We start from the raw sequence: 108,580 nt of genomic DNA, 5'->3' as shown, positions 1-108,580 counted from the left end.
GCAGGTTCAAATCCTGCCCCCGCAACCAAAATTACGAAGAAAGCCAACACGAAAGCCCTCTCCCAAAAGAGGGCTTTCTTGCGTTTTGGGCATAGCTCTACGACAGCACAAATCCGCCCCCGAGCACGCGCGCAAGTGGATGCACCCAAACACAGTCGAACACTCCGAAAACAACCCGGCTTCACAAAGTCCCGGATGCGACCCTGGCCCGAAGCCGTGCTTGCCTGTGCCGATCACGTCTACGGCTGTTGCCAATGAGGATAGGTCACATAAGCAGTCAACGCTCCTTCTTCGTGAGAGCGGATCGTAACCCTGTCGCCTTTCTGCATGGCGATGATCTCTCCCGGACCTGCCATCACCGTCTTGTGGCTATCGGAAACGGTAATACTTCCTTCCAGGATGACCATCGTGTCGTGTACGGCCATTGTTTCTTCGAGAATCTGGTTTGGTCCATAACGCCCGAATCCGATAGTGACCGGCCCGCCATGACGCTGATCGAGGAGGTTGGCGGTGAAAATGTCACCGTCTTGTCCTGGCGAGCGTTCAAATGCTGCATCAGCAATGGCGAATTTATGAATGACCATACATTGTCTCCTTAAAGGTTTTGCCGTGCGTGGAGCCGGTTTGAACCGCAGCACGGGCTTGTGCACTCCGCCGAGAGGCTTCTTGTCTGGCGATAACGCCGAAAATCTTCATTCAGGATGGCAGCGTTGATCATCAACACGCCGAGGGAATAACCGGAATAGGTCTTCAGTGTTCCGTTTTACGATTATTGCTTGCGGAAGGCTTTGGCCTGCCGTCCCCGGAAGAGTTCAGCGCTGCAGGTCGGCGACGGGCGCCGTGCCAAACATGCTCTTATACTCCCGACTGAATTGCGAAGGGCTTGCGTAGCCCACGTCATACGCCACGCGGGAGACATTGGTGCTTCCGGAGGCGAGAAGCTTTCGGGCTTCCAGCAGGCGTATATGACGCTGGAAGGCCAGGGGACTAAATCCCCGTGACAGCCTTGAAGTGCCGGTGAAAAGAGGTGACGCTCATGCCGGACGAGGCCGCCAGCTCGGGAATGACAATCGGTTCGTTGTGATTGGTGGCAAGCCAGTCGGCCGCCGTCTTGAGTTGCTGGAACCGGTCGTTTCGCCGTCCAACCTGCCGAAGCGTATCGCCCATCGAGCTTTGCAGCAAACGATAATAGAGCTCGAACTCGTAGTGTGGCGCGAGCGCGCCGACGTCATCGGGCGTGGCCAGAAGTCCGACAAGGCGAACAAATGCATCGCCGACAGGTCCGTTCAGATTGTCTGATGCGACCGCACATGTCCAGCGATCCTTATGCTTGGGCATGTCGAGCACGACACGCGTGAGCATTCCGATATCGAGATGAAGGCTCATGCCGATGTAGGGAAGCTCTGGCGTCGCGTCAGTCAGCTGGTGGATATAGGGCAGGCCGAAGGACGATGTCGCGCAGTCGCCCGCCAGCAGTTCGAAGCGATTGGCGCCCATGGTCAAAACCTTCGTGCCCCGTAGAACGGCGTAGAACATCGGCTCGAACACCGCCGGTGTGGGTGGCGTGGTGCGTGTACTTGTCCATAGCGTCAGGCGCGGGACAGGGGTCGGGATGGCAACGGTTCCCCCCTGACGCTCAACAAAGGGAGCAACGTCCTTCAGCAGTTGGGTGATTGGTTTCACAGAGCCGGCCATCATCTCAGGCATGTAGTGATTTGGAAGGATCAGGCAAGTCTCTGGGAAGATCGGGCATGTAGCTTTCGCCGTGCCCGCCTATCTTCAGTCTTGACGAATTGAGCTGCCACGATCCCCGGTAATCAGGTGGAACATACCTCGAGACCGCGCATCGGGGCGACATGAGATTGAAAGGGTCCGGATTATGCAGGAACTGGCTGGAAAGAACGCTCTGGTAACGGGTGGTTCGCGTGGCATAGGTGCAGCAATTGCGCGCGCTCTTTCTGGGAAGGGAGCGAATGTAGCAATAACCTATGAGCGGTCAGCCGAGAGCGCCGCGCAACTCGTTCGGGCAATTCAGGCCGCGGGGGGCACGGCCGTCGCGATCCAGGCTGACAGCGCCGATCCGGCCGCAATACAACACGCCGTGGACGAGACGGTCCGGGCTCTGGGCGGCCTCGACATTCTCGTCAACAATGCCGCGATAGGACGATACAATAATATTGCCGATTTCGCAGTCGAGGATCTCGACGCGTTGCTGGCGGTTAACGTCCGCGGGCCTGTTCTGGCGTCGAAGGCAGCCATTCCACACCTCAAGGAAGGTGGCCGGATCATAAATATCGGCTCAGCGGGCGCGGATCGCATCGTCGGCGTCCCCGGTACGGTCTATTATATGACCAAGAGTGCGCTTCAGGCATTCAATCGCGGACTTGCGCGAGAATTGGGTGCTCGGGACATAACGGTCAATCTCGTTCAGCCGGGATCGACGAACACCGACTCGAATCCCGAGACGGGAGAATCAGCGGACTACCAGCGCAGCCTGAGCGCGCTTGGCCGCTTCAATCAGCCGGAAGATGTCGCGGCCGCCGTCGCTTTTCTCGCAACGCCTGCCGCCCGGCAGATCACAGGGACGATCCTTACCGTCGACGGCGGCGCGCTTGCTTGAAAGCGCACTGCAGCCGGTGCTTCGCTCGATGAAAATCGGACGGGGCACCGATCGGTAACCGATCTCTGTTGAAAAATCGGCGCAGTCTGTACATCCCCTTCGTTCTTGAACCGCGAAGCGAAAAAATAGCGTCGCATCATGCTCCCTGCCAGCCAAGGAAAAATACATGAAAGCCGCAGTTTACGACAACCCCGGTCCTCCTACAGTTTTGAGATATGCTGATGTGCCCGATCCGGTTTGCGGGCCGGATGATGTGCTTATTGCCGTCGAGGCGATTTCCATTGAAGGCGGCGATCTGATCAATCGCCGGTCGACACCACAGCAATCACCGTGGATTGTCGGCTATGCCGCTGCAGGGACCGTGATTTCCGTTGGTAAAAATGTCCGCGACCGGGCGGTCGGCGAAAGGGTGGCTGCATTCGATATGCAGGGGTCCCATGCGGAACTCTGGTCCGTCCCGGCCTCGCGCACATGGCTTGTGCCGGAGGGCGTGGGAATGGCACAGGCCGCGGCCCTGCCGATTTCGTTCGGCACGGCTCATCATTGTCTGATCACTAGAGGCGGCTTGCAAAAGGCAGAGACAGTTCTGATACAGGCTGCCGCAGGCGGCGTGGGTCTGGCTGCCGTCCAATTGGCGCGTGACGCCGGCGCGACCGTCATTGCTGTGGCGGGCGGTAGTGAAAGACAGGCACGCCTGCGCGGCCTCGGCGCATCACATGTCATCGATCGGCTGGAAAAGGATGTCGTTGAGGAGGTTCTCCGGCTGACCGGTGGCATGGGGGCTGACCTCGTCATCGATCCTGTCGGTTCGACTTTGCAAGCGTCCTTATCCGCTCTCGCGCCCGAGGGTCGCCTCGTGTTCGTCGGGAATGCAGGTGGCGGCAGCCTCCATGCCGACCTCTGGCCGCCGATGCAGAACAATCAAACGCTGCACGGTGTCTTCATGGGGCCGCTCTTCGAGAGGCCGGCGGTATACGGAACTGTCATCCAGCTTCTCAAGGCCGTGGCCGAGGGACGCATGGAGGTCGTGATCGACCGCGTGTTTCCGTTGAGCGACGCCTCGATGGCACATGAATATGCGGAGAGAGCCAAGCCGCTTGGCCGCGTCGTGATGACACCTTGAGGTTGCTGCCACCCATTCATGCGGTCAGGCGCTTGAGCCCTTCCCACTGCCGAAGCACTCGATCAGCATTTCGGTCAGCACCCGGACTTTTCTTGCGGGATGCTGACCCGGCGGCCGGACGACATATATCCCGGCCGGGGGTGGAGGATGACCTTTCATCACTTCCACCAGTTCGCCCGCAGCCAGATAATTTTTGACGAGGTCGTAAGGCAGCACGGCGACTCCCAATCCGGCCGCCGCGGCGACAGCAAGAGCAACTCCGTTATCGGCCTTGAACTGTCCCTGCGGACGAACGGTTATCACCCTGTCTCCGTCCATCACCTGCCAGGTTTCCGTGCCTTGCATGAGAGCCTGATGAGCCACAAGTTCTTCGGGTGTTTGCGGCGAGCCGTGGACCTTGATGTAATCCGGGCTGGCAACAAAAATTCCATAGAGCGGACCGACGCGTCTGGCGACGAGGCTTGAATCCGGAAGGTTCCCGACCCGGATCGCGCAATCATATCCTTCGGCGATCAGATCCACGAAACGATCAGTGTAGCAGGTCTGGATCTGAAGCTGGGGATAGCGGCGCGCCATTTGCGCAATCACGAGCGCGAAATGCGTTGGGCCGAAAGAGAGCGGCGCCGCAATCCGCAGACGCCCGCGAAGCTCACCAGCCGGAAGAATCGTCTCCCGCGCCATATCGATGTCGGCTGAAATCCTAGCGGCATAGTCCCGGAAGGTGGCGCCCGCCTCCGTCAGGGAAGCGCCGCGTGTGGACCTGGCCAGAAGCTGAACGCCAAGTTCAGCCTCAAGCCGCGCCAGCCGCCTGCTGACCATGGACTTGGAGATGCCGAGCCGCACTGCGGCCGAAGAGACACCTCCCGCATCTGCAACTTCGACAAATGTCCTGATGTCTTCGATATCCACTCTGCGTTCCCCATTCTGCAACACAGCTCAACGCTGACAAGGACTACCGCATCATAAACAGGAATGACAAGTTTCCTCCCGCGGCAACGCCCGAAGGGATGCAGGTCCCTTGCGCAAGCGCCTCGATAAACCGCCAACACAGGATGAACCCATGACCTTTCGTAACGGCCTTGATTCACTTCTCCGCCCCGAAGATTCCGTCCTCGTTCTGATTGATCATCAGCCCTATCAGCTCGCAAACCTGAACAGCCACGATCCGCAGGCTGTGGTCAATCTCACGACGGCGCTGGCGAAGCTGGCCAAAGCCTTCGATGTTCCGACTGTCCTCACCAGCGTAATTGCGGCACGCGGCGGACTTCTCTTCAAGCAGATCACCGACGTGTTTCCTGATCAGCAAGTCATCGATCGCACCTGGGTGAACACCTGGCAGGACGAGAATGTAGTGAACGTTGTCAAGGCGACCGGCCGCAAGCAGCTGATCATTGCCGGACTGTGGACCGAAGTCTGCGTTGCAATGCCCGTGATCCAGGCCGCTGGCGAAGGCTGGGACGTGACCGTGATTACCGACGCTTCCGGCGGGATTTCGAAGGAATCTCATGAAGTTGCCATCCAGCGCATGATCGCGGCCGGCGCAAATGTGATGACGGTAATGGCGCTTGCGGGTGAATGGCAACGCGATTGGGCCCGCACCGAGCATGTTGAGGAGCTGACCGAAATTCTCATCCAGCACTTCGGCGGCAGCGGCATCGCCTATCTCTGGGAGCAGCAGTTGCTCAACACGCCGGCGCCGTCCACGAAGGGCGGCCACTAAAATAGAGCGGGATGTTGGGGTGCCGGACGGAGAGCTGCGGAAGGCCCACCGTCGCAAGCTTCTTCATCCCAGCCCTGCATCCGCATTGCACGAGAAATCGTCCGTGGCGAGTTTCGTCATGAAGCTGTTACCGAAAGGGACGCTTACCCATGGTGTGGGGCCGCGGGCAGGAGCTTAAAAGTGCCCGTTGCATCACGGGTGGTGCAACGGGCGCTTATCCGACCTACAAGTGTTTTCAGGTCGGACGAGACGGAGGCTCGGTATCTGGCACGACCGACAAGGTGTGCTTGAGACATTTGAGTGCAAAGCAGGAGCGCGAATGGCGCACGCCCTCGATCTTGTAGAGCTTGCGGCGCAGAAATTGCTCGTAACCTGCGGTTCCCGCCACCGCGACCTTGATGAGATAATCATATTCGCCGGTGGTCAGATAAGCTTCCAGCACCTCTGGAAGAGCCGCCATGGCTTCGCCGAAACGTTCCAGAACCTCATCATCGTGACGCTCCAGCATGACCTCGATGATTACCGTCTCGGTCAAGCCTAGCTGCGCCTGATCGAGAATTGCCGTATAGCCGCGGATGACACCTTCCTCTTCCAGCCGCTTGACTCGCTGCCAGCAGGGGCTGGGTGAAAGTCCCACCTTCTCGGATAGTTCCGTATTGCTCAGCCTGCCGTTTTCCAGCAGGGCGCGGAGTATTTTGCGGTCGATCCTGTCGAGCGGCTTCGTCATGCCGGTCTCTCCCAAACATGCAGCAAAAAAATCTGCCGCCGATCCGTCGGCGTGCGAAAGAAGTGTTTTGGTTTCGATGCTTTGGCTGCGCCATTCGAAAGCACCTTCGGCTGGTTTTTCAGTACCGTACTGCATGGTACAGGCAGCAGGGAGGAGCGGGCATGGCACCGATATCGCAGCAGCATTTTCCAAGACCCAGGACGTTGATCCATCCCGGTATTTCCGCGCCTGTGCGCATCAACAGCCTGCGCTCGCCCTCGGCGCGCCATGTCCGGCTGTTCATCAAGCCGGGACGCAGCCTTTACGACGGCATCGTTCAGCCGCTTGCGGGGGAAGGCATTGAAAGCGCCTCCCTGACCATACTCGGAGGGCACTTCGATGGATTGTCCTATTGCGTTGCTCCGCCTGATCCATCCGGCAACGCCGTCATCGCTTATACGAAGCCCATCGACGCCGGTGCGGCGTGGCTCATCTTCGGCAACGCCACGCTCGGGCGCAGCATGAAGGGCGAGCCGATCGTGCATTGCCACGCCGCCATGCGAACCGCGGCGGGTTTGGTCAGGGGCGGTCATTTGCTGACAGAATCCTGCATTGTCGGCGAGGGTGGCATTTCCGCGCTTGTGACCTCGCTCGACAGTTTTCTGTTGCAACAGTCTTTCGATCCAGAAACGAATATTCCCCTTCTTCAACCGAAAAATCGCATGGAGCGCGCCGATGAACATGCATGATATTGTCGAATCCGGTTCCATGGGACGCGTGGCCTATGCCCGCATAGCCCCCAATGAAGATCTTGTGCTCGGCGTCGAGAAACTGTGCCTGGCCGAGGGCTTCCGCAATGCCTTCGTGCGCGGTGCGCTGGGCAGCCTGGTGGATGCGTGCCTCGGCACCCGCAGCGGCGATTTTCTGCAGATAAGCGGCCCCGCCGTTGAAATCGTTTCGATAGCCGGCGAAGTACGCGCCCAGCCTGATGGCTCGTTGCGCGCTGCGCTGACCGGCGTTGTGGCCGATACGGAGGGTGCGGTTTACGGCGGCCCCTTCATCGCAGGCGCCAACCCTGTCTGCATGACTTTCGAGGTGACGCTGGAGGAATGGCTGCCGACGGAAAAATCGCAAGCGGCGTGAACAAAATGGGACGAGCAGGGGCGCCGTGTCGCCAAACGTCCCTGCGCCGCTCAAGCTGCGGCCTCACGTTTCTCCGTCAGAAGAAGTTCGAAGGTGACGCAAACGGGGTTTTTGCCGCGCACCAACCGCCCGGCGCTGATGTGGCGGGTGAGGTCGACCATCGCAATATCCAGCACCGTGCGTTCACTGTCGGCGCTGATATGGCCCGCGCGGATAAGGATTTCACTGGCGTAGGCGGTAATGGTCGTTCCGTCATCGTAGTCCGCGCCAATAAGGCTTCCAATGCCATTGACATCGGCTTCCGGCAGGCCGAATTCCTTGCAGGCCGCTTCGAGGGCGAGGCAGATGTCGGTGTTAGGCCGGACAGTGCATAAAAGTGCCCTCAGTCCCGCATCCTGATGCCTACGCGGCCGGGGGATGGGCGTGAAAAGCGGAAAATTCGTTTCCTCATCCTGCCGAGCGTCGAGGATCGCTCCGTCAAGCGCCAGCGCCTCAAATTGTATTTCTTGGGCAAATTCGGCTTCGAAGGGAAGCAGATGTCCCATGGAGACGACGTCCTGAGCACTTTTCCACGAACCATGGCAGTGCAGAAACGGCTGGCCATCGCGACGTCCCATATGAAGGCCGGCATCGATGATCGTGCCCTCGGGCATGGAAAAGGTTTCGCTGTACCAGGCCGCATGGGAGGCATCGGGAGCGGCCGCGGGCATAACGTATTCCAGCCGCTTCATCGGCACGTTTTTCAGCCTGATGTAGCCACCTTCGAAACCCCGTTCCGCAAAGGCAGCGGCAATCGCTTCGTTGACGCACCTGCCGGCCCGGACGGTTAACGTGACAGGATGGACATGGCAGCCGATGGCGCGAAAGCGCTCGGGTGTCTCCGGCCCGGGGTGGACGATGCTGCGCGGAAGCGCTGCCTGTGCCATCGGCGTCATACCGCCAGCCCCGCGGTGATGAAGCCGCCATCCACGGCAAGAACCTGACCATTGACGTAGCTCGCATCATCCGACACCAGAAACGCCACGGCAGAGGCGATTTCATCGGTTCTGCCATAGCGGTGCATGGGAACACGGCTATGCCACTGATCGCGAACATTCTCGGTATGGACCGCCTGGGTCAGTGGTGTATCGACCGGGCCGGGTGCAATTGCATTGACGCGGATGCCCGATTGTCCGAGCTCGTTCGCCATCACCATCGTCAGGAGATTGACGCCGCCTTTCGAGGCACCATAGGCGCTGCGGCCCCGGTTGCCACACATGCCGGAAACTGAGCTGATGTTGACGATGGAGCCGGGAATCTCACGGTCCAGCCAGTAACGCGCCGCCGCGCGAGCCACCGCGAAGCTGCCGACGAGATTGACGTCGACGATGCGGCGAAATTCTTCGACGCTGGTCTCGACGGAAAGCTTGTCGATGCCGATGCCGGCGCTGTTGACGATGGCCACCAGCTCAACCGCCTGTTCAACGCCATTTACCGTCAACGCGGCGAACGCCTCCTCTATCGACGCTTCATCCGCCACGTTGCACACGATGCCACGCGAGGCGTCGATACCCAGCTTCTCGCAGGCCGCGTCCAGCGCTTCGCGCTTGAGATCCAGCAGCCAGGGTTGCCATCCGCGCGCCATCAGCAGCTGCGCGGTGGAAAAACCGATGCCGGATGCTCCGCCGGTGATCGCGACAGCCCCTTTTGTCCCTGCCGTCCGTTGTGTCATACCCTCTCCTCCCGGTTGAATGCCGCGCGCGTCAGCCCGTCCGCTTTTCCTCGAAAACCGGCATCTGGCCGCGCCTTTCCAGCTCTTCGCGGATCAGTTTCTTGGTGATCTTGCCATAGGCGGATTTTGGCATGGCACCCCAGAACACGACTGTTTTGGGCAGCTTGTAACGGGCCATCTTGCCTTCCAGATAGGCCTTGAGGTCGATGCCGGCGATGTCAGCGCCTTCTCTCGCCACGCAGACCGCCACGCCCACTTCGCCCCACACAGCATCTGGCACACCCAGAACCGCCGTCTCGCTGATATCGGGATGCATGAGAATTTTTTCTTCGATCTCGCGCGGATAGATGTTCGAGCCGCCGGAAATATACATGTCGGAGGCGCGCCCGGTGATGTAAACGAAGCCGTTTTCATCGCGGTGGCCGAGATCGCCGGTGCGGAACCAGCCGTTGCGGAAGGCTTTGGCATTGGCGTCGGGGTTGTTGTAATAACCGGCGAAGACGGCGGGACCGATCACGCAGATCTCGCCGGTTTCTCCCGCCTCCACCTCTTCGCCTGCGTCGTTCTGGATCTGCACTTCCATGCCTGTCCGGTCGAACCCGCAGGTGCCGACCCGCGCTTCCGGACCGTCTTCTGCGCTATGGAAGGAAGGGGGAAGCACCGTGATATTACCGGTGACTTCGCCGAGGCCGAAATATTGCACCAGCACCGGACCGAGCTTTGCCAATGCCCGTTTCTGGTCGGCGCGATACATCGGCGCGCCGGCATAGATGACATAGCGCAGCGAGGAATGATCGAAACGATCCACGGACGGGTCTTCGATCAACATTTTCAAAATGGTCGGCACGGTGAAGGCATTGGTGACACGCCATTTCTCGATCAGCGCCCAAACGGCGGGGACATCGAGTTTTTCCGATGCCGGCAGCACGGTCTTTGCCCCGTGCGCCACCTGCACCAGCTGGTGAATACCCGCGCCGTGCGAAAGCGGAGCGACAACGATGGATGCGTCGCCTGTTCCCGTGCCGGGCATCAGATCGCAGAGATGGTTGGTGATGACAAAGGCCATCTGCCCGTGGGTCAGCACCGCCGCCTTGGGGCGCCCGGTGGTGCCCGACGTGAAGAAGAACCAGCAGGGATCGTCGCGATCCACCGCCTCGCCCTTGACCTTCTGACCCAGATGACGGGCGACAATCGCATCATAATCCTCACCGAATTCCGTCTGACCGATGGCGATGGTGAAATCGATTGCTGCGGCTTCACGGCTTGCTTTCGCATGTTCGGGAAAAGCGCTGGCGCAGATCATGCCGCGTGCGCCGCTGGCCTTTGCCAGGTAGCCGACTTCATCTGGCGATTGGCGGTAATTGGTCGGCACCCACACCGCGCCCACCCGGAAGCAGGCGAACATCGATTCGAACATCTGGTTGTTGTTGGAAGACTGCACCAGAATACGGTCACCCTTGACGACACCGAATTCACTGACCAGCGCATGCGCCATGGCGTCGACGCGGGCTTCCATTTGCGCCCAGCTCCAGGTCTTTTCACCCCAGACGAAGCCGATATGATGCGGGTTGCGGCGCGCGGCCTGCGTCAGAAAATGCGAAAGGTTCATCACCCGCGTGGTTGATGGTGTGACACCGCCCGGAGGATGCTGCACGGGGCCAGGTGTCCTCATTTCACGCGCTCCATGATCGAAACATAGTTGGCAACCGCGGTGCCGCCCATGTTGAAAACGCCGGCAAGCGAGGCGCCGGGGATCTGCATGTCTCCAGCCTCGTCCATCAACTGCATCGCTGCCATTACATGCATGGAAACGCCGGTCGCTCCGACCGGGTGGCCTTTCGATTTCAGTCCCCCTGAAGGGTTGATTGGCAAACGGCCGGTCTTCAGCGCGGTGCCTTCGTGCACGACCCGGTGCCCTTCGCCTGGTTTTGCGAGCCCCATGGCCTCATATTCGATAAGTTCAGCTATGGTGAAGCAGTCGTGCGTTTCAACGAAGGAAAGGTCGTCGAGCGTAGCGCCCGCAAGTTCCAGCGAGCCCGCCCATGCGCGGCGGGCGCCCTCGAAGGCCAGCGGGTCGCGGCGGCTCAGCGCCAGAATGTCATTGATCTGTTTTCTGCCCCGAAAGCCGATCGCCCGGTGGAGGCTGGCTGCGGTTTCTTCGTCGGCCAAAACGATGGCCGCCGCGCCGTCGGAAATCAGCGAGCAGTCGGTACGGCGCAGCGGGCCTGCGACATACGGGTTCTTATCGGACACGGTGTTGCAGAATTCGAAGCCGAAATCCTTGCGCATATGGGCATAGGGATTGACCGCGCCGTTGGCGTGGTTCTTGGCGGCGATCATCGCAAGCTCCTCCGAGCGATCGCCATAACGCTGGAAATAGGCCTGGGCGATGCGACCGAACTGGCCGGCAAAACCGCCGGGGATATTGGCCTCTTCTGCGCGGTAGCAAGCAGAGAGCAGAATGTCGCCTACCTCGGCGGTGGGAAGCGCCGTCATTTTTTCGGCGCCCACGACGAGCGCAATGCGGCCCCGCCCCGCCTCGATGAAATCCATCGCGCTGTACAGGGCGGCCGATCCCGTCGCGCAGGCATTTTCGAAGCGCACGGCGGGCGTATAGGCCAGTCTTTCATCACCCATTGCCACCAGGGCGCCCTGAAAATCCTGTTTCGAGAAACCATTGTTCATCACACCGACAAAAATGCCGTCGATATCGCCAACGTCGATGCCCGCATGGTCTATGGCCGGCGCGACTACTGTCGCCATCAGCTGTTCGGTATTTTCAAGGGTCGATTTGCCGAAAGGCGAATGCGCCCAGCCGACGATCTGCGCTTTGCTCATTTGCTCGTTCTCCTTGCCTGTCGCTTCGGTTCGCCGTCGCCGCGCGTGCGTGCGCGGCTGGCCATCATTTCTGCGATGCGTGTTTCGATACGTGTCACCTCTTCGCGCAGCAGCGCCGCCAGTTCTGGCTGACGCTCCGGCCGCATGCGGCTATCGACGGCGGCGATGCTCAACGCTCCCGCCACCGCTCCATCCGGCGTGCGGATTGCGACACCGATACCCCATGAATTGGAAAGGATGAGGCCGGGATTGAGCGAGTAGCCGTTCGCCCGGGTCAATTCGACATCACGGCGTAGCCCGTCGAGCGTGATGCCGGGATAATTCGCGGCGATGAGGCCGCTATTGGCGGCAATGACGCTATCCACTTCGGCATCGGGCAGGGCGGCCAGCATGGCGAGAGATCCGGCGCCGATACCCAGCGGGTGCTCGAAACCGGCCTGGAGCGCATGGGTACGCACGGGCCAGGTGCCTTCCTCACGATAGAGGCAGAGCGAAAACGTATCGCGGCGTACCGAAAGGAAGCTCGAATCCTCGGTACGGCGGGAAATACGCGTCAGTCCGTCCTGGGCCATCTGCAACAATCCGAAACGGCGTGACGACAGGCTGCCCAGCACGTAGGCTTCCTCGCCGAGATAATATCGGCGTGTCTCCTCGTCCTGTTCCACGAGGCCTGCCCGGATCAACGCCAGCAGCAGGCGGCGGGCCGTTGGCTTGTTCAACCCGCTTTCGGCGACGATGCCGGAAAGCGACACACCGCGTTCGGCGTGCCGCCCCACCATGGACAGCAGCGCCAGCGCCCGGTCCACGGCACGTGCCCCTGTCAGATCGTTTTCCGCCGCAACCACCGTGGCCATATCAGGTAAACGCCCCCACTGCGCAACTTTGGCCGCCGTCGACCGGCAGGCAGATGCCCGTGATAAATTTTGCTTCATCGGATGCCAGAAAAACGGCGGCGCGGGCGATATCAAAGGCATCACCCATGCGCCCCACGGGCACCGCGGCATTACGCGCCGCCACCATTTCCTCGACGGAGGCGTACTGGCTGCTGATCTGCTTGTAGATCAGCGGCGTATCGATCATGCCCGGCAGAACGCAATTGGCGCGAATACCTTGCCGTGCGTATTGCATCGCCAGCGCCACGGTGGCCTGGTTGACCGCGGCCTTCATGGCGTAATAGGCGAAATAAGGATAGCCGGTCCAGCGGATCGAGGCGAGTGAGGAAATATTGACGATGGCACCGCCGCCCTGCCTCAGCATCACCGGCAGAACAGCCTTGGCGGTGCGATAGACAGAGCCGATGTTGAGATCGACGGAGGCGCGAAAGTGCTCCTCATCCAGCTCTACCGGCCCGCCCATATGCGTCACGCCGACATTATTATGGAGGATGTCGATGCCTTCAAAGGCATCGCAGGTTCGTGCAACTGCCGCTGATACGGATTCCAGCTTCGTGACATCGGCGGCAACGGCGATTGCCTCAAAACCTTCTTCGCGGATGATCTGCGCGGTTTCTTCAGCCGCGTCGGCGGAGAGGTCGACACAGGCTACGCGCGCGCCCTCACGGGCAAATTGCACGGCCGCAGCCTTGCCATTGCCAAAGCCCGGCCCCGATGATCCTGCGCCAAATACAAGCGCGCGTTTTCCCGTCAGGCGACCTGTCAAAACAGTCTCCATTAAAACAGCCAGAAGTGATCGGATCGGCCCCGCTTGCGGCGGGACCGATTATTTGCTGACCGGTCAGGTCAGGCTGGCGCCAACGGCCTTTTCGAGAATGGCCCAGGCTTCGTCGCCATATTTGCTTTTCCACTCGGAATAGAATCCGGCTTCCTTGAGGGCTGCACGGAAGAGCGATGCGTCAGTATCGTTGAAGGCCATGCCCTTGCTGATCAAGTCTTCCTTCACCGAGGCATTGAGCTTCGCCACATCGGCGCGTTCATCCTTGCCGGCCTGATTGAGGTTCTTGGCAACGATGGTGCGCAGGTCGTCTGGCAGCCGCTCCCACGCGCGCTTGTTGGCGAGGAACCAGAAACCATCCCACATGTGATTGGTAACCGAGCAGAACTTCTGCACTTCGAAGAGCTTCGCGGTGGAAATGATGGCCAGAGGGTTTTCCTGGCCGTCGACGACGCCGGTCTGCAACGCGGTGTAGACTTCCGCGAAGTTGATGGAAGCGGGAGCCGACTTGAAGGCCTTGAACATCGAGGTCCAGAGAGGGCTCACCGGCACGCGGATCTTGAAACTTTCGAGATCGGCAGGCGTGGTGATGGGTTTCGACGCGCTGGTGATCTGGCGGAAACCGTTGTCCCAGATCGTATCCATGGCGACGAGATTCTGTTTGGCAATTTCACCGCGTACATATTTGCCGAGATCGCCGTCCATGGCCGCCCATACGGAATCATAATCCGGGAAGGCAAAGCCGATGCCGCTGATGGACGCGTTTGGTACCAGCGTGGACAGGATCAGCGGCGAGAGCGTGAAGAATTCAACGCCGCCGGAACGCACCTGGCTCAGCATGTCGGTATCGGCCCCCAACTGGCTGCTGGGGAATATCTTGATATTGACCCGCCCGTCGGTTTCTTTCTCGATACGATCGGCCGCTTCCTTCGCGCGCACGTTCATGGGGTGCGCAGCCGGCAGGTTATTGGCATATTTGTAGCTGAATTCCGCGGCGCGTGCGCGCGATACGAACGCGGTGGCAAGAACGGCAGAACCGGCGCCCGCGAGCATGGTACGTCTGTTGATGATCATTGCTTTCTCCTCCCAAATAAAAGCATGTGTCGTTCGTCGGCATGGCGGGCGGACCCGCCACGGTGTCAGAGCAGAATTGTGGATAGACCCGGAATTCCGGCAATCAGCAGCAGGCCGATGACCATGGCTGCGAGATAGGGCCAGATGGCACCCATGGCTTCATCGGGCGAGACATTGCCGATCTTGCAGGCAATGTAGAAGCCGATGCCGATGGGCGGCGCCATCAGGCCGATATTCATGGCGACCACCACGACCATCGAATAATGGATGTCGTTGATGCCGAGCGTGCGGGCAATGGGGAACATGATCGGCGCGAGCAGAACGATTGCAGGCAGTCCTTCCAGCACGCAGCCGAGGATCATGAAGATCAGGATCGACACGATCATGTAGGTCATCCAGCCGCCCGGCAGGTCGGTTATCATCGCGGTCAATTCGAAGGCGAAACCGCTTTGCGTCAAACCCCAGGCCATGGCGGAGGCGCAGCCGAGGATCAGCAGGATCGCGCCCGAGAGCGCCGCTGTCTCCACCAGCATGGAGTAGAGTTTTTTCAGGCTGATCCCGCCATAAAGCACCGCGCCGATAATCATGGCATAGAGCACTGCAATGGTGGATACTTCGGTCGCCGTTGCCACACCGCCGCCCACAAGGCTGCGGATGAGGAAAGGCAGAACCAGAGCGGGGGCGGCAACCAGTGCCGCCTTGCCGACCAGCGGCCAAGGGGTGCGTCTGGCGCCATCCATGTTTTCGTTGCGTGCTTTCCACCGGGCCAATACCGCCAGCACCAGAAGCAGCACCATGGCGATCATGAAGCCGGAGGTAAACAGGCCGGCAATCGATACGCCCGCTGCCGAACCGAGGACGATGAGAACGATGGACGGCGGAACGGTATCGGCCATGGCGGCGCCGGTGGCCAGCAGTGCGATCATTTCCTTGGGCTTGTGGCCGCGTCGCTTCATTTCCGGAAACAGCGCAGGTGCGACCGTTGCCATATCTGAAACCTTGGAGCCGGAAATGCCCGAGACCAGAAACAGCGAACCGAGCAGAACATAGGACATGCCCGCGCGGATGTGGCCGAACATTGAGGACAGCAGTTCGACGATCGCCTTGCCCATGCCGGTTGCGTCAAGGACGCAGCCCAGCAGCACGAATACCGGCACCGACAGCAGAATGATGCCCGACATTCCTTCATCCATGCGCCCGACCATAACGATCATCGGAACCCAGGTGGTGAAAGTTAGATAGGACAATGTTCCAAGGCCGAAACAGAAGGCAATGGGCACGCCGAGCGCCAAAAACACCGCCACGAACAGGCCGAGGAAGATCGCCAGGTTAAAATTGCCAAAGGATTCCAGTGTGGGCGACGCCAGAAACAGCAGGCCGGCCGCCACCGCAACCGTGACGATAGCGGCGACGATGTCCCGCAGCCTTTCCCTCCGGAGGAGGTTGTTCATGACCAGGAGCAACATCAGGGAGGCGCCGAATGGCAGGGCTGCGGCGCGGAAAGTCATGGGAATGTTCAGCGCCGCCGATGTGACGACCCATTCCTCGATGGCGTATTCGATTGCGGGCTTGATGATAGCCGCAAGAAATGTCGCCACCAGCACCAGCGCCAAAGAATTGATGTAACCCAGAAAACGCTGCGGAAACATGTTGAGGAACAGCGTCAGGCGCAGGTGCTCGCTACGGTCGATGGCAATGGCCGCACCCAGCATGGCAAACCACAGGAAGCACAACGACGCCGTTTCATCGATCCAGACAATCGGCAGATGCAAGGCATAACGTGATGTCACGCCGAGCAGAAGCAGGCCGATCATCAGCGCCAAAAGAATGGCTGCCATGGCCTCGACCGGCCGCATGAACCAGGAGCCTGTTACCGGCTCCGTGTGCAGTAGCTCGCCGTCGAGCACAAAGACGTCGTCATTCGCGTTTGCGGTCATGGTCATTGGGGCCTCCTCTCCCGCAGAACAACCTTCGCAATGGATGGTGGTCAGCAAGGCAGAATGTCCGGGCCCCAGCCACGATCATGGCCGGCATCAGGATATATCTGTCATCGCAAGACCGGCCAGACCCCTCCAAAAGTCTGAGCGTATCGGTATATCGCCTCCACGATATGGACCGTTACAAAACCATACGTTCGGGATACACAGGAAGAATGATAAAATCAATAGTAAAAGGCCGCAATTACGCAGTTTTAGACTCGCGTATAGAGGTCCATATAGTGGATCTTACTTTGGTCCATTCGAGCTTGTGCCTGTACGATGATCCGGGCGACAGCCGCCATCCTGCCTGAAAAGTGAACATCGTCGGCATCGAATGATCCCCTCGATGCGCCCTGGGGCCGGGCCGCAACGCGACCCGCGCCTCAAATGTCCTTTGCGAGGCGCAGGGCGTCGTAGATCGCCGCATGGGTGTTGCGCGCCGCGACGGCATCGCCGATGCGGAACAACCGATATGTGCCTGTCGGATTGCGCGCGACGGTCTGAGCCTCTCCGGCGAGCAGGGCGTCATAGGAAACCTCCCCGAGATTTGTCGAGCCGGGCTTGAGTTCGAAATACAGTTCATCCAGCGGGACTGTACCGTGATTGACGACGATCTGGTCGACGGTGCGCTGTCTGGAAATGCCGCCATAGTCGCTGCCGACGTGGGCGACGATCTGGTTGCCGCTTCTTTCGGCTGCTTCCAGCCGGTAAGTGACGGTGAATGTGGCGTCGAGCTTTTGCAGCGAGCGCATATAGGGAACGAGATTCATGGCCATGACTTCAGGGGCGAAGGAGCGATCCGGTGTCATGATTTCCACCTTGCCGCCAGCCTTGGCGATGAGCTCGGCCGCCTGAAGGCCGGCATGGTCTCCCGCGTCGTCATAGACGAGAACATTGGCACCCGGCCTGACGTCTCCGGAAATAATATCCCACGCGGAGACGACCAGTTCGTTGCCCTTAGACAGCACCTCGGTATGCGGCAGTCCGCCTGTGGCGATGATCACCACATCGGGTTTTTGCGAGAGAACCGTGTCCGCTTCCGCCCAGCTGTTGAAGTGGAAGACGACGCCGAGCTTTTCGCACTGGCTCATGCGCCAGTCGACGATGCCGGTCATTTCCCGGCGGCGTTCGCTCTGCGCGGTGAGGCGAATCTGCCCGCCCGGATGGCTCGCTGCCTCGAAGACCACGACCGTATGGCCGCGTTCGGCACAGACCCTTGCGGCTTCGAGGCCTCCCGGCCCGGCGCCGACGATAACCACCTTCAGGCTTTTCGCGGCCCTGGTGATGGCGTGCGGCATGGTTTCCTCGCGGCCGGTTGCCGGATTGTGAATGCAGAAGGCAAGGCCGCCCTGATAGATGCGGTCGAGACAGTAATTAGCGCCGACGCAGGGACGGATATCGTCCTCCCGCTTTTCCATGATCTTGCGCACGATATGCGGATCGGTCATGTGCGCGCGGGTCATGCCGACCATGTCCACTTTGCCGGTGGCGATGGCATGCCGGGCTGTGGCAACGTCCTGAATTTTGGCGGCATGGAAGGTCGGGAAACGTGTCGCTGCACGGATTTCCCCGGCAAAATCGAGGTGCGGCGCACTTGCCATGCCCTGAATCGGGATAACGTCGGTCAGGCCGGGATCGGTGTCGATATGCCCCCTGATGACGTTGAGATAATCGATCAGACCGCTTTCTTTCAGCAGTCTGGAGATTTCGAGGCCTTCTGCCTTTCCGGTGCCACCCTCCAGACATTCATCGGCGGTGTAACGAACACCGAGGATGAAGTCCTCACCCACGCGCCTGCGTATCGCCCGGAAAACGTCGAGGCAGAAACGCATGCGGTTTTCGAGCGAGCCACCATAGGGGCCATCCAGCTCGTTGGTCAGCGGGGAGACGAACTGATCGATGAGATGACCATAGGCCTCCAGTTCCACCCCGTCCATGCCGCCAGCCTTCATACGCTCGGCGGCGTCGGCGAAATCCTTGATGACACGCTCAATATCCCAATCCTCGATTTTCTTCGGAAAGGCGCGATGAGCGGCTTCCCGCTGGTGTGAAGGTGCGAGCACCGGCAGCCAGTCACCCTTGTCCCACCGGGTGCGCCGGCCAAGATGAGTGAGCTGGATCATGATTGCCGACCCCGCCTCGTGGACGGCGTCGGTCATTTCCCTGATCCACGGAACGATTTCATCCTTGTACGCGAGCAAATTGTTGAAGACGGGAGGGCTGTCTTTCGAAACGGCGGCTGAGCCTGCGGTCATCGTCAACGCCACGCCGCCTTTCGCACGCTCGACGGTATAGGCGCGATAACGCCCTTTCGGCATGCCGTCTTCCGGATAAGCGGGCTCATGCGACGTCACGATGATACGGTTGCGCAGCGTCAGGTGCTTCAGCTGATAGGGTTGAAGAAGGGGATCGTTCGACATGGGCCTGCTCCAAGGGGGTTATGGTGCGAGGCTAAGAGAAAATGTACATATGTGTCAATTAACAAAACACCAGTGTCTATAAGTTAGACAAGAGTGTACGCCTCGCCTTGTCGCGCAGGGACTGATTTGGTACTCAACTGTCATGGACGCGACATTAAACGAAACCGGTTGGCGTGGATCGCAGGAGGGTTGGCTTGAGGCCGCCTACGAGTCCCTGCTGGAATCGGGGGTGGATTCAGTCAAGATTTTGCCGTTGGCGAAGAAGCTCAATCTCTCGCGCACCAGCTTTTACTGGTTCTTCAAGGATCGGGAGGAGTTGCTGGCGGCGCTTTTGTCCCGCTGGCGCGACAAGAACACGGGAAGCATCCTCAGGCAATCGGAGGCCTACGCGGAAACCTTGGCCGAGGCGATGCTGAACGTCTTCGATTGCTGGCTGGATCCCTCGCTTTTTGACAGCAAATTCGAATTCGCGGTGCGCAGCTGGGCGCTGCAGTCCGATGATATTCTTGCCGAGGTTCGTAAGGCGGATGCTGTGAGAATGGAGGCGCTTTCGCGCATGTTCGTCCGTTTCGGCCATCCCGAAAATACTGCGGATGTGCGCGCCCGCACCACTTATCTCGTGCAGATCGGCTACATTTCCATGCAGGCCGAGGAAGATGTGGCAGTGCGGATGAAGAGAATTGCGGATTATATCGCCATCTATACCGGCGAGGTGCCGCAACAACGGGAGCTTGATCGCTTTTATGCGAGGCACGGATACAGGCCAGGCCCCGGGGCCTGACGCCTGCGTGCGGATCTCGACAGGCGCGGACAACCCTCGGGACAGCGATAAGTGGCGCGGCCAACGCCTTCGATGCCAGTCGGATTACGCCGTTTGGGATGGTACAAGAAGAAGGGGCGGCCGGGCTGCAATCTATCTGCAACATTCACCAATCAGTGGTGGGGATGGCAAGAGCTGATCTTTGGGGGAAAGTCATTGCGAATCCTGCTTCTCGAGGACGAACCCGAAATGGCGCGTGCGCTGCTCGAAGCCTTGCGCCGGCGCGATGTGCTTGCCGATCATGTCAGTACCATCAGCGATGCCGATGTCCTTGCGCGTGACGGCTCCTACGATGTGCTTGTCCTGGATCGCCGCCTGCCCGATGGTGAGGGGCTGAACCTTGTATCGGCGCTTCGCCGCAGCAAACATTCCGTACCGATCCTTGTCCTGACGGCGCTTGGAAGTGTCGATCACCGCGTTGACGGGCTGGATGCCGGCGCGGATGACTATCTCGCCAAGCCTTTTGCGATAGAGGAACTGCTCGCCCGCCTCAGGGCCCTTCACAGGCGCGGCCCTTCCATTTCCGACAGATATGCGATTTTCGGAAATCTGAGCATTGATCAAAGAAGCAATGAAGTCAGCGTTGCCGGCTCCATCCTCGAGTTGCGGCGTCGGGAATATCTGGCGCTCGAAGCCCTGATGCGGCGCCCGAACCGTATCGTGACGCGGTCCAACCTGATCGAGGCGGTTTATACGCTCGACGACGAGATCGAGTCCAATGCGCTCGATGCCCACATCTCCCGTATCAGGAAGAAGCTGGCGCAGGCGGGAGCCACGGTGGAGATTAGAGCCGTACGCAATATCGGTTATCTCATTCGGGCAAAGTCATGAGTTCGCAGCACAACCAATCCCTGCGATGGGGGCTGATGAAGCGCCTTCTCGTCCTGCAGGCTTTCTTGCTCGTTCTCTTCGTCGTTCTTCTCGTTGGCTGGATCTGGATCATCGATCCAAGGCTGGAAGGCGCCAATGAAGAGGCTGTGCGCATCATTGCGGAAAGCGTGACAAAGGATGGGCAGGGGCGGACACAGGTGTCGGCTACACCCGATCTGGAGGCGCTGAAACAGCGCTATCGCAATCTCTGGTTCATGGTGCGGGACGCGGAAGGAATCGTCCTTCGATATGGAGATATCCCCACTTCCATCGTGACGGGGGCATTTCCTTTGGGCATCGAAAGGGCGCGTCTGGAGGCTGGGGAAACAGTCCGGGCCACGATGGAGAACCGCGATACGCCCGCCGGACGGCTGCAGTTTATTGCCGGGACGGAAAAAGGTCTCGCGAATGATGGCGTGAATATCTGGATCAACATACAGCTGGATCTGGAAAAGGATGCGGATGGTGCCATTCGCTGGTTGACCGTGCTGCCGGGAATTGGGTTCATCATTCTTGTGGCCGTGGTGCCCATGTTGCTGCTGACGGGTATTGCGACATTGCTGGTGACCCCACGTGCGGTCGGCCGTTCACTGAGTGGCCTCATGGAAACGGTCACCCAAGCGCAGTCGATCAATTTCGAGAACCGGTCCGCCCGTATCGCTCGCTCGAAGGTGCCGAGTGAAATCATTCCGCTGGTGGATGCCTTCAATGTTGCCCTCTCGAAACTGGACGAGGGCTATAATCGCCGCAACCGCTTCCTGGCCGACGCCGCCCATGAACTGAGGACGCCGATTGCGATCGTGCGCGTCCGCGCCGATCTTCTTCCCGATGACGCGCTGAGCCGGCAGCTGCGGGCGGATATCGACCGGCTTACCCGCGTCGCACACCAGCTTCTCGAAATGCAGGCGGTGGGCGCGGTAGACCTGCCTGCGGAAGAGCAGGATTTGAATGTTCTCGTCGAACGTATCGCGACCGATCTTGCCCCGATTGCGATGGATGCCGGTTACGAGTTCGATTTCGAGCCGGGCGAAAAAGAAGCCCTGCTGACGGTCCAGACGTCGATCATTGAGATGGCGGTCGTCAACCTCATCCGCAATGCCATCGATCACGGCGGCGGCAGGGGCGCCATTGTCGTCCGGGTGGGTGCAGCAGGAACCATAGATGTCTGCGATGAAGGTCCGGGCATACCCATTGACGAACGCGAGCAGGTGTTCGAACCGTTCCATCGCATCAACACCAGCTCCTCCGGTGCCGGCCTTGGCCTCAATCTCGTGCAGAAAGCAGCTGAGCTGCATGGGGGCAGGGTGCTGTTCCTCGACCTTGATCCCGGCTTCTGCGTTCGGCTGGAGATCCGCTCCGTCACGCCAGGGAGCGGTGCGGGGCCATGAATCGCTTCCGGGAAGTCCGGACTCCTGAAGTTCTTAAAATAAGATTAAAGAAATAAGTATAAACACCTGAAAAATAACAATTATGTTTAAATAAAATGGGCGCGTGTAATCCAGGCGCAATTCTCGCGCGGAAAATGCCCGTATCTGCTGCGCTCATTCGCACAGGAGACCATGGGAGCCGGTTTCCGGTTCTTCAACGCGAACGGAAATCCTGGCGCCTCAGATTGAGACGCCCCTGGTTTCGTCTGGAGTCATTCATGTCGTTCATTGCAAAATCGCTTGTTGCCATCAGTATTATGGCGGCACCGAGCGCCTATTCCGCTGATCTTGCCAACTACAATGCGCAGCAATTCGATTATACCAGTCCGCCAGCCTTTTCCTGGAATGGGGCTTATATCGGCGCACATGGCGGCGTCGCCTCACCAAAAGTCAATCCTCTGGCCAGTGGCCGTGGTCTGACGGGTGGCGTACAGGCCGGTTACAATTTCCAGTTCGGCTCCGGTGTCGTCGGGGCGGAGCTGGAGGGCTCGTATCTCGGCAACGAGGCGCGGGTGCCGAATGGCCGCCTGAGAGAGCGTTTTCGTGGCGCCGCCAAGCTGAAGGCCGGTGTGGCGCTTGATCGTACCCTTCTTTACGGCACCGCAGGTCTGACCACGACGAAATTCAAGGATGGAAACGGCGTTACCGGACCGGATGACTGGAAGCGGGGCTATCTCGTGGGAGCGGGTGTCGAACAGAGTTTCGGCGGCGGCCTGTCGGCCAAGTTTGAATATAACTACGTGAACACGGGAAATGTATCGACGACGACCTCCAGCGGCAGATCGAAGACGGATGTCAGCGATCACGTCGTCAAGGCGGGCCTCAACTATCGTTTCTGATCCGCTGACATGTGACGCAGAAGCATAAGACCGCCGCTTTCAGGTCGAAGCGGCGGTAAGGGGAAATGGCTCGAACGGCGAGGGGCCGTAAGAGGATCATTCGCATTCGAGTGAGGGTTGCCGGAAGCTCGTTACATACCAGTCGTTACCGGAACCGCGGGTGTAGAAAGTGTAGTAGCAATCGATGCGCTCGACATAACCAGGCGTTTCGGACACGTCGTAACGCTCGCCATGCCGCGTCGAGCGGACCTCGCCGCTTGATGATCCGGCCACAACCTGCGTCTTGTTCTTGCGCCACTGATAGGCCTGCTGGCCGGGGCCGAGGCTATAGACATTGTCAGGCGGCCCATAGTCCAGCATCACGCTGGTGATGGGTGCGCCGACATAAGTTTTCATCACGGTTGATGCGCAGGCTGTGAGCAAGAGCGATGTGGCGGCGATGAGGGTGATTGCCGGCGGGACTGCAAGTGATGACCTGTCGGACATGGGAATTCCTTTCAGCTGCGGTAAATTTCAGCAGGGATAGGAACAGGTCATTGCAGGTACATTACACTAGCAGACGGCGCGATGGACGGTCGTCTCGACGGGCCCGTGCTTCAGCGGGGCGCACCTGAACGGAATTTCGGCTTTGGTGCGCTGACAGGCTGTTGTTGACTGTGATGATACTGCTCTACAGCACCAGGGCTACGGGCGGGATTGACCGCCCTGACACTGGCCACCGGAGCCAGTATCAGCTTCCATCCGAGAGCCAGCCAGCCTTTTCAGGCAGACGAGTTAGCGGCTGCGGGCGTTCCGAAGCTGGGCGAGGGTTGCCAGCGTATTGCCGCTGATGGACATTTTGCCATTGCCGAACAAGTCGAGACGGGGATCGGAAGGCGAATTGTTCATTTCATACCTCAGCAAAAAGCGGTCAATCAGCTTGTCGACCTTGCCGGCTTCCTGCAGGTCCCTCATCTTCAGTTTCTTTTCGATCATCTTTGCCTGCATCTCGACCTTGGAATTTGCGGTTTCCGCGGGAATTCCAAGGGCGGTGCGGGTGAATTCCGAAAGCGCATTGTCAGCCAGTATGTCGTAGGCATTGGAAATGCCGCCGGCCATCCGCTTGAAATAGAGAGCAAGACGAACACCGGCGTTTTCTTCTCCCGCCCTTTCCTCCAGCGTCTGCCGAACGTATTTGTCACGCGTTTCCATCAGGCCGCGGTTGTTCTGGACATGCTGGCTGGCTGTCGCGCGAATATTCCCCTTGGTGTCGAAGTTGAAGGAACCGGCAAGCGCGCGAAAGCGGGGATCCTTTTCGGTGTTGGCGAAGCTTTTCGGGTCTTTGAGGTCGGATTTGAAGATCTTTTTCAGATAATCGGTGCTGACCGATTTGGGGTCGATGCGTTCGGCAACAAGCATGAAATCCACCAGACGGCGGTCGGCAAGCAACTGATCAACGGTTTCCAACGTCTCCATCTGCTGGCGGTAATAGGCGGCCTCCGTCTTTGCCTTTTCCTTTATCTTGTCTTTGCTGTTTTTCTGGCGATAGGCGGCGAGTTCCTCATCCTGCTTGCCTGTCGTCTCCCTGCTCTTCGAGGCCGTGTTCCATCGGGTCATTTCGAGAACGTAGTTCCGGGAGATGCGGGTAATCTCGTTTTCGGCCTGGGCCAGCCGTGGTGAGCCGATCCTGCCTTCGGCATCGAAATTATAGGCTTTCGCCAGCCGGACGAACCTGTCGTCTTTGAGGCTGCGGACATAACTTTTTGGGTCCGACAGGTCACTGGTGAAGACCTTCTTCAACTTGAACGTGGAAACCTCTTCGGGGCTGATGTTGAATGCCTTCAGCGCGAAATTGCGAATGGTAACGGCTGCCGGTGCAGCGGAGAGGAAGTCCTCCAGGTTTTTCGTCAGGCCGATATAGCGTCTGTAGTCCTTGATCGTCTTTTGGTCCGCCGCCTCCTGTGCGTCGTCGTAGCGGTTGAAATAAAGTGTCATCATCGTACTGAGCTGGGCGGCGGTCTGGATCGTCTTTCCGGCAGCGATCTTGCCTTCCCCGTCGAAATTGAACGCTCTCGCAAGATCGATGAAGCCTTTGTCCTTCTCGGCGTGAAGCGCGCTTTGCGGATCGTCGGGATTTTCGCGAAGCGCCCACTGGATTTTCCTGTCGGTATCGGTGTCGTCCCTGAGGTTGAAGGCGACGATCAACATCGTTCTAAGACGGGAATTGGATATGAGTTGTCCGGCATCGGTAATCTCGTTCATCTTTTGCGCGAAGAAGTCGCGATTGAGAACTGCGCCGGTCTGCGTCAGGCGAGGATACGATAAAACATAGGTTTCGTTGATCAGCCGCTTCTGGGTTGCCGTCTGCGCTTTCGTGCCGTCATCCACGAAACCGTCATCGCGGAAATTAAACGCTGCCGCCATTTCGAAGAGCTTGTGTGCATTGGCGATGCGCTTGTTGTACTGGCCAAGCAGATAATCGATTTTGGCGAGCGACGCCTTATCGGCGGAGGGGACTTTTGCGCGTTCGATGCGCAGATCGGCGGTCTTTGCCTGCCATTCCTCGACCAGAGGTTTGTAGGTTCTGTTGACGTAACTGTCGGCGCTGCTGATATCGCTGGTCAGAACATCCCGCAGATGTTTGTAGTTGAAGGCTTCGGCGTCGATGCCGAAGGATTTGAAAACATAATCCCGTAACCGCGTGTTTTTGAAGATGTCATCCACATGGCCGACCGTGTCGATGACGATGTTGTAATACCGCGTTTCCTCCTTCAGTTCGTCGTCTCGTTGTTTGTGTGCATCGTGATAGGCGGCAACCAGCCGGTCCTGCTGGGTTTGCGTTTGAACCGTTTTTTCCGATTTGATAGTGCCGAAATCAAACGCCGCCGCGAAGTCGCGGTAGCGGGTGTCCTTCAGCTTGTTGGCGAAACTGTTCGGGTCGTTGAGATTGCTTTCCAGCACCTTCTTGAAGGCGGCGGCGTAGGTCATCTCGCCGAGGCCATAGGCCTTCATGGCGTAGGAATATAGCCTGTGGTCCTTCAGAAACTCATCGAGATTTTTGATCTTGCCAATATTGTCGGCGTAATATTTGGCGTCGCGCGATACGATCGGATCGTTTGCGACGCGTTTCAGTGACGATGCCAGGTCGCGATTATAGAGGGTGTAAGTTGTATATGCGGGCAGCACCCCAAGCCTCCGGAAAATATTAATTCGTGAAAACTGTCAATATTGTTTCGGATATAACTTGTGTGTGGCTGTATTTATTTAATTTATACTTCATATAATTCGTTAGTGTTTAATTTATAAAATATTGATTCATTTAATTATTTTGTTCGCAGCGGTGTTGGTACAATACATCGTGGCTGGAAGTGGTAGAAAAATCGGCGGTTTATCCAAAGCAGGGGAACGGGAGCGCGCGCCCGGATCGGGGCGCAACGGCATGTCGAAATCTCCGCGGGGACAGTCCTGCGCGTCGGTTCCATCGCGTGCTTGGCCGCAAGGCAGGTGCGGCTGCGCTATGGATTGCTGCGGGAAACCGGCGCAATGGCGGCCATTTGCTGCAATGCCCGCTCGTTCGTGCGCTTTGCCCGTGCAAGCGCATCGTCTCGATCCTCCGGCAGCGTGTAGGTCATATAGGAGAGGGAGGTTTCGAGATCGTTGTTGTTATGCCCCAGAATGGCGGCGAAATAGCTGTTCTTGGTCACGTGGGGAGGTGCGAAATTATGATAAGCCACCTCCGCATAGAGATGCCGAAGACCATAGGGCTTGGGAAGCTCCTCCTTCGGCCAGAGATCTTCGAAGAGGTTAAAAACCGTGTCCCTGAGCAACAGGCGCGTCTCCGATGAAAAATCATCGATCGACATGCCATGCCACAATTTTCCCTGCCCGCTTTCGCGCAGGCGCTTATAGGCGGCAAGAATGGTTTCCGAGCGCGCGAGCACCGGGATCTCATAGGTCACACCGTATTTCGTTCCCTCGCCCTGTTTTGTCTTGGCCTGGCCGTTGAACAGGACGCTCCATTTGGAAATGCCCTTGCCATAGGGAGCAGGCGAAAATTCCGCCTGGGTAAAGACTTCGTAGGGTCGGCGTCCGGTCATGCCGATCAGGCCGATGCCGATCATCAGGGGATCGGCTGACAGGAGTTTGTCGGCACAGATCTTCAGAACCTGGCGGTAATTCTCGAAGGTGATCAGCGCGCCGTGCTTTCTGGCGATCTTCTCCATCTTCACCCGTCGCGCATCGTCATACATCGCAGCGTCGCCGGTGGCGATTTTCAGCATCGGGTGATCGTCGCCAAACGCCTCGCGGATGGCGTTGCGATATTTGGTGATGTAGGAGATGATCGTTGTCTGGGCTCTGCCCTTCATGGTGCTGATTTCAGCATTCCACAGGGTCTGCATCTCTTCTTTCGTGCCCATGCCGTTCATCGCAGAAATGAAATCCGCGATGCGTAGAAGAACGGTGGGTTTGCGGCCGGCTGTATTAAATTCCGCGCGTTCGATTTTCTCGACGATCGAGGTTGCTACGCCCGTTTTCGGATAGTCGGCACGTTCGATGTAGGTTTTCAGCCGCTCGCGCAGTTTTTTCATGTTGCAAATGGCAAGCGGCGTGCTCTTGGGACCGAATTCGGCCTTCAAGGCGTTACGGTACTTCATGATGTAAAGTTCGAGAGTCTTTTCGGTACGCCCATTGTCGAAATGGTAGCGGACCTCGGCGTCCCACAGATCGCGGATCTTTCTGTTGCGCGAGGCGTCGTCGTTTTTCATCGCCTCTTTGACCTGTGCGACAAAGTGGTCGATGCGTTCCACCAGGACCGGCGTTTTTGTTTTTCGTTTTGAGGAAAGCATGCGGCGGCTCCCTGAACCGGTCCGGATATATAAATCGATGGTTTGCGATCAACAGCAGCAGGGTTGCAGAAATAGATCAACATCCACTGCAGTCCGGTTCTTTTGAATAATAGTTTAGGCGATTCCGCAAGCGCGATGCGGAAAAGCGTCGGCGGTCCATTCGCCGCCAAGGATTGTCGAGGGCTCCTGTCGTAGCCCGGGTCAAGGTGGTGAGTGAGACGCCGTTATTTCGACAGCCGGGTCTTCAGCGACGTCACGATACGCTTGGCCAACCCTTCATAATCCTCGTCAAAGTGGTGGCCGCCCTCGATGCCGACCGCCTCCACGCCCTTGGCTTTCAGGCCGGGGCAGGGGTCTTCGTCTTCTTCTTCCGTGCCATATATGCATTGCACCAGCTTCGGATCGATCTTCGCGATGTCATCGACCGTTTTGCCGCCCTTGCCTTCGCCGGCCACGCCAAGCCAGCCTTCGACGGAAATTTCGAAATCCACTTCGGTGGAAAGACCCATCAGGGTCAGCTGCACGACATGCGATTTGTCGCGGTCGGGCAGCAGATTATAGGTGGCGGGGATAATATCGGCACCGAAGGAATAGCCGATCAACACCACATTGCGGACTTTCCATTCCTTGCGATAGGTATCGATGATGCGGCCGAGATCGCTTGCGACCTCCTGTGGTTTCTTTTCCTTCCAGAAATAGCGGAGTGAATCGACGCCGATGACGGGTATGCCTTCCTTCTGGAAGGCGCCGCCCACTTCTTCGTCAAGATCGCGCCAGCCGCCGTCGCCGGAATAGATCACCGCCATGGTGTCCATGACAGGGCTGGTTTCCAGAACCTTGATCGGCAGGCCGAGCGGACTGTCGGTGTCGCCTGCGGCGTCGACCTGGTCGGAGAGGGTCTGGGTCAGAACCTCGTCCGCCTTGTCATCCACATCCGTCACGTCGATATCGGGATGCAGCTTGACAAGCGCGTTGACGTGGTCGCGGCCCTTCTGATCCGCAGCAGAGGTGAACAGCACGCTGACGGGGGCAGGAAGGGGACCGTCGGTCAGACCATAAACGGTTTCGCCATCCACTTTATCTTTGGTGGCGGGGGTACAGAGGATCTTCTCGAGAGGCAGGCCGGCCTTGGGGTCCACGGCGATGGCCTCCCGCACGGTGGAGACAGGGCTCTGCGCAATCATCGCCAGCGCCAGCGTTCCGCCCTTGCCGATGCCGGAAAGGATGGGCTGGCGATAGCTGCTGGTGCCGGCGGTGCGCTGGATCTGCTGCGAGAGTGACTCGATGTCCGAGATCATATAGATGCACTCGTCATCGTCGGCCTCGAGCGCCTTCAGATATTCCTTGAAGTCTATGCCGACCACGGCGGCGCCCTTTTCTACCAGCGCCTTGGCACGGGTCTCATCGGCCGCCGACCATCCGTCCGCATCGGAAATCAGGAAGACGCTGGCGAGGATGTCGCCATCAGGCACCATGATGTGCCCGGCGGGGATCATGCCGGTTTCGTATGCGGGCTTGTCCTCAGCAAAAACGGCGCCAGAAACGAACAAGGGGGATGCAAACAGGGCGGAGGCGGCCAGAACTGCTTTGAGCATGCTGAATCTTCTCATTTTCCGATCACTCCTCTGACACCGCCGCTGATCAGAACCGTCGCATCCATCAGCGCCAGAGCGGCATCTGCACCGTTCTGTACGGCGAGGTAACGCGGTTCCCATTTCGGGTGGAACTTGGCCTTGAAGGCGCGAAGCCCCTTGAAGTTGTAGAATCGTTCACCGTGTTCGAACAGTGTGCTGCCGATCCGGTCCCAGACGGGCGCCGCGTCGCGTTTAGACATGCCGGACATGGGCGCCATGCCGAGATTGAAGCTCTCGTAACCGGCCTCGCGCAGATATTGCATGATGCTGACGAAGAGAAAGTCCATCGAGCCGCGCGGCGCATCCGGGGAAAAGCGCATGAGATCGACGGTGGCTTCCTTTTTCGTATCCGTCACCATCAGATTGGCGAAGGCGGTGATCTTTCCATCCTTGCGCAGCACGGCAACGGGTTGCGACAGAATGTAGTCCGGCTCGAAAGCACCGAGCGAAAAGCGTTTTTCGCGGGTGTTATGGTGGGCGAGCCAGCCGTCGGAAACCTGTTTCAGCTCTTCCAGAACATCCTGCACCTGGGTCTTTTCGATGACCTCGAAGGTCAGCCCGTCGCGCGCGCCGCGGCTCAGCGACTGGCGAAGATTGGCAAGCTTGCCACCTTTGAGTTCGAATGCGGTGAGATCGACCAGGGCCAGTTCGCCCAGCTTGAAGGCGCGCAGACCCGCGTCGGCGCAATGGGACAGCAGGAAGGGCGAAATCTGATAGAAGGCGGCACGTGCGCCAGCGGCACGGGCTCCTTCGACGAATTGCCACACGAGGTCAGGGAAATCATCTTCATCGCCGACCGGATCGGCAAACGCGATCCATGAGCGGCCCTGAATGCCGTACATGATGAAGGCATTGCCGCTTTCGGAAAACATCACGTGCTTGTCGCCCATGCGCACCAGATTGGCATCGGCCGCATCCTGCTTCATGACAATGTCTGTAGCACTTGCGATATCTTCGGCCTTGATGGCATCCGGGCGGAAGGCTACCGGCCTCATGAGGCTGAAGATGGCGATGGTGGAGGAGGCAAGCACGAGGCCTAAAAGGGCGCGCAGTCCGCGTGGCGCTTCCTCGGAGAATTCGAACTGCCACCAGAGCGTATGGCTGTAATCGGTATCGCGATAGACGAAGAGAAGGATGGTGGCCGCGCCGGCGACGATGACGGCCATGGCCGCGAGCCAGCTTGGCCCGAGCGCCTGTTTGACTAGAGAGGCGTGACGGTTGAAGCTGCGCATGTTGGCGGCGAGCGCGACGATGAACAAGCCGAGAAAGATCGCTTCGAAAACCGCGATCGCCTTGAGAAGCGAGAGAATGAGCGCCAGAGATGCCGCAACGAGGGCGATCCACCATGCGCCATCCAGTCTCTGCCCCAAGCCGCGGGAGGCGACGACGAGGCCAAGGCCGAGAATGCTGGTCAGAAAGTGAGCGGCCTCGATGATAGGCAACGGGACGAAGTTCGAGAGGAAATCCAGGTTGCTGCCCGGCGTCGGTGTCACGCTCGAGAAAATCAGCATGGTGCCGAGAATGATCGCGAATGTGGACAGCAGCGGTGGCGCCAGCCGCACGGCAAGCTGGCTGATATCGGATACAACGGGCTTTGCCGCAAACTGCTTCATTTCCGAAACGATCATCACCAGAATGGCGACCACCAGCGGCAGCACGTGGTAAATGACGCGATAGAGAACGAGGCTTCCGAGCAGCTGATCAACGCTGATCGCATTGCCGAGACCGGCAACCATCACGGTTTCGAAGACCCCGAGGCCGGCGGGCACGTGGCTGAGAACGCCAAGCCCCACGGCCGTGGCATAGATCGCGAAGAAGGTCGGCCAGCCGAGATGCGTTTCCGGCAAGAGTACGTAAAGAACGGAAGCCGAAGCGGCGATGTCGAATGCAGACACCAGGAACTGACGCGAAGACGTACGGCTGTCTGGAAGGCGCAGCCGCCATTTGCCGAGGCGTATCGCTCTGCCATTGCGCCCGATATAGGCCGTGGCCACGAGAATGGCGATGACGGCGAGCGCCGCGCCTCTCAGCACGAGCGGGTCGAAACCGATGATTGCGGCGATGCGGGGCGCGACGATGAAGGTTGAAAGCGCGCTCACCGACAAAAGCCCAAGGCCGAACGACAGCGTGACGAAGGCGATGACCCGTGCGATGTCTCCCGGGGAAAGCCCCAGCCGGGAATAGGCGCGGAAGCGGATGGCGCCGCCGCTCAGCGGCCCGAAGCCAGCGGTGTTGCCGATGGCATAGGCCGCGAAGGCCGTGACCGCCATTGACGGAAACCGCACTTTCTTGCCGACATATTCGATGGCATTGGCATCATAAAAAATCAGTGACAGGAAGCTCAGCGCGGTAAAGACGATAGCAAGAAGAACCGAGGAAAAAGACGTGTCGAGAAGGGCCGCAATCACATCGTCGTATCTTACTTCCGAGGTGAGACGATAAATTGCAAACGTCATCATCACGAAGATGAGCGTTATGGCCGCGGCCGTCAGGTAGGCACGGTTCCTGGCAAAAAAGCTTTCAACCGCGGAGTCGGCAATATCGGTCTCTGTAATTTCGCTCTTGTCTGCCATTTATCTTTTCCAGCGCCGTCCCGTCGGTTGGCGAACCACAGGATTGTGTCGCTAATTCGTTTCAGTTGCGGAAATTTGCTTAGCAGAAATGCGTGACGTGTCGATGTGAAGTTTGGACAGGTTTCCGGATGATTTTGCCAATTATATTCCGATGAATGCAACCACGAAATGTGCGATTTCCGAGTTTGATGAAAACGCGACGAAATTGATCGCTCCGGTTGCTTGGTGGCGGCATTTGATGCAACTACACGCTCCTTTGGATTGAAGGAGATACCAATGAACATGCCCACAAGAATAGTCGTTTCACTCGTCGTCGCGCTCGTGGCGGGCGCCGGATATATGGCGGTGGACAAGATGCGCGGTGCCGAATGGGTCGTTTCGCCGCAGCAGATTGCCGAGGCTAAGGCAAAGGGCCAGATGGGTTATGAATCGCAGCCGGGAACCGTAACCGTGCTGCCGATCCGCAGCGAGACGGCGGACGTGCTGCCGATGAAATGGGCCATGATCGGGCTGGTGGCCGGGCTTCTCACCTTCCGTGCGACCGGCAGGAAAAAAGCGGCAAAGGCCTGAAGGCCCGCCGCTTTCTGTCTCCGGCGCTTTGCGCCGGGGATGAAACTTTATTTTTGCCTCACGCGCCCCAGGTCTTTTCCAGCACCCGAATCCAGTTGCCGTGGCAGATTTTGGCAAGCGCCACGTCGTCATAACCGCTCTTGCGCATCGCTTCGACCAGCAATTGCAGATCGGCCGCATCCTTCATGGCGGCGGGTATGGTGGTGCCGTCGAAATCCGAACCGAGCGCCACGTGATCGATGCCGATGCGGTTGACGATGTAGTCCACATGGCGAACGAGTTCGTTGAGATCGGTATCCGGGTTCTTCACGCCGTCCTGACGCAGGAACAAGACACCAAAGTTGATGCCAGCGAGGCCACCCGTATCTCGGATGGCATCCAGCTGACGATCCGTCAGGTTGCGGCTGTGGTTGCAGATTGCGTAAGCGTTGGAGTGTGATGCCACCAGCGGTGCATCCGATATCCTGGCGATGTCCCAGAAACCCTGTTCGTTCATATGCGACAGGTCGACCAAGATCTTCAGTTCGTTGCAGGTCTTTATCAGCCGCTTGCCGGCATCCGTCAGGCCCGGGCCGATATCCGGTGTTGAGGGGAAACGGAAGGGAACGCCGTAGGCGAAGATGTTCGGGCGGCTCCAGACCGGTCCGAGTGTGCGCAGGCCCGCCTCGTGAAGAACGTGGAGGGCATCGAGATCAGCACCGATTGCTTCTGCGCCTTCGATATGGAAGACGGAGGCGAAGGTGCCCTCGGCCATGGCCTTGCGGATATCGGCGGCCGTGCGGCAGACCTTCAGCGCGCCCTTTGACTGCTTCTCGGCCCGGAACAAAAGGCCCGCCATGGCAAGCGTCGCCTTCAGCGCATCCGCCTCGGTGGGCGTCGGGTAGTCGCCGTTGGCGTCCTTATCCATGCTGGGCGAAGGTACATAGACGGCGCAGAGGCCACCGGCGAGGCCGCCTTTTTTTGCACGAGGCAGATCGATATGGCCGACGGTATCGCCTTCGATCAGAAGTGTTTCGGGAGAAGCGTTGCCCGATCGCCATAACCGCAAAAGCACATCATTGTGGCCGTCGAAGACGGGTACGGTTTTTTGATCAGTCATGGTCTCACCTTCGGAAATGGGATTGCGCGGACGCGCCTGCGGACAAGTTTTCGGAATTGGTAGAGGAAAGGTCAAGGCGGGAGCAAATGCAATCCGTGCATAGGCTCTGCCAAATTTGGAATTGGTCGGGCCTCGTTTGCTCGTGGTAATCGCGGGAAAACATAAAAAAAACGACTGGATTGGGGCAAACCCACCATTTTCCGAAAAATAAGGTCCGAAAGGGGATTTTCGATGATTTCAAGACGCAACCTGTTGATTGCCGGCGCCGCCGTTCCGTTCCTGTCCTATGCGCGCATCCCGGCCTTCGCCGCCACGCCGAAGGATATTCTGGTCGTTGCGCAGCAGCTGGACAACATGACGAGCCTTGACCCACATGAAGGTTTCGAGGCTGTCGGCGGTGAAATCATCTCCAACATGTATCAGAAGCTGGTGCGCGCCAACCGCGAGGATTCCACCAAGGTCGATCCCGTCATCGCCAAGTCGTGGGAAGCCGATGCGGACAGCAAGGTCTTCACCTTCACCATCGGCGACGACGCGACCTTCTCGAGCGGCGCCAAGGTCACGGCGGAAGACGTTGCCTTCTCGCTGCAGCGCGCCATCAAGATGAACAAGAGCCCGGCCTTCATCATCAGCCAGTTCGGCTTTGCGCCTGACAATGTCGAGACGACCATTGTTGCCGCCGACGAGAAGACGGTGAAGCTGACGACGGCGAGGCCGACCGCCATCTCCTTCCTGCTTTATTGCCTCTCGGCCAATATTGGCGCGATCGTCGAAAAGAAGGTGGTTCTTGCCAATGCTTCTGGTGAAGACCTCGGCAATGGCTGGCTGCAGAAGAACAGCGCCGGTTCCGGCGATTTCGTGCTGCAGGCCTGGAAACCCAGCGAAAGCGTCGCGCTCAACGTCAACCCGAACGGTCCCTACAAGGGCAACATCAAGCGTATCATCCTGCGCCACGTTACCGATCCGTCTTCCCAGCTGCTGATGCTGCAGAAGGGCGATATCGACATTGCCCGTGACCTGACCTCGGAGCAGCTGCGTACCGTCAAGGACGACGCCAACATCGAGCTGGAGCGCAAGTCCATCGCTTCGCTGGTGCTGATCTCGCTCAACCAGGGCAATGAGAACCTTGCGAAGCCGCAGGTCTGGCAGGCGATCAAGTGGGCGCTGGACTACAAGGGCATGCAGGAAAACATCGTGCCGCTGACGCACGAAATCCACCAGAGCTTCGAGCCGAAGGGCTTCCCCGGCGCCGTCAACGACATTCCGTTCCAGCGCGATGTCGAAAAGGCCAAGGCACTGATGGCCGAAGCCGGCCTTGCCGATGGTTTCGAAATCAGCATGGACCATTATTCCGCCCAGCCTTATCCGGACCTGGCGCAGGCCATCCAGGCAAACCTTGCCGATATCGGCATCAAGGTGCGCCTGCAATCGGCCGAGAACCGCCAGGTTCTGACCAAGATGCGCGCCCGCGAACACCAGATGGCGCTGTCGGCCTGGGGCACGGATTATTTCGATCCGCATTCCAACGCCGATGTCTTCAACATCAACAAGGACAATGGCGACGACGCCAAGTCGAAGCCCTTCCTGTGGCGTTCGCGCTTCAAGAACGACGACTTTGCCGCCAAGGCGGAAGCCGCGCGTGACGAGAAGGATCCTGCAAAGCGCGTGGAGCTTTATGAAGCCCTGCAGCGCGAGCACATGGAAAACAGCCCCTTCGTGTTCATGTTCCAGACCACCAAGACGGCAGCCTTCCGCAAGGGCGTTTCCGGTTTCGAACTCGGCGTTCTCTCCGAGGGCAATTCCTACCACGATGCGAAGAAAGCGTGACATTGAACAAGCGCGTTAAAAGCATATCGTCGATACTGAGCAGCGTCCTTCTGACGCTGTTCGGTTTGATGATCATCACCTTCATGATCGGGCGCGTCATGCCCGTCGATCCCGTCATCGCGGCGGTCGGCGACAATGCGCCCGAAGACGTCATCGTGCGGGTCCGGGCCGAAATGGGTCTCGACCAGCCGCTGGTCGTGCAGTTTTTCCATTATGTCACGCAGGTTCTGCATGGCGATTTCGGCAATTCGATCCTGACCCGCAATCCGGTCTGGATCGATATCAAGCGCGTTTTCCCCGCCACCTTCGAACTTGCCACCGCAGCGCTCATTCTTGCCGCGCTGATCGGCATTCCGCTTGGTGTCTGGGCCGCCGTCAAGCAGGGCAAGCTGACGGATCAGGTCATCCGCGTCGTCTGCCTTGCCGGCCACTCGGTGCCTGTTTTCATGCTGGCGCTGATTTCGCTGCTCGTCTTTTACGCCACGCTTGGCGTCGCACCGGGGCCGGGGCGTCAGGACATCATCTATGACGGCATGATCACGCAGGTTACCGGCCTGATGACGGTCGACACGCTGCTTGCGGGCGACTGGGACGCCTTTTACGACGCCATCGCCCATATGGTGCAGCCCGTCTGCATTCTCGCCTATTTCAGCATGGCCTATATCACCCGCATGACGCGCGCCTTCATGATAGATGCGCTGAAGGGCGAATATGTCATCACCGCCCGCGCCAAGGGGCTTTCTGCCATGACCGTGATCTGGGGACACGCCTTTCCGACGGTCGCCGTGCAGCTCGTCACGGTTCTCGCGCTCACCTATGCCGGCCTTCTCGAAGGCGCCGTGGTGACGGAAACCGTCTTCAGCTGGCCGGGCCTTGGTCAATATCTCACCGTCTCGCTCATGAACGCGGACATGAACCCCGTCGTCGGAGCAACCCTGTTGATCGGCTTCATCTATGTCGCCCTCAACCTGCTCGCAGACGTGCTTTACAGAGTTATGGATCCTCGCGTTCGATGATGTTAGCAAATTTCAGAAACTGGGCGCTGGATGAGACGCCGCATTCGCGAACACAGGCTGCCTGGGGCAACCGGTATCGCATCTGGCTCAACCTCAAGTCCAATCCGCTGGCGGTGGTCGGTCTAACGATCATCGTCCTTTTCATCGCGCTGTCGCTGCTGGCGCCGCTGCTCGCTCCCTACGATCCGGCGACGCAGAACCTCGGCAACCGCCTGGCGTTCCCGAGCGCCGAGCACTGGTTCGGCACGGATGAGCTTGGTCGCGACATTCTCTCGCGTATTCTCTACGGTGGTCGCGTCACGCTTGGCATGGTCATTGCCGTCGTCGTTCTCGTCGCCCCCATCGGTCTTGCCATCGGCTGCATCGCCGGTTATTTCGGCGGCATCGTCGATACGGTGCTGATGCGCGTGACGGACGTGTTTCTAGCGTTTCCGCGGCTCATCCTTGCGCTTGCCTTTGTCGCGGCGCTAAAACCGGGCGTCGAAAGCGCCATTCTCGCCATCGCGCTCACCGCCTGGCCGCCTTATGCGCGTCTGGCGCGCGCTGAAACCATGACGGTTCGCGGCAGCGACTTCGTCGCGGCCTATCGGCTGACCGGCGCTTCCGCCTGGCGCATCATCGCCCGGCATATCGCGCCGCTCTGCGTGCCGAGCCTTATCGTGCGCATCACGCTCGACATGAGCTCCATCATCATCACCGCCGCCAGCCTCGGCTTCCTCGGCATGGGCGCGCAGCCGCCTTCGCCGGAATGGGGCGCGATGATTGCGACAGCCAAGCGCTTCATCTTCGAACAATGGTGGGTCGCCACCATTCCCGGTATCGCCATCTTCCTCGTTTCGCTCGCCTTCAACTTCCTCGGCGATGGCCTGCGCGACGTTCTCGACCCGAAGGGACATTGAGCCATGCTGGTCGAAATCGAAAATCTGAAGATCGCCTTCCAGACCCGCACCAGCCGTTTCGAGGCGGTGCGTGGTGTCTCCATGAAACTCGGAACCGAAAAACTCGGCATCGTCGGCGAATCCGGTTCCGGCAAGAGCCTGACGGCCCGTGCGCTGATGAAGCTCCTGCCCTCCAATGCCGATATCCGCGCAGACAAGCTCGCTTTTGACGGCATCGACGTGCTGTCCGCCAGCGAAAGGCAGATGCGCCAGATCCGCGGCAAGCGGGCCGGCTTCATCCTGCAGGACCCGAAATATTCGCTGAACCCGGTGAAGACTATTGGTGCGCAGGTAGCCGAAGCATGGCGCACCCATAAGGGCGGCAGCAAGCGAGCCGCCATGGAAGCGGCAATCGCGCTGCTCGATCAGGTGAAAATCCGCAATCCGCGTCAGGTTGCTTCGTCCTATGCGCATGAGGTTTCAGGCGGTATGGGCCAGCGCGTGATGATCGCCATGATGCTCGCCCCCGATCCGGAGCTGCTGATTGCCGACGAACCGACCAGCGCACTCGACGCCACCGTGCAGGCGGAAATCCTGCGGCTGATCGAGGAGCTGGTGTCGGAGCGGGGCATGGGTCTTATCCTCATCAGCCATGACTTGCCGCTCGTTTCGCATTTCTGCGATCGTGTTGCGGTGATGTATTCCGGCCGGGTGATGGAGGAGCTGAAGGCTTCCGAGCTTCTGAAAGCCCAGCATCCTTATACGCAGGGACTTTTGAACTGCATTCCCTCGCTGACGCATCCGCGCGAGCGTCTTCCCGTTCTCAACCGTGATGCAGCGTGGTCCAGCCAATGATCGACGTCGAAAACCTCCGTATCAAGTTCGGCGACCGCGAAGTGGTTAAAGGCGTCTCCTTTTCGGTGGAAAAAGGCGGCAGCTTCGGCATCGTCGGTGAAAGCGGCTCGGGCAAGTCCACCATCCTGCGCGCCATGGCCGGCCTCAATGAAAGCTGGGAAGGGCGTATCGCCTTTGCCGGCAAGGATGCCCCTCTGCGTCGTACGCCGGAATTCTTCCGGCAGGTGCAGATGGTGTTTCAGGACCCCTACGGGTCGCTGCATCCGCGCCAGACCATCGACCGTATCCTCAGCGAACTGCCGCTGGTGCACGGCATGGACAATATCGAAAAGCGCATCCAGCAGGCTTTGTCGGACGTCGCCCTGCCGCAGGCGGTGCGTTTCCGGTTCCCGCACCAGCTTTCCGGCGGCCAGCGCCAGCGCGTGGCGATTGCCCGCGCCTTGATCGCCGATCCGCAGGTGCTGCTGCTTGATGAGCCGACTTCAGCGCTCGATGTGTCGGTGCAGGCGGAAATCCTCAACCTGTTGCAGGACCTGCGCGCAGCGCGCAACCTTACCTATATTCTCGTCAGCCACAATCTGGCAGTCATTGCGCATCTTTGCCCGCAGGTGGGCGTGATGTTGAATGGGGAGATGGTGGAGCAGCTGAGCGCGGGTGATCTGCGCGAGGGACGGACGAAACATCCGCATACGGAAGAGCTGCGTAGCCTGAGCATCCGGCTGGAAGAGCCGGCCTGAGTCCATGCGACCATGGATCGAGCGGATGCCGCTCGCTTCTTCTCCCCGCCGGGGAGAAGTCCGCGGCAGCGGGATGAGGGGGCCAGCTCTCCGCATATCGCTGGCGTCGCCCCCTCATCCAGCCCTTCGGGCCACCTTCTCCCCGGCGGGGAGAAGAAACAAGCGGCGGTGCCGAGGCTTTTCTGTAAAGACGACGAGATAAGAGACCAAGCCATGCCACAGCAACTCGACTGGAACGCCGCGTCAGCCCATTCAGAGACCTTCGTCTCGCAATGGACAGGCTCCGAGCCGGGCGGAGCAGTGATCGGCTTCGATCTCGACGGTATTCGTTTTGCCCATGCCGGCGGCGTCGAGAGCCTTTCGACCTTTGCGCCCTTCACGCCGCAGAGCGTGGTGCGGTATGCCTCAGTCACCAAGCATGTCTTTTGCGCCATGGTGCTGGCCCATGCGGATCTGATCGGGCTCGACGATCCGCTCGGCAAACATCTGCCGGAGCTGCAATCGCCGCTGTGCGATGTCACGGTCGGGCAGGCGCTGGATATGAGCGGCGGCCTGCCGGACACGCGCGAGTGTCTCTCCTTGCTTGGGCTTTCCGTCTATACCGAAACGAAGGCCGGTCCGCTTCTCGAATACCTGTCCCGGCTGACCCGGCTGAATTTCGATGCCGGCAGCGAAGTTTCCTATTCCAATACCGGTTACCGTCTGGTGGAAGCGGCGCTGGAGCGCCGGGGTTTCCGTTTCGACGATTTCGTGCAGACGCAGATTGCCGGCCCCTTTGGCGTTTTCCTGAAGGCGCCCGACGTCTGGAACGATCCGGTGGATGGGCTTGCGCCGGGTTACTGGAAGTTCGAAGACAAGTGGCAGCTTTCGGCCGCGGGCCTGCATATTTCCGCTTCAGGCAGTCTTGCCGGCAGCGCCGAGGCGCTGACCCGTTGGTTGCAGGGTTTGATGCGGGGCGAGGGTGGCTTTGCAGGTGTTCTGGAGAGGCTTTCCACTGAACGTCCCTTGGCGGATGGGCGTGTGAGCGAGTATGGGCTCGGCCTGCGCTGGTCGCATCTCGGGAATAGGCGTTTCGTCGGCCATGGCGGTTCACACCCCGGCTACAAGACATATTTCCTGCTCGACCCCGAAAACGGAACGGGGTTCGTCGTGGTCTCGAACCGCGAGGATAACAATGGCTTCAAGATTGCGCTGGAAAGCATGGCGGCCTTGACCGGGTTGCCCTTGCCCAAGCCGGCAGCCACCCTGCCGGAAGGCCTCTATGTGACTGAAACCGGACCGTGGTGGCTGGAAATCAAGGGCAGCACATCCACCTTCATCGATGGTGACGACACGCTTTACGAAGATGCCGAGGGCTGGGTATCGTCGCGTTCGGCATCGTCGCCCATGCGTCTGAGGCTTGAGGGCGATGCAATCGTCGGCGAGGCCGGCCACGCGACGCGCCGTTTCCTACCGGTCGGGGAGCATACGGTGCCGGATGATCTGTCGGGGTCGTGGCGTTCGGATGAAGGCGCTGAATTTTCGATCAACGCCTCCTCACTGACGATGGGTATCGGCCCCGTCCGCCGCAGCATGCCCTTGAAGGCGCTCGGCAATGGCCGTTTCCTCTTCACGCTGATTGATGGGCCATGGACGAAGCGTGTCTGCCTCAATCGTCTGGGGGACGACCGGATCGAGCTGGTTTGCAGCCGGGCGCGGATGATTGAATATTCACGGAGCCGCTAACGAGACCGAGGCCAACTCCCGCCGCGCGCCACATGCTCGGACCTCTCCAGAGGATGTGCAAGCCGAGGGATGACGAGAATGGGGCTCGGGCTATTTCCTCAACAGCCTGAAACCTTCTAACGGGTTTCAATCAGCTCCTATTCCTCCTAATAAAGAGCCGTGTTCCCGGCAGGCCGGGATGGCATCTTTGTGGGAGAACAGACCCTTGGAAGTCAAATGGCTCGAGGATTTCCTGGCGCTGGCCGGAACGCTGAATTTTTCGAAGGCGGCGGATGAGCGGCATGTGACGCAATCGGCTTTCAGCCGGCGCATCAAGCAGCTGGAAGCCTGGGTGGGCGCGACGCTGGTCGACCGGGCATCCTATCCTTCCCGGCTGACAGAGGCGGGGGCGAAATTCGTGCCTGTCGCCCAGGAAACGCTGAAACAGCTTTACCACGCACGGCGCACGCTTCTTCAGGAGGAGGGGGCGGATGCCAGGACGGTGCGGCTGACAGCGCTGCATACTTTATCCTTCACCTTCTTTCCGGATTGGCTGAAACGTGTGAACGAGAAGGCCGGGCCGCTGTTTTCGGTTCTGCGGCCCGATTCCGGCAGCATGGAGGAAAACCTCAATTCACTGGTGGACGGGCAAAGCGATTTCCTTCTGACCTATGCCCATCCCGAAGTGCCGATGTTGCTCGATGCGCAGCTTTTCGAATTCCGCGTGCTGGGCGCGGAAAAGATCATTCCCGTTTCAGCGCCCGCAAAAGACGGTTCACCGCTGCACGCGCTTCAGCAAGGTGCGAAAAAACCCTTCGCTTATCTGGATTATGAAAAAGCGTCGTTCTTCGGGCCTTTGCTTCGCGATCTTCTGAGCGCGCGGCTGCCGCAATTCGAGCGGGTGCATGAGGGCAGCATGTCGGTGGGGCTGAAGGCCATGGCGATGGCCGGCTGGGGTGTGGCCTGGGTACCGGAAAGCCTGATGCGGCACGAGCTTGATAGCGGTGCTCTGGTGCGGGCTGCAGACCCGACCTACGATATCGCGGTCGATATCAGGCTCTATCGCTCCAAGGAGAACCGCCGGCCCGTTGTCGAGCGCATCTGGGCGGTTCTCGAAGACTAGAGCATTTCCGGCCGCGGTTCTCCGACCGGAAATGCGATAAACAAAACGCGTTCGATCAGATCGCCGTGCGGCGTGCGTTTTCGAGGTAGAGCGCGCGCAGGCGGCTTACCATCGGTCCGGGCTTTCCGTTGCCTACCGGCTTGCCGTCGATCTTCGTGACCGAAACCACGAAGTTGGAGGCGCTGGTCAGGCAGGCTTCATCGGCATTCAGCGCCTCTTCCAGCGTGAAGGGGCGTTCCTCCAGCGTGAAGCCTGCTTCCTTTGCCAGTTGCAGGGCGGCGAGGCGGGTGCAGCCGGGCAGGGTCTTGTTGCTGTTGCCGCGGGTGATGATCTTCTTATCGGCGGTGACGATATAGGCGGTGGAGGACGCGCCTTCAGTGACGAAACCGTTCTCGATCATCCACGCCTCGTCACAGCCTTCGGCCTTGGCGATGCGCTTTGCCATGACCTGCGGAAGCAGGCAGACGGTCTTGATGTCGCGACGTTCCCAGCGCTGGTCGGGAACCGACTTGACGGCGATCCCGACCTCTTCGACCGGAGTGCCGATCAGCTTCTTCGCCTGGGTGAACATGACCAGCGTCGGCTTCAGATCGGCAGAGAACAGGAAGTTGCGATCTTCCGCACCACGCGTCAGCTGCAGATAGATCATGCCTTCGACGAGATTGTTGTCGGCGATCAGGCGACGTTCGGCCTCGACGATCTCGCCGGTCGTGACCGGCAGGGCGACATCGATCTCGCGGGCGCTGCGTTCCAGCCGCGCCATATGCAGGTCGCTGTCGATCAATTTGCCTTCCAGAACGGAGGTGACCTCGTAGATGCCGTCGCCAAACAGGAATCCTCGGTCGAAGATGGAAAGGCGGGCGTCCGCTTCGGGCAGGAACTCGCCGTTGACGTAAACGATGCGACCGGATGGGCTAGTCATGAAAACTCCGTCTGGAAAAGTCAGGCTGAAAGAAGGGTTTTGAGGGTGTCGATGGAAATGGCTTCGACCGTGGAGGCCTTGCCGGTGCCGGCATTGAAGCCGGTTGTCGTTTCTGCTGCGCAGAGCGAATTGAGGATCGCTTCCTCCGTCGCCTCTATCGTGGCTTCGAAGAGCGGCGAGATCGCGTCGTTGGAAAGCTCGGGGTAGTCCGTAACGGCCTTGCGGCGCGCAGGCGTGCGGCGCAGGCGCTGATCGGTGGAAAATGCCAGCGCATAATCACCGGAGCCATTGCTGAGTGCCGCACCCGTGCGGGCAAGTCCGCCGAAGCTTCTGGCCGCCAAGCGCTTCAGATTGCGGGAAGAGAGCGGCGCGTCGGTGGCGACAATGATGACGATGGAGCCATCCTTGTCCTGGTGATCAGGGCTGACATAGGGTTTGCCGCAGACCAGCAGATGGCCGCCATAGTTGGATTGTACGAGAACGCCGATGGTGTAAGCATCACCGGCAATGGTGACGAGGCGGGAGGCGGTGCCGATGCCGCCCTTCATGCCGAAGGCGACCGTGCCGGTTCCTGCGCCCACCCCGCCCTCTGCGATGGGGCCGATGGTCGCATTTTTCAGCGCGGCCGAGATTTCCTCGATCGTCGGGCGGCCGGCGCGGATGTCGTTCAGGCGGGAATCGTTGGTCTCGCCGACGACGGCATTGATCGAGACGACTTTTTCATTCCCCGGCTGCGCCAGCGTATGGCGGTTGATCGCCTCGATGGCACGACCGGTTGCCAGCGTATTGGTGAGAAGGATCGGTGTCTCCAGTTCGCCGAGTTCCTCGATCTGGGTCGAGCCGGCAAATTTACCGAAGCCGTTATAGACGGCGAAGGCGGCAGGCACCCTGTCCTGAAAGAGATTGCCGCCATGCGGCAGGATCGCGGTTGCGCCGGTGCGGATCGTCTCACCTTCGGTAACGGTCGAATGGCCAACGGCCACCCCTTCGACATCGGTGATGGCGTTGAGCCGGCCGGTTTCAAAATGGCCGGGCCGGAAACCGATATCGCGCAGTCTCGGGCGGGTCGTCTGATGCATCGGGCGATCACTTTTGCGGAATGCGGGCTGAAATTGGGACGTGTGCGGCTTGTGAAAAGCTTTGCTTGTCCGAACGTTAGCCTAGTTCGCCGGGAAACGGCATCGCAAAAATGGAATAGTTTTATGCGGGCATTGGATGCAGTCAGGAGGCGCGTAGCGCGGGTTCGCCTTCACGCTCCAGCCATTGCCGCATGGCCTGCTCGGTCTCTTCGCGGGTCGGTGCGCCGGCCCGGCCGCCGAAGACTGTGCATTTGAGCGCGGCAGCGACGGAGGAGAGGCGGATGGCGGCGCGGCTTTCCATGCGCTCAGCCATTGCGAGCGCAAACGTGCCGTGGAAAATATCGCCCGCCGCCAGTGTGTCGACTGCTTCGATGGACATCGTCTCCTGAAAATGCACCGTGGGATCATTGGGCTCGGTCCACCAGCAACCCGCTGGTCCGGCGGTAACAGCGATGAAGGTCTCAGGGTAGCGAGCATGCAGCACCGGCAGCATGTCTTTCACCGTTTCAAGCCCCGTCAGCCGGGCAGCTGCGGGTTCGGAAAAGACGATATGGCTCGCGGCTGGCGCAAGCTTCTCAAGGATTTCGACGGGTGCAACGTCTCCATCGAGAATCGCGGGTTTGCCAAGCGTGCGCGCCACCGTGAGCACATCAAGCGCCAGTTCCGGCCAGCGCACATCCACCAGAACGGCGTCGAAAGGCGCGATGTCTTGCGGCGTGCACGACCGCTTCTTCTCGTGCAGCCGGTGATCGTAGAAAGGCACGATCAACCGCTCTCCCCTGTTATCGATGATGATCGTTGACAGGGCCGAGCGTGCGCCGGTCGCGACCGTCATGCCGCTCGTGTTGATGCCGCTTTCGCTGAGATCGCGCAGGATACGGCTTCCGGTTTCGTCGTCGCCCACCGCACCCCACAGGCTGGCGCGGCCGCCCATGCGATGCACGGCATAGGCAGCACTGGACGCCATGCCTTCGGCGATCTGCAGCATTTCATAGGGCAGGACCTTGCCTTCACCCTTTGGCATGTCGTGAACGCGAAACAGGGTGTCGAGCACGGCTGCCCCCACGCAGAGGACATGCTTGCCACCCTGATTGTCTGCCATGCTGCTCACTCCTGCTGTGTTCAAAGACGCTTGCCGCTGTCCTTGTCGAACAGATGCACCGTTGCCGGATCGATGGCAATGTGGATCGTATCGCCGAAGCGGACATTGAGGCGTTCGCGGAACAGGCAGGCGATGTCGTCGCCCTTGCAATTGAGTTTGGCATAGATTTCCGAGCCGGTGCCTTCAACCAGTTCGACGCGGCCTTCGATGCCGGTCTCGGCCGCGCGGATATGTTCGGGCCGCACGCCGTAGACGAGGTCGCGGCCGCCGAGCTTGCCGATATCGGCATGGGAGGGCAGCGGCAGGCTGAGACCCTTGGCAGTGCGGAAGACGCCTTCCTCAACGCGGCCGCGAATGAAGTTCATGGCGGGCGAGCCGATGAAGCCGGCAACGAAGAGATTGGCGGGATTGTCGTAAAGTTCGAGCGGCGCGCCGATCTGCTCGATGACGCCATCATGCAGCACCACGATCTTGTCGGCCATCGTCATGGCCTCTACCTGGTCATGGGTGACGTATATGGTCGTCGTGCCGATGCGCTGATGCATGGCCTTGATCTCGCCGCGCATCTGCACGCGCAGCTTGGCATCGAGGTTGGAAAGCGGTTCATCGAACAGGAAGACCTGTGGGTCGCGCACCAGCGCGCGGCCCATGGCGACACGCTGGCGCTGGCCGCCCGAGAGCTGGCGCGGATAACGGTCGAGCAGTTTTTCCAGGCCCAGAATGGCGGCCGCCCGGTCCACCTTGGCCTTGGTTTCCTCCGCACTCACCTTCTTCAGTTTCAGCGCAAAGCCCATATTGTCCTTGACCGTCATGTGTGGATAAAGCGCGTAGTTCTGGAAGACCATGGCGATATCGCGGTCGCGGGCGGGCAGGTGGCTGACCTCGCGCGGACCGATATGGATTTCGCCATCGCTCAGCTCTTCCAGCCCCGCAATCATGCGCAGCAGGGTGGATTTGCCGCAGCCGGAAGGGCCGACGAGGACGACGAATTCGCCATCCTTGATGTCGATATCGATGCCGTGGATGACGTTGACGGAGCCGAAGCGCTTCTGGACGTTTTGGATATTGACCGGTGCCATGTGCAGGTTCCCGTATTTATTTGTTTGATGGTTCAGCCGCCCTTGACGGCGCCGGCGGTCAGGCCCGCGACGATCTGTTTCTGTGCGAACATGGTGAGCAGCAGCACTGGCAGCGTCACAATCAACGCGGCTGCAGCCAGCGGACCCCAGCTCACCTGTTCGAAGGACAGCATGTTGTAGACCGCGACCGGCAGGGTGCGGGTTTCACGGCTGGCCAGCACGATGCCGAAGACGAAGTTGTTCCACGAGAAGATGACCGCCAGAATGAAGGAGACGACGATGCCGGGCTTGGCGATCGGTAGCGCCACCAGGCGAAACACCTGCCAAGAGGATGCGCCATCAATGCTTGCGGCCTCTTCCAGCTCTTTCGGCGTCGTCTCGAAATAACCGATCATGATCCAGACGACGATCGGCACCGTCACAACAAGATGGATGATGATCTGCGGCCAGAGCGTGCCGAGCAGGTTCAGCCATTGGAACAGCAGGAACAGCGGAATGAGGAAAGAAAGGCCGGGCGTCATGCGGGCGATCATGATCACGACGGCGGATTTTTCCGCCTTCAGCCGCGCGATGCCGTAACCGGCGGGAACGCCGATGACGAGCGCTAGAATGGTGGCCGCCCCTGTCACGAGGACCGAATTCCAGAAATAGAGGAAGAAATTGTTCTCTTCGAACACCTTCACATAGTTCGACCAGGCGAAACGTTCGGGTATCAGGATTGGCGGATAGGCGCCGTTGTCGATTTCATATTTCAGCGACAGCGAGATCATCCAGATGAAGAACAGGATAACAGGCGAAATCATCACCAGCGCCACGAAGAACAGGCCGAGCCGGTCGAGATTTCTGCGTTTCAGGATTTTTGCGGACATCAGTGTTCCTCCATCTCGTTCCATTGCGAGCGTTGGCGCACCATCAGAAGCACGAAGGAAAGCGCCACGATGATGATGAAGAAGACGACGGCCATGGCCGAGCCGTAACCGATGTCGTAATAAGCAAACGCCGTATTGTAGAGATAGATGTTGATGGTTTCGGAGGCCGTGCCCGGCCCGCCCTGGGTCATCGCATAGATGATGTCGAAGCTCTTGACGGCATCGATGGAGCGGATGATGACGGCGATCATCAGGAACGGCGCGATCATCGGCATGGTCAGGTAGCGAAATTTCTGCCAGGCATTGGCGCCGTCGATTTCCGCACTTTCATAGGGTTCGCGCGGCACGGCCGCCAACCCACCGAGCACGATCAGCATGACGAGCGGCGTCCATTGCCAGGTTTCTACCAGCACCAGCGACGGAATGACGGTCGACTGATTGTAGATCCATTCCAGCGGGCCGATGTGTATGAAGGACAGGAGATAGTTCAGGACGCCGAGCTGCGGGTGGAACATCATGGTCCAGACCAGCGCGATGGCGACCGGGGTCGCCATCATCGGCATCACGAAAACGCCGCGCAGAAAACCGCGCAGCGGAAACTGCGCATCGAAAACCAGCGCCGCCAATGTTCCGAGGAAGAGCGGAGCGACAACCGACAGCACGGTATAAACGAGCGTATGCCAAAGCGATTCCCAGAACCTGGCGTCGCTTGCGAGCCTTACGTAGTTCTCGAAACCGATAAAGCTCTGCTCCTGTCCGAGCGTCCAGCGATGCGCGCTCATCCAGAGGGTGAAGACCCATGGAAAAACGATGACAGCCGAAATGACGACAAGTGCCGGTATGACGAAAGGCCAGTAGTTGGGAGCAAGCCTTGCCGGCCTGCTCCCTTCTTTGCGACTGGCGCCTGTCTTGGTGTTTTCGATGCTCACGGAGGCCATTATCCCTCGCTACGCGCCAGAACGGGTGTGAACTGTTCCGTTGCCTTCTTGAGTTCCGCCGCCGGGTCGGCGCCGCCGATCATGTTGGTGAGGCCGACGCCGTAGATGTCGCGGAACTCCGTCACCGGAATGATAACGGGAAGGGCAAGCTGCGAGACCTTGCCGGAACCGACAACGGCATCCAGCCAGGCGGCCGGCATCTTGACGCCCTCGCGGACCTTCTGGTCTTCGAGGATGGACTGGCGGAACGGGACACCTGCACCTGCCTGCAACAGGCGAGCGCCCATTTCATGCGAAATCGCCCACTGGCAGAAGAGGTAAGCGGCTTCCTTCTTGCTGCTGGCTTCGACAACACCGAGGCCATCACCGAATGTGCCAGCGGCCTGCGCTGCCGGGCCCTTCGGCATGACGCCATAACCGACCTTGCCAACGACGCGGGATTTTTCCGGGTTCTCGATCGGCGGGGCAAAACCGACGCCATCGAACCACATGCCGATCTTGCCCTGCAGGAAGGCAGACTGCGCTTCCGCCCAGTTGAAGCCGGAGACGCCTGGAGGCGCGGCTTTGGTCATCAGGCGCTGATAGAGCTTGGCCGCTTCAACCGCCTCCTTGGACTCGGTGTTGACCTTGCCGTCGACAATCGGCTTTGCGCCGTAGCCGAGCATCAGCGAGGTCCAGACCGGCGTATTGGCGTTCTTGAGGCCACGCGCCACGAAACCATAGGTATTGGTTGCGGGATCGGTGATTTTTTCCGCGGCCGTTACCAGTTCCTCGAAAGTTTCGGGGTATTTCAGGCCCTTGGCTTCGAAGAGCTCCTTGTTCCAGTAGACGATCCAGTAATCCACCGAGAAGGGCAGCGAGCGCAGCACGCCGTCGCTATCCTTGGCAAACAGCATGCCGGCCTCGGCAAAGTCCTTTTCGACCAACGACGGATCGGTGAGTGACGGGTCTTTCAGGAAGCCGCTGATATCAGCCAGCCACTTGCCTTTTTCGAACTGGCGCTTCTGAACGTGATAGCTCAGATGCACCACGTCGAAGCTCGGCTTGCCGGAGGAAAGTTCGATAACCACCTTCTGGCGCTGCTGCTGTTCCGGTGTCGCTTCGGCATTGACCTTGATGCCGGTCAGCTCTTCGAACTCGCCGAGATATTTGATCAGCGTTTCGCTGCGCGGGCTTTTGACGAGATTGACTTCAAGGGTAGTGCCCGCGTGTTTCTTCCAGTTCACCGCCGCCGATGCCGGGCGAATGCCGAGCACCGCGCTGCCGCCAAGCGCCGCCGTGCCTGCCAGAAAGGCGCGGCGCGTGGGGTTGAGCAATGAATGCGTCATGTCTGTTCTCCTCCAGTTAGCCGGAAATTCTCCTCACCCCGGCTTGTTGCTTATTCCCTGCAAGGCCGGCGCAGACCCTCTTTGTCCCGCCGGATTTGCCTTAAACCGCCAGCGCCCTGTCCCTTGCGTTGCGGATATGGGCGGTCAGCCGTTCCACGGCGTCTTCCACGGATCGCCTCTCGATGGCTTCGAGAATGGCGAGATGTTCCTTCATGACCGACTTCACATGGCCGGCGATGCGAAAGCGCTCCTGATTGATGAGGCGCATCTTGATGGAGTTGACCCGGTAGGCATTCGAGATGATCGAATTGCCGAGCGCATCGATGAAGGCATCGTGCATGCCCCAGTCCACCTGCTGCGCGTGCTGCTCCAGTTCCGGCGATTCCCCGCCATTTTCGGCCGCTTCGGCGATATCGCGGTGCTGTTTCAACAGTTTGGCAATAGCTGCGTCTGAGGCAGAACGCGTAAAGAGTGCCACGGCCTCCTTTTCGAGGAAGATACGGAACTGGAATGCTTCGCGGATGAGGTTGATGTCGATGTGGGCAACCTGTAATCCCCGCTGCGGCACGGTCTTGATCAGACCTTCCGCCTCCAGCCGCGGAATTGCCTCCCGGATTGCGCCGAGCGGCAGACCCGTCAGTTCCACAAGGCGGCGCTGCGAGATGAATTGCCCCGGGCGAACATCACGCGAGAGAAGGTGATGCGTAAAGCTCTCATACGCCCGTTCCCGCAATGTCTGTTCGCCGGTATCGTCCATGCTCAACCTTTCAGCTCCGTTCAGGCGGCCTGTTTGCGAAACAGCGCGTCGAAAGCGCCTTCGATCTGCCGCCGGCCTTCCGGTGAAATGGCCACGAGCGGTGCGCGCACATCCGACCAGATATTTTCCCCTGTCGTGTGTGATACCAGCACCTTGACGGCTGGTGTAACCGGGAATTTCAGAAGTTCCACAACAAGATCCTCGACGCGCTTGTCATCCTTGCCGTCGACGGCCATGGCGCGCACTTCCTGTGTGAGGAAATTGGCTACGCCCGATATCGCACCCTGACCGCCGAGGCGAACACCCTTGGCCAAGTCGCGCTCATCGCCGATCAGGATTGCGAGATCGCCGTGCTCTTTCAGCAGGCGCTCGGTGTGGCTCCAGTTGCCGGAGGAATCCTTGACGCCGGTGACGACGCCCGGATACGCCTGCCGCAGCCGACCCACCAGCTCCACCGATAGTGTGACCATGGTTACGGATGGGATGTTGTAAACGAGAATGTCGCGTGCATCTTTACCAATCTTGGCGAACACCGCCGAGAACCAGGCAAACAGGCCGTCATCGCTGACATTTTTGAAATAGGAGGGTGGCGCGAGCAGAATATTGCGTGCGCCGGCTTTCAGCGCTTCAGCCGACTGGTCGGCCGCGTCCTCGATGGAATCCACCAGAACGCCGGTGACCAGACGGGCAGGCGCAACACCGGCCTCGATGAAGCGTGAGAGAATGACCTGCCGCTCGCGGCTGCCGACCGAGCATCCTTCGCCTGTCGTACCGAAAAGCGTCACGCTGTCGCAACCATTTGACAGGCAGCGGCGGGCATGGGCGATCATGGCATCGATATCGACCGTTCCGTCCGTTTTGAAAGGGGTTGTCAGGGCTGCCGAAAGGCCGAATTTCTGGGTCAATTAAGATGCTCCTCCAAGGTGACTACGAATTGATGGCATGCTGACATGTTAGTTGTAAAGAGCTAATTGCAATATGATTGTCCGGAAGTCCGATTTGAGGTTTCGCTTCGTTTCTGGCCGCGCCGTCAGGTGTTGAGACGAAGGGTCAAGGAAGCTTAGAGTAGGCTGCCCTGCCAGGGAGATGGCGGCCCGATGCTCTTTCCAAGGCGTGTCGATAGTGCGAAAATAAATTTGACTGTTGGAGTAAAGATTTTTATCAGGCAGTCTGAATATAGGGATAAAGGGACCATCATCATGACCATCGCCGAGCCGGCAGCGCCTGTAGCAGAGATCGAGCAGAGCCGCGTCAAGCGCCTGAAAGCTGCAACGCGCGGTGCGCATGGCGATCTGGATGCCTTCATCATGGCGGCGAAGCCGTTCATGAGCCGGGAGAACTTCGGCAAATTCGTGGAAACGCAATATCTCTTCCACCGCGATCTCGATGCCTTTTTCTCCAATCACACGCTTGATGGTCTGCTCCCCGACCTCAAGGGCCGTCGTCGTCTTCCCATGATCGAGCAGGACCTTGCTGATCTCGGTCTTGCCATTCCGGAAACGTCCGAACCGCGCTTTACCGCCGAAACGCCCTTCGATCTGCCGGAGGCCATGGGCTGGCTTTACGTGGTCGAGGGCTCCAATCTTGGCGCTGCCTTCCTGCTGAAGGATGCAGCCAAGCTCGGTCTGGATGAAGAATTCGGCGCGCGCCATCTGGCCGGCGCACCGGAAGGACGTGGCCTGCACTGGCGCACGTTTACTGCGGCCCTCGATGAAATTTCGCTGACGGTGGAAGAAGAAGAGCGTGTTGCTGCCGGCGCTGAAGAGGCGTTTCGGGCGGTCCATGCTTATGCGCAGCAGCGGATGGGCTGAGGGTTTCGCATAACTGCGCGGTTGTTGTCCTCATCGCGCAGAACGCCCCCTCGCGCGTGCGCATTTGATTGAGTCTTAACTCCCTACCGCCGTCACCCCGGACTTGATCCGGGGTCCGGTGCGATCAAGTCCTTGATCGCGAAAGATTCCATTCACGGCGCAGACGCGCCGTGTCTGGATGCCGGATCGGGTCCGGCATGACGGAGGAGAGCCTTCGGATTTCTTAAATCAGTCTGCGACTGTGGTAAGGGCCACTCGCCTTTGATGTGCCGCTCTCGATATTTGCTGAATAAACAGGCAAATATTTTTACCAAATGATAAAAAATTTGCCTGTCGGTCAAGGCTTAATCTGTCCCGAAATTTTATCCATTTGATAAAATTATTTTATTTGGTCTGGCACAGAACCTGCTACTCTTTTGGCAAGTCAGGAGACACCTGACGCAAAAAAGGGAACAGCAAAATGGAAATTGGTGTTTTTATCCCGATCGGGAACAATGGGTGGCTTCTTTCCGAAAACGCGCCGCAATACAAGCCGAGCTTCGACCTGAACAAGGCGATCACGCTGAAGGCGGAGCAATATGGTTTCGACTTTGCGCTGTCGATGATCAAGCTGCGCGGCTTTGGCGGCAAGACCGAATTCTGGGATTACAATCTGGAATCCTTCACGCTGATGGCGGGGCTGGCCGCCGTCACGTCAAAGATCAAGCTGTTCGGCACCGCCGCCACGCTGGTCATGCCGCCGGCGATCGTTGCGCGTATGGCGACGACGATCGATTCCATTTCCGGTGGCCGTTTCGGCATCAACCTCATTACCGGCTGGCAGCGGCCGGAATATAGCCAGATGGGTCTTTGGCCGGGCGATGATTATTTCGGAGACCGTTACGAATATCTCGGTGAATATACGACTGTGCTGAAAGAGCTGCTGACGGAAGGTCAGTCGGACTATAAGGGTAAATTCTTCCAGATGGATGATTGCCGCATGAAGCCGGTGCCGCAGGGTGATGTGAAGCTCATCTGCGCCGGTTCGTCCAATTCCGGCATGGCATTTTCGGCCAAGTTCGCCGATTACAGCTTCTGCTTTGGCGTTGGTGTCAACACACCCAAGGCCTTTGCGCCCACCAATGAGCGGCTTCTGGCGGCAACGGAAAAGAGCGGCCGCGAGGTTAAGTCCGTGGTGCTGACCATGGTGCTAGCCGAGGAAAAATCCGAGGATGCCTGGGCGAAGTGGGAGCATTACAAGGCTGGTGCGGATCAGGACGCGATCAAGTGGCTCGGCCTGCAGAGCGCCGTTGACACCAAATCCGGTTCCGACACCAATGTCCGGCATATGTCCAACCCCGTCTCTGCGGTCAATATCAACATGGGAACGTTGATCGGCTCCTATGAGGAAGTGGCGGCCATGCTGGATGAAATGAGCGAGGTGCCGGGAACGGGGGGCGTGATGCTGACCTTCGATGATTTCCTCGAAGGGGTCGAAAAATTCGGCAAATACGTGCAGCCGCTGATGAAGAGCCGCGCGCATGTTCAAGCGGCACTGGAGGCAGCGGAATGAGCGAAGCCGTCGTGGCAGGTTACAAGGGCCCGGAAAGCCGCTCGGAAAGTGTCACGCTTCCCGCAAGGCCGGAGCCGATTACCCTGAAACCCAGCGAGACCGCCGTTGTCGTGGTCGACATGCAGAACGCCTATTCCACCGAGGGCGGTTATGTCGATCTGGCCGGGTTCGATATCTCAGGCGCAAAAGGCACCATCGCCAACATCAAGAAGACGCTGGATGCGGCGCGGGCCGCCGGTGTCCAGGTCATCTATTTCCAGAATGGCTGGGACAAGGACTATGTCGAGGCGGGCGGGCCGGGTTCGCCCAACTGGCACAAGTCCAATGCGCTGAAGACCATGCGCAAAAGGCCGGAACTGCAGGGCCAGCTGCTGGCCAAGGGCACATGGGACTACGCCATTGTCGACGAGCTGCAACCGCAGCCCGGCGATATTCTGGTGCCGAAAACGCGTTACAGCGGTTTCTTCAATACCAATATGGATAGCGTGCTGCGCGCCCGCGGCATCCGCAATCTGGTCTTTGTCGGCATCGCCACCAATGTCTGCGTGGAAAGCTCGCTGCGCGATGCTTTCCACCTCGAATATTTCGGGGTGATGCTGGAGGATGCCACGCATCATCTCGGGCCGGACTTTATCCAGCAGGCGACGGTCTACAATGTCGAGAAGTTTTTCGGCTGGGTCGCCACCGTCAATGATTTCTGCGGCGTCATCTCGCAGGCAGCACCTGTCACCGATTGATTGAGAAACACAAAGAGGAGAACGAAATGCCGAAAAAGATCATCGTACCTGTTGGCACCAGCAAACCCATCGCTCCCTTTTCGCCGGGAACCCTCGCCGATGGCGTGGTTTACGTGTCCGGCACGCTGCCCTTCGACAAGGACAACAATGTCGTGCATGTGGGCGATGCCAGCGCGCAGACCCGCCATGTTCTCGAAACCATCAAGTCGGTCATCGAGACCGCCGGCGGCACGATGGAAGACGTGACGATGAACCACATCTTCATCACCGACTGGGCGAATTATCAGGCCGTCAATACAGTCTATGCGGAATATTTCCCCGGCGACAAGCCGGCGCGTTATTGCATCCAGTGCGGCCTCGTCAAGCCCGATGCGCTGGTGGAAATCGCCACCGTCGCCCATATCGGCAAATAGGGCGAAAAGGCAGATGATGCATTTCGAGGTTCATGGTCGCACCGAGCCTGAGGCCCCCACTATCCTGTTGTCCTCGGGACTGGGCGGATCGGGTGCTTACTGGACGCCGCAGATCGAGGCTCTTTCCGGCCATTTCCGGGTCGTCACCTATGACCATCGCGGAACAGGCAGGACAGGCGGCGAAGTGCCGCTCGATGGCGGCATTTCCGCCATGGCGGATGATGTGCTGGAAATTGTCTCAGCCCTGAACCTCGAAAAATTCCACTTCATGGGACATGCCCTCGGTGGCCTGATCGGCCTCGATATCGCGCTGCGGCGGCCCGGCCTTATCGACCGGCTGGTGCTTATCAACGCGTGGAGCAAGGCCGATCCGCATTCCGGGCGCTGCTTTGATGTGCGGATCGAACTCCTGGAAAATTCTGGAGTAGAGGCTTTTGTCAAGGCGCAGCCGCTGTTCCTTTATCCGGCGGCGTGGATGTCTGCCAATCAGGACCGGCTGGCACGGGACGATGCCCATGGCGTGGCGCATTTTCAGGGCAAGGAGAATGTGCTTCGCCGCATTACGGCGCTGCGGGCCTTCGATGTGGACGCACGGCTTGGCGAGATAGGCAATCCGGTGCTGGTGGTGGCGACGAAGGACGATCTTCTGGTGCCCTATACCCGCTCGTTGCGTCTTGCCGACGGTTTGCCGCAAAGCGAGCTTTGCCTTCTCGATTTCGGGGCTCACGCGGTCAATATCACCGAACCCGACCTTTTCAACGCCCGGCTTTTGCAGTTTCTGCTGCCGGTTGACCAAACATTCTGACAGGATTTTAGAGCACGATGACGAAAGCACTGGATGATGCAGCACTCGCAACGCTTTTCACCGAAGCACGCACCCACAATGGCTGGACGGACAAGCCGATCAGTGACGAGACGCTGCACGCGCTTTACGACCTGACGAAGATGGGACCGACTTCGGCCAATTGCTCGCCGGCACGTTTCGTCTTCGTGCGCAGCCCGGAAGCCAAGGAAAAGCTTCGGCCGGCACTCTCCTCGGGCAATCTCGAAAAGACCATGGCCGCGCCGGTCACCGTCATCGCTGCCATCGACAGCGAATTTTACGAGAAACTGCCGGAACTGTTTCCGCACGCCGATGCGCGTTCGTGGTTTACCTCCAGCCCTGCCGTGGCCGAAGAAACTGCCTTTCGCAACGCCACGCTTCAGGCCGGATATCTGATCCTTGCCGCCCGCGCGCTGGGGTTGGATACCGGGGCCATGTCCGGTTTCGACAAGGGCAAGGTGGATGCGGCGTTTTTTGCCGGCACGACGTGGAAATCCAATTTCCTCATCAATCTCGGTCATGGCGATCCGTCAAAGCTCTTTGGCCGCCTGCCGCGCCTTGGCTTTGACGACGCCTGTGTGCTGGCTTGATGGCCTGTTAAGGAAGGATGGGTTAGATGCAGATGATGTCTCTTGAAAAGGAAGCGGCAATGGAGACGAAGACTGCAGAGCAACGCAGCCTCGATTATAGAAACGCCATGGCGCGGCTCGGTGCGGCGGTCAATATCGTCACGACGGATGGCGCCGCAGGCCGGGCAGGCTTCGCCGCGACGGCGGTTTGCAGCGTTTCCGACAATCCGCCCACGCTTCTCATCTGCCTCAACCGCAATTCTTCCGCTTACAGGGTGGTGAAGGCCAATGGTGTGGTCTGCGTCAACACGCTCGCCGCCCATCATGAGGTGCTGAGCACGCTCTTCGGCGGCAAGACGCCTGCCGAGGAACGTTTCGCTGCGGGCAACTGGGGCGTGCTCGAAACCGGTGCGCCGGTTCTCGAAGATGCGCTCGTCTCTTTCGATTGCCGCATCCGCGAGGCCCATGACGGCGGCACGCACGATATTCTCATCTGCGAGGTTGTGGATATGAAGATCAATGCGGGTGATGAGGCGCTGATGTATTTCAACCGGCGTTACCGGGTGCTTTGAAGGCGGTCTATCGACAACATCCCGCGGGACGATTCTGTTTGGCGCGGCCATAGCATCCGCACACCGTCACCCCGGACTTGATCCGGGGTCCAGCGCGATCAAGTCCTTGATCGCGTAAGACTCTTTTCACGGCGCAGACGCGCCATGGCTGGATGCCGGATCAAGTCCGGCATGACGGACGAAACCTATCGTCGTTTCTCAGAAAGTCGAAGGGCGTTCCCGGTCTCCCGGAAACGCCCTTCTCATTTACTTGATCAACGGCAGAAGGTCGTTGATCGACTTTTTCGCATCGCCATAGAACATCCGCGTATTGTCCTTGTAGAACAGCGGATTCTCGATGCCGGAATAGCCCGTGCCCTGGCCGCGCTTGGAGACAATGACGAGTTTCGACTTCCACACTTCCAGAACCGGCATGCCCGCGATGGGCGAGTTGGGGTCGTCCTGCGCTGCCGGGTTGACGATGTCGTTGGAGCCGATGACGATGACGACGTCGGTGCTTGGGAAATCGTCGTTGATCTCGTCCATTTCGAGCACGATGTCGTAAGGCACCTTCGCTTCGGCGAGCAGCACGTTCATGTGGCCCGGAAGACGGCCAGCCACCGGATGGATGGCGAAGCGCACGGTCTTGCCGTCGGCGCGCAGCTTGCGGGTCAGTTCCGATACGGCCGATTGCGCCTGCGCCACCGCCATGCCGTAACCGGGCACGATGATGACGCTGTCGGCGTCGTTCAGCGCTGCGGCCACGCCTTCGGCGTCGATCGCCACCTGTTCGCCCTCGATTTCCATCGCCGGGCCCGTCGTGCCGCCGAAGCCGCCGAGGATGACCGAGATGAAGGAGCGGTTCATCGCCTTGCACATGATGTAGGAGAGAATCGCACCCGAGGAGCCGACCAGCGCGCCCGTGACGATCAGCAGATCGTTGCCGAGCGTGAAGCCGATGGCTGCTGCCGCCCAGCCGGAATAGCTGTTCAACATCGAGACGACGACAGGCATGTCGGCGCCGCCAATGCCCATGATCAGGTGGTAACCGATAAAGAAGGCGGCAAGCGTCATCAGGACCAACGTCCATGCGCCTGCGCCGTTGCAATACATGATGAGCAGCACCAGCGACAGGATCGCAGCACCAGCGTTCAGCAGATGCCCGCCCGGCAGCTTCTTCGCCTTGCCATCCACCTTGCCCGCAAGCTTGCCGAAGGCGACGACGGAGCCGGTGAAAGTGACCGCGCCGATGAAGACGCCGAGGAAGACCTCCACCTTCATTATCGCCAGTTCCACCGGCGTCTTGTGGGCGAGGATGGCGGAAAAGCCCGTCAGCAAGGAACGCGCGGTTTCATCGAGCGAGGCGACATGCGCTTCCTCGATATGGGCGTTGAAGCCGATGAAAACGGCGGCAAGGCCGACGAAGGAGTGAAGCGCCGCCACAAGCTGCGGCATCTCGGTCATCTGTACACGGCTTGCGACGAAGTAGCCGAGCACGGAGCCGCCGGCCAGCATCAGGAGCACGACGAGCCATCGCCCGACGCCCTTGCTGATTTCAGGGCCGAAGACGGTGGCGATGATGGCGAGGCCCATGCCTGTTATGCCGTACCAGACGGCACGTTTGGCGCTTTCCTGTCCGGAGAGACCGCCGAGCGAGAGGATGAAAAGAACGGCTGCGGCAACATAGGCCGCGGAAACAATACCAATGGTCATTTATTTAAATCCCCGCACACTCAGGACTTCTGGAACATGGCGAGCATGCGCCGTGTCACGAGGAAACCGCCGACAATGTTGATCGTCGCGATCAGGACGGAAAGCGAGGCAAGGATCACCACCAGCCAGTTGCCGGAACCGATCTGCAGCAGCGCGCCGATGATGACGATGCCGGAAATCGCGTTGGTCACGGCCATCAGCGGCGTGTGCAGCGAGTGACTGACATTCCAGATCACCTGGAAGCCGACGAAGCAGGCAAGCACGAAGACGATGAAGTGGCTCATGAAGCTTGCCGGCGCGTAAAGGCCAACGAGCAGCAAGACGGCCGTGCCGGCGACCAGAAGCCCGACCTGGTTCTTGGTCTGTGCCTTGAACTCGGCCTTTTCCCTGGCGTGTTTCTCCTCCGGCGTCAGCTCTTTTGCTTTTTCCTTCGGTTTCTGCGCGGCAATGGCCTGAATTTTCGGTGGCGGCGGAGGATATGTGATTTCACCCCGATAGGTGACCGTCGCGCCGCGGATGACGTCATCTTCCATGTTATGAACGACCTTGCCATCCTTGGCAGGCGTCAGATCGGTCATCATGTGACGGATATTGGTAGCGTAGAGGGTCGAGGCCTGCGTCGCCATGCGGCTTGGGAAATCGGTGTAGCCGATGACGATGACGCCGTTGTCGGACACGACGCGCTGGTCGGGAACCGTCAGATCGCAATTACCGCCGCGCTCGGCGGCGAGGTCGATGATGACCGAACCCGGCTTCATCATCGCCACCATGTCGGCAAGCCACAGCTTCGGCGCGTCGCGGCCCGGGATCAGCGCCGTGGTGATGACGATGTCGATCTGCGGTGCAAGCTCGCGGAATTTCTCCAGCTGCTTCTCGCGGAATTCCGGCGAGGAGGGGGCGGCATAACCGCCGGTCGCTGCGCCATCCTGCTGCTGGTCGGCAAAATCGAGATAGACGAATTCCGCGCCCATGGATTCGATCTGCTCGGCCACTTCAGGGCGAACGTCGAAGGCATAGGTGATCGCGCCGAGCGATGTGGCCGTGCCAATGGCGGCAAGACCGGCAACGCCGGCACCGATGACCAGCACCTTGGCGGGGGGCACCTTGCCGGCGGCGGTGACCTGCCCGGTGAAGAACCGGCCGAAATTATTGCCGGCCTCGATCACCGCGCGATAACCGGCGATATTGGCCATGGAGGAGAGCGCGTCCATCTTCTGGGCGCGGGAAATGCGCGGCACCATGTCCATGGCGATGACGTTAGCGCCCTTTTCCTTCGCCTGCTCCAGAAGGTCCTTGTTCTGGGCGGGATAGAAAAACGAGATCAGCGTCTTGTCAGAAGACAGGCGATCAATCTCCGAGGTTTCAGGCGGACGAACCTTGGCGATGATGTCGGAGCCGGTGTAAAGCGCCTCAGCGCTGTCGACCACGGTCACGCCTGCGGCGCGATAGGCGTCGTCAGAAAAACCGGCCGCCTTGCCGGCGCCGGCTTCGATGACGCAATCATATCCCAGTTTCTGCAAAGCCTGAGCGCTATCCGGCGTCATGCCAACGCGGGCTTCGCCCTCATATAATTCCTTAGGTGTCCCGATTCTCAAAACTGCTCTCCCATTCCCGTCCTGATAAGCCGTCATAGCCCATTTCGAGTGTTTTTGTCTTGTTCTTGCTGTTTTTCTACCTGCGGCGGATTGACAGGCTGGAAAAGCCCATTTTCGGCGATGGCGGTACGGCGGCAACAAAAAACCCGGCGCCGAAGCGCCGGGTGATTGCTGCGTTTCATCGACTGCCACTCAATCCATGGCGTGGATATCACGATCCTTGGTTTCCGGCAGGAACAGCATGCCGATGACCAGCGTGATGCCTGCAAAGATGATCGGATACCAGAGGCCATAATAGATGTCCCCCTTGGCCGCGCTCATGGCGAAGGCGGTGGCGGGCAGAAGGCCGCCGAACCAGCCGTTGCCGATGTGGTATGGCAGCGACATGCCGGAGTAGCGGATGCGGGTCGGGAACAGTTCGACCAGCAAAGCTGCGATCGGGCCATAGACCATCGTCACGTAGATCACGAGGACGGTGAGAACCGCGATGATGACAACCCAGTTCACGGCAGCCGGATCGGCCACCATGGAGAAGGCGCCGCCGCCGGCCACGGTGTAAACGGCCATTTCGGCTGCACCACCGGTTTCGGCCGGGGTCAGCAGCTTGTCAGCCACCAGCTTGTCGGTCGCAACCATCTTCTTGTCGGCAGCGCGAACGGCGTCTGCATTGAGGTTCAGTTCCGGGTTTGCGGCAATGAAGGCGTCCAGTTTCGCGTCCGGCACCTGTGCCGCGCCACGCACTAGCGGGTAACCGCCATCGTGGAGCGCCGTGTTGACCTGCTTCTGGAACGCCTTGTCCTTGGCTGCCGCATCCGCGCCGGCGGCGACGGCGTCGTAGCTGGTAATGGTGGCGTCGCCGATCTTCACGGTGGCCGGCTGGCCGGCTGCGCCCGCAACCACGTCGTAAGGCACCGAGTTGCGTGTCAGGAACGAGGTGGCGATATCGCAGGACGTGGTGAACTTCGCCGTGCCCGTCGGGTTGAACTGGAACTTGCAGTCGCCCGGTGCGGCAGTCACGGTGGCGCGAACGCTCGCCTGTGCCTGTGCAAGCGCCGGGTTGCCTGCCCAGGTCAGTGCCTTGAACAGCGGGAAGTAGGTCAGCATGGCAAGGATGAGGCCGGCCATGATGATCGGCTTGCGGCCGATCTTGTCTGAAAGCCAGCCGAAGATAACGAAGAAGCTGGTGCCAAGAATGAGCGCTGCCGCCACCATGATGTTGGCCGACTGTCCGTCGACCTTCAGAATGCTCTGCAGGAAGAAAAGGGCGTAGAACTGGCCCGTGTACCAGACAACGGCCTGGCCGATGACGGCACCGACAAGCGCAATGAGCGCGATCTTGGCGTTCTTCCACTGGCCGAAGGCTTCGCTGAGCGGCGCCTTCGACGTCTTGCCCTCTTCCTTCATCTTCTTGAAGGCGGGGGATTCGTTCATCTTCAGACGGATCCAGACGGATACGCCAAGCAGCAGAACGGAAACGAGGAAGGGAATGCGCCAGCCCCAGGCAGCGAAAGCTTCCTTGCCGAGCGCGAACTGCACGCCGAGGATAACCACCAGTGACAGGAACAGGCCGAGCGTCGCCGTCGTCTGGATCCAGGAGGTGTAATAGCCCCTGCGGCCGTTGGGGGCATGTTCGGCCACGTAAGTTGCGGCACCGCCATATTCACCGCCAAGCGCCAGACCCTGCAGCATGCGCAGAACGATCAGGATGATCGGAGCGGCAATGCCGATCTGCGATGCGCTGGGCAGGACGCCGACGAGGAAGGTGGACACACCCATGATGAGGATGGTGATGAGGAAGGTATATTTGCGGCCGACGATATCACCGAGGCGGCCAAAGACCAGTGCGCCGAAGGGGCGGACGAGGAAGCCAGCGGCAAAGGCCAGCAGAGCGAAGATGTTACGCGTCGTTTCCGGATACTGGCTGAAGAAGTTCGCGCCGATGTAAATCGCCAGCGAGCCATAGAGATAGAAATCGTACCATTCGAAGACTGTTCCGAGAGAAGAGGCGAAAATCACCTTCTTCTCTTCACCCGTCATCGGACGGGCGGCGCCGCTTACGGCTGCAACATTTGCCATTGTCTGTCCTCCACAGATGTCCCAATCGACGCATTGCGGAGCCCAACTCTCTCCTCTGGACTCACCTTGCGGCTGCAATGCGCGGATCATGAGAGTGACAGAAAATTAACCCCAATAAGAGCGATGCTTTCGGATTATGACTTTAGTCTAATGTTAAACGTCCCGAATATGTCGCTGCGGCGATTTGTGCTTTGGTCCGAGCGGCTGCATGACGCGCCTTTTTCCTTGACAGAACCGAGAAACCTTCTAATAGCTTCTCGCGAAGAAGGAGCATCACCTTGCGCATGCATGTTGCAGACATGTTCGTCATGGAAGGACCGGCACAATCCGCCGGCGATGATCCGCGCCTTTCTTATTCTATCCGAATTACGGCCAAAACGACGATTAAAACCGTCTGACGTCTCTGGCCACCGCTCTCTCCCCGGTTTGGCTGGGGATCGAGGAAGCCGCGATCTGATGATGCGGGTTCCCACCTCACCAAAAAGAGGAGAGACAGAAAGAGAGCTTGATCATGGGTTTCAAAGTTGCAATTGCAGGCGCCACCGGCAACGTCGGTCGCGAAATGCTCAATATCCTGGCCGAACGCGGTTTTCCCGCCGATGAAGTCGTGCCGCTCGCTTCCGCCCGTTCGCAGGGCACGGAAGTCTCCTATGGCGACCGCACGCTGAAGGTCTCGAACCTCGAGAACTACGATTTTTCCGACACGGATATCTGCCTGATGTCTGCAGGCGGCGATGTTTCCAAGAAGTGGTCGCCGAAGATCGGCCAGCAGGGCTGCGTCGTCATCGATAACTCATCCGCATGGCGCTACGATCAGGACGTTCCGCTGATCGTACCGGAAGTCAACGCCGATGCGGTTGCAGGCTTCACCAAGAAGAACATCATCGCCAACCCCAATTGCTCCACGGCGCAGCTTGTTGTCGCGCTGAAGCCGCTGCATGACTTCGCCAAGATCAAGCGCGTCGTCGTCTCCACCTATCAGTCGGTGTCCGGCGCCGGCAAGGAAGGCATGGACGAGCTTTTCCAGCAGACCCGCGCCGTTTTCGTGGCCGACCCGGTCGAAGCCAAGAAGTTCACCAAGCGCATTGCCTTCAATGTTATCCCGCACATCGACGTCTTCATGGAAGACGGCTACACCAAGGAAGAATGGAAGGTTCTGGCCGAAACCAAGAAGATGCTTGATCCGAAGATCAAGGTGACCTGCACGGCCGTGCGCGTCCCTGTCTTCATCGGCCATTCGGAATCGGTCAATATCGAGTTCGAAAACGAGATCACCGCCGATCAGGCCCGTGACATCCTGCGCGAAGCACCGGGTTGCCTCGTGATCGACAAGCGCGAAAACGGCGGTTACATCACGCCGGTTGAATCCGCTGGCGAAGACGCGACCTACATCTCGCGTATCCGCGAAGATGCGACGGTCGAAAACGGTCTCAACCTGTGGGTTGTTTCTGACAACCTGCGCAAGGGTGCTGCCCTTAACGCCGTCCAGATCGCCGAACTGCTGATCAATCGTGGCTTCATCAAGCCGCGCAAGGCGGCCGCCTGATCCGAGATACGAATTTTTAAGGTTCGTTAAGTATAACCCGTCTGTTCTGTGTGGGGCAGGCGGGTTTTATAATTGGCGAGATCACGGCCAGTTTATTTGCAGGCCTTGCTGCCGAAAGGCAATTTAGGCCGCCAAAAGACAGTTTTGGCACCTGAATCATACAGTATTGACGGTTTGGTTCTCGGGAAAAACTCCCCAAAGGATATCGAAGGCAGATTTTGATGCGGGCAATGAAGGTAATTCTGGCTGGTGTGGCCATGGTCTCGGTTCTGGCAGCGACGCCGGTTATGGCCGCGCAATGCGGCAACACTTCGGCGGGCTTCGATGCCTGGGTCAGCGCCTTCAAGCAGGAAGCGGCGGGTCGCGGCGTCAGCGCCTCGGTGCTCGACCGGGCTTTCTCCGGCGTCTCCTACAACCAGGCGACGATCCGCGCCGATCGCGGTCAGCACAGCTTCAAGCTTTCCTTCGAGCAGTTCATGCAGAAGCGCGGCGGTCAGACGATCATTTCGCGCGGCAAGACCATGAAGAAGAACAACGCCGCACTGTTCGCCTCCATCGAGCGTGCCTATGGCGTGCCGGCTGGTCCGCTGCTCGCCATCTGGGGCATGGAAACAGGCTTTGGCGGTTTCATGGGCAACCAGCACACGCTTTCCGCCGTTTCAACGCTTGCTTTTGACTGCCGCCGTTCGGACTATTTCACCGAGCAGCTTTATGCGGCTCTGAAACTCGTCGGCAGCGGCTCGCTGAACGTCAACGCCAAGGGTGCCGCCCATGGTGAAATCGGCCAGACGCAGTTCCTGCCGCTGAACGTCGTGCGCTACGGCGTGGATTTCGACCGCGACGGTCGGATCGATCTCGTCGGTTCGCGCGCCGACGCGCTGGCGTCCACCGCGAACTTCCTCGTCGGCCATGGCTGGCAGCGCGGTGCAGGCTACCAGCAGGGGCAGGCGAATTACGCGGCAATTCAGGGCTGGAACGCCGCAAGTGTCTACCAGCAGGCGATCGCCTTCATCGGCAAGGCGATTGACGGCCAATAAGGCTGCTTTCCACGCGCGAATTCCACTTCCGTCATGCCGGACTTGATCCGGCATCCAGTCACGGCGCGTCCGCGCCGTGAAAGAGTCTTTGGCGATCAAGGACTTGATCGCGCTGGACCCCGGATCTAGTCCGGGGTGACGAGCGTTGAGTTTGGCCGGTAGCTATTACCTGCCAATCACAGATCCGGGCGGCGGAAGTCGCCGGTCTTGCCGTCCATCACCCACAATTCGCCGGTCGAAATATCGAACCATGCGCCGTGCAGCTTCACCTTGCCGGCGGTTTCCTGTGCCTTGACGAAGGGGAAGCCGCGCAGATTGGCGATGGAGTTGCGGATGGAAACGCGTTCCAGCGCCGTCTGCCGCTCAGAGGCGGTCATGACGTCGTTGCTCTGGATTTGCGAGGCGGCCGACTTGACCATGTTCATCCATTTGCCAATGAAATCACCGGGCGACAGCGGCTCCAGATTGGGATCGAGCGCCGCCTGAATGCCGCCGCAGCGACCGTGGCCCATGACGACGATATCCTTCACCTTCAGCACCTGAACCGCATATTCGATGGCCGCCGAGGTGGCGTGATATTGCCCGTCCGGCTCGAAGGGCGGCACCATGTTGGCAACATTGCGGACGACAAAAAGCTCTCCCGGGCCGCAGTCGAAAATGGTTTCCGGCGCGGAGCGGGAGTCACAACAGGCAATGAACAGGGTCTGCGGTTTCTGTCCGGTATCGGCCAGAACGCGGTATCTTTCGCGCTCGTCGGCATAACGACCGCTCATGAAGTTCTTATAGCCGTTGAGAAGGTTTTCCGGAAAATCTTTCATCTATCGCAGTACCGTTGTGGTTGGACCGAGATCAAGGGAAGAACTCGGTGCGTTGAAGACCAATCCTTTGGAGCATTTTCGCTTTTCTTCGAGCCGTGAAACCGCTCCAACTCCTTGCTTGTCGCATTTCCGGACGAAGACCAAGGGCCACGTTTCACGGAAATGCTCTAGCCGCTATTTGCGCTTGCTGCGCGAAGGATGCAAGAGATGACGCATCTGCACCATGGCCATGGGTGTGGAGAGGCTTGAAGAATCCGTCTCCAGCGTCAGTTCGTTCATGTCGCGTTTTTTTGTGCGGGCCAGAATTTCGAACACGCTGGCGGTTGCGAGCTGCAGCGCCTTTTCGTCATCCAGACCTTCCAGCAGGCGGGCAAGAAACAGCGCCGACATCAGGTCGCCGAGGCCGTTAGGCGCATTTTCAATGGCGCGATGTTCGGCGAGCAGCGCGTGGCGGCCGCTGAGGTAAAGGTTGCCGGTGCCGCCCGTCATCATCGGCACCGCCGAGGTGACAAGCATTTTTGGCGGGCCGAGGGAAAGCGCTGCATCCATGATGGCGCTGTTGGTCTCAAGCGCGGCGCCGCTCATCCAGGCGAGTTCATATCGGTTGGGCGTGGCGACCGTGGCAAGCGGAATGAGGTGATCGCGGATGGCTTCGGCGGTCTCAAGGGGAATATAAAGCCCGCCCAGATCACCCATGACAGGATCGCAGGCGTAAATCAGCGCCGGGTTCTTTTCCTTGAGATTTCGGATCAGCCTTGCGACGGCACGCACCTGCGAGGCGCTGCCGAAATAACCGGTCAGAACCGCCTTGACCTCGCCGATCCATTTGGCGTTTTCGAGGTCGGTCATCGCCTTGTCGAAGTCTTCGTCCTGAAAGCGCATGCGGGTGGATGGTCCGTGGCCGGGATGCCAGGGCATGACGATGGTGGGCACTGCCCAAACCGGAAAACCGAGTGTCTCCAGCGCGAAGACTGCCGCGCGGTTGCCAACGGAGCCCCGCATGACATGGCTGGAAATGACGATGACGGCGCCTTGGGTATTGTCCTGCATCACGGCCTTCTTGCGTTCAAACGCGGCAGAAAGCCCACCAATGCTGCCCCCGCCCAAAGATCAAGATGCGCTCTCATGACATATCGCAAGACCAGTTTCCACCGTTAATCCCGCAAGGGTCTGTCCCGCAAAAGCATGGCGGTCGTTTTGCCGCCGTCAGGGAACGCCTCTCGTTGCGGGATCGCTGCACCGATTTCTCGTTAAGGCGGCGGCTTTCGGAAAACCGCGTTACACTTTTCCGCCTGATGCCCTATAGTTGTATTCATGCTCGCTCTCATCATCGCCTATTGGCCGCATATTCTTGCCGTTCTCTCCGTTTTGATGGGAACCGTGGCGGCCGTGCACGCCACCATGACGAAGGAAGAAGTTCGCTCGGCACTGGGCTGGGTCGGCGTCATCGTGCTGTCGCCCATCGTCGGTGCGGTCATCTATGCCATTGCCGGCATCAACCGCATCCGCCGGTCCAACATTACCCAGCAGCGGTCCTTCATGCAGGACGAGATCATGGACCGCGTGGCCCGTTTCGACGCTGGCGGTGAGCTGGTAGCCGAGCGGTTCGGCCGCCGTTTCGCGGCGATGAAGGTACTGGGTGACCGGGTGACCCGCCATGCACTGACGACTGGCAACAGCATCGAACCCATCGCCACGGGTGACGCCGCCTATGCGGCGATGCTGGAAGCGATCGAGCAGGCGAAACGGTCGATCATCCTCGAAACATATATTTTCGATAATGACCGGATCGGCGCCCGCTTCGTTTCCGCCCTCCAGCGGGCAAAACAGCGCGGCGTGGAGGTGAGGGTGCTCATCGATGCCGTGGGCGCGCGTTATTCGGTTCCGAGCATCCTGCCGACGCTGCGGGAGAGGGGCATCGTCGCCAACGTCTTCAACGGTAACGTCATCATGGGTCTGCGGCTGCCCTACGCCAATCTGCGCACCCACCGCAAGATTCTCGTGGTAGACGGGCGTGTCGCCTTTAGTGGCGGCATGAACATACGCGAGGGTTTTACCGAGGAATTCGGCCAGGGAAGACAATCGCACGACACGCATTTCAAGATCAGCGGACCGGTGGTAGCGGATTTTTTCTCCATTGCGGCGGAAGACTGGCGTTTCACGACAAAGGAACTTCTGGATACGCCGGTCTGGGATATCGCTATTCCCGAAGGCGTGCCGGGCTCGCAGATCGTTGCCCGCGTTTGCTCCTCCGGGCCGGACAAAAGCATCGAGACCAATCACAAGATGCTGACCGGCGCTTTTTCCATCGCAAGGTCGTCGATTCTCATCATGTCGCCCTATTTTCTCCCGGATCGGGAGCTTATTTCGGCGCTGATTACGGCGGCGCGACGCGGCGTCGTCGTTGATATCGTCGTGCCGAAAAGCAATAATCTGGTGCTTGTCGACAGGGCGATGACGGCGCAGTTCGATCAGATGTTGCGCAACTATTGCCGGATATGGAGGGCGACGGGAGCGTTCAATCATTCGAAGATGCTGGTGATCGACGGACGGTGGAGCTACATCGGTTCGTCCAATCTCGATCCCCGCTCTTTGCGTCTGAATTTCGAGATCGATCTGGAGGTTATGGACGAAGCGTTCGGACAGGCCATCACGCAGACGATCTCGACGGCGCGCGACGCCGCAATACCTGTAAGACTGAGCGAACTGAAAGCGCGTCCGTTCGTTGTTCGTTTTGTGGAACGGGTACTGTGGCTGGCCTCGCCCTATCTTTGAGCGGAGATGACGTGTGAAAAAAGACGGCGTGCTGGAAAACGAAAAAGCGGTACTGGCGCGGAATACCAGCCTGCCGGCCTTTGTGATGGACTCGCTGCGCAATCACCGTCAGCGGCAGAATGCCAAGCCTGCGGAAAAGGCGCATGATTTTCCCGTTATCGCCTCCTACAACGTGCATAAATGCGTGGGCCGGGACCGCAAGTTCGATCCTGATCGCACCAGTCGCGTGATTCAGGAAATCGGGGCGGATATCATTGCGCTGCAAGAGGCCGACAGCCGCTTCGGCGAACGCACCGGGCTGCTCGATCTCGCCCGGCTGGAAAGGGAAAGCGGCCTTGTCCCCGTGCCTGTGCAGGTCGGGGTGAAGGCGCATGGGTGGCATGGCAATGTCGTCCTGTTCAAGGAGGGCGCGGTCAGGGAGGTTCATACCCTGAAGCTGCCCGGGCTTGAGCCGCGTGGCGCGCTCGTTGTCGAACTGGATCTGAAGCGCGGCGGCACCCTGCGGGTCATTGCCGCTCACTTCGGGCTGCTGCGGCATTCCCGTGCCCAGCAGGCGAAGGCTCTGATCGGCCTTCTTGAAGCGAGGGATGAATGCCCGACCATTCTCATGGGAGACCTGAATGAATGGCGCCTCGGCAATGGTTCATCACTCAATACGTTTCGCGATGCTTTCGGCGCTTTGCCGCCAGCCGTACCCAGTTTTCCGTCCAACCTGCCGGTGCTGGCTCTGGACCGGATCATCGCCAATCGTGAAGGGCTGATCGAGCAGGTCGAAGCGCATGACAGCGCACTGGCGCGTATCGCTTCGGATCATCTGCCGCTGAAAGCCGCGGTGCGGACCGACCTGCTTCCGGCCTGATCTTGCAGCGGCGTGCCCAGGAAAGCTGCCGCAACAATCTCAGGAGGCCGGCTTAAACCCGTTGCGCCGCTGTCACGTGGCTGCGTGAGCGCGCTTCCAGCAAGGATGTGCGAATGGCTTCCATCAACCGCTCACGATTGTTTCTGGTCTTGCCTCTATCGAGATTTTGCGCGGAAAGCGCGAGATCAAGACCCTCATGCATCACTATCGAATAGGCAACGGTGGTCGCCCAGTTCTCGTAATCCTGCTCCATCATGTCGCCCCTGAACTAAATCATTTAGTCCGAATCACCCTGTTCTTGGAAAGTAACACAAAATACAAAGCATAAAATATCATTGTTTCTTCCTCTGCGTGCAGTCACCAACATCTATATTGACTTTTGCCAATTGTGGTGCGGCCGGAACGCGGCCTGTATTACCGTTAAGCACTTGAAACTGATTCAATTTCAGAAGAGGCGCATACACATCTTTCCATATAAAACGCCGCGCATCTCGGGATGCGCGGCGGGCTTGCGTCGAAGGTTGCGGTGGATAGGTGTCGGTCTCAGCCGGCCTTTTCGAGCTTGTAGTCCGAATTGGCCGGTTCTTCCTGCTTGTGCTGGATGAGCGGACGGTTGCCCGCCAGCTTGCGCACCAGCACATAGAAGACCGGAGTCATGAAGATGCCGAAGAACGTCACGCCGATCATGCCGGAGAAGACCGCGACACCCATGGCGGCGCGCATTTCCGCACCGGCACCTGTCGAGACGACCAGCGGCACCACGCCCATGATGAAGGCGAGCGAAGTCATCAGGATCGGGCGCAGGCGAAGCCGGCTTGCCTCGATGGCCGCCTGAAGCGGCGTTCGTCCCTCGAATTCCAGTTCCCGGGCGAATTCCACGATCAGGATCGCGTTTTTCGCCGAGAGACCGACAAGGACGACAAGGCCGATCTGCGTAAAGATGTTGTTATCCCCTCCCGTCAGCCAGACGCCCGTGAGGGCTGCGAGCACGCCGAGCGGGACGATCAGGATGATCGCGATCGGCAGGGTCAGGCTTTCATATTGCGCAGCGAGCACGAGATAGACGAGCAGCAGCGCCAGCGGGAAAACCACGATGCTGGAATTGCCGGCGAGAATCTGCTGATAGGTCAAATCCGTCCATTCGTAATCGACGCCCGCGGGCAGGGTTTCGGCGAGGATCTTTTCGATCGCGGCCTGTGCCTGACCCGAAGAGAAGCCCGGTGCCGGTCCGCCGTTGATATCGGCCGCAAGGAAGCCGTTATAACGGTTGGTGCGCTCCGGTCCGGTCGTCGCATTCACCTTCAGGAGCGTCGACAGCGGGATCATCTGACCCGTTGCCGAGCGAACCTTCAGGCGGCCAATATCTTCGGCGTGGGCGCGGAACTGTGAATCCGCCTGCACACGGACGCTGTATGTGCGACCGAAGGCGTTGAAGTCATTGACATAGAGCGAGCCGAGATAGATCTGCAGCGTCTGGAAGACGTCGCTGACGGAGACGCCCAGCTGTTCCGCCTTGGCGCGGTCGAGATCGGCGAAGAGCTGCGGCACGTTGATCTGGTAGCTGGAGAAAATGCCTGCCAGCTCCGGCGTCTGATATGCCTTGGCGATAACGGCTTTCGCCGCTTCGTCCAGCGTCTGGTAGCCGTAACCGGCGCGGTCTTCGATCTGCAGCTTGAAGCCGCCTGTCTGGCCGAGACCGTTGACCGGCGGCGGCGGGAACATGGCGATGAAGGCGTCCTGAATGCCGGCATATTTCTGGTTCAGCTGCATGGCGATGGCGCCACCTGACAGTTCCGGTGTCTTGCGCTTTTCGAAGTCGTCGAGAACCGCAAAAACGATGCCGGAATTGGAACCGATGGTGAAGCCGTTGATCGACAGGCCGGGGAAGGCGATGGCGTGGCTGACACCGGGCGTTTCCATGGCGATCTCGCTCATCCGCTTGATCACGCTTTCGGTACGGTCGAGCGTTGCGCCATCAGGAAGCTGCGCGAAACCGATGAGGTACTGCTTGTCCTGCGCCGGCACGAAGCCGCTCGGAACTGTCGTAAACATGCCATAGGTGGCGGCCACCAGCGCCATGTAGACGATCATGACGAGGCTCTTGCGCGTCACCAGCCCGCCGACGGTCTTGCCGTAGCCGTTCGAGGCCGCGCCGAAGGCACGGTTGAAGCCGCGGAAGAACCAGCCGAGGATCTTGTCCATGAAGCGGGTGAGCCAGTCCTTCGGTGCGCCATGTTCCTTCAGCAGCAGGGCCGCAAGCGCGGGTGACAGCGTCAGCGAGTTGATGGCCGAAATGACGGTGGAGATGGCAATCGTCAGCGCGAACTGCCGGTAGAACTGGCCGGAGAGGCCGGAGATGAAGGCGAGCGGCACGAAGACGGCGACCAGTACCAGCGCAATGGCGATGATCGGACCGGAGACTTCGCGCATCGCCTTATAGGTGGCGTCACGCGGTGAGAGCCCGTTTTCGATATTTCGCTCGACGTTTTCGACGACCACGATCGCGTCATCCACCACGATGCCGATGGCGAGCACAAGGCCGAACAGCGTCAACGCGTTGATGGAGAAGCCGAAGGCATACATGACGGCGAAGGTGCCGATGATCGAGACCGGAACGGCGATCAGCGGAATGATCGAGGCGCGCCACGTCTGCAGGAAGAGGATGACGACAAGCACCACGAGGCCAACGGCCTCGAGGAGTGTATCGACAACCTTCTCGATGGAGGAGCGCACGAATTTCGTCGTATCGTAGACGATCTCGTATTTCACGCCATCGGGCATCGCCAATTGCAGATTATCCATGGTGGCGCGGACATTGTCGGCGATTTCGATGGCGTTGGAGCCGGGCGCCTGGAGGACGGCGACGGCCACGGCCGGCTCACCATCGAGCAGAGAACGCAGCGTGTAATCGGCTGCACCGAGTTCGATGCGCGCGACATCGCGCAGGCGAGTGATTTCACCGTTTGCGCCGCTCTTGACGATGATGTTGCCGAATTCTTCCGGCGTCGTCAGACGGCCCTGGGCATTGACGTTGAGCTGCAGGTCGACACCGTTCGGGCTTGGTGAAGCGCCGATGACGCCGGCCGCGGCCTGCACGTTCTGCTGGCGGATGGCGTCGGAGACGTCGCTGGCGGCGAGATCATGCTCGGCCACCTTCTGCGGATCGAGCCAGACGCGCATGGAATAGTCACCCGCGCCGAAGACCTGCACCTGACCCACGCCTTCGATGCGGGCGAGACGGTCCTTGACGTTCAGCGTCGCATAGTTGCGCAGATAGGTGATGTCATAGGCGTCGGTCTTGGAGACAAGGTTGACGACCATGATGAAGTCGGGCGAGCTCTTGACCGTGGTGATGCCGAGCGCGCGCACTTCCGCCGGCAGGCGCGGTTCGGCCTGCGAGACGCGGTTCTGCACAAGCTGCTGGGCCTTATCAGGATCGGTGCCGAGCTTGAAGGTGACGGTGAGCGTCAGCACGCCGTCCGACGTCGCCTGGCTGCCCATGTAGAGCATGTCTTCGACACCGTTGATCTGTTCTTCGAGCGGTGTCGCGACGGTTTCAGCGATAACGGTCGGGTTCGCACCGGGATAGGTGGCGCGCACGACGACGGATGGCGGAACGACTTCGGGATATTCCGAAATCGGCAGGGCGCGCATGCCAAGAAGGCCTGCCACCACAATCAGGATCGACAAGACGCCGGCAAATACCGGCCGGTCGACAAAAAATCTGGAAATATTCATATCCAGTCCCTCTCCGGGTATATTTTGGAATGCGAAGGCCGCTCCGGCGGCAATTCTGCCGCCGGTGAAGGCCGGTTCTGTCTGAATGCGCGTCTCGCGAAAGCGCGGGACGCTTACTGATCAAAGAGATGGATTACTGCGAGGCAGCAACCTTATCTTCCGCCTGAGGTGCGATGGTTGCGCCGGGACGGATGCGCTGCAGGCCGTTGACGACGATCGTATCACCGGCAGCAAGGCCGCTTTCGATGATGCGCTGGCCATCGGCCGGCGCGCCCGGCTTGATCTGGCGGTAGCTCACCTTGTTTTCGGCATCGACCACGAAGACGAAGCGCTTGTCCTGATCCGTGCCGATGGCGCGATCGCTGATGACGATGCGGTTTTCCGGCTTCGGTTCGCCCATGCGCACCCGCACGAACTGGCCGGGGATCAACCTGCCATCGGGATTGTCGAAGACGGCGCGCACACCGATGGTGCCGCTTGCCGAATCCACCTGATTGTCGATCAGGTGCAGCGTACCCTTGATCGGCGTGCCTTCATCCGAAAGCGTGCCGATTTCCACTGGGATCTGTTCGAGAGCCGGCAGGGCGCCATCGGTCTTCGGCAGCTCGGCAAGAGCCTTGGCCACCACGCCTTCGCTGGCGTTGAAGCTCGCATAGATCGGGTTGACCGACACGAGGGTCGTCAGTGCCGGCGAGGTGGAACCGGCGGCGACGAGGTTGCCGGCGGTGATTTCGATGCGGCCGACGCGGCCTGAAACAGGTGCGCGGATTTCGGTGTAACCGAGATCGAGTTGCGCCGTGGTGAGTGCTGCGCGGGCGGCGCGAAGCTGGGCTTCGGCATCCGCAAACGAGCTCTGGCGCTGGTCGAGATCGCTCTGCGAGATGGTGCGGTTGTCGGAAAGCCGGCGGCCACGGTCGAGTTCCGTTTTCGCAAGGCTGACCTTGGCTTCGGCGGACGCAACCTGTCCTTCAGCGCCGGCAACGGCGGCCTGATAGGGGGCCGGATCGATGGTGAAGAGGGGATCGCCTTCCTTCACCAGCGCGCCTTCGCGAAAATGCACAGCCTTGATCTGGCCGGCGACGCGGGAGCGGATCTGCACCCGGTCAACGGCTTCCAGACGGCCGGAAAATTCCTCCCAGCGCATCACGTCGCGGCTTTCAACCTTGGCAACGGTGACAGGGATCGCTGGTGTTTCAGCAGGCGTGGAAGCGGCCGTTGCATCGCGACTGGTGGGGAGGTCGAAAAACAGTGCTGCTGCTGCAACGGACATGGCAAGCCCGATACCGGCGCCCGTCAGGGCCCGGCGCTTTGTGTTCAGCGTCATGGGTATCTCCTTCGCCCCCGATCGGGAGCAGGTCGTTCATCTATTTTACTTCGTCGCATGATCCGGACGTAAAACCGCTACGCACTTTTACTGGACATGCTCAAAATGCGAAATTTCAGTGGTTTAACTGGTCAACGAAAGTCTTGAACTCCGAACAGACGGATGAGACCCATCCGCCGCCCTCTCCTTGATAAAGCCCCGTCCAGCCGACGCCGGCGGGGAAAACATGCTGCCTAACGCTAACGCCTGAGGCGATGAGGCGGTCTCCGTAATTGACCGTTTCGTCGCGCAGAGGGTCGTCCTCGGCGGTAAAGATCAGCGCCGGCGCCACCCGGTTCAGCCGCGTGCACTGGCAGGGTGCGGCATAGGGGTGAAAAAACCCGCACGCCTTGGCAAGGTAATGGCTCCAGCCATCCGCCCAGCGCTGGCGCATGCCGATCCTGTCCGCGTCGCGGAAGGATTCCGTCGTCATCATCGGATCGATCATGGGCGACAGAAGTATCTGACCGGCAAGTTTGCCCGGCATGCGGTCACGGGCCTTCAAGGCAAGCCCCGCCGCCACATTGCCGCCTGCCTCTTCGCCGGCCACGAACAGCAGCGATTTCGCGCCGCCATAATGCTTTCGATCCCGGCTCAGGCGATCGAGCGCTTCGTAAGCGCAGTCGATAACCATCGGAAATTCGTTGCCGGACGGCCTGCTGTAATCGGCCTCCACGACCACCGCGCCGCTTTCTGCAAGCGCGCGCGCGACCGGAAGTTCCGGGCAATTGCCGCCCGGCTCCAGGCCGGGTTCCAGAAACGAACCGCCGCGCAGATAAAGTACGACGGGCGGTTGGCTGCACAGGCTCGAACCTTCATATCGGCGCACGGAAAGCTGGGACGCGAAGCCCCCACAGCTTTTGATATTCTCCCAGTGCGCGTTCATCTGATCCGGTCCCGTTGCACCACCTTGAGCAGTGCATCACATTTGCAAAATCTGAAATTTATATTATTGTTCGGAGAAAAACGATCAAGTATGCCAAAATGAAAACACTATTCCAAAAATACGGATAATCTCATCATGGATCAGCTCTCCGCCATGCGGGTTTTTACGCGTGTCGTGGAAACCGGCAATTTCAGCCGCGCCGCGACAGCGCTGAACATGCCGAAAACCACGGTCACCAATATGGTCCAGGCGCTCGAGGCGCATTTGCAGACCACGCTTCTCAACCGCACGACGCGGCGAGTGATGCTGACAACGGACGGCGCTCTCTATTATGAGCGTGCATCGCAGATTTTATCGGAAATAGAAGAACTTGACGGCAGCATGTCCAGCGCGCAGGTGCAGCCATCCGGCCGGTTGCGCGTGGAAATGGCCGGTGTCTTTGCGGACCTTGTGGTTATCCCACATCTTTGCGAATTTTACCAGCGCTATCCGCAAATCCGTCTCGATCTCGGTGTCGGCGACCGTCTGGTCGATTATATCGCGGAAAATGTCGACTGCGCGCTACGCGTAGGCGTGTTGCGCGATCAGTCGCTGATTGCCCGAAAAGTAGGCGAACTCCGGTTCGAAACATTTGCGTCGCCTTCCTATATCGAAAATTTTGGCATGCCCCGAGAACCGGAGGACCTGGAGAAGGATCATCTGTCGGTGGGTTACCTCAATGCCACCACCGGGCAGATCATGCCGGCCTCCTTCGACAATGGCATACGCAGCGTCGAGCTGACGCCCAACTACGTCGTTTCCGTCAATGACAGCCGCACCTATCTTAATGCGGCGCTCGCCGGCATGGGCATCGTGCAGCTGCCGATCTTCATGGTGCGGGACGCCCTGTCGCGCGGAGAGCTGGTGCCGGTGCTTTCCGAATGGCGACGGGAGGCGATGCCGATCTATGTCGTCTATCCGCAGACCCGACATGTGACGAACAAGGTCCGCGTTTTTGTCGACTGGCTGGCAAAGCTGGTGCATGGGCTGGTGTGATAATCAGCGCCCGACCCTTGCGGCAAGGAAATCTATGAAGGCGCGCACGCGGGCTGCGAGATGCTCATGGCCGGCATAAACCGCGTGGATCACCTCCATGTCCTCGGCGCTATAGTCTTCCAGTACGGGAACGAGCAGGCCAGCCCTGATATCGGGTTCGACGTGGAATTCACCGACCCGACCGAGCCCAAGCCCCGCTAGGCAAAGCCTGCGCATGGCCATGCCGCTGTTGACGGAGGCATTGCCCGTGACTGGCAGGCGATAGACATCGGCAGAACCGGGGTCGCGGAACGGCCATTCATTGAGACTGCGACTGAAATTGAAGCTCAGGCAATTGTGCCGCGCCAGATCCTGCGGCGTTTCCGGCATGCCGTATTGTTCGATATAGGTGGGAGAGGCGACGATAACGCGGCGTACTTCCTTTAGCTTTCTTGCCTTCAGCGATGAATCGCCCATGGCGCCGGAGCGTATGGCAATGTCCGTGCGTTCCTCGATCAGGCTGATGACACCGTCAGTCAGCGAAATATCCAGCTCGATTTCCGGATAAAGCGACAGGAATTCCGGTGCAAGCGGCAGGAGATAACGTTCGCCGAAGCCCAGCGTCGCGTTGACCCGTAGCAGCCCGCGCGGCACCACCTTGCCGCCGCTCGCCACGATCTGCTCGGTCTCGGCTATGTCGGCGAGAATGCGTCGGGCCCGCGCCAGATAGACCTCGCCCTCCGGCGTAAGCGTTACGAGCCGGGTGGAGCGGGCCAGCAACCTGGTGCCGAGACGGTCTTCGATACGTGTGACAAGTTTGCTGACGGCCGAGGGCGAAAGCTTCAGCCTGCGCCCGGCGGCTGAAAAGCTGCCGAGTTCCGCCGCCGCCACGAAGACTTCCATCTCTCCGGCCCTGTTATCCATCGCGCATCACCTATGAAATCAATTCAAAGGTATTTATCCGGCTTTGCCGATTATCATGCAAGTCCCCTTTGCCCATATTGCGCTCATACAATTTGATCCAACCGGGCAGCCCCACGCTGTCCAGAAGGCCCGCGATCCAGCTGCGGGCGAAGAGGTATTCGTCATGCCATTGGCCATATTTGCCCTGACGATCGCGGCCTATGCGATCGGAACAACGGAGTTCGTCATTGTCGGTCTGCTGCCGACTGTCGCAAACGATCTCCATATCACCCTGCCGCTCGCCGGTCTCATCGTCAGTGTCTATGCACTGGGTGTGACCTTTGGTGCGCCGATCCTGACCGCATTGACCGGCAAGATAGAGAGGAAGCCGCTGCTGCTCGGCCTGATGGCCCTGTTCATCGTCGGTAACAGTCTCGCAGCACTTTCACCCAATTATGAGATGCTGCTGGTCGCCCGCGTCATTGCCGCCTTCGCCCATGGCGTCTTTTTCTCGGTCGGCTCCACCATCGCGGCCGATCTCGTGCCGGAAAACCGTCGCGCCTCGGCCATTGCCATGATGTTCATGGGCCTTACGGTCGCCATCGTCACCGGTGTTCCGCTCGGCACCTATATCGGCCAAGTCTTCGGCTGGCGCGCAACTTTCTGGGCCGTTGCTGCCCTTGGTGTCATTGCCTTCCTCGGCATTGCAGCGCTTCTCCCGAACACACTCAAGAAGGCGCCGCCCGCAAGCTTGCTCGATCAGGTCCGTGTTCTCGGCTCCGGCCGCCTGCTCATCGTTTTCGCCATGACCGCGCTTGGTTACGGCGGCACCTTCGTCGCCTTCACCTTCCTTGCGCCAATCCTGCAGGATGTGACCGGATTTTCGGAAAAGAGCGTCAGCCTGATCCTCGTGCTTTACGGTATCGCCATCGCGGCTGGCAACATCGGTGGCGGCCGGATCGCCAACCATAATCCGGCCAGGGCCCTCATTGGCCTCTTCCTGGCGCAGGCCATCGTGCTGCTCGTCTTTTCCTTCACCGCGGTTTCGCCGATGCTGACGCTCATCACGCTTGCCGCGCTTGGTTTCCTCTCCTTCGCCAATGTTCCCGGCCTGCAGCTTTATGTGGTGCAGCTTGCCAAGGAGCATCGTCCCGGCGCCGTCGATGTCGCTTCGGCGCTCAACATCGCCGCCTTCAATCTCGGCATCGCCATCGGCGCGTGGCTCGGCGGTCTGGTGGTGGAATCACCGTTGGGTCTTGGAGCCACACCCTGGGTTGGCGCCATCCTCGTCGCGGTTGCCCTGCTTCTGACCATCTGGAGCAGCGCGCTCGACCGCCGCGCCGCGCTGACGCTGAAAACTGCCTGAGCTTTTCATGAAATACCCGGCCGCTCCCAAGCCGGCCGGGCCACCTCAAAGGAGAAAATATATGTTTGATGTCACTGCAAACGGCGCGTCAATCCCGGCGCTTGGTTTCGGCACGTTTCGCATTCCCGGCCCCGATGTGCTGCGTATCGTTCCCCATGCGCTGAAGGCCGGGTTCCGCCATATCGATACCGCCCAGATCTATGGCAATGAAGCTGAGGTCGGTGAAGCCATTGCTGCTTCGGGCGTCGCGCGCGGCGAAGTGTTTCTCACCACCAAGGTCTGGGTCGAGAACTACAGGCACGATGCCTTCCTCGCCTCTGTCGATGAGAGCCTGAAAAAGCTGAAGACCGACCATGTGGACCTGCTGCTGCTGCACTGGCCGAACGAGGCGGTTTCGCTTGCCGAGCAGATCGGCGCGCTGAACGCGGTGAGGCAGGCCGGCAAGGTGCGCCATATCGGCGTTTCCAACTTCAGCACGGCGCTGATGGCCGAAGCGGTGAAGCTGTCCAATGCCCCGATCGTGACCAACCAGATCGAATACCACCCCTACATCGATCAGGATGTGGTTATCGCCGCCGCCGAAGCTGCGGGCATGTTGGTGACGGGTTATTACGGGATGGCCGATGGTAAAGTGTTTGACGATCCTGTGCTGAAGGAGATTGCCGCGGGCCGTGGCAAGTCGGTAGCACAGGTGGTTCTGCGCTGGCTCGTGCAGCAGCAGGGCGTCGTCGCACTGTCGAAAACGGTCAGCGAAGCGCGCGTCGAGGAAAATCTCGCCATCTTCGACTTCCAGCTTTCGGCAGATGAAATGGCGGCAATCCGTGCGCTTGCCAGACCGGATGGCCGCATCGTTTCGCCGGAAGGGCTTGCGCCCGTCTGGGACGAGGCCGCCTGACGATCAGGGCCGGGGAGAGAACTCTCTTCCCGGTTTCTTTGCGCGAGAAATTTTCGCGTATGGCGATGCGCCTCGCATCGGGCATGCCAGAGATTTATCGGCCTGTTCTGGAAATTTGGAGCGGGCGAAGGGATTTGAACCCTCGACCCCAACCTTGGCAAGGTTGTGCTCTACCCCTGAGCTACACCCGCTCAAATCCACCGGTCCGGGGTAGTATGCTGAACCGTGGGCCGCCGAAGCGGCGACGGGTGCTATATCGCTCAATCGTTTTTGGAATGCAACAGTTTCTTTTGCGGTTTCGGTGGAAATCCGCCCGCCTGCGAATTTATCTGCCTTTCCGGGAAGCGGCGGGCTCGGACGCCATGGATATTTGAGCGAAGATATTGTTTCATCTGGTTTTTATTGCCGTCTCACAATGGAGCGCCCAGATGCGGTGCCAGGAAATAATCTATTTACATTTGGTTAAAATCTGATTCGACAAGTGATTCGTTCGGGTGTACAAATTTCCTGTCCACGAAAAAAAGAAACGATACTTGGCATATCATCAGGAGGATGAGCCTTGTCGTATGCAGCTTTTGAACGGGTTGGCGCACAATTGTCGCCGGAGCAGATCACCGATCTGCAGAATATTTTCGATGGCGTATGTTTCGAGTGCCTTCAAGATCGCAGCAGCCACGTTGCCAACGAGTGCGCGGCGGTTCTTATCCGCAGCGCCCAGCGCGGCATTCTCGACCATGAGATGTTGCGGGACATCGGGCTTGCCGTTTTGCGGCGGCACTGATGCCTGAGAAGAAAAAAAGCGCCCGGATATCCGGGCGCTTTGTTTTTGAAGTGGGCGGATTTCCGCTCAGCTCTTTTCCTGCACATGCGCTTCGAGGAACCAGAGCGCCTTGTCGAGATCGCGCGAGGCGGCGGTGAAGATGTCGGCCGTCGTTGGGTCGCCCGCTTCATCGGAATCGTCTATGGCCTTGCGGATCATGTTGGCCACATCGCCATAACGTTCGATCAGGGCGTCCAGATGGTCATGGATCTTGTAGATGTCGGTCGGATAGGCCTTGAGCTTGGTTGTCGAGGAGACCGATTGCAGGCTGCCGAGCGCCGTGCCGCCAAGCTGGACCACACGTTCGGCAATCGTGTCGCCATGATTGTCGAGCTGGGTGCGGAACGTATCGAGAAGTTCATGCACGGCGATGAATTGCGGGCCTTTCAGGTTCCAGTGCGCCTGTTTGGTGATGAGCGCAAGGTCGATCACCGAAGCCAGCGATTCGTTTAGAATGCCGATAACGGTCGACTTGGCGTTTGAAGGCAGGTCGTTCTTCGTCTTGTGCGTCTTCATCGATGTCTCCTGAAGTTGCGGACGGAATGCCGCTTTGGAAAAGTCCGTCGATTAACGTGCGGGCCTGTGGCCCTGTTCCATGTTAGGCGACGGGACAGCAAAAATCCTGCACAATCATCATGTCATTCGTAAAACAGGCAGATGCGCCGGCCGTCTATCTCACTGACGCTGATCGGCATGTCATAGATTTCCTTGAGAATATCGGGACGGATGATCTCTTCCGCAGGACCCTGATGACAGATGCGGCCCTCGCGCATGGCGATGATGGTGTCGGAATACCAGGAGGCGAAGTTGATGTCGTGCAGAACCAGAACCACGGTCTTCTTCAGCTCGTCAGCCGCCTTGCGCATGATTTTCATAATGCTGGAGGCGTGTTTCATGTCGAGGTTGTTGAGCGGCTCGTCAAGCAGCACATAATCCGTATCCTGGCAAAGCACCATGGCCACGAAGGCGCGCTGGCGTTGGCCGCCGGACAGTTCGTCCAGAAACCGGTCGGCCAGATTTTCAAGGTGCAGATATTCAAGCGCCCGGTCGATATGGGCCTTGTCCTCGATGGTGGGGCGGCCCTTGGAGTAGGGGTAGCGGCCGAAGCCGACAAGGTCGCGCACGGTCAGGCGCGAGGAGATGTGATTGTCCTGCCGCAGGATGGAGAGCCGCTTCGCCAGCGTATCGGAGGGGGTTTTCGTGACATCCAGCCCGTCGACCGTGACGGTTCCCGTATCCATGGACATCAGCCTTGCGACGATGGACAGGAGCGTGGATTTACCCGCGCCGTTCGGCCCGATGATGGAGGTGACGCCGCCTGCCGGGATGGAAACCGAGACGCCGTCGATGACGACGCTGTCACCATAGGATTTGCTGATCTGACTGGCGATGATCATCGCGCACCTCGTTTCAGAATGAGACCGATAAAGACGATGCCGCCCAGAAATTCGATGATGATGGAGAGCGCCGTATCGAAGGCGAAAACCCGCTCCAGCACCACCTGACCGCCGACGAGACAGATCACGGCGATGAGGATCGCCGCAGGCAGCACATAGGCATGCTTGCCGTTGCCGGTGAGATAATGGGCGAGGGCCGCGACCAGCAGGCCGAAGAACATGACCGGGCCGACGAGCGCAGTGGAGACGGCGACAAGTACGGAGACCAGCACGAGGATGACGGTCACGGTGTACTTGTATTCTACCCCGAGGCTGATGGCCGTCGCGCGGCCGAGCGAGAGCACGTCGAGCGTGTGCATCAGGCGCAGCCCGATAATGGTGACCACGCCGATGATGATGGCGGAAACAGTGAGCAGCGTCGGATCGATGGAATTGAAACTGGCGAAAAGCACATCCTGCAGCACCGTGTATTCGTTCGGATCGAGGACCCGCTGCATGAAGCCCGAGAGGCTGCGGAAAAACACGCCGAAGACGATACCGACCAGGACGAGAAGATGCAGGCTGCGTTCCGCTCCGACAAAAAGCCAGCGATAGAGCAGGGCGGAAAAGGCGACGAGCAGCCCGGTTTCCACCAGAAATTTCAGTTGAGGATCGATCATCACGGCTGTTGCCGAGCCGAAGACGAAAATCAGCCCGGTCTGCATCAACACGTAGAGTGAATCGAAACCCATGACCGAAGGGGTGAGGATACGGTTGTTGGTAACCGTCTGGAACAGCACGGTGGAAACGGCGATGGCGTAGGCCACCAGCAAAAGCGACAGGAGCTTGATGCCGCGAAACGGCAGCACGAAACTCCAGCTTCCCCTGGCGCCGAGCGTCATGAAGGCGGTCATGGAAATAAGCGCCAGTGCGGCAAGCACAAGCAGAACGATTTTTGCGCGCCTGTCAGGGTTTCTCTCACGCATGGTTGCGTTTCCGCAGCAGGAGATAGAGGAACAGCGCGCTGCCGATGACGCCGACCACGGTTCCAATGGGTATTTCGTAAGGCGCGCGCACCGTCCGGCCGATGATGTCGCAGGAGAGCACAAAGACCGCGCCGAGCGTCGCCACCCATGGCACCGAGCGGCGCATATTGTCGCCGATCATCAGGCTCACGACATTCGGCACGATCAGGCCCAGGAAGGGGATCATGCCCACCGTCACCACCACGACAGCGCTGACCAGCGAAACGATGGTGAGGCCGAGCGCCATTACTCGGCGATAGTTGAGACCGAGATTGGTGGTGAAGTCCCGGCCCATGCCCGCCACGGTGAAGCGGTCGGCGGCGAGATAGGCGGCGATGGCGAAGAGAAAACCGATCCACAGCAACTCATAACGGCCGCGCAGTACGCCGGAAAAATCCCCCGTCATCCATGCCCCGAGCGATTGCAGCAGATCGAAGCGATAGGCGAAGAAGGTGGTGACGGCGGAAATGACGCCGCCAAGCATGATGCCGATCAGCGGCACCAGCAGCACGTCGCGCAGCGGCACCTGCCGCAGGATGCGCAGGAACAGCGCGGTGCCGGCGAGAGCAAAAGCTGCTGCCACCAGCATCTTGCCGAAGATCGGTGTATCCGGTGCCAAAAGGGTGACGGCGAGCAGGCCGAGGCCGGCGGATTCCGTCGTGCCTGCCGTGGAAGGTTCCACGAAGCGGTTTCGCACCAGCATCTGCATGATGAGGCCGGCAATCGCCATCGAGCTTCCCGCAAGGATCAGCGCGAGCGTGCGCGGAATACGGCTGACGAGCAGCACACGCAGCGCGTCTGCACTCGTGTCGGGTGCGAAAAGCGTTGCGAGCGAAACGTTGCTCACGCCGACGAACAGGCTGGTGATGGCGAGCACCAGGGCTAGCAACAGGACAAGGATGAGAGACAGGGATTTCACGTTGGCGGTTTTTCGTAAATGGTAAAAGCTCCCCGTAACCTGACAGGCTGCCGAAACAGGTGTCCGACCTCTCCTTGGTCATCTTCGGGCTTGACCCGAGGATCCACAACCTGACGCGCGATGGATCCTCGGGTCAAGCCCGAGGATGACGTCGAGTATGGAGCAGCCTTCAGAAGCGCATGCCTAGAGGCTTTTACGATTTCTTGTCAGAGACAGCCTCGTAGACCTGATCGAGCAGGGTGGTGAGCGCCGTATAACCGCTGCTGACGATATAGGCCGCCTGCGGGTCGAGGTAAACGATCTGCTTTTTCTTCCAGGCGTTGGTCTGGTGGACCAGTTCGTTATCCAGCACCTGCGCGGCCACCTTGCCGGGATCGGTGGCGCGGCCGATGCCGGCATCGCGGTCGATCACGAACAGCCATTCCGGATTGACCTCGGCCAGATATTCGAAGGAGACGACGTCGCCGCGGTCGAAACGGTCGTCGATGTCTTCGGCGACCGGCTTGAAGCCGATTTCGGTGTGCAGCCAGCCGGTGCGCGAGCCTGGGCCATAAACGCCGACCTTGCCGGCATTGGTGACGAGGATCATCGCCGTTCCGGAATTGGGGGCGATCTCTTTCAGCTTCGCCACCTTTTCATCGATGGCGGCATCGAGCTTCTTGGCTTCTTCCTGCTTGCCGAAGATATCGCCAAGCTTGGCGATGTTGGCTTTCACGCTGCCGATGAATTCCTTGGAATCCACCGACATGTCGATGGCCGGTGTGATCTTGGCAACATCCGGATATTTTGCCCGCGAACGGCCGCCAACGATGACGAGATCGGCCTCTGCCGCATTGATCGCCTCGTAATCGGGCTCAAACAGCGTGCCGACCTTCAGATATTTCCCGTCGGCATATTTCTGCAGATAGGTCGGCAGGTTGGAGCCGACGACGCCCGTCGGCTCGACGCCGAGTGCATCGAGATTGTCGAGCGAGGGAACATCAAGAACCAGAACCTTTTTCGGCGCGGCTTTCAGCACGGTCTCGCCCTGGGCGTGCTTGATCGTCATTTCCTCGGCGCTTGCGGTCATCGCGCCAAGACTGAAGGCCGCTGCCGCCAGCAGCCGAACGGGGAAGGTGAAGTTGATGGCCACGAATATGTCCCTTGCGAATGGTTCCGGACCGGCGGAAAGCTTTCCGTCCGGTTAACTTGATGTCCGTTATCAGCTTTATTGGCAAGGCGGGCGGAAATCAAAATTATGTTTTAGAATGGTTCTGAATTGCCGTGAGCGGGAAATGTGGGGGGCAGATGAAACATCTGCTCGAACCTCTTCCCCGTCATGCTCGGGCTTGACCCGAGTATCCCACTGCGTTGGTGGTGATCGGATCAAGTCCGAGGTGACGTTGAGGGGAAGGAAAGGCCGGCGTCACTTTGGTCGGTGCCTTTTACCCGTCTGTTTTACCCATCACGACCAACGTGACAGCCGCTGTCAATCCGGTGGCCAGTCGCCGACGATTTCGCGCCTCTCCAGTTTCAACGATCGGTCCGGCTGCACCCGGTAAGTCTCGATCGCCAGCCTTCCGTCGCCCATCACGAATTCGTTGCTGAGCGTACTGCCGACGGGGGACTTTGTCAGTTTGGTACGGGGCTGCCCGCCATAGGTGATACTGCCGGGAATGGGTTCCACATCGGGGGCGGCGGTAGTGCAACCGGTTAAAGCAAGGATGGTCAGGATTGCAAGGCTGCGCATGACAGGGTTCCTCAGAGGGTTTCATAAAATCTATGCCGCCCCCAACCTCGCCGCAATCCATAACGTTCCACAAAAAAAGCCCCGTATCCGGAGATACGGGGCCAGTTGCCTTGGGAGGTTCTTTGGTTCTCAATCCTCGTTGGCGGCAAGCTGCGTCAGCACCTCGCCACGGCCGCGGATACGCATGATGAGCGGAATGATGAAGGCGGCTGCCGCGACGATGAACAGGCCAACGGCAATCGGCGAGGTGAACAGCACGGTCGGGTCGCCCTGGCCGATGGCCAGTGCGCGGCGAAGCTGCTGTTCGGCGAGCGGGCCAAGGATGAGGCCGACAACCGCAGGCGCGATCGGATACCCGAAGATGCGCATGATGTAGCCGAGGATGCCGAAGGCGAGCAGCATGCCGAGTTCGAACACCGACGGGTTGGCGCCGATGGTGCCGAGCGTTGCGAACAGCAGGATGCCGGCGTAAAGCCAGGGCTTCGGAATGGTCAGCAGCTTCACCCAGAGACCGACGAGCGGCAGGTTGAGCACCAAGAGCATCAGGTTGGCGATGAAGAGGCTGGCGATCAGGCCCCAGACCAGCTGCGGATTGGTGGCAAACAGCAGGGGGCCGGGCTGCAGGCCGAACTGCTGGAAACCGGCGAGCATGATGGCCGCTGTTGCCGTCGTCGGCAGGCCGAGCGTCAGGAGCGGCACCAGCGTACCGGCAGCCGAGGCGTTGTTCGCCGCTTCCGGACCCGCAACGCCTTCAATCGCGCCGTTGCCGAATTCTTCCGGATATTTGGTCAGCTTCTTTTCGGTGGCATAGGACAGGAACGTGCCGATTTCAGCGCCGCCGGCAGGCATCGCGCCAATCGGGAAGCCGATCAGGGTGCCGCGCAGCCAAGCCTTCCACGAACGCGCCCAGTCCTGCGCGCTCATCCAGACCGAACCCTTGACGGCTTCGACCTTGTCGTCGCCGCTCTGGCCCTGCGCCACGATGAACAGGGTCTCGCCGATGGCGAACATGGCGACCGCAAGCGTCGTGACTTCCACGCCGTCGAGCAGGTCGGGGATGCCGAAGCTCATGCGGGTTTGGCCCGTCAGCTGGTCGATGCCGACGATGGCCAGCGCAAAGCCGATGAACAGCGAGGTGAGACCACGCAGCGCCGAATCGCCGAAGGCGGAGGAAACGGTGACGAAAGCCAGCACCATCAGCGCGAAATATTCGCGTGGGCCGAAGACCAGCGCCAGCTTGACGATGTAGGGGGCGACGAAGGCAAGCGCGATGGTGGCGATGAGACCGGCCACGAAGGAGCCGATGGCGGCGGTGGCAAGAGCCGGTCCGCCTCTGCCCTTGCGGGCCATCTTGTTGCCTTCTAGCGCGGTCACGATCGAGGCGCTTTCGCCCGGCGTGTTGAGCAGGATGGAGGTGGTCGAACCGCCATACATGCCGCCATAATAGATGCCGGCGAACATGATGAGCGAACCGGCAGCATCGAGCCGGTAAGTGACGGGCAGTAGCAGCGCGACGGTCAAGGCGGGGCCGATGCCGGGCAGAACGCCGACGGCGGTGCCGAGCGTCACGCCGATCAGCGCGTAGAGCAGGTTCATGGGTTGGGCAGCAACCTCAAGACCGTGCAGCAGGAATTCAAAGGTACTCATGGACAGATGTCCCCCTGTCGAGCGGAAGGGCGGGCGGAACGGCTGGCTTTGGCGTCAGTGCGCGCCGGCGGTTCCTGTGATCTCGAATATGGTTGGAATGGCTGTCAGAAGAACAGCCGTTCCAGAGGTCCGGCGGGCAGCGAAAGCTGCAGCAGCTGGGCAAAAACGATCCAGATGGCAAAACTCAGCACAATGCCGACCGGTATCGAGAACCAGAGCTTGCGTTTGCCGAAAGCGCGTGCCGTGAAGGCGAACAGCAGACCGGTGGCAATGGAAAAGCCGGCAACTGTCAGCAGCAGCATCTGGGCGGCAAGGCCGGCAATGACCCACACGACGGGGGCAATTTCCTGCCTGTCGCGCTCGGGAAAATCACCGCGCCAGGCCTCGACGGCCGTCCAGATCGCCAGTCCGACAAGACAGAAGGCGATGGCGTAGGGTACTGTTGCCGGGCCGACAGGGGAATAACCGGTGACGCTGGCAAGGCGGGCGCTATCCCAGAAGATGACGCTGGCAACGGCGACGAGGGCGACGGCGATGACCAGCGCCGCCCAGTCGGGGCGACGCTTTTGATCATGCGAAGGGTTGGAACCCTGGCTCATTTTACCAGTCCGATGTCTTTGAGGATGGTTTCGGTGGCGGCGGTGTCCTTGGCAAGCTGTTCCTTGAAGGCGTCACCGGCGAGATAGGTATCCATCCAGCCCTTTGTCTTCAGGGTTTCCTGCCACTTGGCGGATTTCACCAGCTTATCGACGTCGGCATTGATGGCCTTTTCCTGATCGGCGGAAATGCCGGGAGCGGCCGCAACCATGCGCCAGTTCTGAACCACGACATCGAGACCGCTTTCCTTCAGCGTCGGTGCGTCGACGCCCTCAAGACGGTTTTCGCTGGTGACGGCGAGAAGGCGCAGCGTGCCGGCCTTCACCTGGCCTTCGAATTCGCCATAGCCGGAAACGCCAGCGGTGACCTGCGAACCGAGGATCGAGGCAAGTGCTTCGCCGCCGCCGGAATAGGCGATGTAGTTGATCTTGGTCGGATCGACGCCGGCCGCCTTGGCAATCAGGCCAACGGCGATATGGTCGGTGCCGCCGGCAGAGCCGCCGCCCCAGGACACGCTGCCCGGGTCCTTCTTGAGCTGGTCGATGAGATCGCCGATGGTCTTCAGCGGCGAGGATGCCGGAACGACGATCGCTTCATATTCGCCGGTCAGGCGGGCGATCGGGGTTACTTCCTTCAGCGTCACGGGCGCATTGTTGGTGAGGATCGCGCCAACCATGACGTAACCGCCGACGATGAGGGCGTGCGGGTTACCCTTCTGCTGGCTGGCGAATTGCGCAAGACCGATGGTGCCGCCGGCGCCCGGTACGTTCTGCACCTGAACGCTCTTGGAAATGCCTTCTTCCTGCAGCACGCTCTGCAGCGAGCGCGCGGTCTGGTCCCAGCCGCCGCCGGGATTGGCCGGTGCGATGACGGTGTAATCTGCCGCAGCCGCCGGAAGCGCGATCATGCCCGCCAGAAATGTGCCGATAAGAAAATGTTTCACGTAGAAAACCCTCCTCAGGATGCCCTTTTTGGGCGTCGTTTTTCGTTTATGCGGAAGGGGCTTCAGGGCGCATCTGTGCCGACGCTGAGTACTCAACGCTGGGCCTTGGCAATCCTCAAGATTTCCTCCCGCATCTTCTTCCGCCTCCACGGAATGAAGAAGGATTGCAGAGCATCACAAAAAGCTGTCATCTAACTGACGCAACGCAAGTCCTTGCGCATTTACTCTCTATTAATTTGTGCCGGACGTCCACTGTGGCGTGTGGACGGCTTTGTTTTGCGCCTTTGAAGCCTGCTTCACCCTCATTTCTGTGACAGGCACAGGACTGAGGGATGGTGGGGGCGCTCAAACCTACTGCGACCGCAGCGCCTCGTTCCAACGCTCGATGAGGCGGGTGCGCTTGACCTGATCCAGATAGACCATCAGGCCGGGGCTGACCGGGACCGGCCGCAATTGCGCACCGTGGATGGCCTGCATGGTGTTCGCCGTGTTTTCGCCCGCCACTTCCGGGCTGACGGCGGGGATTTGCAATTGCCGGGCCATGATCGTCTGACCTTCCTTGGACATGAAGAATTCGAGGTAGCGGCGGCCGAGTTCAGGATTGGCTGCGGCTTCCGGCACCAGCCCGATGCGCGACATCACGACGGTATAATCCTTCGGCAGAACGATGCCGACATCCGGGTGGCGTGAGGCCCAGTCTGCCGCGTAGGAGCCGAGAATATTGTAACCCATCACGAAGCGGCCGTCGGAGACGCGCTCCAGAATGGCCGAGGAGGTGGAATAAACCTTCACACCCGCGGCACCCATGGCCTTGATGACGCTCCATATATCGCCGAACTGTTCCTGATCGCGTGACATGAACAGGAAGCCGACGCCGGAGCGTTCGATGTCATAGGTCGCGATACGGCCATGCACCTCTTTGGCGTGGCGTTCGAGATAATCGACAAATTCGGCGCGGGTGGCGGGCGGCTTTTCGGTGGTGAAGCTTGGCTTGTGATAGACAAAAACCGCCGGCTCGAAGGTCAGCGCATAGGCGGTGTTGCGCCAGTTCGCCCAGGCGGGCCAGCGGGCGCTCATGGCGAGATCCGACCGCTGGGCATAACCGTCATTGCTCAGCTTCACCTGCAGGTCCATGGCCGAGGAAAAGGCGAAATCGGCGGTCTTCTTGCCGGCGTCGGTTTCCTTGACGATACGGTCGTAGATTTCGCCGGTCAGCATATCCTCATAATGGACGGCAATATCGGGATTGGCCTTCTGGAAACCCTCGATCATCGGGGTCGCCAGCGGTTCGTCGAGCGAGGAATAGACCACCAGTGTCTGCGCATCCGCCTTGCCGGAGGGAGCCGGAAAAACGACGGCCTGGGCAAGCGCAGGCGAGGCCATGCAGAGACAGAGACAGAGAAGAAGGCAGATACGCATGGAAAAGATCATGCCGCAGGCGCTGGCCATTCACAAGCGGTAAGGGTCTGGTTAAACTCGGCAATGTTGCAGGAGGAAGATTTGCGTATTTTGCTGGTCGAGGACAATCAGGTGCTGTCGGAAGGGCTTTCGGCGCTTCTGCGCGGCAGCGGTTATGCGGTGGACGTGGTTTCCGACGGCGCCTCCGCCGATGCGGCAATTACAGCGGAAAGTTTCGATCTGGTCATTCTCGATCTCAACCTGCCGGAAATGGATGGCATCGAGGTGCTGCGCTCCATGCGATCGCGTCAGGACAAGGCGGCGGTGCTGATCCTGACGGCGCGCGGCACGCCGGAAGAAAAGGTCAAGGGGCTCGATCTCGGTGCCGACGATTACATGATCAAGCCCTTCGATATCACCGAATTCGAGGCGAGGGTGCGGGTGCTTCTGCGCCGCAATGCGGGGCTGCGCTCTTCGGCGCTGAGTTTCGGCAAGGTGCTGTTCGATCTTAATTCCCGCACCTTTTCGGCGGACGGTCGCCCGCTCGATATTCCGGCGCGCGAAGTGGCGCTGCTGGAGGTGTTGTTCATGCGGGCGGGCAAGGTTGTCGCCAAAGAGGCGATCGTGCAGTCACTGACAGGTTTCGACGACGATATTTCCGCAAATGCCATCGAGCAATATGTCAGCCGCCTGCGCAAGCGGCTCGCGCCGCACGGGCTGACGGTGAAGACGGCGCGCGGCATCGGTTATTATCTCGAAAAGCTGCCGGAGATGGCTGAATGATACAGGCCGCCTATTCGCTCAGGCGGCGACTTCTAGGCTGGCTCCTCATCTCCACCGCCATCATCGGCTGCGTTGCGCTGACCGATACATGGCGCGAGGCGGTCAACACCGCCAATGTGGTTTCAGACCGGGTGCTTTCCGGTTCAGCGCTCGCCATTGCCGAGCGGGTGGTGGTGGCCGAGGACGGTTCGCTGGAAGTGGACATTCCCTATGTGGCGCTGGAAATGCTGACATCGGCTGCCCAGGACCGGGTGTTTTACCGTGTCGACGGGCCGAACGGGCAATTCCTCACCGGCTATCAGAACCTGCCGACGGTCGCGAACCCGAAGGGTGATACGCCCGCCTATCGTGATGCCGTGTTCCGAGATGAACCGATCCGCATCGCTGCCATCAGGCGTTTCGCTTCCACTGGCATTAATTCCGTGCCCTTTTCCGTCACGGTTGCCGAAACCACCATTGCCCGCAGCCAGCTGGCGCAGGCAATCATCCTGCGCTCGGCGCTGCGCCTGCTTTTGATGATCGTCGGGGCGGCGATCATCGTCTGGATCGCGGTGACGATTTCGCTGCGCCCGCTTTACCGGCTCAGTGAAGCCATTGCCGAGCGCAGCCCGAACGATCTGCACCCCATCCGCCAATCCGTGCCTGTCGAGGTGGAAAATCTGGTGGAGACGGTCAACTCCTTCATGGTGCGGCTGCAATCGGCGCTGGATGCGCTCAGGCATTTCACTGGCAATGCCAGCCACCAGCTGCGCACGCCGCTTGCCATCATCAGCACCCAGCTGGCTCTTTCCGCCCGCGCCGCCAGCCTTGAGGAAGCGCAGGCGGCGGCGCTGAAGGGTGGGGCGTCCGTTGCCCATGCCGAGCATATTCTTGCCCAGCTTCTGCGCATGGCCAATATCGATGCTGCCGGCTCCAGCGAGAAACATGATTTTTCCGCGATAGACCTCGTGGCTGTGGCGCAGAACGTGACGGCCGATTTCGTGCCGCGGGCCGCTGAGGCGGGTATCGATCTCGGTTTCGAAGGCGAGGTCGAGGCGACCATTCTCGCCGAACCGCTCTTGATCGGCGAGTTGATCGGCAACCTCGTTTCCAACGCCATCAATTATGCCGGTCGCGGCGCGGAAGTCACCGTCCGCGTGGGCAGGGAGACGGGCGTCGTCTGGCTGGAAGTGGAAGATAACGGCCCAGGCATCCCGCCTGAAAAACGCGCCATGGTGCGCCAGCGCTTCGCCCGCGGCGAAGAAAACGCGGCCCCCGGCGCCGGCCTCGGCCTTGCGATCATCGAGGAGATCGCCGGGCTGTTCGGCGGGCGGCTGATGCTGGAGGATGGTGCGGGTGGGCGTGGGCTGAGAGCGCGGGTGGTGTTTGATGGAGCGGAGAACGCATCGTAGACTGCGGGTTGTCAGGCGGCTGTATCCGCAGGTGATTTCGCCACCAGGGAAAGTTTGTAGCCCAATGCATCGGCGACCTTGGCGATCGTTGCCAGTTCGGGGTTTCCCTCGCCGCTGAGCGCCTTGTACAACGTCTGACGGGGAAGGCCGGTCTGTCTCGAAAGATCGGTTATGCCTTTGGCTCGCGCCACGACGCCGAGAGCGTGGGCAAGCTCCTGTGCGTCGCCGTTCTCAGTGGCGTCTGCTATGTAGGCGGCAAGTGCTTCGTCACTATCAAGATAGCGGGCAGCATCGTAATCGCGTGTCACAAGTGGCATGGTCTCATTCCTTGAGTGCTCGGGCCAATTTCTTGGCTTTGGCAATATCGCGGGACTGTGATGCCTTGTCGCCACCGCACAGCAATATGATCACGACATCGCCGTTCCGGAAGAAATAGACCCGATATCCGGGTCCAAAATCGATCCTGAGCTCACTGACGCCTTCGCCGACCGGCTTTACGTCTCCTGGATTGCCGTCTGCCAGCCTGTAAATGCGCCGTGCGATGCGGGCACGCGCCTGCAGATCGCGCATACCGGCAAGCCAATCGGCAAACTCGCTTGTTTCCCGGATCGTGAGCATGGCCAAATGTAAACCCTGGTTGTCATTCCGTCAATGACGGTTAACTCACCCCATCCGCTCGGAAGCATAGCTTCCCGGGCTTGGCGGGAAGACCACGGTGCGGTTGCCGTTGATGAAGGTGCGGTGGTGGATGTGGGCGTGGATGGCGCGGGCAAGCACCTGGCTTTCCACGTCGCGACCAAGCGAAACGTAGTCATCGGCTGATTGCGCGTGGGTGATCCGCACCGTGTCCTGCTCGATGATCGGGCCTTCGTCGAGATCGGCTGTTACATAATGCGCTGTCGCGCCGATCAGCTTCACGCCGCGCTCATAGGCCTGCTTGTAGGGGTTCGCGCCCTTGAAGCTCGGCAGGAAGGAGTGGTGGATATTGATGATCTTGCCTGACATCTTGCGGCAGAGGTCATCGGAGAGCACCTGCATGTAGCGGGCGAGCACGACGAGTTCCGTGCCTGTTGTCTCGACCAGCTCCATGAGTTGGGCTTCGGCCTTCGGCTTGTTCTCCTTCGTCACCTTGATGTGGTGGAAGGGGATGTCGTGGTTGACGACCACTTTCTGGTAATCGAAATGGTTGGACACGACACCGACGATGTCGATCGGCAGCGCGCCGATCTTCCAGCGATAGAGCAGGTCGTTGAGGCAATGGCCGAAACGGGAGACCATCAAAAGCGTCTTCATGCGCTGGCCGTCCGGATAGATATCCGCCTCCATGCCGAATTTTTCCGCCACCGGCTTGAAGCCGTCGGTGATGGCCTCAAGGGTGGCGCCTTCTTCTGAGATGAAGGAGACGCGCATGAAGAACTTGCCGGTCTCGAGGTCGTCGAACTGCGAACTGTCGACGATGTTGCAGCCTTTTTCCGCCAGATAACCGGAAATCGCGGCCACAATGCCACGGGTCGATTTGCAGGCTACGGTCAAAACATAGGATGTCATTCGTTTTCCCTCAAAGACGTCGCGCCGGCATCAGCCGGCGCAGTTCGGCGCGTTCCATAGCGCAGCTCCGCGGTGGAGCAAAGCGTCAAGACGAACGCAGTCAAAGTCATAGGGCGGGAAAGGGAAGTGCGCCGTGCCGGAAGCGACATGGAATGTTCCATGGCCAGCACGGCGACGCGGGGCTTTTGCGGGGGCGGTCGCCAACCTCAGGCGCGGCGCAGGCGCATTGCCGTGCGGCCGCGGCCGTCGAGCAGTTCCAGCGCGCCGCGGCGCGGCTCCAGCCTGAAGGAGCGGGCGCCTTCCAGCGCTTCGATGAACTGCCGCTCCTGGCGCATGATGTCTGGCGCGCAGGCCATCTGGGTGGAAATCATCCGGCCGAAATCGACACGGTTACGGTTGATCTTCACTTCACCGCCGATGCCGTTACAGCCGGCATTTCCGGAAACGCGGCCTTCGCGGGAGATTTCCAGCGTCGCCTGCCGGCGGCCGCGAACCCTCTCGCCGCGGATTTCCTGCACCAGCCAGCTCCCATCGATACCGGCTTCCGGCTCCGGGCGGCCCGGGCCGGCGCCGACGCGCTCCAGCACGAGATCGGTATCGTCGCGGCCACCGGTCAGGACGGAATAGCGCCGGGTGGTGGTAAAGAGCAGCCGGTCGCGGTCGCGGATTTCGGCGCTCAGCGCATAGGAGCGGCGGCCACGGATGTCGCGGTCGTCATAACGCAGCACGAAGGGCACCGGCACCTGGCCGCGCGGGCGAATGGTGGTTTCGGCAATCGTCTGTGACGGCGCGTCCGCCAGCGACACATCGATCAGGCGCACGGTAACGGTTGCGCCCGGCGGCAGGGCGATGCGTTCGCGATAGGAGACGCTGCCGCGCAGGCTCGCCGGTGCCGCCGCCGCGCCGCCTGCCGCAAAGAGCGGGGCAAGCGCGAGAAGACCGGCGAAACTGCGGCGCGAAAGAAGGGGCTGGTGGTCGGTCATGGTGCTTGCTCCGTGCTGGTTCCGGTGGAATTGAACCGGATGATAAAAAACGGCACTGAACGTGCGATGAACCGGATTTTCAAATCCGGTCAGGTGGACATTTGGTGTGGATGGCAAGGGACCGACGGGAGGATCTATGCCATTTGCATCCCCTCCGCCCTCATTCCTGTGCTTGTCACAGGACACCAGTCGACACGCGTCTGCGTGGCGGGAAGATTCTTTTCAGCCGAAGGACCTGGGCTGGTTGGATTCCTGTGACGAGCACAGGAATGAGGGTGGTGGGAGGCCGCATCGTCCAAGGGAGCAACTCCTTGCCGGCGGCCTCCGCTCAGCTCTCAGCCGCGGAAACCGTTCCGCAGCGCTTCGAACTTCGCCAGTTGTTCGGCGAGCAACTCCTTGTTCTCGTCGCGGCGGACGAACACCTTGAACATGGCGCCGCCGGCGGCATTCATGAACCAGACGGAACAGGAGCGGCGTCCGTGGAAGCCGCGGTCGACGAAGGTGATGCCGGCGCAATTGTCCTTCTTGATGTGACCGCCGATGGGGCTGTCGCCGTGGATGTTGAACCAGCCGTGACTTTCGCTGCCTTCCGGCAGGTGGCCCGGCACTTCCAGCACGATATCGCCGGTCTGCACGATCATCAGGATTTCACCCCAGCCGCGCATCTCGTTCCAGATCGCATCGAAGCGGTCGGCGGCAGCGGAAACGGCCGCACCTTCCGGCAGGATCGCCAAAATCTCGGCCGGCGTCACCTCGGCCTTGGAGGCGATGGCCTCCACGATGCCATCAGGTTTTTCAGCGAGCGCGGCGGCGGCGCGTGCCCGCCTGTCGTCTTCCGTCTTTTGGACTGCAATGCTCATCGGTTAGCCTCAGGCGGCAATCGAACGGCGCTCGCCATTCTTGTCTTCGTGGATGATGACGTCGAAACCTTCGAAATGCGGACCGGAGAGATATTCCACCTTGCCGCGGTTTTCGCCGGCCTTGGCATGGGCGGCGCGAAACTGTTCGGATTTGGTCCAGGCAAGGAAATCGTCCTTGGTGGCCCAGACGGTGTGCGAGGCATAAAGCGTGTGATCGTCCGCCTTCGGGCCCTTCAGCATGTGAAATTCGATATAGCCCGGCAATTCGCTCAGATGCGATTTGCGCTCGCGCCAGATGGATTCGAATGTGTCTTCGTAACCCGGCACGACGCGAAAGCGGTTCATTGCGATAAACATGAAAGTCTCCCTTTAAGTTTCCTGTTTCAGTCAGGATATCGTCCGCGGACGGGGTTGGGAAGGGGTTCACGCCAAAGCGAACAAAAATACTCCACTTATCGATTGCGCGGCGTATAAACATGTGTAAATAACTCAAGATTAGTGGCGCGGGTGAACCTGCGCCGGGTCGTTTTTTCAGGATAACGCCATGTTGAATTCCCGTCTTCGTTCCTTTGTTTTCGCCGCCCTCGTGCCCGCCGCAATTGCCTTTGCCGCGCCGGCCGCCATGGCTTCGGACAAGGGTAATCCGGAGGCTAAACGCATCGTTGCCCTGGGCGGTACGGTTACGGAAATCCTTTATGCGCTGGGCGCAGGAGACCGTATCGTGGCGCGCGACAGCACCAGCAGCTATCCGGCCGATGCGCTTGCAAAGCCTGACGTCGGTTATATGCGGGCGCTTTCTTCGGAGGGCATTCTGTCGCAAAAGCCCGATCTCATTCTCTCCGAAGATGGTTCCGGCCCTGCCGATGTCATTTCCATTCTCAAGGCAAGTGCAGTGCCTTTCGTCACCATCGATACACCGCCGAGCGGTGATGCCATCCCGAAGAAGATCGAGGATGTGGGCGCGGCCGTGGGTCTCTCGGAGAAAGCAAAGGCGCTGGCTGCGGAGACCAAGGCCGGGCTCGATGCCCTTGCCAAGGATGTGGCGGCCGTGCCGGAAAAGGGCAGGAAGCGCGTTCTCTTCGTGCTTTCCACCGCCGGCGGCCGCATCATGGCGGCGGGCAAGGATACGGAAGCCGCAGCGATCATCGAAATGGCAGGCGGTATCAATGCGGCTGAGGAGATCACGGGTTACAAGCCGCTGACGGATGAGGCGGTTATTGCCGCGGCACCCGACGTGGTCTTGAACATGGCGCGCGGCGACCATGCGGCCAAGGCGGATGAGACTTTCGCGCTTCCCGCCTTCCAATCCACGCCTGCCGCCGCCAGCAAGGCCCTCATCAGCATGGACGGGCTTTATCTCATCGGTTTCGGCCCGCGCACGCCGGTTGCAGGTCGTGAACTGGCGCACAAGCTTTACCCTGATGTGGTGAAGCCGTGAGCTTTGCCGTCTTGAGTTCCACCGGGGCCGCAGTTGCGGGCGACAGATCTCGCCAGGGGGGCTTCACCCTTGCCGTGCTCGTCGGCATCCTGCTGTTTGCCTGTGGCGTATCGCTCGTCAGCGGCCCCACGGGTGTCGGCATCTCCGAACTCCTTGCCTATCTCACCGGCGGCGCGGATCAGCTCGATGCGCGTGACAGGGTCATCCTCGAAGCCGTGCGTCTGCCGCGCACGGCGCTTGGCATGCTGATCGGCGCGGGACTTGGTGTCTCAGGTGCGATGATGCAGGGCCTCTTCCGCAATCCGCTGGCCGATCCGGGCATTGTCGGTGTCACCTCGGGTGCGGCGCTGTTTGCTGTTGCGGCGATTTCGCTGGGGGAAGGCGCGCTTGCCGCGGTTGCCGTGTTTTTCGGCCCGCATTTCCTGCCGATCATGGCATTCTTCGGCGGGCTCCTGAACACCTGGGTGCTCTACCTGATCGCTACCAAGGACGGCGCGACCTCCACCACCACGCTCATTCTGGCTGGCATCGCCGTGGCCGCCATCAGCGGCGCACTGACCGGGCTGATGATCTTCGTGGCCGATGACCGGGCGCTGCGCGACATCACCTTCTGGTCGCTCGGTTCGCTGGGTGGGGCGACGCCCGCCAAGGTGCTGGCCACCCTGCCATTCATCATCGTCGTGCTTGCTATCATTCCCTTCGTCGCACGCGGGCTGGATGCGCTGATCCTTGGCGATGCTGCTGCCTTCCACATGGGCATTCCCGTGCAGCGGCTGAAGCGGATCGTCATTCTGGCCGTTGCCGCCGCCTGTGGGGCGAGCGTGGCGGCGGCCGGTTCCATCGGTTTTGTCGGCATCGTCGTGCCGCATCTGCTTCGTCTCGCCATCGGCCCGTCGCACCGTTTCCTGCTGCCGGCCTCGGCGCTGGGTGGCGCTGCACTGCTACTTTTGGCCGACAGTTTCGCCCGCACGGTGGCCGCACCGGCAGAATTGCCGATCGGGGTCGTCACGGCGCTCATCGGCGCGCCGGTCTTTCTGTTCCTGCTGCTCGGACGCGGCGGTTTTTCCATGCGGAACACGCCATGATCCGCGCTGAAAACATCACCCTCATCCGCTCCGGCCGCCGTCTGCTCGATGGTGTCAGCGTCGATCTGAAACCGGGCAGGGTCAATGTCATCATCGGTCCGAACGGTGCGGGCAAATCGACCCTGATGAAGGTTCTTTCGGGCGAGATGGGCACGGAAGCCGGTTCGGTGACCTATAATAATGTCGCCCTGCCGCAATTCACGCCGGTGCAGCTTGCCCGTCTGCGTGCCGTGCTGCCGCAGAATACCCAGCTTGCCTTTCCCTTCACCGCGCTGGAGATCGTGCGTATGGGGGCGGTGGCGCAGGGATCCCGGGCGCCGGAGGAACAGGCCCGCCGGGCGCTTGCCAAAGCGGGGCTGTGCGGTTTCGAGCAACGCTCCTACAACATGCTGTCCGGCGGCGAGCAGCAGCGCGTGCAGTTTGCCCGGGCGCTGGCGCAGGTGCCGAACCCGGTGGAAAATGGCGAGGCGCGGGCGCTCTTCCTTGATGAGCCGACGGCCAGCCTCGATATAGGCCACCAGATCTCCGTGCTGGAAACGGCGCGTGATTTTGCAGTGGGCGGCGGTCTCGTGCTCGCCATCCTGCACGACCTCAACCTTGCGGCGGAGTTTGCCGATCAACTTATCGTCATGCATGGCGGGCGGGTGACGGCAAGCGGTCCTTCGCTGGAAACGATCAGCGACGAGACGATCGCCCGGGTTTACGGCATTGGCGGCGTTGTCGGCCGGCTGCCGGCACGGCATATTCCCTACGTTCTGCCGCAGTCGCGGCATCGCTAGCAGAGCCTGCCTTCAGCTTTCCGGCCGCGTGGCGATGAAAAGCGCGGAGCCGAGCATGACGGCGGCGACGATTGTCGCCCGCAGCGGCGGCGGCTCGCTCAGAAACCAGAAGGCGGCGTAACTCACCGCCATAGCTGAAAGCGCGGCGATCTTGGCGTGGCGGGCAATTGCACCGCGTTCGCGCCAGCGTCGCAACGAAGGGCCGAACCTGGGGTGGGACAGCAGCCAGGCTTCAAGCCTCGGCGAGGAACGGGAAAAACACCAGAGCGCCAGAAGCAGGAACGGCGTGGTTGGCAACACGGGAAGAAACGCGCCGACAATGCCGGTCGCGACCATCAGCCAGCCAAGACAGAGGTATAAAAGGCGCATGCCTAGGCGGTATCATGAGTTCACCACTCAGGATAGAGCGGTGGGCTCAAAACCATGGGGTCCCTTTGCCGCATGTCCCGGCCGCACCATAAATACCAGGGGTTTTTGCCATCACATTTGCCGTGATCGGGCGGGTCTGTCCTGCCTTAACGTGCCTTTAGGGTTGAAAGCGCAGCGCGCAATCCTTATTCCCTTGGGCCGCGATGCCCGGAGCATAACCGGGCCGTCAACAGGAAGAAGAAGGAAAACACCATGGCCAAGCTGATCCACTCGATGGTCCGGGTGCTGGACGAAAAGCGTTCGGTGGAATTTTACAAACAGGCTTTCGGGCTTGAAGTGGCGGAACGCGCCGAGTTCGAGAATTTCACGCTGATCTTTCTCAGCAATGCCGAGGGCGATTTCGAGCTGGAGCTGACCGTCAACCGCGGCCGCGAAGTGCCCTATGCGCTGGGCGACGGTTATGGCCATCTCGCCGTCAGCGTTGCCGATGTTGACGCCGAGCATCAGCGCTTCAACGAGATCGGGCTTTCCCCCGGCAAGATCATCGAGGCCGATTACAAGGGCCAGCCTTTCGCAAAATATTTTTTCATTTGCGATCCCGATGGTTACAAGATCGAAGTGCTGCAGCGCGGCAACCGGTTCAAATAAGCTCTGATGGAGGCAGGCATGGCAGAGGCAGGCGTTAAACTCGAAGACAGCTGGAAGCGCGTGCTTTCCGCAGAATTCGCCAGCCCCTACATGCAAAAGCTGAAAGAGTTCCTGCTTGCCGAAAAGACAGCCGGCAAGCGTATCTTCCCGAAGGGCGCGGACTATTTCCGCGCTCTCGATCTGACACCGCTCGATGAGGTGAAGGTCGTCATATTGGGGCAGGACCCCTATCACGGCGCCGGCCAGGCGCATGGACTGTGCTTTTCCGTGCAGCCCGGCGTGCGCATCCCGCCCTCGCTCGTCAATATCTACAAGGAATTGCAGGCCGATCTCGGCATTCGCCCGGTCGGCCACGGTTTTCTGGAAAGCTGGGCGAAACAGGGCGTGCTACTGCTCAACAGCGTGCTGACGGTGGAAGAGGCCCGCGCCGCCTCGCATCAGGGGCAGGGCTGGGAAAAATTCACCGACGCCGTCATCCGCGCCGTCAACGACGAGTGCGACCATGTCGTCTTCCTGCTCTGGGGTTCCTATGCCCAGAAGAAGGCGGCCTTTGTGAACCAGCGCAAACATCTGGTGTTGCGCTCGCCGCACCCGTCACCGCTTTCCGCCCATAACGGCTTTTTCGGTAATGGCCATTTTTCCAAGGCGAATGCCTTTCTCATCTCCCATGGCCGCGACCCGATCGACTGGCAATTGCCGGAATCGGTGTAAGCCCTCCCTGCATATACTTCCGTCATTCCGGCCGTGAGCCGGAATCCAGCCGACGCGTGTCTGCGCGGCGAGAAGAGTCCTTTCAGCCCAAAGACTTGGGCTGGCTGGATGCCGGATCATGTCCGGCATGACGGGATTCAAAACCAAAATGTCTTTACGCGCGGCAGCCTCCGGTCTAAAGAATACTAGACTATGAAGTGAAGGATTATGCCCGTGTCTCTCCTGTCTGCCGAAACCTCCGTCTCACTGCCCGATCCGCTGTCGATCGTCGATGCTTTCGAGGATCATTTTTCCGAGCATATGGAGATGGAGCGCGAAGGCGCGACGGTTCGGTTCAAGACCGAATACGGCCATGGCCGCTTCAGCGCAGAAGGCGGTCGTTTCGCCGCAAGCGTCAGCTGCATTTCCGAACATATATTGATGTCGGTCAAGGCCATGGTGGCCGAGCATATTGTCGAGTTTTCCGGGGAGACGGGGCTGGATTTCCGCTGGAGCGGCCATGGCGCGCAGCAGCGCGAACTGCCCAATCTTTTCGTCGGCAAGATTGCCCGCGCCTATAATCTGACGCCGCATATGCGCCGGCTGGTGGTTTCCGTCGAAAGCGGCATTGAAAGGCTGATGACGGGCGGCATGCATGTGCGGCTGCTTCTGGTCCCGGATCAGGCCCGAGCGCCGGTCTGGCCTTATCTTGCGCCCACCGGGGCCATCGTCTGGCCGGCGGGCGAGGATCTTCTCACGCGCCGCGTCTACACCATCCGTTCCGGCGATATCGCGCGCGGTGAAGTCCATATCGACTTCGTCATGCATGAGGGTGACCACATGCCGGGCGCGACATTCGGCGCAACGGCCAGGCCCGGTGATGTTCTCGGCATCATCGGCCCGAGCGGTGTCTGCCCGGAGGCCGAACGTTATGTCTTTGCCGGCGATGAGACGGCGCTGCCGGTGATGCTGCGCATGGCGGCCGAAATGCCGGCCGGGAAGAAGCTCAGCGTCTATGCCGAGATCGATGACGAAGCCGAGCGGCAGGAAATCGTTTGCGCGGCAAATGTCGAGTGGACATGGCTCTATCGTCGCGGCAAGGCCGCCGGCACCGCCGGCCTTATTGAAAAAGCGCTGCGCGACCATGCCTGGAGCGGGGACCATGAAGGATTGCACGTCTTTGTCGCCTGCGAAAAATCCGAGGCGAGGGCGGCAAAATCCTTCCTTACCGACGAGATTTCCGTGCCGAAAGCTGCTCTGCGCGCGGTCGGTTACTGGAGCCTGGGTGTCGCTGACGATCATTGACTGGCCCATCGGTCGTTGAACAGTCGGTTTTATCGTTCACCATTCGGGAACAATCCGTTCCCGTTGTCCACTCTATGCCCGAGAGCACTGTTACCCCATCTTTACGCCATGAAAAGGACGGGCCCAACCATGCGGCCCGCCAGGCAAGAAGGGGTTTATCATGCTCAACCAGATCAAGGGCCTGCACCACGTCACATCCATGGCGGCGAGCGCGCGCCAGAACAACAGTTTTTTCACCGATACGCTCGGCCTGCGCCGGGTAAAGAAGACGGTCAATTTCGACGCGCCTGATGTCTATCATCTCTATTATGGCGATGAAGTCGGCACGCCCGGCTCTGTCATGACCTATTTCCCGTTTCCACATATCGCCCGCGGCCGTCCCGGCACCGGCGAAGTGGGCACGACGCTGTTTTCCGTACCGGACGGGTCGCTCGGCTACTGGCAGGAGCGTCTTTCGAAGGCCGGCGTGGATGGCCTGAAGGCCGACGAAGCCTTTGGAAACAAGCGCCTGCATTTCGCCGGCCCCGATGGTGACGGTTTTGCGCTGGTCGAGGTCAGGGATGACAGCCGTGCGCAGTGGATCGGCAATGGCGTCGGTCAGGATCAGGCGATCCATGGTTTTCAGGGTGCGTCGCTGCGACTTCGCGATGAAGGTGCGACGGCCGAGCTCCTGAAATTCATGGGTTATCAGGAAGTCGACCGTCAGGACGGCGTGTTGCGCCTTGGTATGCCCGGCGGCAACGGTGCCGATGTCATCGACATCGAAACCATGCCGAATATATCAGGCGCGCGGCTGGGTGCTGGCTCCGTGCACCACATCGCCTTTGCGGTCGAAAACCGCGAAAAGCAGCTGGAGGTGCGCAAGGCGCTGATGGACACCGGTTATCAGGTGACACCCGTCATCGACCGCGATTATTTCTGGGCGATCTATTTCCGCACGCCGGGCGGCGTGCTGTTTGAAGTTGCCACCAACGAGCCGGGTTTCGACCGCGACGAGGACACCGCCCATCTCGGCGAGGCGCTGAAGCTGCCGACCCAGCATGCGCATCTGCGCTCCGTGCTGGAAGAGCATCTGGAGCCGCTGGGGGATGAGAAGGCTGCTTAATCGCTCGATGGCTTTTGGCAGGATGTTGCCGCGCTTTCTTCTCCCCGGCGGGGAGAAGAAATAAGCGGCACGCGCTCGCTCCACATGGCTGAAGAAGCCGAAGCCGTTAAACCTCTCCTTCCAGAAAGGACTATCCTATGAACAAGGAAACCTATTTCCACAAATCCCGCGCCGGTGCCGCCGGTGCGCCGCTTTTCCTGGTACTGCATGGCACGGGTGGCGATGAGAACCAGTTCTTCGACTTTGGCTCCCGTATTTTGCCGCAGGCCACCGTCCTCTCACCCGTCGGCGATGTTTCCGAACATGGCGCGGCGCGTTTCTTCCGGCGCACGGGCGAGGGCGTTTACGACATGGCCGATCTTGCCCGGGCAACCGAGAAGCTGGCGGATTTCGTCAAGGCAAACCGCGATCATTACCAGTCCGGACCAATCATCGGTCTCGGCTTTTCAAATGGCGCGAATATTCTCGCCAATGTGCTGGTCGAACAACCCGAGCTTTTCGATGCCGCAGTACTGATGCATCCGCTCATCCCGTTCGAGCCGAAGATTTCCCCTGCCAAAGCCACACGCCGGGTGTTGATCACGGCGGGTGAGCGCGATCCGATCTGCCCGGTGCCGCTGACCAAGGCGCTGGAACAGAGCCTGAAGGCGCAGGGTGGAACCGTGGAGACGGTATGGCATCCGGGCGGGCATGAAATTCGCTCCAGCGAGATTGATGCCGTGCGGGAATTTCTCTCGGTTTACGGGGAGTGATGCTGTCTTCCGTCATGCCGGGCTTGACCCGGCATCCAGCCACGGCGCGTCTGTGCCGTGAAAAGAGTCTTTCGCGATCGAGGACTTGATCGCACTGGACCCCGGATCTAGTCCGGGGTGACGGGGCGCGGATGATGTGCATTCGCCCAAACTCAAGGTCATCCTCGGCTCAAGCCCGAGGATGACGGAGGAGGGATTTACTGCTCCGTCAAGTAATCCCTAGACCAGCCTCGTCCCGCCCAGCCTCAACGATACCCGCACTGCTGCAACTGCGCCTCGTAACGCAACGCCATGTTGGCGGAGCGGCGGGCAGCCTTCTGGACGGCTGAATTGTTGCGCCAGCTACCCTTCGCATAACCGGCATGGCCGGAATAATAGGCAAGGTAGAGGTTATAGGGATCGTTCAGTGCAATGCCGTTTTCGCGGCGGCTCTTGGCGTGATACCAGCCGACGAAGTGGATGGCATCGGTGAAATCGGTACGGCTTGCCGACCAGCGGCCGGTTTCTCGCTGGTAAACACTCCATGTGCCGTCGAGTGCCTGGGCGTAGCCATAGGCCGTCGATTGCCGTTTCCAGGGAATGAAGCCCAGCAGCTTGGTGCGCGGAGGCCGCGCATAAGGGCGGAAGGCGGATTCGGTATAGATCGTCGCCATCATGACAGGCACGGGCACGCCGAACTCTCGTTCTGCCGCTTTCGCATCACGCCGCCAATTGTTGAAGATGCCGTTGCGCTGCTCGAAAATCGCACAGGCATTGGTCACCTGCGACGGTGCGGTGGCGCAGCCGGCGAGAACGAGCATCAGGAAAACAACGGCAAATACGCCACGCATAACGGAACCCTTTCGTTCCGTTATTCTTAAATTGCTAACCATTAACGTCGGGTTTTAAGACAAGGTTAATTCAAATGCCGCCGATCGGGCGGGCGTTAACCCGCTGAAAATTCCTGTGGCCGGGATGGGGCGAAACCACCTCCCGGCGCCTTTTTTCAGAATGCGTCATCCCCGCGCGTCCCCGGTGCTGCCAGCCAGACTATACTTTGCCCATACCGGTCATCAGGCGTGCGCGCGGCGCAGGATGGGCGGGGCAGGCGGCCTAAACCGGGGAGTTTCCCGATGTCACGGTCAAGGCGGCCGGCATATGCCCATCCTCCAAACAGGAACCGGTTTGGCGGGCGGGCCATGTGTTTGAAGCCGGGGCTGCATCGTTTGCAAAACCCTCTGCCACCCTTTGATACCCCCGCAGCGATGCGGCCCCTTTTTCTCTTCCCGACGTTGCCGCGGAATCCGCGGCGACGATACCGGCGCATGTTCATAAATCGTGCCCGCTGTACAAAAATGAAAACCGGTAAAATTGTAGCAATCGGCTTAAAGCGGCTGAAAACAGTGTTGTGCCATTGTGGGATCACAGACAGAGAACGTCCCTTGAAAGAGATGCTTCACAACTAAATCGAGACCGGCACAAGCCGGCGGATCGCAAAACGGGGTATGAAAATGCTGAAGAAGATTATTGCTGCCGCCATCTGCGGAATTGCCGTTGCTTCCATGTCCAACCATGCCGACGCGGCTGGCGCTGCCGGTTTTGCCCGCGGTTTTGCCGCCGTCGAGAAGTCCGCCGTTACGCAGATTGGTGTTTCCGCACCTGATGGTTTCGATGGCTGCGTCCTTTCCGCCGGTCAATGCGTTTCGACCATCGCGGCGCCGCTGACGGCCGAGCGACGTGAGGAACTGTTGCGCGTCAACCGCGATGTGAACACCACCATGGGCGCGCTCGACGATTATTTTTCCGGTCTCGCAACCGATCTTCCGGCAACGCCTTCTGCAAACCTTGGGGATTGCGGTGACTGCGCCGCGATCAAGCGCGCCGCCCTTGCCGGCGCTGGCTGGTCTTCCAGTGCGTTGCGCCTTGCCTTTTCGCTGAACAATGACGGATCGCTCGAAAAAGTGCTGATCGTCACCACCGATAAGGGCGATATCGTCCTTGGCAATGTCGCCCTTTCTCCGGTCGAGCGCGAAACCGCGCTTTAAACCCATCCTTTCATGCCTGCCAGACTGCGCCGGTTTTCTGACCCTGTGGGTTCAGGAAGCCGGCGATTTTTTTCGTTCCGCCACGGCAATGCCGGCCAGCGCCATGATGAGCGCTGCGATCTGGTAGGTGTGCAGGGTCTCACTGAGCACGACGACCGACAGCAACGTGCCGAAAACCGGCACCAGATTGATGAACAGGCCGGCGCGATTGGCGCCGATCTGTTCCACGCCCTTGATGTAAAGGATCTGTGCGATGAGCGACGCAAAAATGGCGGCATAGACCACCAGCACCCAGCCCTTCTGATCCGGCCAGACGACGCTGTCGCGCGACATTTCCCAGAAGACCAGCGGTACCGACGTAAGCAGTGCGAAAAAGGCGGGGATGGCCATCAGCGTCCGCCAGTCGACCGTGGGTTTCCAGCGCAGGATGACGGTGTAGATGGCATAAACCAGCACGGCGAGCAGCATGACGGCGTCGCCGACATTCATTTCCAGTTGCAGCAGCGAGACCGGATCGCCATGCGAGGCGAGCAGCGCCACGCCTGCAATGGTCAGGCAGAAACCGGCGATCTGGCCGAACAGCACCCGGGTACGGAACAGGATGAAGTTCAGAACAAAAATGACCATGGGAATGCCGGCCTGTATGACGGCGGCATTGATGGCCGAGGTGTGCTGCAGGGCGGTGTAGAGAAATACGTTGAAGGCCGTGTAACCGACGCTGCCGAGCACGAAAAAATAGGGCAGGCGTTTTTTCACCACCGGCCAGTCCTTGATCAACTGCGGCACTGAAATGGCAAAGATGATGGCGACGGCGAAGACCCAGCGCAGGAAGGTGAAGGCCATGGGGCTGATGTGGCCGACGGCGAGCTTGCCGGCAACAGTGTTGCCGCCCCAGCAGAGCGTGGCGATGATGAGGGCGATATAGGCTTTCGAAGGCACGCTGATGTTTCGCTTCTTCATAAGGGCGGGAAAACGGTGAGGGGTGAGCGGCGGCCTTGCACCCGCGCTTGGCCGCCCACGGGGCGAGATAATGCGGGAAATCCGCGGCTTGTCACGGAAAAAGCAAAATTCTCCATAAGAAACAGGGTCGCTTTCCGTAAAACAACACAGTATACATTCGCGGGTTTGGGTTTCCCATCGGGTTATCGGGCGTGCAAGCGCCATGAGCAGGAAAGCAAGAAATGACGAATGTTGTGGTGGTCGGCTCGCAATGGGGCGACGAAGGCAAAGGCAAGATTGTTGACTGGCTGTCCGAGCGGGCAGATGTCGTCGTGCGGTACCAGGGCGGTCACAATGCCGGCCACACGCTTGTCATTGATGGTGTCAGCTACAAGCTTTCGCTTCTGCCGTCCGGCGTCGTGCGTCCCGGCAAGCTCGCCGTCATCGGCAATGGCGTCGTCGTCGACCCGCATGCGCTGATCGCCGAAATCGGCCGTCTGGAAGCGCAGGGCGTCAAGGTTACCCCGGAAAACCTGCGTATCGCCGACAATGCCACGCTCATTCTGTCGCTGCACCGTGAATTGGACGGCATGCGCGAGGACGCCGCCTCCAACAGCGGCACCAAGATCGGCACCACACGCCGTGGCATCGGCCCGGCTTACGAAGACAAGGTCGGCCGCCGCGCTATCCGCGTCATGGATCTCGCCGACATGGAGGCGCTTTCCGCCAAGGTCGATCGTATCCTGACGCATCACAACGCACTTCGTCGCGGTTTCGGTGCAGCCGAAGTCTCGCATGAAACGATCATGGAAGAGCTGGGCTCGATTGCCGAGCGCATCCTGCCGTTCAGCGAAACCGTGTGGCTGCTGCTCGACAAGAAGCGCCGCGCCGGTGCCCGCATCCTGTTTGAAGGCGCGCAGGGTTCGCTGCTCGATATCGACCACGGCACCTATCCCTATGTGACCTCTTCCAACACCGTAGCCGGCCAGGCCGCTGCCGGCTCGGGCATGGGTCCTGGTTCGCTGGGTTATATCCTCGGCATCACCAAGGCTTACACCACGCGCGTTGGCGAAGGCCCGTTCCCGACCGAACTCAATGACGAAATCGGTCAGTTCCTGGGTGAAAAGGGTCATGAATTCGGCACCGTCACGGGCCGCAAGCGCCGTTGCGGCTGGTTCGATGCCGCGCTGGTGCGCCAGTCGGTTGCCACCAACGGCATTACCGGCATTGCGCTCACCAAGCTCGACGTTCTCGACGGTCTGGATGAGCTGAAAATCTGCGTCGGCTACAAGCTTGACGGGCAGGAAATCGATCATCTTCCGGCCAGCCAGGGCGCGCAGGCGCGTGTGGAGCCGATCTACATCACGCTGGAAGGCTGGAAAGAATCTACCGTCGGTGCCCGAAAATGGGCGGATTTGCCTGCTCAGGCAATCAAATACGTCCGGCAGGTGGAGGAACTGATCGGGGCGCCGGTTGCGCTTCTGTCGACAAGTCCCGAGCGTGACGACACCATACTTGTGACTGATCCGTTTGAGGATTAATGTCCTCGGCGATCTAGATTCATAAACCATATCGGGCCGGTACGTCGCCGGTCACGACGAGAAAGTGCTTATGGCGGATTTTGTAGCAGTCATTCGCAAGGCCGTGGATGGCTTGGCGAACAATACTCCCGAAAACCGGGCGAAGGTTTACGACAAGGCGCGCAGTGCGGTTGTGCGCCAGCTCGAGAATATGAAGCCACGTCCGCCGGAAGAATTGTTGCGCCGGCAGATCGCCAAGCTGGACGCCGCCATTGCCGAGGTGGACAGCGAATATGCCGAGGCGCTTCCGGCGCTGGAGGAGGATGACGCGTTCTCCCCCGTCGCCGAAGACGCGGCTGCGCCTTACCACCAGCACGAAATCGAAGAAGACGACCGCGCGGCGCATGCCGCCGAGCCTGTTACGCACGAAGCGCCGGAGCAGGTTTATGAAGAGCCCGCTCCCGTCGAGGCCGACGAGCGCGAGCCGGTCTACGAAGAGCAGGCCACCGAAGAAGAACCCGGCCGTGAAACGCCCGTAGCCGAGCGGGATGAGCAGGTTTACGCTGAGCCACACGAAGAGCCGCGCGTAGAACAGCATGGCGAAGCCGAGCCGGAAGAGCTTTATGAGGCGCCCGCGCCCGTGGCGCCGGTATCGCCCGTCGCTTCCGACGAGGTGCATCAAACCTATTTCACCCGTGCGGAGGAAGAGCCGGCCTATCGTTCGGCCGACGAGCATGATCGTGAATTCGAAACCGCACCGCTCGCAGAGGATGCGTCCGTTCCGGCCCACTGGGCGCAGCCGGTGGATGAAGATGACTGGCGCAAGCTGGATGAGGCGCGGGACGAGGACCTGCGCGCGGCGGACGATTATGCCGACAGGCGCGCCGAGGCGGATGAGCATCCGCTCGTTGCCGATTATCCCGCGCATCATTATCAGGAACCGGAAGTGACGCTGGATCCCGAAAGGCGGGACGATGCGGATCAGCGGTT

102 protein-coding genes, 1 tRNA gene and 1 pseudogene are annotated in these 108,580 nt (G+C 59.8%); 45 read left to right on the top strand and 59 right to left on the bottom strand.

Features of this window, described 5'->3' with window-relative positions; all coding sequences use genetic code 11:
* Positions 1–239: 239 nt before the first annotated feature.
* The 3 genes from DOU54_RS08140 to DOU54_RS08135 all read right to left on the bottom strand — a co-directional run bounded on the left by DOU54_RS08140 (position 240) and on the right by DOU54_RS08135 (position 1,683).
* Positions 240–584, bottom strand: a complete 345-nt coding sequence (locus tag DOU54_RS08140) for a EutQ-related cupin domain-containing protein (protein ID WP_004443592.1) — start codon at positions 582–584, stop codon at positions 240–242.
* Positions 585–812: 228 nt separating this feature from the next.
* A complete protein-coding gene (locus DOU54_RS27965) occupies positions 813–956 on the bottom strand; it encodes a helix-turn-helix domain-containing protein (protein WP_286079875.1) in 144 nt (47 codons plus the stop codon).
* A gap of 31 nt (positions 957–987) precedes the next feature.
* Positions 988–1,683: an AraC family transcriptional regulator gene (locus tag DOU54_RS08135; RefSeq protein ID WP_286079874.1), complete on the bottom strand. Its 696-nt coding sequence runs from the start codon at positions 1,681–1,683 to the stop codon at positions 988–990.
* A gap of 196 nt (positions 1,684–1,879) precedes the next feature.
* Between DOU54_RS08135 and DOU54_RS08130 the strand changes: the two genes are divergently transcribed.
* Positions 1,880–2,620, top strand: coding sequence for an SDR family NAD(P)-dependent oxidoreductase (locus tag DOU54_RS08130; RefSeq protein WP_077987219.1), 741 nt, complete (start codon positions 1,880–1,882; stop codon positions 2,618–2,620).
* A 166-nt stretch (positions 2,621–2,786) separates the two neighbouring features.
* On the top strand, positions 2,787–3,743 hold the full coding sequence (locus DOU54_RS08125) for a quinone oxidoreductase family protein (protein WP_113380812.1): 957 nt from the start codon (positions 2,787–2,789) through the stop codon (positions 3,741–3,743).
* Positions 3,744–3,767: 24 nt separating this feature from the next.
* Here DOU54_RS08125 and DOU54_RS08120 read toward each other — a convergent pair whose 3' ends face one another.
* On the bottom strand, positions 3,768–4,652 hold the full coding sequence (locus tag DOU54_RS08120) for a LysR family transcriptional regulator (protein WP_004443585.1): 885 nt from the start codon (positions 4,650–4,652) through the stop codon (positions 3,768–3,770).
* A gap of 151 nt (positions 4,653–4,803) precedes the next feature.
* Between DOU54_RS08120 and DOU54_RS08115 the strand changes: the two genes are divergently transcribed.
* A complete protein-coding gene (locus DOU54_RS08115) occupies positions 4,804–5,463 on the top strand; it encodes a hydrolase (RefSeq protein WP_004443583.1) in 660 nt (219 codons plus the stop codon).
* A 235-nt stretch (positions 5,464–5,698) separates the two neighbouring features.
* On the opposite strand, the gene DOU54_RS08110 is transcribed toward DOU54_RS08115, so the two are convergent.
* Complete coding sequence (locus DOU54_RS08110; RefSeq protein ID WP_042936218.1) at positions 5,699–6,190, bottom strand: Lrp/AsnC family transcriptional regulator; 492 nt, start codon at positions 6,188–6,190, stop codon at positions 5,699–5,701.
* 161 nt (positions 6,191–6,351) lie between these two features.
* On the opposite strand from DOU54_RS08110, the gene DOU54_RS08105 reads away from it, so the two are divergent.
* Together DOU54_RS08105 and DOU54_RS08100 are read left to right on the top strand one after the other, a co-directional pair.
* Positions 6,352–6,918, top strand: a complete 567-nt coding sequence (locus tag DOU54_RS08105; protein WP_004443577.1) for a PPC domain-containing DNA-binding protein — start codon at positions 6,352–6,354, stop codon at positions 6,916–6,918.
* Positions 6,905–7,312 (top strand): PPC domain-containing DNA-binding protein, encoded by a 408-nt coding sequence (locus DOU54_RS08100; protein ID WP_004443574.1) that lies wholly within the window; start codon positions 6,905–6,907, stop codon positions 7,310–7,312. The genes DOU54_RS08105 and DOU54_RS08100 overlap by 14 nt, the downstream gene beginning before the upstream one ends.
* Before the next feature lie 50 nt (positions 7,313–7,362).
* Here the strand turns inward: DOU54_RS08100 and DOU54_RS08095 are convergent, their stop codons facing one another.
* The 9 genes from DOU54_RS08095 to DOU54_RS08055 form a co-directional block, all read right to left on the bottom strand.
* Positions 7,363–8,247: a PPC domain-containing DNA-binding protein gene (locus tag DOU54_RS08095; RefSeq protein WP_035210498.1), complete on the bottom strand. Its 885-nt coding sequence runs from the start codon at positions 8,245–8,247 to the stop codon at positions 7,363–7,365.
* A complete protein-coding gene (locus DOU54_RS08090; protein ID WP_035210496.1) occupies positions 8,244–9,023 on the bottom strand; it encodes an SDR family NAD(P)-dependent oxidoreductase in 780 nt (259 codons plus the stop codon). The genes DOU54_RS08095 and DOU54_RS08090 overlap by 4 nt, the downstream gene beginning before the upstream one ends.
* Positions 9,024–9,054: 31 nt before the next feature.
* Positions 9,055–10,695, bottom strand: a complete 1,641-nt coding sequence (locus DOU54_RS08085) for an acyl-CoA synthetase (RefSeq protein WP_113731044.1) — start codon at positions 10,693–10,695, stop codon at positions 9,055–9,057.
* Positions 10,692–11,861 carry an acetyl-CoA acetyltransferase gene (locus tag DOU54_RS08080; RefSeq protein WP_113380807.1) on the bottom strand — a complete coding sequence of 390 codons (1,170 nt, stop codon included), beginning with the start codon at positions 11,859–11,861 and terminating at the stop codon, positions 10,692–10,694. The genes DOU54_RS08085 and DOU54_RS08080 overlap by 4 nt, the downstream gene beginning before the upstream one ends.
* Entirely contained in the window at positions 11,858–12,715 is an 858-nt protein-coding gene (locus DOU54_RS08075; protein WP_004443561.1) for an IclR family transcriptional regulator, read from the bottom strand. Before DOU54_RS08075 ends, DOU54_RS08080 begins: the two co-directional genes overlap by 4 nt.
* A 1-nt stretch (position 12,716) precedes the next feature.
* Positions 12,717–13,520, bottom strand: a complete 804-nt coding sequence (locus tag DOU54_RS08070) for an SDR family NAD(P)-dependent oxidoreductase (RefSeq protein ID WP_162749538.1) — start codon at positions 13,518–13,520, stop codon at positions 12,717–12,719.
* Positions 13,521–13,595: 75 nt separating this feature from the next.
* Complete coding sequence (locus tag DOU54_RS08065) at positions 13,596–14,606, bottom strand: TRAP transporter substrate-binding protein (RefSeq protein WP_004443559.1); 1,011 nt, start codon at positions 14,604–14,606, stop codon at positions 13,596–13,598.
* A 65-nt stretch (positions 14,607–14,671) separates the two neighbouring features.
* On the bottom strand, positions 14,672–16,549 hold the full coding sequence (locus DOU54_RS08060) for a TRAP transporter large permease (protein WP_077987226.1): 1,878 nt from the start codon (positions 16,547–16,549) through the stop codon (positions 14,672–14,674).
* Positions 16,550–16,968: 419 nt separating this feature from the next.
* Positions 16,969–19,005 (bottom strand): NADH:flavin oxidoreductase, encoded by a 2,037-nt coding sequence (locus DOU54_RS08055; protein WP_113380805.1) that lies wholly within the window; start codon positions 19,003–19,005, stop codon positions 16,969–16,971.
* Positions 19,006–19,147: 142 nt separating this feature from the next.
* Here DOU54_RS08055 and DOU54_RS08050 point away from each other — a divergent pair, with 142 nt between their 5' ends.
* From DOU54_RS08050 to DOU54_RS08035, 4 genes are all read left to right on the top strand, one after another.
* Positions 19,148–19,786: a TetR/AcrR family transcriptional regulator gene (locus DOU54_RS08050; protein WP_006698730.1), complete on the top strand. Its 639-nt coding sequence runs from the start codon at positions 19,148–19,150 to the stop codon at positions 19,784–19,786.
* Between the two features lie 195 nt (positions 19,787–19,981).
* Positions 19,982–20,656: a response regulator transcription factor gene (locus DOU54_RS08045; protein ID WP_022556873.1), complete on the top strand. Its 675-nt coding sequence runs from the start codon at positions 19,982–19,984 to the stop codon at positions 20,654–20,656.
* 35 nt (positions 20,657–20,691) lie between these two features.
* Positions 20,692–22,083, top strand: a complete 1,392-nt coding sequence (locus DOU54_RS08040; RefSeq protein ID WP_193603310.1) for a sensor histidine kinase — start codon at positions 20,692–20,694, stop codon at positions 22,081–22,083.
* A 257-nt stretch (positions 22,084–22,340) separates the two neighbouring features.
* Positions 22,341–22,961: an outer membrane protein gene (locus tag DOU54_RS08035; protein ID WP_113380803.1), complete on the top strand. Its 621-nt coding sequence runs from the start codon at positions 22,341–22,343 to the stop codon at positions 22,959–22,961.
* Positions 22,962–23,057: 96 nt separating this feature from the next.
* On the opposite strand, the gene DOU54_RS08030 is transcribed toward DOU54_RS08035, so the two are convergent.
* The 5 genes from DOU54_RS08030 to mprF all read right to left on the bottom strand — a co-directional run bounded on the left by DOU54_RS08030 (position 23,058) and on the right by mprF (position 31,994).
* Complete coding sequence (locus DOU54_RS08030) at positions 23,058–23,447, bottom strand: hypothetical protein (protein ID WP_113380802.1); 390 nt, start codon at positions 23,445–23,447, stop codon at positions 23,058–23,060.
* A gap of 288 nt (positions 23,448–23,735) precedes the next feature.
* Complete coding sequence (locus tag DOU54_RS08025; RefSeq protein ID WP_113731042.1) at positions 23,736–26,126, bottom strand: DUF1217 domain-containing protein; 2,391 nt, start codon at positions 26,124–26,126, stop codon at positions 23,736–23,738.
* Positions 26,127–26,455: 329 nt separating this feature from the next.
* Positions 26,456–27,787: a telomere resolvase TelA gene (telA, locus tag DOU54_RS08020; RefSeq protein ID WP_004443532.1), complete on the bottom strand. Its 1,332-nt coding sequence runs from the start codon at positions 27,785–27,787 to the stop codon at positions 26,456–26,458.
* Positions 27,788–28,011: 224 nt separating this feature from the next.
* Entirely contained in the window at positions 28,012–29,382 is a 1,371-nt protein-coding gene (locus DOU54_RS08015) for a virulence factor (RefSeq protein ID WP_113380800.1), read from the bottom strand.
* Positions 29,383–29,393: 11 nt separating this feature from the next.
* Positions 29,394–31,994: a bifunctional lysylphosphatidylglycerol flippase/synthetase MprF gene (gene mprF, locus DOU54_RS08010; RefSeq protein WP_004443529.1), complete on the bottom strand. Its 2,601-nt coding sequence runs from the start codon at positions 31,992–31,994 to the stop codon at positions 29,394–29,396.
* A 276-nt stretch (positions 31,995–32,270) separates the two neighbouring features.
* Between mprF and DOU54_RS08005 the strand changes: the two genes are divergently transcribed.
* Positions 32,271–32,564, top strand: coding sequence for a hypothetical protein (locus DOU54_RS08005; RefSeq protein ID WP_037091912.1), 294 nt, complete (start codon positions 32,271–32,273; stop codon positions 32,562–32,564).
* 58 nt (positions 32,565–32,622) lie between these two features.
* Here DOU54_RS08005 and DOU54_RS08000 read toward each other — a convergent pair whose 3' ends face one another.
* Positions 32,623–33,663: a dipeptidase gene (locus DOU54_RS08000; protein WP_113380799.1), complete on the bottom strand. Its 1,041-nt coding sequence runs from the start codon at positions 33,661–33,663 to the stop codon at positions 32,623–32,625.
* Between the two features lie 231 nt (positions 33,664–33,894).
* On the opposite strand from DOU54_RS08000, the gene DOU54_RS07995 reads away from it, so the two are divergent.
* From DOU54_RS07995 to DOU54_RS07965, 7 genes are all read left to right on the top strand, one after another.
* Positions 33,895–35,490, top strand: a complete 1,596-nt coding sequence (locus DOU54_RS07995) for an ABC transporter substrate-binding protein (RefSeq protein WP_004443523.1) — start codon at positions 33,895–33,897, stop codon at positions 35,488–35,490.
* 2 nt (positions 35,491–35,492) lie between these two features.
* Positions 35,493–36,506, top strand: a complete 1,014-nt coding sequence (locus DOU54_RS07990) for an ABC transporter permease (RefSeq protein WP_034498671.1) — start codon at positions 35,493–35,495, stop codon at positions 36,504–36,506.
* The gene (gene nikC / locus DOU54_RS07985) at positions 36,503–37,405 is read left to right on the top strand and encodes a nickel transporter permease (protein WP_004443520.1); all 903 of its coding nucleotides are present in this window, start codon (positions 36,503–36,505) and stop codon (positions 37,403–37,405) included. The genes DOU54_RS07990 and nikC overlap by 4 nt, the downstream gene beginning before the upstream one ends.
* 3 nt (positions 37,406–37,408) lie before the next feature.
* On the top strand, positions 37,409–38,239 hold the full coding sequence (locus DOU54_RS07980) for an ABC transporter ATP-binding protein (RefSeq protein WP_004443518.1): 831 nt from the start codon (positions 37,409–37,411) through the stop codon (positions 38,237–38,239).
* Positions 38,236–38,976, top strand: a complete 741-nt coding sequence (locus DOU54_RS07975) for an ABC transporter ATP-binding protein (RefSeq protein WP_022556864.1) — start codon at positions 38,236–38,238, stop codon at positions 38,974–38,976. Before DOU54_RS07980 ends, DOU54_RS07975 begins: the two co-directional genes overlap by 4 nt.
* Positions 38,977–39,189: 213 nt before the next feature.
* Positions 39,190–40,701 carry a serine hydrolase domain-containing protein gene (locus tag DOU54_RS07970; protein WP_113380816.1) on the top strand — a complete coding sequence of 504 codons (1,512 nt, stop codon included), beginning with the start codon at positions 39,190–39,192 and terminating at the stop codon, positions 40,699–40,701.
* A 205-nt stretch (positions 40,702–40,906) separates the two neighbouring features.
* Positions 40,907–41,803 (top strand): LysR substrate-binding domain-containing protein, encoded by an 897-nt coding sequence (locus DOU54_RS07965; protein WP_072494812.1) that lies wholly within the window; start codon positions 40,907–40,909, stop codon positions 41,801–41,803.
* 55 nt (positions 41,804–41,858) lie between these two features.
* Here the strand turns inward: DOU54_RS07965 and DOU54_RS07960 are convergent, their stop codons facing one another.
* The 9 genes from DOU54_RS07960 to DOU54_RS07920 all read right to left on the bottom strand — a co-directional run bounded on the left by DOU54_RS07960 (position 41,859) and on the right by DOU54_RS07920 (position 50,782).
* Entirely contained in the window at positions 41,859–42,725 is an 867-nt protein-coding gene (locus DOU54_RS07960) for a D-amino-acid transaminase (RefSeq protein WP_004443511.1), read from the bottom strand.
* Positions 42,726–42,745: 20 nt separating this feature from the next.
* Positions 42,746–43,804: a DmpA family aminopeptidase gene (locus tag DOU54_RS07955; protein WP_113380798.1), complete on the bottom strand. Its 1,059-nt coding sequence runs from the start codon at positions 43,802–43,804 to the stop codon at positions 42,746–42,748.
* A 142-nt stretch (positions 43,805–43,946) separates the two neighbouring features.
* A complete protein-coding gene (locus tag DOU54_RS07950; RefSeq protein WP_113380797.1) occupies positions 43,947–44,906 on the bottom strand; it encodes a sugar kinase in 960 nt (319 codons plus the stop codon).
* A 20-nt stretch (positions 44,907–44,926) separates the two neighbouring features.
* The gene (locus tag DOU54_RS07945) at positions 44,927–45,985 is read right to left on the bottom strand and encodes an ABC transporter ATP-binding protein (RefSeq protein WP_113731040.1); all 1,059 of its coding nucleotides are present in this window, start codon (positions 45,983–45,985) and stop codon (positions 44,927–44,929) included.
* 32 nt (positions 45,986–46,017) lie between these two features.
* Positions 46,018–46,839 carry a carbohydrate ABC transporter permease gene (locus tag DOU54_RS07940; RefSeq protein WP_169538611.1) on the bottom strand — a complete coding sequence of 274 codons (822 nt, stop codon included), beginning with the start codon at positions 46,837–46,839 and terminating at the stop codon, positions 46,018–46,020.
* 14 nt (positions 46,840–46,853) lie between these two features.
* A complete protein-coding gene (locus tag DOU54_RS07935) occupies positions 46,854–47,792 on the bottom strand; it encodes a carbohydrate ABC transporter permease (protein WP_004443501.1) in 939 nt (312 codons plus the stop codon).
* Positions 47,792–49,120, bottom strand: a complete 1,329-nt coding sequence (locus DOU54_RS07930; protein ID WP_113380796.1) for an ABC transporter substrate-binding protein — start codon at positions 49,118–49,120, stop codon at positions 47,792–47,794. Before DOU54_RS07930 ends, DOU54_RS07935 begins: the two co-directional genes overlap by 1 nt.
* A gap of 100 nt (positions 49,121–49,220) precedes the next feature.
* Positions 49,221–49,877, bottom strand: coding sequence for a GntR family transcriptional regulator (locus tag DOU54_RS07925; RefSeq protein WP_004443498.1), 657 nt, complete (start codon positions 49,875–49,877; stop codon positions 49,221–49,223).
* A 20-nt stretch (positions 49,878–49,897) separates the two neighbouring features.
* Positions 49,898–50,782, bottom strand: a complete 885-nt coding sequence (locus tag DOU54_RS07920; RefSeq protein WP_113731038.1) for a dihydrodipicolinate synthase family protein — start codon at positions 50,780–50,782, stop codon at positions 49,898–49,900.
* A gap of 294 nt (positions 50,783–51,076) precedes the next feature.
* Between DOU54_RS07920 and DOU54_RS07915 the strand changes: the two genes are divergently transcribed.
* The 7 genes from DOU54_RS07915 to rutF all read left to right on the top strand — a co-directional run bounded on the left by DOU54_RS07915 (position 51,077) and on the right by rutF (position 56,354).
* Positions 51,077–51,688, top strand: a complete 612-nt coding sequence (locus DOU54_RS07915) for a biliverdin-producing heme oxygenase (protein WP_113731036.1) — start codon at positions 51,077–51,079, stop codon at positions 51,686–51,688.
* Positions 51,689–52,148: 460 nt separating this feature from the next.
* Positions 52,149–53,240 (top strand): pyrimidine utilization protein A, encoded by a 1,092-nt coding sequence (gene rutA / locus DOU54_RS07910; protein WP_045532245.1) that lies wholly within the window; start codon positions 52,149–52,151, stop codon positions 53,238–53,240.
* The gene (rutB, locus tag DOU54_RS07905; RefSeq protein ID WP_004443492.1) at positions 53,237–53,977 is read left to right on the top strand and encodes a pyrimidine utilization protein B; all 741 of its coding nucleotides are present in this window, start codon (positions 53,237–53,239) and stop codon (positions 53,975–53,977) included. Before rutA ends, rutB begins: the two co-directional genes overlap by 4 nt.
* A 26-nt stretch (positions 53,978–54,003) precedes the next feature.
* Entirely contained in the window at positions 54,004–54,390 is a 387-nt protein-coding gene (gene rutC / locus DOU54_RS07900; RefSeq protein ID WP_004443491.1) for a pyrimidine utilization protein C, read from the top strand.
* 13 nt (positions 54,391–54,403) lie between these two features.
* Positions 54,404–55,195 carry a pyrimidine utilization protein D gene (gene rutD / locus DOU54_RS07895; protein WP_193603309.1) on the top strand — a complete coding sequence of 264 codons (792 nt, stop codon included), beginning with the start codon at positions 54,404–54,406 and terminating at the stop codon, positions 55,193–55,195.
* A gap of 17 nt (positions 55,196–55,212) precedes the next feature.
* Entirely contained in the window at positions 55,213–55,803 is a 591-nt protein-coding gene (locus DOU54_RS07890; protein ID WP_022556850.1) for a malonic semialdehyde reductase, read from the top strand.
* 26 nt (positions 55,804–55,829) lie between these two features.
* Positions 55,830–56,354, top strand: a complete 525-nt coding sequence (gene rutF, locus DOU54_RS07885) for an NADH-dependent FMN reductase RutF (RefSeq protein ID WP_004443483.1) — start codon at positions 55,830–55,832, stop codon at positions 56,352–56,354.
* 246 nt (positions 56,355–56,600) lie between these two features.
* On the opposite strand, the gene DOU54_RS07880 is transcribed toward rutF, so the two are convergent.
* The 3 genes from DOU54_RS07880 to DOU54_RS07870 form a co-directional block, all read right to left on the bottom strand.
* Positions 56,601–58,046 (bottom strand): NAD(P)(+) transhydrogenase (Re/Si-specific) subunit beta, encoded by a 1,446-nt coding sequence (locus DOU54_RS07880; protein ID WP_113380790.1) that lies wholly within the window; start codon positions 58,044–58,046, stop codon positions 56,601–56,603.
* Positions 58,047–58,066: 20 nt separating this feature from the next.
* A complete protein-coding gene (locus DOU54_RS07875; protein WP_006697607.1) occupies positions 58,067–59,641 on the bottom strand; it encodes a Re/Si-specific NAD(P)(+) transhydrogenase subunit alpha in 1,575 nt (524 codons plus the stop codon).
* Between the two features lie 192 nt (positions 59,642–59,833).
* A complete protein-coding gene (locus DOU54_RS07870; RefSeq protein WP_004443480.1) occupies positions 59,834–61,717 on the bottom strand; it encodes an MFS transporter in 1,884 nt (627 codons plus the stop codon).
* Positions 61,718–62,228: 511 nt separating this feature from the next.
* Here DOU54_RS07870 and DOU54_RS07860 point away from each other — a divergent pair.
* Complete coding sequence (locus DOU54_RS07860) at positions 62,229–63,263, top strand: aspartate-semialdehyde dehydrogenase (RefSeq protein ID WP_003522626.1); 1,035 nt, start codon at positions 62,229–62,231, stop codon at positions 63,261–63,263.
* A gap of 221 nt (positions 63,264–63,484) precedes the next feature.
* Positions 63,485–64,300: a lytic murein transglycosylase gene (locus DOU54_RS07855; RefSeq protein WP_004443477.1), complete on the top strand. Its 816-nt coding sequence runs from the start codon at positions 63,485–63,487 to the stop codon at positions 64,298–64,300.
* 176 nt (positions 64,301–64,476) lie between these two features.
* Here the strand turns inward: DOU54_RS07855 and DOU54_RS07850 are convergent, their stop codons facing one another.
* Complete coding sequence (locus DOU54_RS07850) at positions 64,477–65,118, bottom strand: carbonic anhydrase (protein ID WP_004443476.1); 642 nt, start codon at positions 65,116–65,118, stop codon at positions 64,477–64,479.
* Positions 65,119–65,292: 174 nt separating this feature from the next.
* Entirely contained in the window at positions 65,293–66,168 is an 876-nt protein-coding gene (pdxY, locus tag DOU54_RS07845; RefSeq protein WP_048902853.1) for a pyridoxal kinase PdxY, read from the bottom strand.
* A 264-nt stretch (positions 66,169–66,432) separates the two neighbouring features.
* Here pdxY and DOU54_RS07840 point away from each other — a divergent pair, with 264 nt between their 5' ends.
* Together DOU54_RS07840 and DOU54_RS07835 are read left to right on the top strand one after the other, a co-directional pair.
* On the top strand, positions 66,433–67,893 hold the full coding sequence (locus tag DOU54_RS07840; protein ID WP_004443474.1) for a phospholipase D-like domain-containing protein: 1,461 nt from the start codon (positions 66,433–66,435) through the stop codon (positions 67,891–67,893).
* A gap of 13 nt (positions 67,894–67,906) precedes the next feature.
* Positions 67,907–68,752, top strand: coding sequence for an endonuclease/exonuclease/phosphatase family protein (locus DOU54_RS07835; protein WP_022556842.1), 846 nt, complete (start codon positions 67,907–67,909; stop codon positions 68,750–68,752).
* A gap of 52 nt (positions 68,753–68,804) precedes the next feature.
* On the opposite strand, the gene DOU54_RS07830 is transcribed toward DOU54_RS07835, so the two are convergent.
* The 4 genes from DOU54_RS07830 to DOU54_RS07815 form a co-directional block, all read right to left on the bottom strand.
* A complete protein-coding gene (locus DOU54_RS07830; protein ID WP_004443472.1) occupies positions 68,805–69,008 on the bottom strand; it encodes a hypothetical protein in 204 nt (67 codons plus the stop codon).
* Positions 69,009–69,295: 287 nt separating this feature from the next.
* The gene (locus DOU54_RS07825) at positions 69,296–72,490 is read right to left on the bottom strand and encodes an efflux RND transporter permease subunit (RefSeq protein WP_022556841.1); all 3,195 of its coding nucleotides are present in this window, start codon (positions 72,488–72,490) and stop codon (positions 69,296–69,298) included.
* Positions 72,491–72,623: 133 nt separating this feature from the next.
* Positions 72,624–73,814, bottom strand: a complete 1,191-nt coding sequence (locus DOU54_RS07820) for an efflux RND transporter periplasmic adaptor subunit (RefSeq protein ID WP_004443470.1) — start codon at positions 73,812–73,814, stop codon at positions 72,624–72,626.
* A gap of 115 nt (positions 73,815–73,929) precedes the next feature.
* Complete coding sequence (locus DOU54_RS07815) at positions 73,930–74,739, bottom strand: alpha/beta hydrolase fold domain-containing protein (protein WP_004443469.1); 810 nt, start codon at positions 74,737–74,739, stop codon at positions 73,930–73,932.
* Between the two features lie 135 nt (positions 74,740–74,874).
* On the opposite strand from DOU54_RS07815, the gene DOU54_RS07810 reads away from it, so the two are divergent.
* Positions 74,875–75,774, top strand: a complete 900-nt coding sequence (locus tag DOU54_RS07810; RefSeq protein ID WP_004443468.1) for a LysR family transcriptional regulator — start codon at positions 74,875–74,877, stop codon at positions 75,772–75,774.
* A gap of 3 nt (positions 75,775–75,777) precedes the next feature.
* Here DOU54_RS07810 and DOU54_RS07805 read toward each other — a convergent pair whose 3' ends face one another.
* Positions 75,778–76,677, bottom strand: a complete 900-nt coding sequence (locus DOU54_RS07805; protein WP_112765885.1) for a LysR family transcriptional regulator — start codon at positions 76,675–76,677, stop codon at positions 75,778–75,780.
* Positions 76,678–76,840: 163 nt separating this feature from the next.
* On the opposite strand from DOU54_RS07805, the gene DOU54_RS07800 reads away from it, so the two are divergent.
* Entirely contained in the window at positions 76,841–78,022 is a 1,182-nt protein-coding gene (locus DOU54_RS07800; protein ID WP_113380814.1) for an MFS transporter, read from the top strand.
* Positions 78,023–78,083: 61 nt separating this feature from the next.
* Positions 78,084–78,917 (top strand): aldo/keto reductase, encoded by an 834-nt coding sequence (locus tag DOU54_RS07795; RefSeq protein WP_113380789.1) that lies wholly within the window; start codon positions 78,084–78,086, stop codon positions 78,915–78,917.
* A gap of 116 nt (positions 78,918–79,033) precedes the next feature.
* Here the strand turns inward: DOU54_RS07795 and DOU54_RS07790 are convergent.
* Positions 79,034–79,108, bottom strand: a tRNA-Gly gene (locus DOU54_RS07790).
* Positions 79,109–79,476: 368 nt separating this feature from the next.
* On the opposite strand from DOU54_RS07790, the gene DOU54_RS07785 reads away from it, so the two are divergent.
* On the top strand, positions 79,477–79,698 hold the full coding sequence (locus DOU54_RS07785) for a hypothetical protein (RefSeq protein ID WP_004443464.1): 222 nt from the start codon (positions 79,477–79,479) through the stop codon (positions 79,696–79,698).
* Positions 79,699–79,764: 66 nt separating this feature from the next.
* Here DOU54_RS07785 and dps read toward each other — a convergent pair whose 3' ends face one another.
* The 10 genes from dps to DOU54_RS07735 all read right to left on the bottom strand — a co-directional run bounded on the left by dps (position 79,765) and on the right by DOU54_RS07735 (position 89,392).
* Positions 79,765–80,253 carry a DNA starvation/stationary phase protection protein Dps gene (gene dps / locus DOU54_RS07780; protein WP_004443462.1) on the bottom strand — a complete coding sequence of 163 codons (489 nt, stop codon included), beginning with the start codon at positions 80,251–80,253 and terminating at the stop codon, positions 79,765–79,767.
* 122 nt (positions 80,254–80,375) lie between these two features.
* Positions 80,376–81,134: an iron ABC transporter ATP-binding protein gene (locus DOU54_RS07775; protein ID WP_113380788.1), complete on the bottom strand. Its 759-nt coding sequence runs from the start codon at positions 81,132–81,134 to the stop codon at positions 80,376–80,378.
* Positions 81,131–82,099 (bottom strand): iron chelate uptake ABC transporter family permease subunit, encoded by a 969-nt coding sequence (locus tag DOU54_RS07770; RefSeq protein ID WP_113731034.1) that lies wholly within the window; start codon positions 82,097–82,099, stop codon positions 81,131–81,133. Before DOU54_RS07770 ends, DOU54_RS07775 begins: the two co-directional genes overlap by 4 nt.
* A complete protein-coding gene (locus DOU54_RS07765; protein WP_004443456.1) occupies positions 82,092–83,057 on the bottom strand; it encodes an ABC transporter permease in 966 nt (321 codons plus the stop codon). Before DOU54_RS07765 ends, DOU54_RS07770 begins: the two co-directional genes overlap by 8 nt.
* 193 nt (positions 83,058–83,250) lie before the next feature.
* On the bottom strand, positions 83,251–84,189 hold the full coding sequence (locus DOU54_RS07760; protein ID WP_113380786.1) for a siderophore ABC transporter substrate-binding protein: 939 nt from the start codon (positions 84,187–84,189) through the stop codon (positions 83,251–83,253).
* A 336-nt stretch (positions 84,190–84,525) separates the two neighbouring features.
* The gene (locus DOU54_RS07755) at positions 84,526–84,786 is read right to left on the bottom strand and encodes a hypothetical protein (protein WP_004443453.1); all 261 of its coding nucleotides are present in this window, start codon (positions 84,784–84,786) and stop codon (positions 84,526–84,528) included.
* Between the two features lie 129 nt (positions 84,787–84,915).
* Entirely contained in the window at positions 84,916–86,433 is a 1,518-nt protein-coding gene (locus DOU54_RS07750; protein ID WP_004443452.1) for a tripartite tricarboxylate transporter permease, read from the bottom strand.
* A 104-nt stretch (positions 86,434–86,537) separates the two neighbouring features.
* On the bottom strand, positions 86,538–87,032 hold the full coding sequence (locus tag DOU54_RS07745; protein WP_035210454.1) for a tripartite tricarboxylate transporter TctB family protein: 495 nt from the start codon (positions 87,030–87,032) through the stop codon (positions 86,538–86,540).
* Entirely contained in the window at positions 87,029–87,937 is a 909-nt protein-coding gene (locus tag DOU54_RS07740) for a Bug family tripartite tricarboxylate transporter substrate binding protein (protein WP_502695939.1), read from the bottom strand. The genes DOU54_RS07745 and DOU54_RS07740 overlap by 4 nt, the downstream gene beginning before the upstream one ends.
* Positions 87,938–88,324: 387 nt before the next feature.
* A complete protein-coding gene (locus DOU54_RS07735) occupies positions 88,325–89,392 on the bottom strand; it encodes an ABC transporter substrate-binding protein (RefSeq protein ID WP_006700422.1) in 1,068 nt (355 codons plus the stop codon).
* Positions 89,393–89,473: 81 nt separating this feature from the next.
* Between DOU54_RS07735 and DOU54_RS07730 the strand changes: the two genes are divergently transcribed.
* Together DOU54_RS07730 and DOU54_RS07725 are read left to right on the top strand one after the other, a co-directional pair.
* Positions 89,474–90,154: a response regulator gene (locus DOU54_RS07730; protein WP_004443444.1), complete on the top strand. Its 681-nt coding sequence runs from the start codon at positions 89,474–89,476 to the stop codon at positions 90,152–90,154.
* On the top strand, positions 90,151–91,545 hold the full coding sequence (locus DOU54_RS07725; protein ID WP_113380783.1) for a sensor histidine kinase: 1,395 nt from the start codon (positions 90,151–90,153) through the stop codon (positions 91,543–91,545). The genes DOU54_RS07730 and DOU54_RS07725 overlap by 4 nt, the downstream gene beginning before the upstream one ends.
* Positions 91,546–91,556: 11 nt before the next feature.
* On the opposite strand, the gene DOU54_RS07720 is transcribed toward DOU54_RS07725, so the two are convergent.
* The 6 genes from DOU54_RS07720 to hmuQ all read right to left on the bottom strand — a co-directional run bounded on the left by DOU54_RS07720 (position 91,557) and on the right by hmuQ (position 95,293).
* The gene (locus tag DOU54_RS07720) at positions 91,557–91,862 is read right to left on the bottom strand and encodes an addiction module antidote protein (RefSeq protein WP_004443440.1); all 306 of its coding nucleotides are present in this window, start codon (positions 91,860–91,862) and stop codon (positions 91,557–91,559) included.
* Between the two features lie 4 nt (positions 91,863–91,866).
* Entirely contained in the window at positions 91,867–92,163 is a 297-nt protein-coding gene (locus DOU54_RS07715; protein WP_113380782.1) for a type II toxin-antitoxin system RelE/ParE family toxin, read from the bottom strand.
* A 45-nt stretch (positions 92,164–92,208) separates the two neighbouring features.
* Complete coding sequence (gene purU / locus DOU54_RS07710; protein WP_113380781.1) at positions 92,209–93,093, bottom strand: formyltetrahydrofolate deformylase; 885 nt, start codon at positions 93,091–93,093, stop codon at positions 92,209–92,211.
* Positions 93,094–93,299: 206 nt separating this feature from the next.
* Complete coding sequence (locus tag DOU54_RS07700; RefSeq protein ID WP_077987252.1) at positions 93,300–94,076, bottom strand: YbaY family lipoprotein; 777 nt, start codon at positions 94,074–94,076, stop codon at positions 93,300–93,302.
* 335 nt (positions 94,077–94,411) lie between these two features.
* Positions 94,412–94,936 carry a heme utilization cystosolic carrier protein HutX gene (gene hutX, locus DOU54_RS07690; RefSeq protein ID WP_022556829.1) on the bottom strand — a complete coding sequence of 175 codons (525 nt, stop codon included), beginning with the start codon at positions 94,934–94,936 and terminating at the stop codon, positions 94,412–94,414.
* 9 nt (positions 94,937–94,945) lie between these two features.
* A complete protein-coding gene (gene hmuQ / locus DOU54_RS07685) occupies positions 94,946–95,293 on the bottom strand; it encodes a heme-degrading protein HmuQ (RefSeq protein ID WP_004429958.1) in 348 nt (115 codons plus the stop codon).
* Positions 95,294–95,480: 187 nt separating this feature from the next.
* Between hmuQ and DOU54_RS07680 the strand changes: the two genes are divergently transcribed.
* Genes DOU54_RS07680 through DOU54_RS07670 form a run of 3 tightly spaced genes read left to right on the top strand, consistent with a single transcriptional unit; the run spans position 95,481 to position 98,238 of the window.
* Complete coding sequence (locus DOU54_RS07680) at positions 95,481–96,374, top strand: heme/hemin ABC transporter substrate-binding protein (protein ID WP_113731030.1); 894 nt, start codon at positions 95,481–95,483, stop codon at positions 96,372–96,374.
* Positions 96,371–97,459, top strand: coding sequence for a FecCD family ABC transporter permease (locus DOU54_RS07675; protein WP_113380779.1), 1,089 nt, complete (start codon positions 96,371–96,373; stop codon positions 97,457–97,459). Before DOU54_RS07680 ends, DOU54_RS07675 begins: the two co-directional genes overlap by 4 nt.
* Positions 97,456–98,238: a heme ABC transporter ATP-binding protein gene (locus DOU54_RS07670; protein WP_113380778.1), complete on the top strand. Its 783-nt coding sequence runs from the start codon at positions 97,456–97,458 to the stop codon at positions 98,236–98,238. Before DOU54_RS07675 ends, DOU54_RS07670 begins: the two co-directional genes overlap by 4 nt.
* A gap of 12 nt (positions 98,239–98,250) precedes the next feature.
* Here the strand turns inward: DOU54_RS07670 and DOU54_RS07665 are convergent, their stop codons facing one another.
* Positions 98,251–98,607, bottom strand: a complete 357-nt coding sequence (locus DOU54_RS07665) for a YbaN family protein (RefSeq protein WP_113380777.1) — start codon at positions 98,605–98,607, stop codon at positions 98,251–98,253.
* Between the two features lie 252 nt (positions 98,608–98,859).
* On the opposite strand from DOU54_RS07665, the gene DOU54_RS07660 reads away from it, so the two are divergent.
* The 5 genes from DOU54_RS07660 (at position 98,860) to DOU54_RS07640 (ending at position 103,107) form a co-directional block, all read left to right on the top strand.
* A complete protein-coding gene (locus DOU54_RS07660; RefSeq protein WP_113731028.1) occupies positions 98,860–99,255 on the top strand; it encodes a VOC family protein in 396 nt (131 codons plus the stop codon).
* A gap of 18 nt (positions 99,256–99,273) precedes the next feature.
* Positions 99,274–99,966: a uracil-DNA glycosylase gene (gene ung, locus DOU54_RS07655; protein WP_004443416.1), complete on the top strand. Its 693-nt coding sequence runs from the start codon at positions 99,274–99,276 to the stop codon at positions 99,964–99,966.
* Positions 99,967–100,173: 207 nt separating this feature from the next.
* Complete coding sequence (locus DOU54_RS07650) at positions 100,174–101,250, top strand: siderophore-interacting protein (protein ID WP_048902747.1); 1,077 nt, start codon at positions 100,174–100,176, stop codon at positions 101,248–101,250.
* Between the two features lie 160 nt (positions 101,251–101,410).
* Positions 101,411–102,355 carry a VOC family protein gene (locus DOU54_RS07645; protein ID WP_113731026.1) on the top strand — a complete coding sequence of 315 codons (945 nt, stop codon included), beginning with the start codon at positions 101,411–101,413 and terminating at the stop codon, positions 102,353–102,355.
* A gap of 137 nt (positions 102,356–102,492) precedes the next feature.
* Positions 102,493–103,107, top strand: coding sequence for an alpha/beta hydrolase (locus DOU54_RS07640; RefSeq protein ID WP_113380775.1), 615 nt, complete (start codon positions 102,493–102,495; stop codon positions 103,105–103,107).
* Positions 103,108–103,352: 245 nt separating this feature from the next.
* Here DOU54_RS07640 and DOU54_RS07635 read toward each other — a convergent pair whose 3' ends face one another.
* Entirely contained in the window at positions 103,353–103,937 is a 585-nt protein-coding gene (locus tag DOU54_RS07635) for a transglycosylase SLT domain-containing protein (RefSeq protein ID WP_004443407.1), read from the bottom strand.
* 660 nt (positions 103,938–104,597) lie between these two features.
* On the opposite strand from DOU54_RS07635, the gene DOU54_RS07625 reads away from it, so the two are divergent.
* On the top strand, positions 104,598–105,131 hold the full coding sequence (locus DOU54_RS07625) for a transglutaminase-like cysteine peptidase (RefSeq protein WP_113380813.1): 534 nt from the start codon (positions 104,598–104,600) through the stop codon (positions 105,129–105,131).
* Between the two features lie 51 nt (positions 105,132–105,182).
* On the opposite strand, the gene DOU54_RS07620 is transcribed toward DOU54_RS07625, so the two are convergent.
* Positions 105,183–106,070 carry a DMT family transporter gene (locus DOU54_RS07620; RefSeq protein WP_006700330.1) on the bottom strand — a complete coding sequence of 296 codons (888 nt, stop codon included), beginning with the start codon at positions 106,068–106,070 and terminating at the stop codon, positions 105,183–105,185.
* Between the two features lie 242 nt (positions 106,071–106,312).
* Here DOU54_RS07620 and DOU54_RS07615 point away from each other — a divergent pair, with 242 nt between their 5' ends.
* Positions 106,313–107,611 (top strand): adenylosuccinate synthase, encoded by a 1,299-nt coding sequence (locus DOU54_RS07615; RefSeq protein ID WP_004443399.1) that lies wholly within the window; start codon positions 106,313–106,315, stop codon positions 107,609–107,611.
* A 70-nt stretch (positions 107,612–107,681) separates the two neighbouring features.
* A pseudogene (locus tag DOU54_RS27960) lies at positions 107,682–108,580 on the top strand (hypothetical protein); the annotation flags it as partial.

Origin of the sequence: Agrobacterium sp. MS2, assembly GCF_003261015.1 — a bacterium.
In the GTDB taxonomy this organism is placed as follows: domain Bacteria; phylum Pseudomonadota; class Alphaproteobacteria; order Rhizobiales; family Rhizobiaceae; genus Agrobacterium; species Agrobacterium pusense.
The sequence above is the reverse complement of the archived record's forward strand: the minus strand, read 5'-3'. Positions and strand labels throughout refer to the sequence as shown.

Bases quoted from the DNA above. Each gene is read 5' to 3' on its own strand.
- DOU54_RS07860 (WP_003522626.1), top strand. From the start codon at position 62,229: ATGGGTTTCAAAGTTGCAATTGCAGGCGCCACCGGCAACGTCGGTCGC.
- DOU54_RS07935 (WP_004443501.1), bottom strand. From the start codon at position 47,792: ATGGCCTCCGTGAGCATCGAAAACACCAAGACAGGCGCCAGTCGCAAA.
- DOU54_RS07960 (WP_004443511.1), bottom strand. From the start codon at position 42,725: ATGACTAGCCCATCCGGTCGCATCGTTTACGTCAACGGCGAGTTCCTG.
- DOU54_RS08015 (WP_113380800.1), bottom strand. From the start codon at position 29,382: ATGCTCAAAGCAGTTCTGGCCGCCTCCGCCCTGTTTGCATCCCCCTTG.
- DOU54_RS07680 (WP_113731030.1), top strand. From the start codon at position 95,481: ATGTTGAATTCCCGTCTTCGTTCCTTTGTTTTCGCCGCCCTCGTGCCC.
- DOU54_RS08085 (WP_113731044.1), bottom strand. From the start codon at position 10,695: ATGAGGACACCTGGCCCCGTGCAGCATCCTCCGGGCGGTGTCACACCA.
- hmuQ (WP_004429958.1), bottom strand. From the start codon at position 95,293: ATGTTTATCGCAATGAACCGCTTTCGCGTCGTGCCGGGTTACGAAGAC.
- DOU54_RS07815 (WP_004443469.1), bottom strand. From the start codon at position 74,739: ATGAACGCGCACTGGGAGAATATCAAAAGCTGTGGGGGCTTCGCGTCC.
- DOU54_RS07915 (WP_113731036.1), top strand. From the start codon at position 51,077: ATGACCATCGCCGAGCCGGCAGCGCCTGTAGCAGAGATCGAGCAGAGC.
- DOU54_RS07930 (WP_113380796.1), bottom strand. From the start codon at position 49,120: ATGACGCATTCATTGCTCAACCCCACGCGCCGCGCCTTTCTGGCAGGC.
- DOU54_RS07625 (WP_113380813.1), top strand. From the start codon at position 104,598: ATGCTGAAGAAGATTATTGCTGCCGCCATCTGCGGAATTGCCGTTGCT.
- DOU54_RS07855 (WP_004443477.1), top strand. From the start codon at position 63,485: ATGCGGGCAATGAAGGTAATTCTGGCTGGTGTGGCCATGGTCTCGGTT.
- DOU54_RS07995 (WP_004443523.1), top strand. From the start codon at position 33,895: ATGATTTCAAGACGCAACCTGTTGATTGCCGGCGCCGCCGTTCCGTTC.
- pdxY (WP_048902853.1), bottom strand. From the start codon at position 66,168: ATGCAGGACAATACCCAAGGCGCCGTCATCGTCATTTCCAGCCATGTC.
- DOU54_RS07945 (WP_113731040.1), bottom strand. From the start codon at position 45,985: ATGGCACCGGTCAATATCCAAAACGTCCAGAAGCGCTTCGGCTCCGTC.
- nikC (WP_004443520.1), top strand. From the start codon at position 36,503: ATGATGTTAGCAAATTTCAGAAACTGGGCGCTGGATGAGACGCCGCAT.
- DOU54_RS08060 (WP_077987226.1), bottom strand. From the start codon at position 16,549: ATGACCATGACCGCAAACGCGAATGACGACGTCTTTGTGCTCGACGGC.
- DOU54_RS07720 (WP_004443440.1), bottom strand. From the start codon at position 91,862: ATGCCACTTGTGACACGCGATTACGATGCTGCCCGCTATCTTGATAGT.
- DOU54_RS08040 (WP_193603310.1), top strand. From the start codon at position 20,692: ATGAAGCGCCTTCTCGTCCTGCAGGCTTTCTTGCTCGTTCTCTTCGTC.
- DOU54_RS07640 (WP_113380775.1), top strand. From the start codon at position 102,493: ATGAACAAGGAAACCTATTTCCACAAATCCCGCGCCGGTGCCGCCGGT.
- DOU54_RS08115 (WP_004443583.1), top strand. From the start codon at position 4,804: ATGACCTTTCGTAACGGCCTTGATTCACTTCTCCGCCCCGAAGATTCC.
- DOU54_RS08005 (WP_037091912.1), top strand. From the start codon at position 32,271: ATGAACATGCCCACAAGAATAGTCGTTTCACTCGTCGTCGCGCTCGTG.
- DOU54_RS07830 (WP_004443472.1), bottom strand. From the start codon at position 69,008: ATGATGGAGCAGGATTACGAGAACTGGGCGACCACCGTTGCCTATTCG.
- mprF (WP_004443529.1), bottom strand. From the start codon at position 31,994: ATGGCAGACAAGAGCGAAATTACAGAGACCGATATTGCCGACTCCGCG.
- purU (WP_113380781.1), bottom strand. From the start codon at position 93,093: ATGACATCCTATGTTTTGACCGTAGCCTGCAAATCGACCCGTGGCATT.
- DOU54_RS07645 (WP_113731026.1), top strand. From the start codon at position 101,411: ATGCTCAACCAGATCAAGGGCCTGCACCACGTCACATCCATGGCGGCG.
- DOU54_RS07750 (WP_004443452.1), bottom strand. From the start codon at position 86,433: ATGAGTACCTTTGAATTCCTGCTGCACGGTCTTGAGGTTGCTGCCCAA.
- rutC (WP_004443491.1), top strand. From the start codon at position 54,004: ATGCCGAAAAAGATCATCGTACCTGTTGGCACCAGCAAACCCATCGCT.
- DOU54_RS07700 (WP_077987252.1), bottom strand. From the start codon at position 94,076: ATGACCGACCACCAGCCCCTTCTTTCGCGCCGCAGTTTCGCCGGTCTT.
- DOU54_RS07955 (WP_113380798.1), bottom strand. From the start codon at position 43,804: ATGCATCAGACGACCCGCCCGAGACTGCGCGATATCGGTTTCCGGCCC.
- DOU54_RS07725 (WP_113380783.1), top strand. From the start codon at position 90,151: ATGATACAGGCCGCCTATTCGCTCAGGCGGCGACTTCTAGGCTGGCTC.
- DOU54_RS07665 (WP_113380777.1), bottom strand. From the start codon at position 98,607: ATGCGCCTTTTATACCTCTGTCTTGGCTGGCTGATGGTCGCGACCGGC.
- dps (WP_004443462.1), bottom strand. From the start codon at position 80,253: ATGAAGACGCACAAGACGAAGAACGACCTGCCTTCAAACGCCAAGTCG.
- DOU54_RS07735 (WP_006700422.1), bottom strand. From the start codon at position 89,392: ATGCGTATCTGCCTTCTTCTCTGTCTCTGTCTCTGCATGGCCTCGCCT.
- DOU54_RS08110 (WP_042936218.1), bottom strand. From the start codon at position 6,190: ATGACGAAGCCGCTCGACAGGATCGACCGCAAAATACTCCGCGCCCTG.
- DOU54_RS08105 (WP_004443577.1), top strand. From the start codon at position 6,352: ATGGCACCGATATCGCAGCAGCATTTTCCAAGACCCAGGACGTTGATC.
- DOU54_RS08065 (WP_004443559.1), bottom strand. From the start codon at position 14,606: ATGATCATCAACAGACGTACCATGCTCGCGGGCGCCGGTTCTGCCGTT.
- DOU54_RS07970 (WP_113380816.1), top strand. From the start codon at position 39,190: ATGCCACAGCAACTCGACTGGAACGCCGCGTCAGCCCATTCAGAGACC.
- DOU54_RS07670 (WP_113380778.1), top strand. From the start codon at position 97,456: ATGATCCGCGCTGAAAACATCACCCTCATCCGCTCCGGCCGCCGTCTG.
- DOU54_RS07975 (WP_022556864.1), top strand. From the start codon at position 38,236: ATGATCGACGTCGAAAACCTCCGTATCAAGTTCGGCGACCGCGAAGTG.
- DOU54_RS07810 (WP_004443468.1), top strand. From the start codon at position 74,875: ATGGATCAGCTCTCCGCCATGCGGGTTTTTACGCGTGTCGTGGAAACC.
- DOU54_RS08080 (WP_113380807.1), bottom strand. From the start codon at position 11,861: ATGAGCAAAGCGCAGATCGTCGGCTGGGCGCATTCGCCTTTCGGCAAA.
- DOU54_RS07755 (WP_004443453.1), bottom strand. From the start codon at position 84,786: ATGCGCAGCCTTGCAATCCTGACCATCCTTGCTTTAACCGGTTGCACT.
- DOU54_RS07660 (WP_113731028.1), top strand. From the start codon at position 98,860: ATGGCCAAGCTGATCCACTCGATGGTCCGGGTGCTGGACGAAAAGCGT.
- DOU54_RS08095 (WP_035210498.1), bottom strand. From the start codon at position 8,247: ATGACGCCGATGGCACAGGCAGCGCTTCCGCGCAGCATCGTCCACCCC.
- DOU54_RS08030 (WP_113380802.1), bottom strand. From the start codon at position 23,447: ATGTCCGACAGGTCATCACTTGCAGTCCCGCCGGCAATCACCCTCATC.
- DOU54_RS07870 (WP_004443480.1), bottom strand. From the start codon at position 61,717: ATGGCAAATGTTGCAGCCGTAAGCGGCGCCGCCCGTCCGATGACGGGT.
- DOU54_RS08090 (WP_035210496.1), bottom strand. From the start codon at position 9,023: ATGACACAACGGACGGCAGGGACAAAAGGGGCTGTCGCGATCACCGGC.
- rutD (WP_193603309.1), top strand. From the start codon at position 54,404: ATGATGCATTTCGAGGTTCATGGTCGCACCGAGCCTGAGGCCCCCACT.
- DOU54_RS07980 (WP_004443518.1), top strand. From the start codon at position 37,409: ATGCTGGTCGAAATCGAAAATCTGAAGATCGCCTTCCAGACCCGCACC.
- rutA (WP_045532245.1), top strand. From the start codon at position 52,149: ATGGAAATTGGTGTTTTTATCCCGATCGGGAACAATGGGTGGCTTCTT.
- DOU54_RS08130 (WP_077987219.1), top strand. From the start codon at position 1,880: ATGCAGGAACTGGCTGGAAAGAACGCTCTGGTAACGGGTGGTTCGCGT.
- DOU54_RS07800 (WP_113380814.1), top strand. From the start codon at position 76,841: ATGCCATTGGCCATATTTGCCCTGACGATCGCGGCCTATGCGATCGGA.
- DOU54_RS07890 (WP_022556850.1), top strand. From the start codon at position 55,213: ATGACGAAAGCACTGGATGATGCAGCACTCGCAACGCTTTTCACCGAA.
- DOU54_RS08000 (WP_113380799.1), bottom strand. From the start codon at position 33,663: ATGACTGATCAAAAAACCGTACCCGTCTTCGACGGCCACAATGATGTG.
- hutX (WP_022556829.1), bottom strand. From the start codon at position 94,936: ATGAGCATTGCAGTCCAAAAGACGGAAGACGACAGGCGGGCACGCGCC.
- DOU54_RS07650 (WP_048902747.1), top strand. From the start codon at position 100,174: ATGCCCGTGTCTCTCCTGTCTGCCGAAACCTCCGTCTCACTGCCCGAT.
- DOU54_RS07775 (WP_113380788.1), bottom strand. From the start codon at position 81,134: ATGATCATCGCCAGTCAGATCAGCAAATCCTATGGTGACAGCGTCGTC.
- DOU54_RS07820 (WP_004443470.1), bottom strand. From the start codon at position 73,814: ATGACGCTGAACACAAAGCGCCGGGCCCTGACGGGCGCCGGTATCGGG.
- rutF (WP_004443483.1), top strand. From the start codon at position 55,830: ATGCAGATGATGTCTCTTGAAAAGGAAGCGGCAATGGAGACGAAGACT.
- ung (WP_004443416.1), top strand. From the start codon at position 99,274: ATGGCAGAGGCAGGCGTTAAACTCGAAGACAGCTGGAAGCGCGTGCTT.
- DOU54_RS08055 (WP_113380805.1), bottom strand. From the start codon at position 19,005: ATGTCGAACGATCCCCTTCTTCAACCCTATCAGCTGAAGCACCTGACG.
- DOU54_RS08100 (WP_004443574.1), top strand. From the start codon at position 6,905: ATGAACATGCATGATATTGTCGAATCCGGTTCCATGGGACGCGTGGCC.
- DOU54_RS08125 (WP_113380812.1), top strand. From the start codon at position 2,787: ATGAAAGCCGCAGTTTACGACAACCCCGGTCCTCCTACAGTTTTGAGA.
- DOU54_RS07950 (WP_113380797.1), bottom strand. From the start codon at position 44,906: ATGGCAGACAATCAGGGTGGCAAGCATGTCCTCTGCGTGGGGGCAGCC.
- DOU54_RS07635 (WP_004443407.1), bottom strand. From the start codon at position 103,937: ATGCGTGGCGTATTTGCCGTTGTTTTCCTGATGCTCGTTCTCGCCGGC.
- DOU54_RS07825 (WP_022556841.1), bottom strand. From the start codon at position 72,490: ATGAATATTTCCAGATTTTTTGTCGACCGGCCGGTATTTGCCGGCGTC.
- DOU54_RS07715 (WP_113380782.1), bottom strand. From the start codon at position 92,163: ATGCTCACGATCCGGGAAACAAGCGAGTTTGCCGATTGGCTTGCCGGT.
- DOU54_RS08050 (WP_006698730.1), top strand. From the start codon at position 19,148: ATGGACGCGACATTAAACGAAACCGGTTGGCGTGGATCGCAGGAGGGT.
- DOU54_RS08140 (WP_004443592.1), bottom strand. From the start codon at position 584: ATGGTCATTCATAAATTCGCCATTGCTGATGCAGCATTTGAACGCTCG.
- DOU54_RS07840 (WP_004443474.1), top strand. From the start codon at position 66,433: ATGCTCGCTCTCATCATCGCCTATTGGCCGCATATTCTTGCCGTTCTC.
- telA (WP_004443532.1), bottom strand. From the start codon at position 27,787: ATGCTTTCCTCAAAACGAAAAACAAAAACGCCGGTCCTGGTGGAACGC.
- DOU54_RS07770 (WP_113731034.1), bottom strand. From the start codon at position 82,099: ATGCGTGAGAGAAACCCTGACAGGCGCGCAAAAATCGTTCTGCTTGTG.
- DOU54_RS07795 (WP_113380789.1), top strand. From the start codon at position 78,084: ATGTTTGATGTCACTGCAAACGGCGCGTCAATCCCGGCGCTTGGTTTC.
- DOU54_RS07740 (WP_502695939.1), bottom strand. From the start codon at position 87,937: ATGATCGCGCTTCCGGCGGCTGCGGCAGATTACACCGTCATCGCACCG.
- DOU54_RS07745 (WP_035210454.1), bottom strand. From the start codon at position 87,032: ATGAGCCAGGGTTCCAACCCTTCGCATGATCAAAAGCGTCGCCCCGAC.
- DOU54_RS07880 (WP_113380790.1), bottom strand. From the start codon at position 58,046: ATGACCATTGGTATTGTTTCCGCGGCCTATGTTGCCGCAGCCGTTCTT.
- DOU54_RS08075 (WP_004443561.1), bottom strand. From the start codon at position 12,715: ATGGCCACGGTGGTTGCGGCGGAAAACGATCTGACAGGGGCACGTGCC.
- DOU54_RS07615 (WP_004443399.1), top strand. From the start codon at position 106,313: ATGACGAATGTTGTGGTGGTCGGCTCGCAATGGGGCGACGAAGGCAAA.
- rutB (WP_004443492.1), top strand. From the start codon at position 53,237: ATGAGCGAAGCCGTCGTGGCAGGTTACAAGGGCCCGGAAAGCCGCTCG.
- DOU54_RS07805 (WP_112765885.1), bottom strand. From the start codon at position 76,677: ATGGATAACAGGGCCGGAGAGATGGAAGTCTTCGTGGCGGCGGCGGAA.
- DOU54_RS07850 (WP_004443476.1), bottom strand. From the start codon at position 65,118: ATGAAAGATTTTCCGGAAAACCTTCTCAACGGCTATAAGAACTTCATG.
- DOU54_RS08035 (WP_113380803.1), top strand. From the start codon at position 22,341: ATGTCGTTCATTGCAAAATCGCTTGTTGCCATCAGTATTATGGCGGCA.
- DOU54_RS07925 (WP_004443498.1), bottom strand. From the start codon at position 49,877: ATGGACGATACCGGCGAACAGACATTGCGGGAACGGGCGTATGAGAGC.